The sequence below is a fragment of the Sulfitobacter sp. S223 genome, assembly GCF_025143825.1.
In the GTDB taxonomy this organism is placed as follows: domain Bacteria; phylum Pseudomonadota; class Alphaproteobacteria; order Rhodobacterales; family Rhodobacteraceae; genus Sulfitobacter.
In genome coordinates this window covers 2,801,271-2,916,613 of the sequence record NZ_CP083560.1, presented here as the reverse complement: position 1 = coordinate 2,916,613, position 115,343 = coordinate 2,801,271, and the positions used below count along the sequence as shown (strand labels likewise).

At 56.8% G+C, this 115,343-nt stretch carries 106 protein-coding genes, 1 tRNA gene, 1 other RNA gene, 1 pseudogene and 1 riboswitch (1 of these 110 only partly in view); of the genes and pseudogenes, 73 read left to right on the top strand and 36 right to left on the bottom strand.

The window, feature by feature from the left end:
- From K3757_RS13930 to K3757_RS13890, 9 genes are all read left to right on the top strand, one after another.
- Positions 1-3,992, top strand: partial view of a hypothetical protein gene (locus tag K3757_RS13930; RefSeq protein ID WP_259996355.1) — the 3' portion only. 364 nt of this gene lie to the left of the window's left edge; only the last 3,992 of its 4,356 coding nucleotides appear in the window; the start codon falls outside the window, past its left edge; the stop codon is at positions 3,990-3,992.
- A gap of 281 nt (positions 3,993-4,273) precedes the next feature.
- Entirely contained in the window at positions 4,274-5,383 is a 1,110-nt protein-coding gene (locus K3757_RS13925) for a DUF6538 domain-containing protein (protein ID WP_259996354.1), read from the top strand.
- A 134-nt stretch (positions 5,384-5,517) separates the two neighbouring features.
- Complete coding sequence (locus K3757_RS13920; RefSeq protein WP_259996353.1) at positions 5,518-5,910, top strand: hypothetical protein; 393 nt, start codon at positions 5,518-5,520, stop codon at positions 5,908-5,910.
- A 38-nt stretch (positions 5,911-5,948) separates the two neighbouring features.
- Positions 5,949-8,210 carry an efflux RND transporter periplasmic adaptor subunit gene (locus tag K3757_RS13915; protein WP_311201736.1) on the top strand — a complete coding sequence of 754 codons (2,262 nt, stop codon included), beginning with the start codon at positions 5,949-5,951 and terminating at the stop codon, positions 8,208-8,210.
- A complete protein-coding gene (locus tag K3757_RS13910) occupies positions 8,207-11,386 on the top strand; it encodes an efflux RND transporter permease subunit (RefSeq protein WP_259996352.1) in 3,180 nt (1,059 codons plus the stop codon). The genes K3757_RS13915 and K3757_RS13910 overlap by 4 nt, the downstream gene beginning before the upstream one ends.
- Before the next feature lie 25 nt (positions 11,387-11,411).
- Complete coding sequence (locus K3757_RS13905; protein WP_259996350.1) at positions 11,412-11,771, top strand: copper-binding protein; 360 nt, start codon at positions 11,412-11,414, stop codon at positions 11,769-11,771.
- A 71-nt stretch (positions 11,772-11,842) separates the two neighbouring features.
- The gene (locus K3757_RS13900) at positions 11,843-12,271 is read left to right on the top strand and encodes a cytochrome c (RefSeq protein WP_259996348.1); all 429 of its coding nucleotides are present in this window, start codon (positions 11,843-11,845) and stop codon (positions 12,269-12,271) included.
- 12 nt (positions 12,272-12,283) lie between these two features.
- Entirely contained in the window at positions 12,284-12,637 is a 354-nt protein-coding gene (locus K3757_RS13895) for a copper resistance CopC family protein (protein WP_259996346.1), read from the top strand.
- Between the two features lie 6 nt (positions 12,638-12,643).
- The gene (locus K3757_RS13890; protein WP_259996344.1) at positions 12,644-13,531 is read left to right on the top strand and encodes a copper resistance D family protein; all 888 of its coding nucleotides are present in this window, start codon (positions 12,644-12,646) and stop codon (positions 13,529-13,531) included.
- A gap of 312 nt (positions 13,532-13,843) precedes the next feature.
- Here K3757_RS13890 and K3757_RS13885 read toward each other — a convergent pair whose 3' ends face one another.
- The 6 genes from K3757_RS13885 to K3757_RS13860 form a co-directional block, all read right to left on the bottom strand.
- Entirely contained in the window at positions 13,844-14,062 is a 219-nt protein-coding gene (locus K3757_RS13885; protein WP_259996342.1) for a hypothetical protein, read from the bottom strand.
- Positions 14,063-14,543: 481 nt separating this feature from the next.
- On the bottom strand, positions 14,544-15,149 hold the full coding sequence (locus tag K3757_RS13880; protein ID WP_259996340.1) for a sulfite oxidase heme-binding subunit YedZ: 606 nt from the start codon (positions 15,147-15,149) through the stop codon (positions 14,544-14,546).
- A 97-nt stretch (positions 15,150-15,246) separates the two neighbouring features.
- Positions 15,247-16,092 carry an NAD(P)H-binding protein gene (locus tag K3757_RS13875; protein ID WP_259996338.1) on the bottom strand — a complete coding sequence of 282 codons (846 nt, stop codon included), beginning with the start codon at positions 16,090-16,092 and terminating at the stop codon, positions 15,247-15,249.
- Positions 16,093-16,147: 55 nt separating this feature from the next.
- A complete protein-coding gene (locus tag K3757_RS13870; RefSeq protein ID WP_259996337.1) occupies positions 16,148-16,639 on the bottom strand; it encodes a nuclear transport factor 2 family protein in 492 nt (163 codons plus the stop codon).
- A 54-nt stretch (positions 16,640-16,693) separates the two neighbouring features.
- Positions 16,694-17,164 (bottom strand): ester cyclase, encoded by a 471-nt coding sequence (locus K3757_RS13865; RefSeq protein WP_259996335.1) that lies wholly within the window; start codon positions 17,162-17,164, stop codon positions 16,694-16,696.
- A 40-nt stretch (positions 17,165-17,204) separates the two neighbouring features.
- Positions 17,205-17,498, bottom strand: coding sequence for a DUF2218 domain-containing protein (locus K3757_RS13860; RefSeq protein ID WP_259996334.1), 294 nt, complete (start codon positions 17,496-17,498; stop codon positions 17,205-17,207).
- Between the two features lie 94 nt (positions 17,499-17,592).
- Between K3757_RS13860 and K3757_RS13855 the strand changes: the two genes are divergently transcribed.
- From K3757_RS13855 to mnhG, 17 genes and pseudogenes are all read left to right on the top strand, one after another.
- Positions 17,593-18,486, top strand: coding sequence for a LysR family transcriptional regulator (locus K3757_RS13855; RefSeq protein ID WP_259996333.1), 894 nt, complete (start codon positions 17,593-17,595; stop codon positions 18,484-18,486).
- Positions 18,487-18,617: 131 nt separating this feature from the next.
- Positions 18,618-18,823 (top strand): annotated as a pseudogene (locus tag K3757_RS13850) (hypothetical protein); the annotation flags it as partial.
- 357 nt (positions 18,824-19,180) lie between these two features.
- Positions 19,181-19,393, top strand: coding sequence for a DUF2892 domain-containing protein (locus tag K3757_RS13845; RefSeq protein WP_259996332.1), 213 nt, complete (start codon positions 19,181-19,183; stop codon positions 19,391-19,393).
- Position 19,394: 1 nt separating this feature from the next.
- The gene (locus K3757_RS13840) at positions 19,395-19,832 is read left to right on the top strand and encodes a YeeE/YedE family protein (protein WP_259996331.1); all 438 of its coding nucleotides are present in this window, start codon (positions 19,395-19,397) and stop codon (positions 19,830-19,832) included.
- Entirely contained in the window at positions 19,833-20,270 is a 438-nt protein-coding gene (locus K3757_RS13835; RefSeq protein ID WP_259996330.1) for a DUF6691 family protein, read from the top strand. It abuts the gene before it with no gap.
- Between the two features lie 27 nt (positions 20,271-20,297).
- Positions 20,298-21,182: an MBL fold metallo-hydrolase gene (locus tag K3757_RS13830; protein WP_259996329.1), complete on the top strand. Its 885-nt coding sequence runs from the start codon at positions 20,298-20,300 to the stop codon at positions 21,180-21,182.
- A 20-nt stretch (positions 21,183-21,202) separates the two neighbouring features.
- On the top strand, positions 21,203-22,882 hold the full coding sequence (locus K3757_RS13825) for a bifunctional protein tyrosine phosphatase family protein/NAD(P)/FAD-dependent oxidoreductase (RefSeq protein WP_259996328.1): 1,680 nt from the start codon (positions 21,203-21,205) through the stop codon (positions 22,880-22,882).
- Between the two features lie 88 nt (positions 22,883-22,970).
- Complete coding sequence (locus K3757_RS13820) at positions 22,971-24,686, top strand: SulP family inorganic anion transporter (protein WP_259996327.1); 1,716 nt, start codon at positions 22,971-22,973, stop codon at positions 24,684-24,686.
- Positions 24,687-24,792: 106 nt separating this feature from the next.
- Positions 24,793-25,464, top strand: a complete 672-nt coding sequence (locus K3757_RS13815; protein WP_259996325.1) for a Crp/Fnr family transcriptional regulator — start codon at positions 24,793-24,795, stop codon at positions 25,462-25,464.
- A 104-nt stretch (positions 25,465-25,568) separates the two neighbouring features.
- Positions 25,569-27,023 (top strand): aldehyde dehydrogenase family protein, encoded by a 1,455-nt coding sequence (locus K3757_RS13810; protein WP_259996324.1) that lies wholly within the window; start codon positions 25,569-25,571, stop codon positions 27,021-27,023.
- Between the two features lie 33 nt (positions 27,024-27,056).
- A complete protein-coding gene (locus K3757_RS13805; RefSeq protein ID WP_259996323.1) occupies positions 27,057-27,803 on the top strand; it encodes an SDR family oxidoreductase in 747 nt (248 codons plus the stop codon).
- A 161-nt stretch (positions 27,804-27,964) separates the two neighbouring features.
- On the top strand, positions 27,965-30,832 hold the full coding sequence (locus K3757_RS13800) for a monovalent cation/H+ antiporter subunit A (protein WP_259996320.1): 2,868 nt from the start codon (positions 27,965-27,967) through the stop codon (positions 30,830-30,832).
- A 1-nt stretch (position 30,833) separates the two neighbouring features.
- The gene (locus tag K3757_RS13795; RefSeq protein ID WP_259996319.1) at positions 30,834-31,175 is read left to right on the top strand and encodes a Na+/H+ antiporter subunit C; all 342 of its coding nucleotides are present in this window, start codon (positions 30,834-30,836) and stop codon (positions 31,173-31,175) included.
- Positions 31,172-32,728, top strand: coding sequence for a monovalent cation/H+ antiporter subunit D (locus K3757_RS13790; protein ID WP_259996318.1), 1,557 nt, complete (start codon positions 31,172-31,174; stop codon positions 32,726-32,728). Before K3757_RS13795 ends, K3757_RS13790 begins: the two co-directional genes overlap by 4 nt.
- Before the next feature lies 1 nt (position 32,729).
- The gene (locus K3757_RS13785; RefSeq protein ID WP_259996317.1) at positions 32,730-33,230 is read left to right on the top strand and encodes a Na+/H+ antiporter subunit E; all 501 of its coding nucleotides are present in this window, start codon (positions 32,730-32,732) and stop codon (positions 33,228-33,230) included.
- The gene (locus K3757_RS13780; RefSeq protein ID WP_259996316.1) at positions 33,227-33,514 is read left to right on the top strand and encodes a K+/H+ antiporter subunit F; all 288 of its coding nucleotides are present in this window, start codon (positions 33,227-33,229) and stop codon (positions 33,512-33,514) included. Before K3757_RS13785 ends, K3757_RS13780 begins: the two co-directional genes overlap by 4 nt.
- A complete protein-coding gene (gene mnhG / locus K3757_RS13775; RefSeq protein ID WP_259996315.1) occupies positions 33,511-33,906 on the top strand; it encodes a monovalent cation/H(+) antiporter subunit G in 396 nt (131 codons plus the stop codon). Before K3757_RS13780 ends, mnhG begins: the two co-directional genes overlap by 4 nt.
- Before the next feature lie 9 nt (positions 33,907-33,915).
- Here mnhG and K3757_RS13770 read toward each other — a convergent pair whose 3' ends face one another.
- Complete coding sequence (locus tag K3757_RS13770) at positions 33,916-34,797, bottom strand: LysR family transcriptional regulator (protein ID WP_259996314.1); 882 nt, start codon at positions 34,795-34,797, stop codon at positions 33,916-33,918.
- Between the two features lie 93 nt (positions 34,798-34,890).
- Between K3757_RS13770 and K3757_RS13765 the strand changes: the two genes are divergently transcribed.
- The 6 genes from K3757_RS13765 (at position 34,891) to K3757_RS13740 (ending at position 41,364) form a co-directional block, all read left to right on the top strand.
- On the top strand, positions 34,891-35,850 hold the full coding sequence (locus K3757_RS13765) for an NAD-dependent epimerase/dehydratase family protein (RefSeq protein ID WP_259996313.1): 960 nt from the start codon (positions 34,891-34,893) through the stop codon (positions 35,848-35,850).
- Between the two features lie 66 nt (positions 35,851-35,916).
- On the top strand, positions 35,917-37,029 hold the full coding sequence (locus K3757_RS13760) for an S-(hydroxymethyl)glutathione dehydrogenase/class III alcohol dehydrogenase (RefSeq protein WP_260001282.1): 1,113 nt from the start codon (positions 35,917-35,919) through the stop codon (positions 37,027-37,029).
- Between the two features lie 267 nt (positions 37,030-37,296).
- Positions 37,297-38,073, top strand: coding sequence for an SDR family oxidoreductase (locus K3757_RS13755; RefSeq protein ID WP_259996312.1), 777 nt, complete (start codon positions 37,297-37,299; stop codon positions 38,071-38,073).
- 23 nt (positions 38,074-38,096) lie between these two features.
- On the top strand, positions 38,097-38,555 hold the full coding sequence (locus tag K3757_RS13750; protein ID WP_259996311.1) for a (2Fe-2S)-binding protein: 459 nt from the start codon (positions 38,097-38,099) through the stop codon (positions 38,553-38,555).
- A 2-nt stretch (positions 38,556-38,557) separates the two neighbouring features.
- On the top strand, positions 38,558-40,804 hold the full coding sequence (locus K3757_RS13745) for a xanthine dehydrogenase family protein molybdopterin-binding subunit (RefSeq protein WP_259996310.1): 2,247 nt from the start codon (positions 38,558-38,560) through the stop codon (positions 40,802-40,804).
- Positions 40,801-41,364, top strand: a complete 564-nt coding sequence (locus K3757_RS13740; protein ID WP_259996309.1) for a hypothetical protein — start codon at positions 40,801-40,803, stop codon at positions 41,362-41,364. Before K3757_RS13745 ends, K3757_RS13740 begins: the two co-directional genes overlap by 4 nt.
- Here K3757_RS13740 and K3757_RS13735 read toward each other — a convergent pair whose 3' ends face one another.
- Entirely contained in the window at positions 41,365-42,912 is a 1,548-nt protein-coding gene (locus K3757_RS13735; protein WP_259996308.1) for a trimethylamine methyltransferase family protein, read from the bottom strand. It lies immediately after the preceding gene.
- A gap of 143 nt (positions 42,913-43,055) precedes the next feature.
- Between K3757_RS13735 and K3757_RS13730 the strand changes: the two genes are divergently transcribed.
- The 8 genes from K3757_RS13730 to K3757_RS13695 all read left to right on the top strand — a co-directional run bounded on the left by K3757_RS13730 (position 43,056) and on the right by K3757_RS13695 (position 51,545).
- Positions 43,056-44,093, top strand: coding sequence for a pyridoxal-phosphate dependent enzyme (locus K3757_RS13730; protein ID WP_259996307.1), 1,038 nt, complete (start codon positions 43,056-43,058; stop codon positions 44,091-44,093).
- Positions 44,093-45,235: a Xaa-Pro peptidase family protein gene (locus K3757_RS13725; RefSeq protein WP_259996306.1), complete on the top strand. Its 1,143-nt coding sequence runs from the start codon at positions 44,093-44,095 to the stop codon at positions 45,233-45,235. The genes K3757_RS13730 and K3757_RS13725 overlap by 1 nt, the downstream gene beginning before the upstream one ends.
- A complete protein-coding gene (locus K3757_RS13720; protein WP_259996305.1) occupies positions 45,232-45,972 on the top strand; it encodes an aspartate/glutamate racemase family protein in 741 nt (246 codons plus the stop codon). The genes K3757_RS13725 and K3757_RS13720 overlap by 4 nt, the downstream gene beginning before the upstream one ends.
- Positions 45,973-46,046: 74 nt before the next feature.
- Positions 46,047-46,121 (top strand) — tRNA-Gly (locus tag K3757_RS13715).
- 98 nt (positions 46,122-46,219) lie between these two features.
- Positions 46,220-48,022 (top strand): ABC transporter transmembrane domain-containing protein, encoded by a 1,803-nt coding sequence (locus K3757_RS13710; protein ID WP_259996303.1) that lies wholly within the window; start codon positions 46,220-46,222, stop codon positions 48,020-48,022.
- Between the two features lie 72 nt (positions 48,023-48,094).
- On the top strand, positions 48,095-48,526 hold the full coding sequence (gene lysM / locus K3757_RS13705) for a peptidoglycan-binding protein LysM (RefSeq protein WP_259996301.1): 432 nt from the start codon (positions 48,095-48,097) through the stop codon (positions 48,524-48,526).
- Between the two features lie 218 nt (positions 48,527-48,744).
- Entirely contained in the window at positions 48,745-50,625 is a 1,881-nt protein-coding gene (locus K3757_RS13700; protein ID WP_259996299.1) for an acyl-CoA synthetase, read from the top strand.
- Positions 50,622-51,545 carry an alpha/beta hydrolase gene (locus tag K3757_RS13695; RefSeq protein ID WP_259996297.1) on the top strand — a complete coding sequence of 308 codons (924 nt, stop codon included), beginning with the start codon at positions 50,622-50,624 and terminating at the stop codon, positions 51,543-51,545. The genes K3757_RS13700 and K3757_RS13695 overlap by 4 nt, the downstream gene beginning before the upstream one ends.
- Before the next feature lie 11 nt (positions 51,546-51,556).
- Here K3757_RS13695 and K3757_RS13690 read toward each other — a convergent pair whose 3' ends face one another.
- From K3757_RS13690 to K3757_RS13655, 8 genes are all read right to left on the bottom strand, one after another.
- On the bottom strand, positions 51,557-52,393 hold the full coding sequence (locus K3757_RS13690; protein ID WP_259996295.1) for an alkaline phosphatase family protein: 837 nt from the start codon (positions 52,391-52,393) through the stop codon (positions 51,557-51,559).
- Between the two features lie 84 nt (positions 52,394-52,477).
- Positions 52,478-52,858: a VOC family protein gene (locus tag K3757_RS13685; protein WP_259996293.1), complete on the bottom strand. Its 381-nt coding sequence runs from the start codon at positions 52,856-52,858 to the stop codon at positions 52,478-52,480.
- Positions 52,859-52,926: 68 nt separating this feature from the next.
- Entirely contained in the window at positions 52,927-53,667 is a 741-nt protein-coding gene (locus K3757_RS13680; RefSeq protein ID WP_259996291.1) for an AraC family transcriptional regulator, read from the bottom strand.
- 6 nt (positions 53,668-53,673) lie between these two features.
- On the bottom strand, positions 53,674-55,311 hold the full coding sequence (locus K3757_RS13675; protein ID WP_259996290.1) for an ABC transporter ATP-binding protein: 1,638 nt from the start codon (positions 55,309-55,311) through the stop codon (positions 53,674-53,676).
- The gene (locus tag K3757_RS13670) at positions 55,308-56,123 is read right to left on the bottom strand and encodes an ABC transporter permease (protein WP_259996289.1); all 816 of its coding nucleotides are present in this window, start codon (positions 56,121-56,123) and stop codon (positions 55,308-55,310) included. The genes K3757_RS13675 and K3757_RS13670 overlap by 4 nt, the downstream gene beginning before the upstream one ends.
- The gene (locus tag K3757_RS13665; protein WP_259996287.1) at positions 56,120-57,076 is read right to left on the bottom strand and encodes an ABC transporter permease; all 957 of its coding nucleotides are present in this window, start codon (positions 57,074-57,076) and stop codon (positions 56,120-56,122) included. The genes K3757_RS13670 and K3757_RS13665 overlap by 4 nt, the downstream gene beginning before the upstream one ends.
- Entirely contained in the window at positions 57,076-58,674 is a 1,599-nt protein-coding gene (locus K3757_RS13660; RefSeq protein WP_259996285.1) for an ABC transporter substrate-binding protein, read from the bottom strand. Before K3757_RS13660 ends, K3757_RS13665 begins: the two co-directional genes overlap by 1 nt.
- 122 nt (positions 58,675-58,796) lie before the next feature.
- Entirely contained in the window at positions 58,797-60,794 is a 1,998-nt protein-coding gene (locus K3757_RS13655; protein ID WP_259996283.1) for a CocE/NonD family hydrolase, read from the bottom strand.
- 332 nt (positions 60,795-61,126) lie between these two features.
- Between K3757_RS13655 and K3757_RS13650 the strand changes: the two genes are divergently transcribed.
- The 4 genes from K3757_RS13650 (at position 61,127) to K3757_RS13635 (ending at position 69,152) form a co-directional block, all read left to right on the top strand.
- The gene (locus tag K3757_RS13650; protein ID WP_259996281.1) at positions 61,127-64,327 is read left to right on the top strand and encodes an Ig-like domain-containing protein; all 3,201 of its coding nucleotides are present in this window, start codon (positions 61,127-61,129) and stop codon (positions 64,325-64,327) included.
- Between the two features lie 141 nt (positions 64,328-64,468).
- Entirely contained in the window at positions 64,469-65,761 is a 1,293-nt protein-coding gene (locus K3757_RS13645; protein ID WP_259996280.1) for a TolC family protein, read from the top strand.
- On the top strand, positions 65,758-67,977 hold the full coding sequence (locus tag K3757_RS13640; RefSeq protein ID WP_259996279.1) for an ATP-binding cassette domain-containing protein: 2,220 nt from the start codon (positions 65,758-65,760) through the stop codon (positions 67,975-67,977). The genes K3757_RS13645 and K3757_RS13640 overlap by 4 nt, the downstream gene beginning before the upstream one ends.
- A complete protein-coding gene (locus K3757_RS13635) occupies positions 67,974-69,152 on the top strand; it encodes an HlyD family type I secretion periplasmic adaptor subunit (RefSeq protein WP_259996278.1) in 1,179 nt (392 codons plus the stop codon). Before K3757_RS13640 ends, K3757_RS13635 begins: the two co-directional genes overlap by 4 nt.
- 100 nt (positions 69,153-69,252) lie before the next feature.
- On the opposite strand, the gene dtd is transcribed toward K3757_RS13635, so the two are convergent.
- The 9 genes from dtd to K3757_RS13590 form a co-directional block, all read right to left on the bottom strand.
- Complete coding sequence (gene dtd / locus K3757_RS13630; protein ID WP_259996277.1) at positions 69,253-69,696, bottom strand: D-aminoacyl-tRNA deacylase; 444 nt, start codon at positions 69,694-69,696, stop codon at positions 69,253-69,255.
- Positions 69,693-70,370 (bottom strand): nitroreductase, encoded by a 678-nt coding sequence (locus tag K3757_RS13625; RefSeq protein ID WP_259996276.1) that lies wholly within the window; start codon positions 70,368-70,370, stop codon positions 69,693-69,695. Before K3757_RS13625 ends, dtd begins: the two co-directional genes overlap by 4 nt.
- A gap of 3 nt (positions 70,371-70,373) precedes the next feature.
- The gene (locus K3757_RS13620) at positions 70,374-71,483 is read right to left on the bottom strand and encodes a TFIIB-type zinc finger domain-containing protein (RefSeq protein ID WP_259996275.1); all 1,110 of its coding nucleotides are present in this window, start codon (positions 71,481-71,483) and stop codon (positions 70,374-70,376) included.
- A gap of 232 nt (positions 71,484-71,715) precedes the next feature.
- Positions 71,716-72,111 (bottom strand): Rid family hydrolase, encoded by a 396-nt coding sequence (locus K3757_RS13615; RefSeq protein ID WP_259996274.1) that lies wholly within the window; start codon positions 72,109-72,111, stop codon positions 71,716-71,718.
- Positions 72,112-72,120: 9 nt separating this feature from the next.
- On the bottom strand, positions 72,121-73,227 hold the full coding sequence (locus K3757_RS13610) for an SPFH domain-containing protein (RefSeq protein WP_259996273.1): 1,107 nt from the start codon (positions 73,225-73,227) through the stop codon (positions 72,121-72,123).
- A 108-nt stretch (positions 73,228-73,335) separates the two neighbouring features.
- Positions 73,336-74,298, bottom strand: coding sequence for a DUF2927 domain-containing protein (locus tag K3757_RS13605; RefSeq protein WP_259996271.1), 963 nt, complete (start codon positions 74,296-74,298; stop codon positions 73,336-73,338).
- Positions 74,299-74,300: 2 nt separating this feature from the next.
- Complete coding sequence (locus K3757_RS13600) at positions 74,301-75,497, bottom strand: toxic anion resistance protein (RefSeq protein WP_259996269.1); 1,197 nt, start codon at positions 75,495-75,497, stop codon at positions 74,301-74,303.
- A 36-nt stretch (positions 75,498-75,533) separates the two neighbouring features.
- A complete protein-coding gene (locus tag K3757_RS13595) occupies positions 75,534-76,421 on the bottom strand; it encodes a 5-bromo-4-chloroindolyl phosphate hydrolysis family protein (RefSeq protein ID WP_259996267.1) in 888 nt (295 codons plus the stop codon).
- Between the two features lie 2 nt (positions 76,422-76,423).
- Positions 76,424-76,624, bottom strand: a complete 201-nt coding sequence (locus tag K3757_RS13590; RefSeq protein WP_259996265.1) for a hypothetical protein — start codon at positions 76,622-76,624, stop codon at positions 76,424-76,426.
- A gap of 314 nt (positions 76,625-76,938) precedes the next feature.
- Here K3757_RS13590 and K3757_RS13585 point away from each other — a divergent pair, with 314 nt between their 5' ends.
- Positions 76,939-77,076 carry a hypothetical protein gene (locus K3757_RS13585; protein WP_259996263.1) on the top strand — a complete coding sequence of 46 codons (138 nt, stop codon included), beginning with the start codon at positions 76,939-76,941 and terminating at the stop codon, positions 77,074-77,076.
- Between the two features lie 26 nt (positions 77,077-77,102).
- On the opposite strand, the gene K3757_RS13580 is transcribed toward K3757_RS13585, so the two are convergent.
- A complete protein-coding gene (locus K3757_RS13580; RefSeq protein ID WP_259996261.1) occupies positions 77,103-78,161 on the bottom strand; it encodes a pseudouridine synthase in 1,059 nt (352 codons plus the stop codon).
- 63 nt (positions 78,162-78,224) lie between these two features.
- On the opposite strand from K3757_RS13580, the gene K3757_RS13575 reads away from it, so the two are divergent.
- Entirely contained in the window at positions 78,225-78,677 is a 453-nt protein-coding gene (locus K3757_RS13575) for a nucleoside deaminase (RefSeq protein ID WP_259996259.1), read from the top strand.
- Between the two features lie 36 nt (positions 78,678-78,713).
- Here K3757_RS13575 and K3757_RS13570 read toward each other — a convergent pair whose 3' ends face one another.
- On the bottom strand, positions 78,714-79,412 hold the full coding sequence (locus K3757_RS13570; protein WP_259996257.1) for a metal-dependent hydrolase: 699 nt from the start codon (positions 79,410-79,412) through the stop codon (positions 78,714-78,716).
- 162 nt (positions 79,413-79,574) lie between these two features.
- Between K3757_RS13570 and gatC the strand changes: the two genes are divergently transcribed.
- The 5 genes from gatC (at position 79,575) to rnpB (ending at position 83,257) form a co-directional block, all read left to right on the top strand.
- A complete protein-coding gene (gatC, locus tag K3757_RS13565) occupies positions 79,575-79,862 on the top strand; it encodes an Asp-tRNA(Asn)/Glu-tRNA(Gln) amidotransferase subunit GatC (RefSeq protein WP_259996256.1) in 288 nt (95 codons plus the stop codon).
- Positions 79,862-81,352 (top strand): Asp-tRNA(Asn)/Glu-tRNA(Gln) amidotransferase subunit GatA, encoded by a 1,491-nt coding sequence (gatA, locus tag K3757_RS13560; protein WP_259996255.1) that lies wholly within the window; start codon positions 79,862-79,864, stop codon positions 81,350-81,352. The genes gatC and gatA overlap by 1 nt, the downstream gene beginning before the upstream one ends.
- Before the next feature lie 35 nt (positions 81,353-81,387).
- Positions 81,388-82,131, top strand: a complete 744-nt coding sequence (locus K3757_RS13555; RefSeq protein ID WP_311201735.1) for a hypothetical protein — start codon at positions 81,388-81,390, stop codon at positions 82,129-82,131.
- A 16-nt stretch (positions 82,132-82,147) separates the two neighbouring features.
- Positions 82,148-82,807, top strand: coding sequence for an N-acetylmuramoyl-L-alanine amidase (locus K3757_RS13550; protein ID WP_260001280.1), 660 nt, complete (start codon positions 82,148-82,150; stop codon positions 82,805-82,807).
- Positions 82,808-82,842: 35 nt separating this feature from the next.
- Positions 82,843-83,257: RNase P RNA component class A (gene rnpB, locus K3757_RS13545), an RNA gene on the top strand.
- A gap of 63 nt (positions 83,258-83,320) precedes the next feature.
- On the opposite strand, the gene K3757_RS13540 is transcribed toward rnpB, so the two are convergent.
- Positions 83,321-84,568 (bottom strand): D-amino acid dehydrogenase, encoded by a 1,248-nt coding sequence (locus K3757_RS13540; protein ID WP_259996254.1) that lies wholly within the window; start codon positions 84,566-84,568, stop codon positions 83,321-83,323.
- 34 nt (positions 84,569-84,602) lie between these two features.
- Positions 84,603-84,690, bottom strand: a riboswitch (glycine riboswitch).
- Between the two features lie 181 nt (positions 84,691-84,871).
- Between K3757_RS13540 and rpmG the strand changes: the two genes are divergently transcribed.
- The gene (gene rpmG, locus K3757_RS13535; protein ID WP_007119221.1) at positions 84,872-85,039 is read left to right on the top strand and encodes a 50S ribosomal protein L33; all 168 of its coding nucleotides are present in this window, start codon (positions 84,872-84,874) and stop codon (positions 85,037-85,039) included.
- A 123-nt stretch (positions 85,040-85,162) separates the two neighbouring features.
- Here the strand turns inward: rpmG and K3757_RS13530 are convergent, their stop codons facing one another.
- The 3 genes from K3757_RS13530 to K3757_RS13520 form a co-directional block, all read right to left on the bottom strand.
- Positions 85,163-85,471, bottom strand: a complete 309-nt coding sequence (locus tag K3757_RS13530; protein ID WP_259996253.1) for a DUF1272 domain-containing protein — start codon at positions 85,469-85,471, stop codon at positions 85,163-85,165.
- Between the two features lie 65 nt (positions 85,472-85,536).
- Positions 85,537-86,313 carry a Bax inhibitor-1/YccA family protein gene (locus K3757_RS13525; protein WP_259996252.1) on the bottom strand — a complete coding sequence of 259 codons (777 nt, stop codon included), beginning with the start codon at positions 86,311-86,313 and terminating at the stop codon, positions 85,537-85,539.
- A 108-nt stretch (positions 86,314-86,421) separates the two neighbouring features.
- Positions 86,422-86,640, bottom strand: coding sequence for a DUF1127 domain-containing protein (locus K3757_RS13520; protein ID WP_259996250.1), 219 nt, complete (start codon positions 86,638-86,640; stop codon positions 86,422-86,424).
- 120 nt (positions 86,641-86,760) lie between these two features.
- Between K3757_RS13520 and K3757_RS13515 the strand changes: the two genes are divergently transcribed.
- The 5 genes from K3757_RS13515 to K3757_RS13495 all read left to right on the top strand — a co-directional run bounded on the left by K3757_RS13515 (position 86,761) and on the right by K3757_RS13495 (position 91,047).
- The gene (locus K3757_RS13515) at positions 86,761-87,612 is read left to right on the top strand and encodes a LysR family transcriptional regulator (RefSeq protein WP_259996249.1); all 852 of its coding nucleotides are present in this window, start codon (positions 86,761-86,763) and stop codon (positions 87,610-87,612) included.
- Between the two features lie 348 nt (positions 87,613-87,960).
- Positions 87,961-88,335 carry a helix-turn-helix domain-containing protein gene (locus tag K3757_RS13510; RefSeq protein ID WP_259996248.1) on the top strand — a complete coding sequence of 125 codons (375 nt, stop codon included), beginning with the start codon at positions 87,961-87,963 and terminating at the stop codon, positions 88,333-88,335.
- Positions 88,336-88,415: 80 nt separating this feature from the next.
- The gene (gene hisN / locus K3757_RS13505) at positions 88,416-89,225 is read left to right on the top strand and encodes a histidinol-phosphatase (protein ID WP_259996247.1); all 810 of its coding nucleotides are present in this window, start codon (positions 88,416-88,418) and stop codon (positions 89,223-89,225) included.
- Positions 89,222-90,562, top strand: coding sequence for an 8-oxoguanine deaminase (locus tag K3757_RS13500; RefSeq protein ID WP_259996246.1), 1,341 nt, complete (start codon positions 89,222-89,224; stop codon positions 90,560-90,562). Before hisN ends, K3757_RS13500 begins: the two co-directional genes overlap by 4 nt.
- Positions 90,563-90,564: 2 nt before the next feature.
- Positions 90,565-91,047, top strand: coding sequence for a CAP domain-containing protein (locus K3757_RS13495; RefSeq protein ID WP_259996245.1), 483 nt, complete (start codon positions 90,565-90,567; stop codon positions 91,045-91,047).
- Between the two features lie 47 nt (positions 91,048-91,094).
- Here K3757_RS13495 and guaD read toward each other — a convergent pair whose 3' ends face one another.
- Positions 91,095-92,390: a guanine deaminase gene (gene guaD / locus K3757_RS13490; protein WP_259996244.1), complete on the bottom strand. Its 1,296-nt coding sequence runs from the start codon at positions 92,388-92,390 to the stop codon at positions 91,095-91,097.
- A gap of 134 nt (positions 92,391-92,524) precedes the next feature.
- Between guaD and mgtE the strand changes: the two genes are divergently transcribed.
- The 5 genes from mgtE (at position 92,525) to K3757_RS13465 (ending at position 98,127) form a co-directional block, all read left to right on the top strand.
- Complete coding sequence (mgtE, locus tag K3757_RS13485; RefSeq protein ID WP_259996243.1) at positions 92,525-93,925, top strand: magnesium transporter; 1,401 nt, start codon at positions 92,525-92,527, stop codon at positions 93,923-93,925.
- Positions 93,922-94,479, top strand: a complete 558-nt coding sequence (locus K3757_RS13480; protein ID WP_259996242.1) for a 5-formyltetrahydrofolate cyclo-ligase — start codon at positions 93,922-93,924, stop codon at positions 94,477-94,479. Before mgtE ends, K3757_RS13480 begins: the two co-directional genes overlap by 4 nt.
- 94 nt (positions 94,480-94,573) lie before the next feature.
- On the top strand, positions 94,574-95,386 hold the full coding sequence (locus tag K3757_RS13475; RefSeq protein WP_259996240.1) for a TIGR00282 family metallophosphoesterase: 813 nt from the start codon (positions 94,574-94,576) through the stop codon (positions 95,384-95,386).
- Positions 95,383-96,333, top strand: a complete 951-nt coding sequence (locus K3757_RS13470) for a DMT family transporter (RefSeq protein ID WP_259996238.1) — start codon at positions 95,383-95,385, stop codon at positions 96,331-96,333. The genes K3757_RS13475 and K3757_RS13470 overlap by 4 nt, the downstream gene beginning before the upstream one ends.
- Positions 96,334-96,360: 27 nt before the next feature.
- Entirely contained in the window at positions 96,361-98,127 is a 1,767-nt protein-coding gene (locus K3757_RS13465) for an SLC13 family permease (RefSeq protein ID WP_409202587.1), read from the top strand.
- Between the two features lie 56 nt (positions 98,128-98,183).
- Here K3757_RS13465 and K3757_RS13460 read toward each other — a convergent pair whose 3' ends face one another.
- Complete coding sequence (locus K3757_RS13460; RefSeq protein ID WP_311201734.1) at positions 98,184-99,956, bottom strand: SLC13 family permease; 1,773 nt, start codon at positions 99,954-99,956, stop codon at positions 98,184-98,186.
- 288 nt (positions 99,957-100,244) lie between these two features.
- Between K3757_RS13460 and K3757_RS13455 the strand changes: the two genes are divergently transcribed.
- Positions 100,245-100,988 carry a YebC/PmpR family DNA-binding transcriptional regulator gene (locus K3757_RS13455; RefSeq protein WP_259996234.1) on the top strand — a complete coding sequence of 248 codons (744 nt, stop codon included), beginning with the start codon at positions 100,245-100,247 and terminating at the stop codon, positions 100,986-100,988.
- Positions 100,989-101,124: 136 nt separating this feature from the next.
- On the opposite strand, the gene K3757_RS13450 is transcribed toward K3757_RS13455, so the two are convergent.
- The gene (locus tag K3757_RS13450) at positions 101,125-101,373 is read right to left on the bottom strand and encodes a hypothetical protein (protein ID WP_259996232.1); all 249 of its coding nucleotides are present in this window, start codon (positions 101,371-101,373) and stop codon (positions 101,125-101,127) included.
- 288 nt (positions 101,374-101,661) lie between these two features.
- On the opposite strand from K3757_RS13450, the gene K3757_RS13445 reads away from it, so the two are divergent.
- The 9 genes from K3757_RS13445 (at position 101,662) to K3757_RS13405 (ending at position 110,861) form a co-directional block, all read left to right on the top strand.
- Positions 101,662-102,261, top strand: a complete 600-nt coding sequence (locus tag K3757_RS13445) for a LysE/ArgO family amino acid transporter (RefSeq protein WP_259996231.1) — start codon at positions 101,662-101,664, stop codon at positions 102,259-102,261.
- A gap of 39 nt (positions 102,262-102,300) precedes the next feature.
- Entirely contained in the window at positions 102,301-103,203 is a 903-nt protein-coding gene (locus K3757_RS13440; protein WP_259996229.1) for a DMT family transporter, read from the top strand.
- A 70-nt stretch (positions 103,204-103,273) separates the two neighbouring features.
- A complete protein-coding gene (gene betI, locus K3757_RS13435) occupies positions 103,274-103,849 on the top strand; it encodes a choline-responsive transcriptional repressor BetI (protein WP_260001278.1) in 576 nt (191 codons plus the stop codon).
- Positions 103,846-105,354: a choline-sulfatase gene (gene betC, locus K3757_RS13430; protein WP_259996228.1), complete on the top strand. Its 1,509-nt coding sequence runs from the start codon at positions 103,846-103,848 to the stop codon at positions 105,352-105,354. Before betI ends, betC begins: the two co-directional genes overlap by 4 nt.
- A 72-nt stretch (positions 105,355-105,426) precedes the next feature.
- On the top strand, positions 105,427-106,608 hold the full coding sequence (locus K3757_RS13425; protein WP_259996227.1) for a BCCT family transporter: 1,182 nt from the start codon (positions 105,427-105,429) through the stop codon (positions 106,606-106,608).
- A 71-nt stretch (positions 106,609-106,679) separates the two neighbouring features.
- Complete coding sequence (gene betB, locus K3757_RS13420; protein ID WP_259996226.1) at positions 106,680-108,131, top strand: betaine-aldehyde dehydrogenase; 1,452 nt, start codon at positions 106,680-106,682, stop codon at positions 108,129-108,131.
- A complete protein-coding gene (locus tag K3757_RS13415; protein WP_259996225.1) occupies positions 108,131-108,382 on the top strand; it encodes a DUF6552 family protein in 252 nt (83 codons plus the stop codon). Before betB ends, K3757_RS13415 begins: the two co-directional genes overlap by 1 nt.
- Positions 108,382-110,040, top strand: a complete 1,659-nt coding sequence (gene betA, locus K3757_RS13410; RefSeq protein WP_259996224.1) for a choline dehydrogenase — start codon at positions 108,382-108,384, stop codon at positions 110,038-110,040. Before K3757_RS13415 ends, betA begins: the two co-directional genes overlap by 1 nt.
- 104 nt (positions 110,041-110,144) lie before the next feature.
- On the top strand, positions 110,145-110,861 hold the full coding sequence (locus tag K3757_RS13405) for a thermonuclease family protein (RefSeq protein WP_259996223.1): 717 nt from the start codon (positions 110,145-110,147) through the stop codon (positions 110,859-110,861).
- Here K3757_RS13405 and K3757_RS13400 read toward each other — a convergent pair.
- Both K3757_RS13400 and K3757_RS13395 read right to left on the bottom strand, forming a co-directional pair.
- Positions 110,858-112,258: a short-chain fatty acyl-CoA regulator family protein gene (locus K3757_RS13400; protein WP_259996222.1), complete on the bottom strand. Its 1,401-nt coding sequence runs from the start codon at positions 112,256-112,258 to the stop codon at positions 110,858-110,860. The genes K3757_RS13405 and K3757_RS13400 overlap by 4 nt on opposite strands.
- A gap of 56 nt (positions 112,259-112,314) precedes the next feature.
- Entirely contained in the window at positions 112,315-113,559 is a 1,245-nt protein-coding gene (locus K3757_RS13395) for a multidrug effflux MFS transporter (protein ID WP_259996221.1), read from the bottom strand.
- Positions 113,560-113,744: 185 nt separating this feature from the next.
- Between K3757_RS13395 and K3757_RS13390 the strand changes: the two genes are divergently transcribed.
- On the top strand, positions 113,745-115,277 hold the full coding sequence (locus K3757_RS13390; protein ID WP_259996220.1) for an acyl-CoA carboxylase subunit beta: 1,533 nt from the start codon (positions 113,745-113,747) through the stop codon (positions 115,275-115,277).
- Positions 115,278-115,343: the final 66 nt, after the last annotated feature.

The window sequence follows — 115,343 nt, the reverse complement described above, 5'->3', positions numbered from 1 at the left end:
GTGAATTGGCTAGCCAAGAAGGAATCAAGGTCTTGGTGTTAGACTGGACAGATATTGGAGCTATACCACCTGTTTTTGCTTTTGCTTTGGTTTCTTCTCCGAATGCTCTCAAAACACATCTGGGCGAAGATGCTGAGTTGACGCAAGCACTAAACACGCTGAGGAAAACGCCTAATTTTGACGTGCATGTGTCCAATCTCCGGGCCGATCTCGAAGCGGCTGATACTGGCTACGTCGCGGCTTCGAGAGCCGTCAAGCAATGGCTCATGGAGTCTCAGTCAAAGAGCCGGACGGCATTGGCTCGGCTAAAGGGCCATCATGACTTGAAGAGCGCCGGCACAAAGCTTGTAGAGCGTTCTGGGGTAGCCGAGGGATTGGACAATTGGTGGTCCAGCACTAGCCCTACTCATGTTCTACTTGGTGACGAAGGCACTGGTAAAAGCTGGGCAGCACTATCGTGGTGGAACAAGCTTGCAGGCGAACAAGTTGAACCACTAGCAATTTACCTGTCCGCAAAAGATGTGGGTAGCAACGATCCGATCCAACACATTGCAAATTGCTTGGCTCGATACACTGGCCTTAGAACCACTGAATTTTGGCTCCGACGGCTCGTTTTATGGGCGAAGTCAGACAAGGCGCTACCTATCTTGTTAATTTTGGACGGACTTAATCAGAACTTTAATAAGCGGGACTGGGTTGGATTTCTCCAACCTCTATTAGCTGACGAGTTAGATGGTCGATTTCGCGTCTTGATGACGTGTTGGCCCGACTGGTGGTCGTCAATGGGTGAACTGCTACACTTAGAGCCAGCGCCGACGTCGCAGAGTGTCGTCAACTTCAGCGATTTGGAGTTGGATGCTTTACTCAATCAACACGGCTTGGAACGAGCAAACTTTGGTTCTGACCTCATCGAAATGATGAAGGTTCCGCGTCTCTTTCACCTCGCCATTAAACATCGAATTGAGCTTGAGGGCAGCGGGGACGTGACCGCTGAACGTCTTGCATATGAAGACTGGAAACACCGGCTGAAGCTCGGAACTGCCCGAGCTGATTGGTCTGATATTGAGTTTCGAGATTTCTTGGCTGGTTTAGGGTCTGAACTGGGCGCGAATTTAGGTGCAACCACGTTGACGACAAGGGAACTTACCGAGCGTCTTGGCTGTGAGAGTGGGGCCGAGCAGTTGGACTTGAAAGCCACGATCCAAGACTTGGTAGCTGGACGCTGGCTTCAATCGACCACAACCCCACATCGATATCGAGTAAATCAAGATATGGTTCCATTTGTTCTGGGGGTTGCTCTGTCATCTCAGATGAGAGCCGTTGAAGGGATTGAAACTGCAAATGCCAAACTGGCAGATTTCATTGATCCTTACCGTGGGCAAAGCTTAGGTGTTGCGGTTATTCGGGCAGCTGTCACCGCGGCCTTAATTGACCCGAGTGTTGGGCGGGACGCCCGTAAAGCACTGCTGCTCCGTTGGCTGCAAGAACAGAACTTTCGGGTGGTTGATTTTGAAGCTTGGTGGCGGTTGATCGGAACAGATACCGAATTGTTTTGTTCACTAGTTGAAGAGCAATGGCTGCATCAAAGTGGCAGTTTCTCAGAGGACGAAGTCTTCATAAAAGGTTTTGCCAACGCATACGAACATGAAAAAGTTGCTCCAACAATATGTAACGCAGTCACACGTTGGCTTGGCCTAGTTTGGCCTGACCCCGATGAAGGGCAATTCCTAGGAAAGGTTGATCCAGATTCAGATCGTTCCAAGGAAAATCGGGCCAAGGTTCTTGAGAACCTGAACAGCTGGGCGCAGCAAAGAGATAAGTCAGACTGGCCGCAAATCCAACTGTTTGCAGAAGGCAATGTGAGTTGGCTTAGTCACCGTGTCTTCGGAATTCTGTCTTTCCTTCCTCGGATGCCTTTACGGAAAGCATATGAAGCATGGGCGATAAGCCGATCCATACTGGGTAGGCATAGGCACTTCGACGAGCTAGCTTGGGTACTTCGTCTCAACGGCGAAGATGAAGTTGCCGCCCGAGAAATGGTCTTCAGTATTGTTGATAGGCTTGAGATCCGCTCAAAAAGAGAAACAAGTCGCGCGGCGCAATGGTTGTTAGAAGCCCTAGGAGATAAAAGCAGCCTAGATCGTGCTGCTTCGATAGAGGCAAGCACAGCCGGTGATCAGGGTAAAGTGCCAATTGCTGCAAACCACAGCGCCCTGAGATCATTTTTCGACCCAAATAGCTCTGATGAATTGGGACCACTCAAGATTCCAAATGGTGCTGACTTGTGGCCTTTTTCGATGTCTCGTGGAAAGAGCGACTTGACGTTCGAAGAAGTGAAAGCACCACTGTGCCGAAATGATCCACCAAGTCTAGTATCAGTTCTTTCACAGTCGGTTGCGAGCGCAAGCGAACGAACTGACGAGCAGCTGACGGGACTTTCAAATCACATAAAAGAATTTGTTCTGGTGCTGAACGATGCGGAAAGAGCGGCACTAGCCAAGGAGCTACGTGACCGAGCAAGTAACAATGACGAAGTAACCGCAAAAGGATGGCTGCGTACTGCTGGCCTTCTCGACTTATGGGGGCAGACAGCGCTAGAGCAATTCAAAACACTTGAGAGCACGAAGTTCGATGCGGCGACCCTTGAGGGGATGCTTGAAGCCCTCTCAACAGCAACCGACGAAGAGGCCGCAAGCATCGCGTCTTTGTTGCCTGATGCCGTGGATGAGGAAGCCCAAAATGTTGTGCTGTATTTTCTGCTTGAGACCAACGCTCCCGAGGCTGCAAAGAACTGGCCACCACTAGAAACATTGGTCTTGCATAACAATGAAGTTATTCGCCATCGCGCTATACGGGTTGCGGCTACTGGCAAATCGGAAGCCGCCCTTGGTGCTTTCAATGCCAGTGGCTGGATAGCAAACGAGGATCAGTCGCGAGATGAGAAGGCCTATGGCTCGTTAGCATTGAGCTGCGCGGCCGACCTTTTCGATGATCCGGGTCTTTTGGATAGAGCTGATCCAGAGATCTGGGGCTGGCGGCTACAACATGCAGCCGACAAGGAAACTAGTCTCGACAAGTTCCATGATTTTCTCCGCGAACGTGTAGTTGGAGAAGACAGAAGAAAAACTCGAAGCTTCCCTAGAAACGCTTGGGATCATAAAGATGCCATCAGGAGCTTACTGACGAAGAGAAGTGCGGATTTTTTTGAGTGGTTTACTCCTTGGCTAGATGACCACCTCAAGCTTCCATGGGGCTCGCTTCATGAGACCTTCCCACTTCTCGACTTGGCACGTGTTCTCATCGAAACTGGGCATCCTGATGGAAGGAGACTTTGGGAAAGGTTGTTAAAGGCAGAGAAGACTGGGATACATAAGTTCCCCGATCTCCACTTCTTCCCGCTTTTTTCGCCGGACTTTTCAGCTGACACTTCGTTTCTGGCGTCGGTATCCGACTCCTTGATTACAGATGAAAAAATTCGAGATTTTGTCTGGTTCGCCTTCAAGGCCAATCGTGGAGAGTGGCTTGCCAATCTAATTCGAGAGGATGTGGTTGCAGGAAGTGCCTATCGGCAGGCACGCGGTTGGAAGTTACTTGGCTACACAGATGCTGAAGAATTGTTTTGCGGCTTGTGGGGAGAGCTTGATGCACACCGGCCAAACCGAGGTTGGTTACGAGATGTCGCAAACCGTGCCGAGGACGAATTTAACCACAATGTGTGGGCCCGACACTGGTACGAATTACACATAAAATCAAAGGATGCGATCTCCTCATACGCTAACTATCAATTGATGTCTGGATGCGTCGATGGCCGCGCTCGTCTTTGGATGAAAAACAACCCATTGAACACCGCTCCGTTAGGAGAAGTTGTCCGCTCCCACTGGATTTTGAATAGCGGGTCTTTGAACAATGACATCAAGGACAGGAAGAAGAACGAAAAGGAGCAGCTATTCGGAATGGTGACAATGCGGCAGACGCAAGCACCGTGGTACTAATGGCTTCATGTGTTTTCTTGGTGCTGGGTGTCATATGGGAGCCAAAATTGCTGAGCTAGAACGGCTAGACTTGCTAGGCTTTGAGGCAGTCTGCGGTTGGCAAGCCGTTGAAACCGTTTTCTAATTGCAACGGACTTGGTCACTTTGGCGAAGTATGCGCGGAAACCTAGGAAAATTGAAAATCCTCGTGTCGGTGGTTCGATTCCGCCCCTGGGCACCATTTTATCAGCTAACACCTTGGTAACACTCCAGCTTTTATTTCGAGCTAGGAGCCGTAGACCATGTCGGAGACCACTTCACCCAAGTTCACCTTCGTTAAAGACGGAGTTTTCTACTTCAGTCGTCGCATCCCAAAAGAGCTGCTTCGCCATTACTCGTCACCTCGGATTGCTTTTTCTTTGCGTACAAGGTCAGCAGGGGTTGCTGAGGCCAGAGCCAGAAAAGCAGCTGATCAACTGGATGACTATTGGTGTGTGCTGAGGTCAAAAGATGTCGGGCTGCCAGGGAAGCACATGTTAATGTGGGGAGATTCGACGTTGGATGTACTTGGGAGCGCCCCACCCGTTGTTTCGTCTTCATTTGTGCTTTTGTCAGAGGCCGTAGAACTCTATCTCCACCATAAGGGCAAGGGCCGTCCAATAACCTTTCGTAGGGCAGCTGAGAGAGCATGTAGCTATGTGATAGATGCCTGTGGCGACAAGCATCTCGACATCTACACCAAAGCTGATGCGAACGCTTTCCGTGATGCCCTGATCTCTCGCGGTCTTGCTGGAAGTAGTTTGACTCGTGTCTTTGGAACGGTGAGGGCTGTGATGAACTTTGCTGCCAGTGAACAAGGACTATCTCTGATTAATCCCTTTGCTGGTGTTTACTACGACCGGACAGCTGGGGTCTCTGGTCGCAACTCAGTCCCTAAAGAAGCCCTCGCAGTGATCCAGCGCAAATGCCGTGAGGCTGACGACGATCTTCGATGGTTGGTCGCGATGGTCTCGGATACAGGTATGCGCTTAGCTGAGGCCGCAGGTTTGACTAAAGACGACATCGTCCGGGAGGAGGGTGGGTCTTTCGTTGCTCGTGTCCGTCCACATCCTTGGCGTCGCCTCAAAACTAAGGGTAGCGAACGTGATGTTCCGCTTGAAGGAGAGGCGCGATGGGCTGCAGAACGAATTTTGAAGCAATCGTCTAGCTCCTTGTTCGCCTTTTCGCGCTACAACAACACAGATGCAATCGCGTGCGGGAAGCCTACTCAGAAGGCGGACCAGCAGCGCATTGCCTATGCGACTGAGGCTTCAGGCTCCGGCGCGTTCCATCGCTTTATGCGCGCCCTCGACGCGGCAAATCTTCAAGTGCGGAGGCGAACGAGGCCAGCGCTTTACCGCGCGTTGGCGTAGCTTGAAAATGACGGGCGTGTCATCCGGTCTGTATGCGGGCGCGTCCGGCTGGTGAGATCGCAAAGCATCGCATTGAACCAGACTTCACGAATTTCTGACTTGAAAGTGACAATGATCGGTTGCAAGAGTTTCGGATGAGCAACGCCATATATCCTTCGCAAATCAAAACGGCCCTACGGCCACTGGGTTTTATGCTTTTGATTTGCGTTATGATGTTTCAGTTTGTTGCTCCTGCGGTTGCAGCACCTGTCGCGGCTCCCACGACCGACCACCACATGATGATGGATCACAGCGATATGGTGCATTCCAGCGCTGTTGCGATGGACCACGATATGGATTCCATGGATGCGCACCATCAAGATGCCGCACATTGCATGGCCTTTATGTGCTGCTTTCACGAGAGCGCAGCACCTTTCAAGCTGATTGCATCGGATGTTTTGCTGCCCAGTGACAAAGGCATAGAACAAGCGATCATCCTGCCATCGCACTTGCGCATTTCAAAAGACCGCCCTCCACAACACATCTGATCGATTGCCGGTGCGCGCCCCACATTGGGGCTGCGTGATTGTTATTGATTGGAAACGGCTGTGCCTTTGGCGCAGTCGAGGTCGAGGTGACCATGAGTGGACGATATTCAGCCCTGAGTGTGCTTGCACTCTGCGTGGGCATTGGTGGCGGTGTTTTTCTGGAACGGTTGTATCTCAACCCTTCCGATATGGCAGGAAATGACGGGCCTGAAATCCTCTATTGGGTGGCCCCGATGGATGCGAATTTCCGCCAACCGGGTCCGGGGAAATCACCTATGGGAATGGACCTGATCCCTGTGATGGCGGGCCAGGAGCCCACTGGTGATCCGTCCGAAGTCATGCTCTCTGCGGCGGAGATCAATGCCATTGGCGTGCGCACTGCCATTGCGCAAACCTCCCAAATATCGGGAAGGATCGAGACAGTTGGGTTCGTTGGCTATGACGAGCATCTGACAAGCCATATCCATACCCGCGTGGATGGCTGGATCGAAGCGCTCAATGTACGCGCTGTCGGCGATCCGGTGCGCAAAGGCGATGTCCTTTTCGAGATGTTTTCCCAAGTGATTGGCTCCTCTTCATTTGATTTGCTGCGGGCCATTGATGCGGGCGATCAACGGATTATAGACGCCGCACGGGGCAAGCTGCGCAGCCACGGTATGTCTGACGCTCAGATCACCCGCATCGAGGAAACTGGTGAGGTCGCCCGTAATATCGAGGTGATTGCTCCGCAGGACGGCGTTGTCACTGGCCTTGAGGCCGCTGATGGCATGTTTCTCCAACCCGGGGTGCGGGCCGTCTCGCTGACTGACCTCAGCGCTGTCTGGCTTATTGTTGATGTGTTCGAGCGTGATATTGCGCGGATGACCGATGACATGCACGCTGTCGCAACCTTTGAGCATCTGCATGGGCGCACCTTTGAGGGCGTCATCGACTACGTTTATCCTGCGTTGGATGCGCAGACCCGCACGCTGCCTGTGCGATTGCGGTTCGATAACAGTGAGGGGCTTTTGCGCCCAAATATGTTCGGCAATGTGAGCCTGATCCCGAAAGAGACACGTATGGCGCTGACTGTGCCGACCGAGGCGATCATTCGTACCGGCACTGCAGAGCGGGTTATCCTCAAGACAGGTGAAGGCACTTTCAAGCCGCGCCTGATCACCACCGGCCTGCGCGATACCTTTGGCGGTGGCGGGCGTACCGAAGTTGTGCAGGGTCTGGCTGCGGGTGAGGAGGTTGTGTCCTCTGCACAATTCCTGATCGACAGCGAGAGTGCGTTGAGCGCTGGTTTAATGCGTATGGCGCCGACTGATGAGGCACCAGCACGCGGAACGGGTGAGCTGGTGGCTCTCGATCCCGAAACGCGTATTGCGACGATCCGGCATGCCGCGCTTGAGGCGTTGGATTGGCCTGCGATGACCTCACGCTTTGCGCTGCGCAGCGATATCGCACTGGAAAAGTTGCAGGTTGGCCAGCAGGTCGCATTCCGCGCAGCTCGAGGTGCGGACGGGCTTCTGAGCCTGATCGAGTTGGGCTCTGACGACGGAATCGCGGCAACCGGCAAGGGAAAGGTTCTGGCAGTCACCACAGACGGTAAGCTCACGATGGAGCATGACCCGATCCCTGAACTCGGTTGGCCTGCCATGCAGATGGACATGGATGTCGCGGGTATCGACGTGGGCGATGTAGCATTGAACCGGCCCGTCGAGTTCGACCTGACCAAGGGGGATGATGGTCTGTTCACCATCGTTGCTCTGCGCGGTGATGCGATGCCGATGAAGGCAGAGACGCCTACGGCCGAACCTGTGACACCAAAACCCGACGCCATGATCCCGCCGATCATCGTGTCTGGCACGATTGATGCGATAGACCCTGCGACAGGCATGGCCACCGTCACTCATGGTCCGATGATGGAGATCGGTATGCCCGGTATGACCATGGGCTTTGCGCTGGATGAGGCTCTGAACCCCGAAAGGCTGGTCATGGGCGAAGAGATGACGCTGACCTTTGCGCGCCCCGACGGGATGACGATGCTGCTTGCTGCGGCCGAGCCGGTAGTACCTCCAATGGAGGTGTTAGGGACAATCAACGCCGTTGATCCTGAAACAGGTATGGCGAATATAACCCACGGCCCGATGATGGAAATCGGTATGCCCGGCATGACGATGGACTTCGCACTTGATCCCATAGTCGACCCTAAAACTTTGCCTGTGGGTGAGGAGGTTGTGCTTCATCTACACCGCAACCCTGACTTCTCCATGACACTCAAAGGGGTCGCAACAGCGGCGGAGGTCGGGCAATGATAGCCGCCATCATTCGAGGCTCGATTGCCAACCGGATCATCATCCTTGCGTTGGCGATGATGATGGCCGTGACAGGCATCTGGGCGATCCGCACCACGCCTGTGGACGCGATCCCCGATCTGTCGGATGTGCAGGTAATCGTGCGGACGCCCTATGCGGGCCAAGCGCCTCAGGTCGTTGAGGATCAGATAACCTATCCCATCGCCACCGCGATGCTTGCTGTCCCGGGGGCCAGTGATGTGCGCGGATTTTCCTTCTTCGGGGATAGCTATGTCTATGTGGTTTTTGAGGATGGCACCGATCTTTATTGGGCGCGCACGCGGGTGCTGGAATACCTCGGTCAAATCACGGCAAACTTGCCGGAAGGTGTCTCACCCCAGCTGGGGCCGGATGCCACCGGCGTGGGCTGGATTTACCAATATGCCCTGATCGACCGCACGGGTGGTCATGATCTGGCACAGCTGCGCACCATTCAGGATTGGTTTCTTAAATACGAATTACAGACCGTTGATGGCGTGTCCGAGGTCGCCACCATCGGGGGCATGGTCAAGCAGTATCAGGTCGTGGTCGATCCCAACAAGTTACGCGCCTATGACATTACGCTGGCGCAGATTCAGGCCGCTATTCAGGGGGCTAACCGTGAGACGGGCGGCAGTGTGATCGAGATGGGCGAGGCCGAGTTTATGGTCCGCTCGACTGGTTATGTGGACGAGATCGCCGATTTGGCGAAAGCGCCGCTGATGGTTAATGCGCGTGGAGCCGCGATTACGCTCGGCGATGTGGCTGACATCCGGTTGGGGCCGGAAATGCGGCGTGGCGTGGGTGAGCTTGATGGTGAGGGTGATGCCGTCGGAGGCGTTGTGATCCTGCGCTGGGGCGGCAACGCACTTTCCACGATCAAGGCGGTAGAGACGCGGATCGACGAGCTGCGCCAAAGCCTTCCCGAGGGGGTCGAGATCGTGACGACCTATAACCGCGCGGGTGTAATCGAGCGGGCCATCGACAACCTGCAAAAGAAACTGACCGAGGAATTCATCGTCGTCATTCTGGTCTGTGCCGCGTTTTTGCTGCACGTCCGCTCCTCGTTGGTGATCCTGCTGTCGCTACCGCTGGGCATCTTCACGGCGTTTATCATCATGAAGCTGCAAGGCGTGAACGCCAACATCATGTCGCTCGGTGGGATCGCCATTGCCATTGGGGCGATGGTGGATGCAGCGATTGTGATGATCGAGGCGATGCATCGAAGGCTAGAGAAGGAAGCCCTTACAAACAAGAACCGCTGGCGGATTGTCACGGAATGCTGTGAGGAGGTGGGCCCTGCGCTGTTCTTTTCCCTCGCGATTATCGCGGTGAGCTTCCTGCCTGTGTTTGTGTTGGAAAGTCAGGAGGGACGGTTGTTCAAACCGCTTGCTTTTACAAAGACATACGCTATGGCCGCCGCCGCGATCCTGTCGATCACGTTGGTCCCCGTGCTCATGGGATATTTCGTGCGCGGACGCATCGTGCCGGAGCATCGCAACCCCCTCAACCGCTTGGTGATCTTTATCTATCGTCCATTCCTTGACGCGGCTGTCGCATGGCCTTGGGCCACGACGATGCTCGCTGGCATTCTGGTCGCTTCCATGTGGTGGCCGCTGCAACGTATCGGAACTGAATTTATGCCAGAGCTGAACGAGGGTGATTTCCTTTATATGCCATCACTCTATCCTGGCGTGTCCATCGGCAAAGCGCGTGAGGTGTTGCAACAGACCGACCGCCTGATCGCTACGGTGCCCGAAGTGCTGACGGTGCATGGCAAGCTGGGGCGTGCTGATACAGCGACAGACCCCGCACCGCTCACAATGATCGAGACGACGATCCAGCTCAAGCCCGAGGTAGACTGGCGCGAAGGGATGACCATGGATGGCATCCGGGCAGAACTGGACCGTGTGGTGCAAATTCCCGGTGTGACGAACGTCTGGATTCAGCCGATCAAGAACCGCATCGATATGCTGGCTACGGGCATCAAAACGCCTGTGGGGGTTAAGATTTCGGGCGCTGATCTGCGCGTAATCGAACAGATCGGCATCGAAGTGGAGCGGATCGCAGGCGGGATCGAGGGCACAACCTCGGCCTACGCTGAGCGGCCCATAGGCGGGCGGTTCATCGAGATTAACCCGGACCGCGAGACCGCTGCGCGATATATGATGAGCGTGCGCGACATTCAGGATGTGGTCCAGACAGCCATCGGGGGCATGCAGGTGTCGGAATCCGTCGAAGGGCTGGAACGTTTCCCGATCAATCTGCGCTATCCGCAGGATTGGCGCGACAGCCCCGAGCGGCTGCGCAACCTGCCTGTGGTCACACCGTCGGGCGCGCATATCCCGCTGGGCACACTGGCCGAGATCAATGTGGTCGATGGCCCAGGCATGATCCGGTCCGAGAATGCGCGCCGCACGGGGTTTGTGTTCATCGACATCACGGGCCGTGATCTGGGCGGCTATGTAGAGGAGGCGCGTGCGGCTGTGGCGGAGCAGGTTGTTCTGCCTTCAGGCTATTCGATCACATGGTCGGGCCAGTATGAGTACATCGAGCGAATGCAGGAACGGCTCAAACTGGTGGCACCTGCGACGCTGCTGATCATTACGCTGATGCTGTTCATGGCGTTCAACCGTGTGATCGAGGTGGGTATCATCCTTGCCGCGCTGCCTGTTGCTCTGGCGGGGGGGGTCTGGTTCCTGTGGTATCTCAGCTTTGATATCTCCGTGGCTGTGCTGGTGGGGTTCATCGCCCTTGCGGGTGTGGCTGTTGAGACAGCGATTGTCATGCTGCTTTACCTCAACCTTGCATGGGACAAGCGCCGCAAACAGGTCGCTGCTGAAAGGCGTGAGATGACCCCGTTGGATGTAGAGGAGGTTGTTTTTGATGGCGCACTGTTACGCGTGCGGCCCAAGGTAATGACCGTGGCTACCATCTTCGCGGGCCTCATCCCCATTATGTACGGCACTGGAACCGGCTCGGAGATCATGCAACGGATCGCCGCCCCGATGGTGGGGGGCATGGCCACTGCAACCCTGCTTACACTTTTTGTCATTCCATCGATCTTTGTGATCTGGAAGCGGCTTTCCCTCAAACGGGTTAACCGCGCCATGCTGCACCCCGATGAGCGGGACGCAGCACCTATGCCCGCCGAATAATCAACCCAAACTTAAAGGACTAATCATGAAAACTCTCTCCCTTGTACTCTGTGTTCTGGCTCTCGACGCACCGCTTGCCATGGCACAGATGACCCACTCCGGCACGGACCATTCCACGATGGACCATTCCAACATGACGATGAGCGACGAGAAGATAGAAGGCGCTGTGCATACCAAAGCTGTCGTAAACAGCTTTGGCGATGGCACGGCCAACGTCAGCCATGAGCCTATCCCTGACATCGGTTGGCCCGCGATGACGATGGACCTGACCCTGCTGCCGGATGCTAGGATGATGGGTGAAGTAGCGGAAGGGGATGCTGTCACTCTTATGCTGATCAAGGGCGAAGACGGCATGTATGCCATCGCCGCGATCATGGCTGAATGAACCCGGAACCGGGCTGGAGGCAGAGCCTCTGGCCCAGATGCCACTGAGGCAGCACAAAGGGAGAAATGACGATGCGCAAAATGAGTTTTATCGTGGCGATCAGTCTGTTGATTGTTGGGGGTTGGTGGATGTTCCTGAAGCCTCAGGAATTCGCAGAGCAAGCGAACAAAGCGGAAGGTGCAGCGATGGTCGACGTTATCCTGCCCGCAAGTTTCACCACACAAGAACAGATGGGCGAGGCTGCCTTCAACGCAAAATGCGCAGCTTGTCACGGTAATAGTGGCGCTGGTCGGGACGGCCTTGGGCCGCCCTTGATCCACAAAATTTATGAGCCAGGCCACCACGGCGACATGTCGTTCCAGCTGGCTGCGATGAATGGTGTCAGGGCGCACCACTGGGCCTTCGGGAACATGCCAGCCGTTGAGGGGATCACACCCTCTGATATAACAAACATCACGACATACGTCCGCGCGATCCAGCGCGCCAATGGAATCAATTAAGGAGTATCAGGTATGAACCGCACAACAATCTGTGCAGCACTTTTCGCGATTACATTTGGCATTGGACAAGCAGCGGCACATTCGAAAAAGGAGATGACGCAGCCTGTGAATGGTGCCGTCCTTGAGGCTTCGCCCGAAGCGATTGAAATGAAATTCAGCATGCCGATCCGCATCACGCTGATTACCCTTACCGATCAGGACAGCGTGACCCATGAGGTGATCCGCACGGACAATATGCAACCCGTCTCAGAGTTCAGCGCAGCCGTTCCTGTTTTGCCAACAGGCCTCTATTCTGTTGCGTGGCGCGGGTTGGCGGATGACGGCCACCCGATGCAAGGGGAGTTCAGCTTTGAAGTGTCCGAGTAACCAGTCATGCTGAGCGCGATAGCCTCTGTCGATGTCCTGACATGGATTTCCATCTGCATTAAGGCGCTGGTCTATGCGACCTCCCTGACAGCAGCGGGTACCGTCTTATGCAGCATCTTCCTACATGCTCTTCCGGCGTCCGAGGTTGCTGCGCTTAAACGGTTCACCGTATGGCTGGCTCTTGCCGCGGCTGTCCTGTCGCTCATTCGGATACCACTGCGAGCAAGTTTTTTGACGGGTGGCACATGGCAAGGAGCAACAGATCCAATGATCCTCGGCATGGTTGCGCAGAGCCCCTTGGGAATAAGTGTTGCTGTCCGGATGATCGGTCTTGCATTGATCCTTACCGTGCTTGTTCCCGCCCGCCGGGGCCGGATCGCAGCGGGTCTTGGAGCTCTCCTTGTTGCTGTGTCATTTGCTCTGCGGGGGCATGCTTTGGAAGAACCGCGGCTCCTGCTGGGTGTGCTGATCACCTTGCACCTGCTTGGGCTGGCCTTCTGGATCGGTGCGTTTATGCCCTTATACCGTGTGACCGGAATGGACGCTAAGGATGACGCGGGCAGGCTCGCCCATGAATTCGGCCGCAAAGCGATCTATGTTGTCGGCAGTCTTACCGTCGCAGGCGGCATCACTCTTTCGCTCTTGACCGGCAACATGCTTGCTGCGGTCTCTACACCTTACGGCCAGTTTTTCCTGCTGAAGCTTGGCGGTTTTTTAGCTATCATTACTCTTGCTGCATGGAACAAAATGCAGCTCACCCCCGCTTTGCAACGTGGTGATCCCGCAGCCCGCTGCAAGCTGCGAAGGTCCATCAGGTGGGAGGCGACGTTTATCTTACTTGTTCTTTTGGTGACGGCTACGCTGACGACAATTAGCGCACCTATTGTTCTCTGAAATTGCGCTGTGTGCACCGTCGAGACTAATTGAATCTTTCAAGTCAAAGACGCAGGAGGCCCGGTTTATTGAGGGTGTTTTTCGTGGTTGGAGCTATGTTGTCCATGTTTCTGATGGCGACTTCTTCAATCGCGGTACCCACTAATCTTCAGCCAGGCAAAAGGATAACATCGTCCGGCGACTGGAGCATCGTGATGCAGTAGTCGTGGCAGAGAACGTGTTTATCATCGGAGATGCCTGCACTCTAATTACTGGAACCAAGAACGCTTGGTTGAGTATTGGCTTCACAGCGGACTTTGTGAATGCACCAGTTTACACAAACGTTTGAGGCAATTCGCGCCGGAGCCGTACTATCCAGCTGAGCAGCGGTGGATCAAAAATCGTGATGGCAGATGCAGTCATCGGCAGCGGGTTCATCCAGACTTCACTCCCGCCAAACGAAGCCCCCGTGAAGTCCTTGCGCATGCCTGCAGAGGCGCGCAAATAAATGCACAAGTTAGAATTGAGGCGAATACCTGAGGAAAAGCTCATGGCAATGGTCTCGGGGCGTCGATTGGAAGCTTCATTGGATCGTTCAATTCAATGTAGCCGAAAGTCCATGGACTAAGGGCGAGCGTGGGCTTAGGTCGGTGTCACGCTCGAATCCTATTGTAGCATCAAGGCAGATCTCACTTTATTCACTTGCTGCAGACATGCGTCGGATGTTTAGTTTCGGTGTTGCGGCAAGCGGATGAAAAGGCACCGCAAACCGGTTATAAAATAAAACATCCATTGCTGTTCGATAGCGAGCAGCGGTTTTGTCCCACGCAGCCGTCATCCAACCCATCTTGAGCAATGCGCTTGCAGCCTAGGTCTCCTTCGAGCCCACTCCGCCCGATGCTGCTTGCTCCGTGAATGGCTGCTTCAGAATCGAACCTGAGCCAAATGTAGTATAAAACCCAACACAACGCTTGTAATCTCGTGCTTGGCAAATCGCATTGAGCGAGCCGTTCATCCCTCTTGTTCTTTCCGGTCAAACCAGCCGGGCCCGCTGGCGGCGCAAATTGTGACCCAGCCGATAGGCCTCCAGCACAATCAGTGGCACAAAATGCACCATTGCAGCACCAACCCCGCCCCAATCATGCAGCGCTGCCCAATGCAGAAGCGTTAGCACCGCCGCACCGTACACGAAGCGCTGAAGCGTTTTCCATTGAGGTCCCAGTTTGCGAACCCAGCCGTCGGTCGATGTGACGGCCAAGGGCACGAAGATCAGGAAGGCAAGCCAGCCCGTCCAGATGTAGAGCTTGGAGATTTCGCCGACCGTGAAGGCGATCGCGCCTTCGTCCAGAAGGTACAAGGCTGTATGTGCCAAGGCATAGGCAAATGCCGCAACGCCAAGATACCGCCGCCGTTTCATCAACCAGCGCGGTCCACGCCAACCTGTGAACAGCATCACCAACGGCGTGATCATCATCGCGATGATCATGAACCGTGCCGCAAATTCACCGGTTGGGTGCAGCAATTGATGGACCACTTTTGGATCGCCGGAGGTCAGGCCGATCACCATTGGAATGGCGGGCAAACTCAAAATACCCCAAAAGGTATAGGGTGAGTTGAAGAACGACTTTATTGGGGACATTGAAGTTGCTTTCGTTACCATTTTGCAAAACAGTGCAGTCAGTTTGCAGCGCCTAAGAAAAGTATCGCGATATCGGGATCACCCAGAATGTGCTTTTTCAGCCCGTGAGTGATCCGAAATAGTCGGCCCAGCTTTGGTGAGCTCTGCCAGCAACCGCTTCAAAATCGCTGGGCACATCGTAAATACCACGACGAATACCCTCATATATGCCGCCGATGATTGGGCCCAGGAAATCCCCCAACTCGGCTGTGCGATCCGCGACGTACTCTTCTGGCGTCATTTCGCGATAGGTCAGCGACGTGCCGAATGCATCGTTCAAGTAATCGGTAAGCTCGGCTTGACTGATGGGAGTACCCCATAGGTTAAACGTCTGGCCGTTGAAGCTATCATTGGTCAAAAGGCCAGCGTAGGCATGGGCCAACTCAGAACGGGTTGTGTAGCCGCATTTGCCCGCACCGGCGCTGTTGGCGATCTCGGCTCTGGCTTTGTAGCTGTCGATATATTCCATGTCCGGCTCGACATAGATACCGTTCCGTCCGATGGCATAGGCAAGCCCGCTGTCGCGCACATCGGCCTCGGTCTGGCGGTTGCTTTGCACGACGGGGGAAAAGGCTGTGCCCTCTTCTGCCCCTTGAATGCTGGTATAAACGATCTTCCTCACACCTGCGGCCTTCGCGGCCTCAATGACATTTCGGTGCTGCTGAATACGGGCATCAGGGGCGTCCATGCCGGACACCAGCAGCAAGGTATCGACGCCCTTTAGTGATGCGCGCAATTGCTCTGGTTGTCCATAATCACTGGCACGGATTTCGATGCCAAGACCCTCTGCGTTCGCCGGGGTGCGGGCAAGGCCAATGATGGTCTCACTAGCTGTAGATTTGATCAGATTGCGGGCGATTGCTCCGCCAAGTTGGCCGGATACGGCAGTTACTGCGATCGTCATTGGCATGCTCCTTTACTGCACAGAACGGGCGCAGTGGGCGCCCGCTGTTTTTGTCTTAACCGTGGTAGGCTTGGCTGACCGCAAAGCTGTCTTCGAACCAGTTCCACAGCACTACTTGGCCATCGCGCACCTTGGCACGCAGTGCGAATGTAAATTCGCCGATTTCCTTACCGCTGTGGGTTGTGATGCCATTCATTCGACCAAACACGGCAACTGTATCGCCCGAGGCGAAGGCGTCGGTGTTTTCCCATTTGGTGGTCTGGAAGTTGGCTGAAAAGACGCCAAGGAATTCGAATATAGCTTCTTTGCCGACCGTCTCGCCAACCCAAGGCAGTGTCGTGTCGCCTTCGCTGTGCCAGACCATGTCATCAGCCATCAGGGTGCCCATCTTGTCCATGTCGCCACTGCCCATTGCGCCCATAAAGGCCATGACAGTGTCAAAGCTGGCTTGTGTTTTCTCGTCCATGTCTTGTGCTCCAACTTGTGTGCCAAGGATCAGCGCAAGCGACGCGCCGAGGGATGTTTTGAGTAAAGTTCTACGGTGCATGATGTCCTCCTACGGGGGGTAGGCCCAGATTTCTCTGGGCCGTTACATATTGATTTATTTGCCCGAAAGCTGTTGCAGCGCGCCTGCCCAGTCTTCGACGTGGTAGGTGCGGGCAATGACGCCGTCTTCCAACTCGTGGATGTCGATGGTCATGATGTCAAAGCTGCGGCCTTGGCCATCAACGCCAAAGAAGGGTGCCACTGGCGTGCCGGTTGCACGGCTGCGCACAACGAAGGTGTCGCCGTCTTGGTGAATGTCCTGAATGGCCCAGTTCAGGTCTGGCATCAGCTGTGCAAAGCCGCCCACCTGACCGAGAAACGCCTCGCGGGTTTTGTTGTTGCCTGAATAATCGCCCACGCTGGTCCACTCCTCAGAAGTTGCAGCTTCGAATGCGGCGACGTGTTCTGCGGAACCCGGGTTGCTGAGCAGATCGTAGAACGTTGTCACTGTGGCTTTGTCGTCGGCGAATGCACCTGTGGCGAGAGTTGCGAGGGCGGCGGAGGCGAAGAGCGATTTAAGATTCATGATGTTTTCCAGTTTTGATAAGGGGCGTGTGAGTAAAGGGTTAGGCAGAAATGACGGGCTGCCAGTCGATCTTTGGATTTTCGCGGAAGGCGAACCGTTCAAGATGGCTGCCGATCACACGGCATGTTTTAGTAAGGTCGCTTTGAGTTTCGGCGCTGACTGTGAGGTCAAGAACACCGTGGTCGGCAGTCAAATCACACTGGCCAAACGGGAACTTGATCAGACCAGCCTCAGGATCATACTGCACGTCAAACTTGTGCGCGAAATGCTTGCAGAGTTGCTGCAAGTAACCGCTGGCCCGTTCGGTTGTGAATTTTGCGTTGCTTCTAAACATTGCTGTCTCCTGCGTGTTGAACACAGAAATAGACAGAACGCGCCTTTGTGATTATCCCACAAGTTAAGAAATCATTATTACAGGAATTGGAAAGATGATCGAAGATTACCGCAGCCTCGCCGTCTTTGTCGCAATTGCCGATACGGGAAGCCTGAGTGCGGCGGGACGTCGGTTGAAACTTTCTACCTCGGTCATAAGCCACCACCTGTCGCGATTGGAAGAACGTCAGGGCGTCACGCTGTTCTTTCGCTCAACGCGGTCCATGTCTTTGACGCCCGAAGGCCAAATCGCCCTTGATCCAGCCCGCCGCATGGTCGCCGCAGGAGAAGAGGCTTTGGACGCGATTCATGCCGGTAACGAGGAACCCGTCGGCGCGCTGCATGTTGCGATGCCCGCTTTCGGTGAGCACAGCAAACTGCATCAGGCGCTTTGGGGATTTGCACAGATGCACCCGATGGTCGCCATATCGCTTCATTGCAGTGACATGCCGACTGATCTGGTAAAGGATGGGTTTGATCTGGCGATCCGGTTGGGCACTTTACGCAGCAGCAGCCTTAAAAGCCGCCGTATTGCAAATTTTGAGCGCTTGCTTGTCGCTTCGCCGGACTATCTGTCCACGCGCGAGCCCATTGCAGTGCCGCAAGATCTGGAGGCACATGACTTTATCTCAGTCACGCAGATTCCATCGATGATGACGATGGAACGCAAAGACCAATCAGTGAACATCACCCCGGCCAACATACGCATTGAGGTGAACACCGTAAATGCCGCCAGGGCTGCGGTGCTGGCCGGACTTGGTATCTGGCACTTGCCGCGCAGCGTGATCGAACAGGAGGTAACCCAAGGTCGTTTGGTGCGCGTTCTGCCAGACTGGAACCTTCCTACATTGGGTATTTACGCTGTTTGGCCGGACATCGGACCGCAAAAAGCGCTGACACGACGTTTGATTGATCACCTTATAGCGCATCGTTCAGATTTGATGTTGTGAACTTCACATCAAACTCCGCTTACTCGTTGCCGGGCTTGAACAACCCATCGGGCCTATATGACATGCTGCGGCTTAAAAAGCGGGGGCGGTGGTAGCTGCTGACATGCATGATAGCTTGTAGAGAGATCGTTCATCTGCTGAAACGTGAGCGGATCAAGCGGCGAACCTATATCACCCGTGACGCAGCAAGGCGGGACGCCTTCGAATACCTCGGATATTCAAAAAACCGACACGCAAGCACACAAACAAAGGCATGCTGTCGCCCGTTTCCTTTGAAGCAGAACAGAAGAAATCAAGAATGCAGGCGTCTAGGACACTAGGGCGATCTCCGATCTGAACTTTGCACAACTGTAGAGTTGAAGCCCATTTTCGGGTCTTTCACCGCGATCTAACGCTGTCTGTGGTTCCGTAGTGAAGCTTGAAATGCAGGGAAGATGCCTGGCGTTGGACCGCTGCGACCAACTTAATAAGGCGCAAGTTTCAGCCCTATTAAGATCCGGTATGGAAACGGTGAAGCGTCAGATGACCGACAATACCGCAGGCGCGTTTGCGGTTTTTGAGGCCAATGCGTGCCATCTCCGCGGGTCTGATTTCAAGAAAAATGAAAAAATTTCACCCCTAAGTGACAATATCACAAAACTCCGCGCGGCGAGGGTCTATTCATAAATGTGGATATGATTCTGGAGGAACCATTATGACTGTCAATGTTGGAACGCTCGATCGATACCTTCGTGCCGCTTTGGGCGTGGTGCTGCTGATACTTGCGTTTGCAAGCGGCCTGCCGCTGTTTGAGGGTGGCTTTGTGAAATACGCGGCTGTTGTGATCGGCCTTGTGATGATCGTCACTGCGGCAATTCGTATATGCCCGCTTTATTCGATCTTCGGCATTAAAACTTGCGGGATGTAAGATGATGGAAACTGTATTTACCCCTTGGATGTCATTGGGCGGCGGCGTGCTGATTGGCGTCGCGGCCACTTTGCTCATGTTATTTTTGGGTCGCATCATGGGTGCCACTGGCATTCTTGCCGGTGTCGTCTCCCCTTCATCGGCTCAGGATTTCTCTTGGCGCGCAGCCGTTCTGGCAGGCATGGTTAGTGGACCGGCGTTGATCTTTTTCCTGACGGGGCAGATGCCTGCGGTGCAGGTGCCTGTCTCTACAGGAATGCTTCTGGTTGGCGGTTTGATCGTTGGCGTGGGCGTCACACTTGGGTCCGGCTGTACATCAGGCCACGGTGTCTGCGGCATGGCGCGGCTTTCGCCACGTTCGTTCATGGCCACCATAACATTCATGATCTTTACTTTCGCGACGGTCTACATCGTGCGCCACGTTCTGGGAGCAGCATAAATGCGTATCATAACAGCATATCTTATTGGCCTCGTCTTTGGTGTCGGCATCGCGATTTCCGGCATGGCAAACCCTGCAAAGGTGCTCAACTTCTTTGATATTGCAGGAAGCTGGGATCCCTCTTTGGTGTTTGTAATGGGTGGCGCAGTTATCACCACATTCATCGGCTATAAGCTGGTGTTTGGACGCGGCACGCCTATCATCGAGGATAGCTTCCAGCTGCCCACCAACAACAAGATCGACCTCAAGCTTTTGGGTGGCTCTGCCATCTTTGGCATCGGCTGGGGCATCGCGGGCTTTTGTCCGGGTGGCGCTTTGCCGGCGCTTGGCACCGGCCGCTGGGAAGTCTTTGCCTTCACGCTGGCGCTGTTGGGCGGGATTTTCCTTGCCAAGTTTCTGCAATCCTTAGCAGCGCGCAAAGCGCAATCTGCTGCCTAGCCCCTTGAACGGAAAAGGAGAAAAATCATGACTGAGTATCCTATCAATATGGACGTGAAACCCGAAGTCACCGGTTATTTTGACGAAGCCACCAACACCATCAGTTACATTGTAAAGGACCCGACATCGGATTCCTGTGCGATCGTCGATAGCGTGATGGATATCGACTATTCTGCCGGCAGGATCACCTATGCCCATGCCGACAACCTGATCGAAACGATCAAATCGCGCGGTCTGAAGCTTGAATGGATCATCGAAACACATGTCCATGCCGATCACCTCTCTGCCGCGCCTTACATACAGGAACAGCTGGGTGGCAAAATTGGCGTCGGTGCCAAGATCATGGTCGTGCAGGAAACCTTCGGGAAAATCTTCAACGAAGGCACAGAGTTCCAGCGTGACGGCAGCCAGTTCGATGCGCTGTTCGAGGATGGCGATACTTATAAGATCGGTAACATGGAAGCCTTTGCGATCTATACACCTGGGCACACACCAGCTTGCATGGTGCATGTGATGGGCAATGCTGCCTTCACAGGTGATACGCTGTTTATGCCGGATGGTGGGTCTGCCCGCGCCGATTTCCCCGGAGGGGACGCAGGCGTTCTCTATGACAGCATCCAGAAGGTCTTGGCCCTGCCGGATGATATGCGTCTGTTTATGTGCCATGACTATGGCCCCAACGGCCGTGACATCCAGTGGGAAACAACTGTTGGCGAAGAGAAAGCGCACAACATCCATGTGGGTGGTGGAAAATCGAAAGAAGAGTTCGTCAAGTTCCGTACAGAGCGGGATGCGCAACTTGCTGTGCCCAAGCTCATCATTCCATCGCTGCAAATTAACATGCGTGCTGGTGAAATCCCGCGCGATAAAGACGGCAATCCAATGCTCAAAGTTCCGGTTAACGGGCTTTAAAGCAGATTGGGGAATAAGACATGGAACTTAAACGCATTTCCTCGGAGCTGACAGTCAGCCCCCAGATATCAGCGTCCGACGTGGAAACCCTTAAAGCAAAGGGTTTCCGCGCAATTATCTGCAACCGGCCGGACGGCGAAGGGGCTGATCAACCGAGCTTTGAAGAAATCCGCAGTGCCGCAGAAAAGGTCGGCATGGAAGCGCGCTATATCCCGATCACGGCAGGCATGGTGCGTGACGAGGACGCAGAACTGTTTGGCGCGGCTCTTGATGAAATGCCCGGACCGGTTTTTGCTTATTGTCGCAGCGGCACAAGGTCCGCCACAATGTGGTCACTTGCCAAAGCGAAATCCCTGCCAATGGCCGAGATTTTGGGTGCGACCAAGGCGGCTGGATATGACATGAACGGTGTCGCGCGGCGCATTGCCAACGGGGGGAAAACTCCCACCGATACAGGCGATGCCAAATACGACGTGGTGATCGTCGGTGGCGGGGCAGGCGGGATATCTGTCGCCGCCAGCCTCAAGTCGCGCGCGCCTGATGTTTCTATAGCGATCATTGATCCTGCCGATGTGCATTACTACCAGCCCGGTTGGACCATGGTAGGTGGCGGCATTTTCGACGCGCAAGACACGGCCAAAACCATGGCATCTTTGATCCCGAAGGGCGTTAAATGGATCAAAGCCGCCGTTGCTGCGTTCGAACCTGCGAACAACGCTGTTATTCTGGATGGCTGCCGTGTGGTGAAATATGATCGTCTGGTTGTTTGCCCGGGGATCAAGTTGGCTTGGGATAAGATCGAAGGTCTTGAAGAGACACTGGGGCGCAATGGCGTGACGTCCAACTACCGGTATGATCTGGCACCTTACACGTGGCAGTTGGTACAGGAACTGCGCAATGGGCGCGCATTGTTTACCCAGCCTCCGATGCCGATCAAATGCGCCGGTGCGCCGCAAAAGGCGATGTATCTGTCCGGTGATGCATGGTTCCGGCGTGGTGTACTCAAAGACATCGACATCCAGTTCATGAACGCCGGTGGCGTGTTGTTCGGGGTTAAAGACTATGTTCCGGCGCTGGAGAACTATGTCGATAAATACGGTGTGACACTGAATTTCTTTCACAACCTTGTTGCGGTTGATGGCCCTGCGAAAACAGCAACATTCGAAGTGTCCAAGCCCGATACAGCGCCAACGCGGATCGAGGTTGAATTCGACATGATGCACGTCTGCCCGCCCCAGGTTGCACCTGATTTTATCAGCGTGTCACCGCTTGCGGATGCGGCGGGGTGGGTTGATGTGGATCAGGCAACTTTGCGTCACAAAACCTATGACAACATCTGGTCTCTTGGTGATGTGATGAATGCGCCGAACGCGAAAACAGCTGCTGCTGCGCGCAAGCAAGCGCCGACAGTTGCCGATAACATTGTCGCAGACATGGCGGGCAAGTCCGCTGTTTCGCAATATGACGGCTACGGGTCCTGCCCATTAACCGTAGAGCGCGGCAAAATTGTTCTGGCCGAGTTTGGCTATGGTGGCGTTCTGTTGCCCAGCTTCCCATCCTTTCTTGTGGACGGGACCAAGCCATCTCGTGCCGCGTGGTTCCTGAAGGAAAAATTGCTGCCGCCGATTTATTGGCAGGCCATGCTGAAAGGGAAGGAATGGATGGCAAAGCCGGAAAAGATCAAAGCGGCGGCAGAATAATATGAAACAGCGCGGCCTGTTCATAGGCCGCGTCATACACAGGCGGGCCCTGCATTCAGCGGCGTCTGCATGACTTTCGAGAGAAATAATGATTGAGCAGTTGCGCCGTTACGTTCCGGTCTTTGACTGGGGCCGGACATACACCCGAACCACCTTCTCCAATGACATGATTGCAGCGCTGATCGTGACGATCATGCTGATCCCGCAGTCGCTTGCTTATGCGCTGCTGGCGGGCTTGCCGCCAGAGGCGGGGATCTATGCCTCAATCGTGCCAATTGTGCTTTATGCAATCTTCGGCACCAGTCGGGCGTTGGCGGTCGGTCCGGTCGCTGTGGTGTCCTTGCTGACGGCCTCAGCCATCGGGCAGGTGGCAGAGCAAGGCACAGCAGGCTACGCGGTCGCCGCCCTGACGCTGGCCTTTTTATCGGGTGGTTTCTTGGTGCTACTGGGGGTGTTGCGCCTTGGGTTTTTGGCTAATTTTTTAAGCCATCCGGTGATCGCTGGTTTTATAACAGCATCGGGCATTCTGATCGCGACCAGCCAGCTCAAGCACATCTTGGGTATCAGTGCATCTGGTCACACATTGCCAGAGATGATTGCCTCGATTCTTGAACATTTGGGTGAGATCAACTTGATCACGGTCATCATCGGGGTGCTGGCAACAGCGTTCCTGTTCTGGGTGCGCAAGGGGCTTAAGCCGCTGCTGAGACGCTTGGGCGCCTCTGCGCTGGTTGCGGATATCGCAACAAAGGCGGGCCCGGTCGGGGCTGTCGTGGTGACCACTGTATCGGTCTGGCTGTTCGGGCTGGATAACGCCGGCGTGAAAATTGTGGGTGAGGTGCCGCAGGGCCTACCGCCCCTTACTTTGCCCAGCTTTTCCCCGGATATTCTGGGTGCCTTGCTGGTGCCAGCTATCCTTATTTCCGTGATCGGCTTTGTCGAATCCGTTTCGGTTGCCCAAACGCTGGCTGCCAAAAAGCGGCAGCGCATTGATCCCGATCAGGAGCTGATCGGTCTGGGGGCGGCCAATCTCGGCGCGGCTTTCACAGGCGGGTATCCGGTGACGGGTGGATTTTCACGTTCAGTTGTGAACTACGATGCAGGGGCAGATACCCCCGCAGCAGGCGCCTATACTGCCGTCGGTCTGTCTATTGCGGCTGTGGGTCTGACCCCGCTTGTATATTTTCTGCCAAACGCCACTCTGGCGGCCACAATCATCGTTGCCGTTCTAAGCCTTGTTGATTTCTCGATCCTTAAGAAGACGTGGGATTATTCGAAAAAAGACTTTGCCGCAGTGGCTGTGACAATCCTGCTTACTCTTGGGATGGGGGTAGAGGTTGGCGTGGCCACAGGCGTGCTGGTGTCGGTCCTGTTGCACCTGTTCAAAACATCGCGCCCGCACGTGGCCGAGGTGGGCCTTGTGCCGGGGACCCAGCATTTCCGCAACATTCTGCGCCACAGGGTTGAGACAAACGAGACATTGTTGATCCTGCGGGTGGATGAGAGCCTCTATTTCGCCAATGCCCGGTTTCTTGAGGACTATATCCAGAAGCGCGTCACCAGCGGCACGTTGATCAAAAACGTGGTCCTGATGTTTCCCGCGATCAATGATGTGGACTATTCGGCGCTGGAGAGCCTTGAGGCGATCAACCGCCGTTTGCGCGATATGGGGATCGGGTTGCATCTTTCGGAGGTCAAAGGCCCCGTGATGGATCGGCTGGATCGTTCGCATTTCATCGACGAACTGAACGGTCGTGTTTTCCTGTCGCAATATGACGCTTGGCGCGCGTTCAATCCTGTCTGATACGGATAGCGTTCTGCGCTGTTGGATGATCCGGTCGGGGTGTCTATAGTCTGTGTTCCGGGGCGACCTTAGTCGCGCTAGGGGTTGTGAGGACAGGGACGCCAAGATGACTGAGACACTTGAATGGGTTGAACGCTTTCCGGGGCTTTCGCGGCTGGCGCCTGATATCAAGGACATGCTGATATCTCAAAGTGCCGTGGTTGAGGTTCCGACGGGGACAACAATTTTTGGTCCCGGCCATTCGCCCGAGAACATGCTTTTCTTGCTGGATGGCACTGTGCGGGTCCAGCAGGTGTCCGATACCGGCCACGAGATTGTCCTGTACCGCATTCATGCCGGTGAAAGCTGTGTGTTAACTACAGCCTGCTTGCTGGCGTTCGAGGATTACTCTGCCGAGGGCATCGCAGAAACAAATGTCCGTGCCGCTGCTATCCCGCGCACGCTGTTTGACGAGCTTGTGGGGCAGTCCAAACCGTTTCGTGATTTTGTCTTTGCCGCGTTCTCCAAGCGGATCACCGATCTTTTCCTGATGATTGACGAGGTTGCGTTTCAGCGACTGGACGTGCGGCTTGCGGATAAGTTGATCAAGCTGTCGGATGGTCAAGATGTGATAAAGACTACCCACCAGATGCTGTCGGTTGAACTCGGCACGGCGCGTGAAGTCGTCTCACGGCAGTTGCAGGAATTCCAGCGGCGTGGTTGGATTGAACAGTCTCGTGGCAGTGTGAAATTGCTGGACCGTGACCAATTGCAGCGGCTTGCACAGCACAACCACTGATCTTTCTTTTGCAGCGGCGCGTGCGGGATAAACATGCGCACCGCTTGCCAACGGGCGCCTGTGTTGCGAAGCTGGTCTGGCACATGTGAGAAAGGACTGTTCCCATGCCTATCCGCGCGCTTGATGTTGATCCTGCCCATTGCTTGATTGCGGGCAAATGGACGCCTTGTGCCAGTGGTGCCCTCCTTCCGCTTATCAACCCGTCTGACGGCAGTACCCTGTGCGAAATTGCACGCGGGAATGCGGATGATATCGACCGCGCGGTTGCCGCAGCGCGGGCGGCTTATGACGGGCCTTGGGGGCGCGCCACCGCTGTCGAACGGGGCCGTATCCTTTACAAAATCGGTGTTCTTGTTCTGGAAAACATAGATGCGATGGCGCAGATGGAGGCGCTGGACGTCGGCAAGCCGCTTAGTCAGGCGCGGGCAGATGTGGTGGCGTTGGCGCGATACATGGAGTTCTACGCAGGAGCGGTGGACAAACTGCACGGTCAGACCATTCCTTATCTTGATGGCTACACTGTTTACACCTTGCGTGAACCGCACGGCGTGACGGGGCATATCATTCCGTGGAATTATCCGATGCAGATAATCGGGCGTTCGGTCGGTGCCGCGCTTGCTGCGGGCAACACTGCGGTACTGAAACCCGCAGAAGAGGCCTGCCTGACCGCGCTTGCCTTTGGAGAACTTGCGCGCCGCGCGGGGCTGCCTGACGGAGCATTGAATGTGGTGCCCGGGCTCGGGGCCGAGGCAGGAGCCGCACTGACCACTCATAGCGGTGTCAATCATATCTCCTTCACGGGATCGGTTGGTACCGGACGTCTGATCCAGCAGTCTGCCGCGCAGAACGTCGTGCCCTTGACGCTGGAATTGGGTGGAAAATCACCACAGATTGTTTTCGATGACGCTGACATCGAAGCGGCCCTGCCGTTTTTGGTGAATGCGGGTATCCAGAACGCTGGTCAGACCTGCTCTGCGTCATCGCGGATACTGGTGCATCGCGACGTCTACGGTGAGGTCGTCAGCAAGATGGCCGAAAAGTACGCCGCCTTGCGGGCAGGTCCGGCCATGGCAGATATGGCCTTGGGCCCGCTGGTGTCTGCACGGCAAAAGGAGATCGTTGAGGGTTTTCTCGCCAAGGGTGCGGATCTGAGCATGATCGCGCAAGGCGAAATCACTGATGATGCGCCGGCTGGAGGTGCCTATATTGCACCGACCCTTTTCGAAGCGGTGCCGCAGGATCACGTGCTGGCACGTGAAGAAATCTTTGGCCCGGTACAAGTCATCATACCGTTTGAAGACGAAGCAGAGGCGCTGGAAATTGCCAATGGGACTGACTACGGACTGGTGGCATCTGTCTGGTCACGCGATGGGGCGCGCCAGATGCGGCTCGCGCGCAAACTACGTTCGGGTCAGGTGTTTTTGAATAATTACGGCGCGGGCGGCGGGGTTGAGCTGCCCTTTGGGGGATCGGGTCTGTCAGGGCATGGCCGGGAAAAGGGTTTCGAGGCGCTTTATGGATTTACCACGCTGAAGACAGTTGCCGCCTACCATGGCTAGAAGTTTTTGACACAAATAGGGGAGGGACGAACCATGCGCTTGCAGGGTAAAACAGTGATTGTGACAGGCGGTGCGTCAGGCTTTGGTGCCGGGATCGTCCGGAAATTTGTGTCCGAGGGCGCGCAGGTCATGATTGCCGATCTCAATACCGCGCTGGCCGAAGACCTGCGGCAGGAAATGGGCGCTCATGCCATCGTGTCAACCGCAAATGTCGCCGATAACGCCAGCGTCGAGGCGATGACAAAGCAAGCGATGACGGCGTGGGGCCACATCGATATTCTGGTGAACAATGCCGGCGTCACCCATTTGCCCAGCCCGATGGAACAGGTTAGCGAAGAAGATTTTGATCGCGTTTTCGCGGTGAATTGCAAATCTGTCTACCTGACGGCGCATCATATCGTGCCACTCATGAAAGAGCGCGGGCAGGGCAACATCCTGAACCTTGCCTCCACAGCGGGCGTTTCGCCGCGTCCCAATCTGAGCTGGTATAATGCCTCCAAGGGGTGGATGAACAATGCAACCAAAGGCATGGCGGTGGAGCTTGCGCCAAGCGGGGTCCGTGTCAACGCGCTGAACCCGGTGGCGGGTGAGACGCCACTTCTCAAGTCGTTTCTTGGCGAAGACACCCCTGAGATGCGCGCGAAATTCCTGTCCACCATTCCGCTCGGGCGTTTTTCCACGCCCGAGGATATGGGCAACGCCGCATGTTTCTTATGCTCGGATGAGGCGAGCATGATCACCGGAGTGTGTATGGAAGTGGATGGCGGGCGTTGTATCTGATAGAAAACCTAAAGAAATTACCCTGTGGTTCTTGGTATCGGTTCGCACCTCCCCTAAGTAGCCGCTAGACTACCCCGAATTCATCGTATCGATTCCGTGATGCGGTGAGACGACAAGCCCAGGAGGGGAACATCTCCGGGCCCCAACAGTATGGAGCGCGCGTGTCCCTTCTTTTGATTGTTGCCTTGCCGTTTCTGGGTGCTTTGTTGCCCGGGTTGATGAACCAAGCAGGTCGTGCGGCCTGTGCTGGGGTGACGTTTACCGTCTCCCTTGCCGCCTTTATCGGTCTGCTGACGAATTTGCCGGCTGTTATGGCAGGTGATGTCGTGATGTTCACGATGGACTGGATTCCGAGCTTGGGTCTGAACTTTACCCTCATGCTGGACGCGCTGGGCTTTTTCTTTGCCACACTGATCCTCGGGATTGGTCTGCTGATCATAACATATGCCCGCTTCTACCTCGCGCGTGAGGACAATATGGGTGAATTTTTCACCTATTTGCTTCTGTTTCAGGGGGCGATGGTTGGCATCGTCTTGTCTGATAACATCCTGCTCTTGCTCGTGTTCTGGGAGCTGACTTCGCTCTCTTCCTTCTTGCTGATCGGCTATTGGAAGCATTTGCCAGACGGGCGGCAGGGCGCGCGCATGGCGCTGACCGTGACCGGTATGGGCGGGCTTGCCATGATCGGTGGCATGCTGATCCTTGGCCAGATCGCAGGCAGCTATGATCTAAGCGTGATCCTGCAAAACCGTGATTTGATCCAGCAAAGCCCGCTTTACCTTCCCGCGCTGATCCTGATCCTGCTGGGCTGTTTCACTAAATCCGCGCAGTTCCCGTTCCACTTCTGGCTGCCACATGCGATGGCTGCGCCCACGCCAGTGTCAGCCTACCTGCACTCCGCCACGATGGTGAAAGCCGGAATTTTCCTGATGGCGCGTATGTGGCCGGTGCTGTCGGGCACACCCGAATGGTTCTGGATCGTTACATCGGCAGGTCTGATCACAATGGTGCTGGGCGCTGTGATCGCGCTGTTCAAACATGATCTCAAAGCGCTGCTGGCATTTTCGACAGTCAGCCATCTTGGCCTGATTACCATGCTGCTGGGTACGGGCACTGCCTTTGGTGCGATGGCAGCGGTATTTCACATTCTTAACCACGCGACATTCAAGGCGGCGCTGTTCATGTCCGCGGGCATCGTGGACCATGAGACACACACGCGCGACATCCGCCGTCTGGGTGGTCTGCGTCACTTGATGCCGATAACGTTCGGCATCGTCACGCTTGCGGCTCTTTCTATGGCGGGTATTCCCCTGCTTAACGGTTTTTTGAGCAAAGAGATGATGCTTGAGGAAGCCTATCACACGGTGCTGGGCGGCAATCACTGGGTCGTGCCCGCGCTGGCTGTTGTCGGGTCCTTGTTCTCTGCTGCGTATTGCTTCCGTCTGATCGGGCATACCTTCCTTGGTGTTGAGCGGGATGATTATCCGGCCAAACCGCATGACCCGCCTGCGGGCCTGTGGCTGCCTCCTGCGTTGTTGGTGGTGCTTGTTGTCGCGATTGGTGTGGCACCGTTTTTGGCTGAACCGGCAGTCAAGGGCGTGACCTCTGCCGTCTTGGGCACGGCTGCCGAAGTGCCAGAGGCACATTTCAAGATCTGGCACGGGCTGGTGCCGGCGCTTTATATGTCGATCGCTGCGGTGGTTGGTGGTTTGATCGTGTTGGCGCTATTTAATCCGCTGCTCAGGGCGTGGGATGCTGCGCCGCGACCAGAAGCGAAAACAATTTTTGACGGCGTGATCGCGGGCATCGTTCGCTTCGCCAAAGCCCTGATCCTGCCGCTGCACAACGGCGCATTCTCGCGCTACGGTGCCATCATGGCCGTGACTGTTGTTGTCGCTGGTTATTATGCGTGGGCGACGGGCACGATCAGCGCTCCCACAAGAACGCTTCAAGCCCCGGGCGCGATTGAGATAGCGGGTTGGATTATGATGGTGGCTGCTGTGGCCGGTATGGTGTTGATGCATCGTAACCGCCTGCTGTCGCTTATTCTGATCGGGATCGTCGGGCTGATGGTATCTGTCGGGTTTGTCTTCTTCTCGGCGCCTGATCTTGCGATGACCCAAATCACTGTAGAAGTTGTGACGACCATCCTGATGCTGCTGGCGCTGAATTTTCTGCCCAACGAGACGCCTATCGAAAGCACGGTCTTGCGCCGCACACGTGATGCTGCAATTGCGCTTGGCGCAGGTGCTGCGGCAATGGCGCTAAGCTATCACTATCTACTGCGTGATGCCGTCACGTCGCCGATTTCGGAGTTCCACCTTGCAAACAGCTACAAGGGTGGCGGCGGGACGAATGTGGTCAACGTGATACTCGTAGACTTCCGTGGCTTTGATACCTTTGGCGAAATTATCGTGTTGGGGATCGCTGCGGTGCTGATCTATGCGCTGACCGAAGCGTTGCTTGGTGGTCCCGTGCGGGCACGATTGCTGAACCGTACACCGGATAAACCGCTTGCCGGAGACATGCACCCGATGATGATGGTGGTGCTGACACGGGTTCTGATGCCGGTTGTAATGATGGTCGCCTTCTACGTGTTCCTGCGCGGCCATAATGAGCCGGGCGGCGGTTTTATCGCGGGGTTGATCGCGTCAATCGGTCTGGTGATGCAATACATGGCCAGCGGTTATAGCTGGGCGACCGCGCGTCAGCGGTATCCGCATCATGGCGTCATTGGCGCAGGCGTTTTGATTGCCGGTCTCACTGGCATCGGATCGTGGTTTGTCGGGAAACCGTTCCTGACCTCGGATTTCACCTATGTCCGCATCCCGCCGTTTGAAAAGTTTGAACTGGCCACAGCCGCACTGTTTGACTTGGGCGTGTTCCTTGCGGTGGTCGGGGCGGTGATGCTCTCGCTTGACGGGTTTAGCCGGATGGCGCGCCGCGCTCATGTAAAGGACAGCGATTACGCCATGGACATCAACCCTGCGCGAAACGAAAACGACGCGCTAAAAGGGCAGGGGGTATAACATGGAATTTCTTGTAGCATCTGCCATCGGCATTCTGACAGCTGGCGGCCTTTATATGGTTTTGCGCTTGCGAACCTTTCCCGTGATCCTTGGTGTGTCATTGCTGACTTACGCGGTGAATGTGTTTCTGTTTGCATCAGGTCGTTTGACCATTGGTGCGCCACCAATCCTTTCTGACGCGACCACCTACACCGATCCGCTTCCTCAGGCGCTTGTGCTGACTGCGATTGTGATTTCTTTCGGGATGACCGCCGTTGTGGTGATGATTTCGCTGGGGGCCTATCTGGGAACCGACGATGACCATGTCGATGACGCGCCTGGCCGCGGGGAGGACGAAGTATGACCCATTGGTTGATCATGCCGGTTGTTCTGCCGGCACTTCTTGCTCCGTTCATCATCCTTGCTGCTCGGTATCATATGGGCATACAGCGGGTGTTCTCTGTCGCTGGTGTGCTTGCGCTGATTGCCATCACGCTTGGCCTTGCCATTGAGGCATCTGACGGCACCGTGATGCTGTACCGCCTCAGCGATTGGGCCGCGCCCTTCGGCATCGTGTTGGTTGGCGATCGCCTTAGCACGATGATGGTGCTTCTGATGGCGGTGCTGGCGCTTTTTGTGCTGCTCTATGCCATCGGTTCCAAATGGGATGAGCGGGGGCGCCATTTCCACGTGCTGTTCCAGTTCCAGCTTATGGGGATCGCAGGCGCGTTTCTGACCGGTGATTTGTTCAACCTCTTCGTATTTTTCGAAGTGCTGCTGATTGCGTCCTATGGTTTGATGATCCACTCAGGCGGTAATGTGCGTCTGCGTGCAGGGGTGCAATATGTATTGTTCAACCTGCTTGGATCGACCCTGTTCCTGTTCGCGCTTGGCGCGCTTTATGCTGAAACCGGAACGCTTAACATGGCTGATCTGGCAGAGCGGGTGCAGTTGATCGGGGCCGATGGCACTGTTGGCATCCGCGTGGCGGCTGTCCTACTGATCCTTGTCTTCGCAATCAAAGCGGCAATCGTGCCTTTGCATTTCTGGTTGCCCAGTTCTTATGCAGAAGCCCCTCCTCCGGTTGCCGCGCTTTTTGCGATCATGACCAAAGTGGGCGCCTACGCGATCATCCGCGTCTACACGCTGATCTTTCCGGTCAATCTGGAAGTAACTGCGGGCTTGCATGATACATGGTTGTTGCCTGCTGCGTTGGTGTCGCTAGCCGTGGGTGCTGTCGGCGTGCTGGCCGCGAAAAAGCTGGACCGTCTGGTGGCCTTTGCTGTGATCAGCTCAATGGGCATGGTCATGGTCGCAGTGGCGCTGTTCACACAAGTGAGCATCGCATCGGCGCTTTATTACATGGTGCATTCCACATTTGCGGCGGCTGCGCTTTTCCTGATTGTCGATCTGGTGCGTCAAAGCCGTGGACATCTGGAACTGATCACCGATGCCCCTGTCGCTGGGGCGGCACTGATCGCGGGGATGTTTATGGTGGCCGCAATTGCCATGGCCGGCCTGCCGCCATTGTCGGGCTTTGTAGGTAAACTGATGGTGCTGAATGCGTCCTTTGGCTCCGATGCCGCTGTGTGGATATGGTCGGTGGTGTTGGTATCCAGCCTGATCACAATCGTCGGGTTTGCGCGTGCGGGCTCTGTTCTGTTCTGGAAAGCACAATCTGACGGCGCGCCAGTGCCCGAGCTTGGCCGCGCATTACCATCTGCTCTGTCGTTTGTTGCAGTGGGCGGGCTTCTTGCGCTGCTGATTGCGCATACCGTGTTTGCCGGTCGTATGTACGATTATACCAACAGAACCGCAGCGCAGCTGGTCAATCCTGAGGCCTACATCCGCACAGTGCTCGACGCGCCGGGCAAGCTGAGTGATGCTAAAGCAGACACAAAAGAAGGGGATCACTGAGATGTTGAGACTGTTTCACTGGCTCTTTCCGCACCCGCTGTTGACGCTACTGCTCGCGATTGTCTGGATACTGCTGCAGAATAGTTTTACCGCTGGTATGGCGGTCTTCGGGCTGATCCTTGGCATTGTCATACCGCGCATCACGGCGGCCTTCTGGCCCGAGCGGCCGGGCGGCATTCGCACGGGCAAGATGATCTCTTATGGCGTCATGGTCCTGTGGGATATCATGGTTGCCAATGTTCAGGTCGCTTGGATCGTGTTGACTGTTCCCAATTCGAAGCTGAAACCGGCATGGATCACCATTCCTCTTGATTTGCGCCAGCCCGAAGCAATCACATTGCTGGCAGGTACCATCACATTGACACCCGGAACAGTGTCTGCCGATTTATCGCAAAGCGGGCGGTATTTGCTGGTACATGTATTGCACACGGACGACCCTGATGCAGAGCGTGACGGGATCAAAACCCGCTATGAGGCGCGCCTGAAGGAGATTTTCATATGACCTTTGCAACTGATCTGATGAACTACGCGCTAATCGGCGCATTCGTGGTGGTTGGCCTGTGTCAGCTGATGGCGATGGTTCGTGTCGTCATAGGGCCGGATGTCGGTGACCGGATTTTGGCGCTTGATACCATGGTGGTGAATGCGATCGGCCTGATTGTGTTGATGGGTTTGGCGCAGGGAACGCGCATCTATTTCGAAGCGTCCCTGATCATCGCCATGCTCGGATTTGTCTCAACCGTGGCCTATGCGCGCTTTGTCCTGCGGGGAGACATCATCGAATGACCTACGAAATTATCGCAACCTATGCCGTCACTTTCTGCCTCGTAGTTGGCGCGATTTTCACGCTGGTCGGCGCGATTGGCCTGTTGAAGTTCAATGACAGCATGACCCGCCTGCATGCCCCCACCAAAGTCGGCACCGTCGGCGTTGGCGCGCTGTTGCTCGCCTCGATCATCTACAATGGCGTATTTGGCGAAGGTGCCATTCAGGAGCTGCTTATCATGGCATTCCTGTTCGTAACTGCGCCGATTTCGGCCAATTTCATTGCCAAGGTTAACATGCACCGTAGCTCCTGCGACATGCCGCCCGAACTGCCTTTGGACGAACAATGGGCAACGTTTGATCTTCCGGCCAGTGACAATGACATTCTGGATGAGCAAAGCACAAGAAGCTGAACGGGTCGCTTATAGCGCTGCGAATTGCGCGGCCAGATGGTCAAAGCATAGCCGCACCCGCGGGCTCATCCGCAACTCTTGATGCGCTGTGATCCAGACGGGGATAGCGCCTATGTCAAGCTCGGGAAAAACAGGGATCAAATCAGGATCAGCATCGCCCATGCTGCGCTGCCCGAAGCCGATGCCAAATCCCGCCGTTACCATGCGCCAGCACACCACCTGATCGTCGGAGCGAAACGCAAAGGAGCTGCGGTCAACGGTATGGCCCATCTTCCGCATTCCATCCAGAATTAGCGTGCTTCGGTCATATCCGATAAGCGTGTGTCGGGTCAGGTCCTCAGGGGCGTGCGGTAGGCCGTGCCGTTCGACATAACTGCGTGCGACATAAATCCCTACGGGCAATTCGGTCACCTTTTTGGCGATCAGATCGCTCTGTGTTGGACGGTACATGCGCACCGCCAGATCAGCCTCACGCCGTAGCAGGTTGTCCGTCAAGTCAGAAGCGACCAGTTCGAGGCTGAGCGCGGGGTGCGCGGCGTGTAGTTGGGCCAGCATGGGGGGCAGCAAGAACGTGGCTGCTATCTGGCTTGCGGTGATCCGCACGGTCCCCCCTATTTCGCGGGTTTGCGCGCCAGTGAAAGAAACCTGCGCTGCGGCTTCGGCCATTGCTTCTGCGTGGGTTTGAACGGCGGCTCCTTCCGGTGTCAGCGTTAATCCTGCGGGGGTGCGAAAAAACAGCCGTGTTCCAAGCAATGCCTCCAGCTGGGCAAGATGACGGCTCAGGGTGGGTTGGCTGCTCTCTGACGCTTTCGCCGCTGCGGCAAGTGAACCCGCTTCGCTGATTGCGCAGAAAGACTGCAATAGATGCCATGGCAAATTAGGGGTATTCATATTTGGATGCGATGATCTGAATTTTTGTAATTATGCGCTCAAAAATGGATTGATATTATCTTCCTGTCAACATCAGGAAAATCGGAGAACATTATGACTGGAATTGTTTTGATCCTAGGGGCCAATGGCCGTTTCGGGGCAGCAGCTGCCCGTGCTTTTGCAAATGCAGGATGGGAAGTGCGGGCGGCTACGCGAAAGGGTGATGCTTCAAGTGACCTGCGCATGACGTCTGTTGCATGTGATGTGATGGATCGTGCCGCTGTGATCCGTACAGCCAGGGGGGCGGATGTGATCGTGCATGCCGTCAATCCGCCCTACCACCAGTGGGCGAAACTCATGCCCGTGCAAACGGCCAACGTGATAGCGGCAGGACTGTCCAGCGGTGCCACAGTCATGGTCCCCGGCAACGTCTATACGTTCGGGGAAAACGCCCGACCTATCTTAGGCGAAACAGATGCTCTCGCGCCCACCACCCGCAAGGGCCGGTTGCGCGTAGAGTTGGAGCGCGCATTTGAAGATGCGGCAAAGCAAGGTTTGCGCACCATCATTTTGCGCGGGGGCGATTTTATCGAGGCGGCGAAAACCGGAAACTGGTTCGATAGCTTCATTACCAACAAGGTCCAGCAAGGCAAATTCACCTATCCCGGACGCATGGATGTCGTGCATGCATGGGCCTATTTGCCCGATATGGCCCGCGCAATGGCTTTACTGGCTGATAAGCGTGACACGCTTGCGCCTTTCACAAAGATTGGTTTCGAAGGTTACAGCCTGACCGGAGCAGAACTGCAATCGGCGGTAGCCGAGGCGGTGGGTAAGCCGCTGAAAAAGGGCAGTGTCCCATGGCCGGTATTGCGGGTCATCGGTCTGTTTAACCCGTTGATCCGCGAGGTCATCGAGATGCGATATCTTTGGAATACGCCGCACCGTATTGATGGCCAACCTCTGCGTGATTTGCTGCCGGAATTTGCGCCGACACCGCTGCCTGACGCCATGGACGAAATCTTTGCCGGACAGCATAAAACAGCCAAGTTTGAGGGGGCAGTGCACCCCTGATCTACTTGACATCAGGAGGCCGCACAGGTCCATTCAGAAGAAACCAATTCAGGAGAAAACGCCATGATGAAAACCCGTGCTGCCGTCGCCGTCGAAGCTGGAAAACCGCTTGAGATCATGGAGGTGAACCTTGAGGGGCCAAAACGCGGCGAGGTTCTGATTGAAATCAAAGCCACAGGCCTGTGTCACACAGACGAATTTACCCGCTCAGGCGACGACCCCGAAGGCATCTTTCCCTGTATCCTTGGCCATGAGGGCGCGGGTGTTGTTATGGAAGTTGGCGAAGGCGTGACCACGCTGGAAGTCGGTGATCATGTGATCCCGCTTTACACGCCTGAATGCCGCGAGTGCGAATATTGTCTGAGCGGGAAGACCAACCTGTGTCAGGCGATCCGCATCACCCAAGGGCGCGGGCAACTGCCTGACGGAACCACGCGTTTTTCCATGCTGGATGGCACGCCAATCCACCACTACATGGGCTGCTCTACCTTCGCCAATCATACAGTCGTGCCAGAAATCGCGCTGGCAAAAGTGCGCAAGGACGCGCCGTTTGACAAAATTTGCTATATTGGCTGCGGCGTCACAACGGGTATCGGCGCAGTGATCAACACGGCCAAAGTTGAAATTGGCGCGCGCTGTGTGGTGTTTGGTCTTGGAGGCATCGGGCTTAATGTCATCCAGGGCCTGCGTTTGGCGGGGGCGGACCAGATCGTCGGCGTTGATCTGAACGACGACAAAGAAGAAACCGGCCGCTATTTCGGTATGACCGATTTCGTGAACCCAACAAAGATCGACGGTGACATGGTCGAACATCTGGTTGAACTCACAGGCGGCGGCGCGGACTATACTTTTGACGCGACCGGCAACACCAAGGTGATGCGCCAAGCACTTGAAGCTGCACACAAGGGGTGGGGCGAAAGCATCATTATTGGCGTGGCCCCCGCAGGTGCAGAAATTTCCACCCGTCCGTTCCAGCTGGTCACAGGACGCGTCTGGCGCGGCACCGCCTTTGGCGGCGCCAAAGGGCGCACAGACGTGCCTAAAATTGTAGACTGGTACATGAATGGCAAGATCGAGATCGACCCGATGATCACGCACAAGTTGACGCTGGACCAAATCAACGAAGGCTTTGATCTGATGCACGAGGGCAAATCAATCCGTGCGGTTGTCGAATTCTAAGCAATTGGTCGGCCGGATGGATACGAGCATCTGGCCGACACCATTATAACGGCGCGTCCGGCGATCCTGTCTCATGGGGAAGGGATTGCACGACCGGGTCATGCTGCGCCGACTTGTCAGCCCGCAATGCAGTGATAGCTCCGCAACGTCATGCGCATCGAAGCACTGGCGGCGATTGAGCTAAGCGGATAGCGTACCGAAGACGTGCAGCGCGACTGGGTGGCCCTCTTGCTGCCCGCCGCAGTAACAGTTTTTCGGAGACCCATTGTGTCCAATATTGCCCTCATTACCGGTGCATCCTCCGGGATCGGCGCGGAATTTGCCCGCTATCACGCTAGCAAAGGGGGCGATGTCATACTGACGGCGCGTTCAAGGGATAAACTTGACGCCCTCGCCGCCGAATTGCAGGCGGCGCACGGCGTAACGGCACATGTGTTTGCGCTGGATCTGGGCGCACCCGAAGGCGCACAGGCGTTGATTGACGCGGTGACATCGGCGGGTCTGCAAATCAACGTCCTGATCAACAACGCAGGCTTCGGCGGGCAGGGGCGGCACATTGATCGCCCCATAGCGGATGAACTTGGGATGATTGACCTTAACGTCAAAGCGCTTGTTTCTCTGAGCCACCACTTTGGCCGCGACATGGCAAAGCGCGGCGCAGGTCGGATTTTGAACGTTGGATCGACAGCCGGTTTCATGCCCGGACCGCTTCAGGCGGTATATTTTGCCACCAAGGCCTTCGTAAAGAGCTTCTCTCAGGCGCTCGATCATGAACTGCGCGATCAAGGCGTGACGGTCACTGTTCTCGCGCCGGGATATGTCGGCACAGGGTTTGCCGACCGGGCCGATTTACATGGTACAAACCTTGTGAAGAGTGGGGGAAAGACACCAGCATCCGTGGCAAAACATGGATATGACGCTATGTCCCGGGGGGAACTTGTAACGGTGAACGAAGCGCCGCTAAGCTTTTTGGTCAACTGGATTATCCCGCTGCTGCCAAGCCGATCCGTGCTCAAGGTTATCGAGCGGATGCAGCGCAAATAACAAAACACCCGGAGGAACAAGAGATGAAACTGAATGTGAACGGAACCTCTCACGAGGTGGATGTAGAAGAGGATATGCCTCTTTTGTGGGTGCTGCGCGACGAACTTGGCATCACGGGTGTAAAATACGGTTGCGGGATTGCCCAATGTGGCGCGTGCACTGTGCATGTGGACGGTGTCGCCGTGCGGTCCTGCCAATTGGCGGCGGGCGATGTGGACGGGGATATCACCACCATCGAAGGGCTTGGCACGCCAGAAACGCTGCACGCGGTGCAAGAGGCGTGGGTTGAGCATCAGGTGGCGCAATGCGGCTACTGCCAGTCCGGCCAGATGATGCAGGCAGCCAGCTTTCTGGATCTCAACGCGGAACCAAGCGATGCGCAAATCGATCAGGCCATGAGCGGCAACTTGTGCCGTTGCGGGACCTATCCACGCATCCGTGCTGCGGTGAAATCCGCCGCGACAAAGCTGCAGGGAGCTTGAAAATGGGACGTGTTAGAACAATCGCCCGCCGGTCGTTTCTGATCGGCTCCGCCGCCATTCTGGGTGGCGTCGCTTTTGGTACCTATCTGGTCAAACGTGATCCCGAGAACCCTTTGACAGCGGACGCTGCCGCCGGGGATGCTGTGTTTAACCCGTGGGTCAAGATCAGCTCGGATGGGATCACGCTGGTCACACCGCATACGGATCTGGGGCAGGGGGCGACGTCAATGCAAGCGATGCTGATAGCCGAAGAGCTTGACGTAGACCTTGACCAGATCACCACAACGCCGGGCGTGCCGGCTGCGGCATATTACAACACTGCGCTGGCTTCAGAAGCGGTGCCGTTCCGCTCCAACGATACCGGCTTCGCCGCAGAGACGATGCGCAGCACGATGGGCGCTGTGATGAAGGTCATTGGCGCGCAAGTTACAGGTGGATCGACCGCTGTTCCAGACAGCTTTGACAAATTGCGTCAGGCAGGTGCGGTCGCACGCGAAACGCTCAAAGCTGCGGCGGCAGCCGAGACAGGTCTGGACGTAAGCGAGCTGCGGACAGAGCGTGCGGCGGTTGTCCTGCCTGACGGCACGCGGCTGGAATACACATCACTGGCCGCGCGTGCCGCTCAGATGGATCCGGTAAGCGATGTCGCACTGCGTGAACCTGATCAGTGGCGTTTGATCGGTAAGGACGTGCAGCGGATGGACGTGCTGGCGAAGTCCACCGGCACCCAGACCTATGGGATTGATCTCAAGGTTGACGGGATGGTGCATGCTTCGGTGCGAATGAACCCGCGCAAAGGTGCGCCAATGCTTGGGTTTGACGCCTCTGCCGCCGAAACTATGCGCGGCGTCTCGCAGGTTATCGGATTGCCGTACGGCGTGGCGGTGATCGCTGACAACACATGGCGTGCTTTCCGCGCCCTCGAAGAGATCGAAGTTGATTGGGATACGGCGCCATATCCGGCTGAGCAGGACGCGCATTGGGCAGCAGTAGCCGCATCTTTCACGCCTGACCGTCTGGATAAGGAATGGCGCCATGACGGGGACGTGGATAGCGCGCTGGCCAATACAAGCGAGGCTATCGTAGAGGCCGAATACCGCGCGCCCTATGTCGCGCACCAACCACTTGAACCGCTAAGCGCAATCGTCAAAGTCGGCGCAGATCGCGTGGATATCTGGGTCTCTCACCAATTGCCGCGATTTGTGCAGCAGCGGGTGGCGAAAAAGCTGGATATGGACCCAGAGCAAATTTACCTGCACAACCAATATGCTGGCGGTAGCTTTGGTCACAGGCTGGAATTCGACAACATTGACGTGACGGTGGATGTGGCACGAGAACTGCCAGACACTCCGGTTAAGTTGACGTTCCGCCGCGAAGAAGACTTTGTGCAGGACTATAATCGCCAGATCGGTATGGCGCGCGGACGTGGCGCGCATGCGGGTGGCAAGGTAACCGCACTTGACCTTGAAATTGCGACGGTATCCGCCGCCCGCTCCCAGTCAAATCGCCTTGGCGCACCAGTGCCCGGCCCTGATACGCAAATCGCAGCAGGGGCGTGGAACATGCGCTACAGCGTGCCTGATCTGCGCGTGCGTGCTTACGCAGTTCCTGAACTCGCCCCAACGTCGTCTTGGCGTTCGGTCGGGGCCTCCACGGCCGGTTTTTTCGCAGAAAGCTTTCTGGATGAGCTGATCCATGCCGCGGGCGCGGACCCGATGGAGGAACGCCTGCGGCTGGTCAATGACGATGATGCGCGCCGCGTGCTTGAAGCAGTCGCTGAGATGTCCAATTGGGGCAGTCCATTGGCCCCGCGGAAGGGGCGCGGCGTCGCGCTTGTGACATCGTTTGGAGTGCCGGTTGCTGAAGTGGTCGAGGTGACGGATACCGATGACGGCATCCGCATCGACAACGTCTGGCTTGCTGCCGAAGTTGGCCAAGTTGTCGATCCGGTGACGTTCGAAAACGTTGTTGCGGGGGGGGTGATTTGGGGGCTTGGCCATGCCATGAACTCTGAAATTACCTATTCTGATGGCAAAGCTGAGCAGGACAACTTTCACATGGCCGAAGGGATGCGGATGCATCAGTGTCCGGTGATCGAAGTGCGCGCGTTGGAAAACAATCCGTCTATTCGCGGCATCGGCGAGCCGCCGGTCCCGCCAGCGGCACCTGCGTTGGCCAATGCGATCTTTGCTGCCACGGGTACACGCCTGCGGGAGATGCCTTTCTTTAACACGGTCAACTTCATATGAACCGCTTTGCACTCATATTCGCCTGTTTCACGGTTCCGGCCGCTGCACAGGCGCAGGACGCTGGAACGGCGGCTTGGGATCGTATCTATGCTGTAGCCTCGCATCCACGCTGTACAAACTGCCACGTGGGCGCCAGCGGGCGGCCTGCATGGGATGATCTGGGGTATGGCGGTGCGAGGTTGCACGGCATGAACATCGTCGCTGGCGAAAGCCGCATCGGCGCAGAAAGCATTCCCTGTCGTGCCTGTCACATCGGGGCCGCTGGAGATAATGCCGTACCGCACGCAGCCCCTCAAATTGACGACGCCTGGCGGTTGCCTCCGGTGGAGCTGGCATGGCGCGGGAAATCCAGCGCTGAGGTCTGTGCGCAATTGCGTGATCCAGATGCCAATGACGGATTTGACATGGCCGATCTTGTAGACCACGTGCGGACCAGCGCCTTTGTCAGCTACGGCTTTACCCCCGGCGCAGGCCGAACCTCTGCCCCCGGATCAGTCGCTGATCTGGCGCGCGATATCGAGGTTTGGGCCGCTGCGGGTAGCCCTTGTGCGCGTGACTGATCAGTAACTCTGGTTAAGCTCGTCTGCCGCCGGTATTTCACGCTCGCGCTTGGCAATGTAGTCCCGCAGGGCTTCGTCGGCAGAGACCTCTAGCGCAGGCTCTTGATATTCTTTCAACAGCTTTCTTGCGTGCTGCAAGGCGCGGGCTGGCGTTTCAACCGCACCTTCCGCCACCCATTGCTCTATTGCATTATTATCGAACATCTCGGGCATGAAAAAAGCGCTTTGAAAGTTCTCTTGGGTATGGGCATGACCCAGATAGTGACCGCCGGGGCCCACATCAGGAACCGCTGATAGAGCGTCCTCGAAATCATCGAAATTGACTCCGCATGACATGCGATGCGCCATGGCGCATTGCTCTGCATCCACGATGAACTTCGCAACCGAACAATGCATTCCGGCCTCGTTCCAGCCTGCTGCATGCCAGATGTAGTTTGCTCCTGCATGCATGAGCGAAGACAGGGTGGTTGCGCTTTCATAGCCCGCTTGCGCGTCGAATGTTTTGGCCCCGCCCAAACTGGCGGAGCTGCGCCAAGGTACGCCGTAATGCCGCGCCATCTGACCGATCATGAAATTCATCAGCGATATCTCGGGCGTGCCGGCCATCGGCGCGCCTGACTTCATCGAGACGGTGCTGAGGTAATGGCCATAGATCGCCGGTGCGCCGCGACGGATGACTTGCGTGTAGGCAAGCGCGCTCAGCGCTTCGGCGTTCAGTTGCGCAACGGATGCGGCGACAGATGCGGGCGTGTTTGCACCGCCCAACACGAAGGGAGAGCAGAGGACAGGCTGGTTTGCGCGGCTGAACGCGCGCATCGCGCCCAGCATCGTCTCGTCCCAGACCAAAGGAGAATTGCCGTTGCAGTTGCCAGTCACGACCGCATGATCATCAAGGAACTGCGCCCCGAACAGAAGGCGACACATCTCGATCACGTCTTCGGCATTTCTGGGGCTGGTGGTCATGCCCATGAAGGTTTTGTCAGAGTACTTCATCGATGAATAGGTGATGCGCAGATGGCGCTGGCTGATCGCATGATCATAAGGTTCGACGATATGATGTGCGGAACTGTGCAGCGCGGGCAGCATATGGGATAGTTTGTGAAACATCGCCAGATCGTCCAGCGTCGGGTTGCGCCGAACATCGTCAAGGTCACGCAGGTAAGGCGCGCCTGTCATCGGGACGAAAAGAGCGCGGTCGCCGCCAAAGGGGATGTTCTTTTGGGGGTCACGCGCATGATAGGTGAAACGCTCGGGGATGGTTGATATCAGGTCCCGCACAAGCGCACGGTCAAGATAGACACGTTCCCCTACTACTTTTGCGCCGATGCGTTTCCAGTCGGCCAAGGCAATTTCATCCCGAAAGATCACGCCGACATTTTCCAGAATGTCCATTGAGGCTGCATCGATCTTTTCGATCTGGCTACCGCTGAGGATTTCGCAGGTCGGGATACGATTGTGTATGCCGGGCAACATGCTGCTATCAGTGGTGCTGCGCAGGGCGCGTCTTGCGGCGCGGCCGCCGCTGCGGGTTCTGGTTTGGGTTTGCATGGACTATCCTTGGCGCGCAGTTGTTTGACGAAATGCTAGCACGCCATATCTGCGGGCAACTTGTTCGCAGACGCCGCTAACGGCTTTCGATGTGACGTGAATTGTGTTGACGGAAGGCCGGACATCGGCGTCAGCTATTTGGTATGGAAATATTACTCATAAACCGCCCCGCGCCGCTTGCCGGTCTTGATGATATCCCGTTGCCGTCACAGGATGCGCCGCGTGCGCAGGCGCTGGTTGCGCGCTGTCCGGTCGCGGCCGAGACGCCCTTGCACAGCGCGACCTCCATCGCGATACATGCGGGTGTGCAGGATGTCTGGATCAAGGATGAGCGCGGGCGCATGGGGCTTGGCAGCTTCAAGGCGCTAGGCGCGGCCTATGTCATCGCCAGCGATGCGCAGGAAGGCAGCGTGGCCGCGCGGACCTATGTCACCGCCAGTGCAGGCAACCACGGTATGTCTGTGGCGGCAGGTGCCAGTGCCTTTGGCGCGTCGTCCGTTGTCTATATCGCGCAGACCGTACCTGAAAGCTTTGCCGAGCGGCTGGAAGAGCAAGGCGCGCGGGTGGTCCGCGGAGGCGAGACTTACGAAGACAGTCTTGAGGCGGCAAATAAAGCGGCAGAAGAAAACGGCTGGGATCTGCTTTCTGACGGATCATGGCATGGCTACACCACGCGGCCACACCGGCTGATGGAGGGCTATACCGTATTAATGGCAGAAGCGATCAGCCAGCTGCCCGAAATGCCCACGCATATCTTTTTGCAGGCAGGCGTTGGTGGACTGGCTTGTGCCTGTGCCACCCTTGCGCGGCAAGCTTGGGGCGACGCGCCAAAGATTATCGTCGTAGAACCTGACGCCGCTCCGGCGCTGCATGGCTCGATTTTGGCGGGCAAAGCGGTTGAGAGCAGCGGGCCGGTATCAGACATGGGGCGTCTCGATTGTAAGATGCCATCCCTTATCGCGCTCAAAGGGCTGGCTGAAGACGCTGACGCCTTTTCGCTAATCTCGGAATCCGAGGGGCAAGCGGGGGCTGGCCTTGCCATGGTTGCGGGCTTCGCTGCTTCTACGTCCGGTGCGGCAGGAATTGCAGGCCTGATTGCATTGGATGAGGACCAGCGCATGGCGCTGGGTATAACGGCGCAATCACGCGTTCTATGTGTCCTGAGCGAAGGCGCTGCGTGATGTCTCGCGGTTTTGAGCAGCGCGAATTCGAGACAAGGTTGAACGCTGCTCAAACCTTGATGCAAGAAGCCGGTCTTGGTGCCTTGCTGCTCACTACCGAACCTGATGTGCGGTATTTCACGGGCTATCTGACGCGGTTCTGGGAAAGCCCGTCTCGGCCATGGTTTCTGATCGTTCCTGCCAGTGGCAAGCCGGTGGCGGTGATCCCTTCGATTGGCGCTGCGCTGATGTCCCAGACATGGATCGAGGATATCCGCACATGGCGTGCACCCGATCCGCTGGACGACGGGGTGAGCCTGCTGACCAATACGCTCAATGCCCTCACGCGGGGCGCGGTCGGCACGCCGATGGGATATGAAAGCCACCTGCGCATGCCTTTGGGTGACTGGAAACGGGTGCAGGCGGGCCTGCACGGTGACGCCTGTGAGGACGCGGGAATCATGGCGCGCTTGCGCGGCGTCAAATCCTCTGCCGAGATCGCAAAGATCGAAAACGCTTGCGGTATCGCTGCCCGCGCTTTTGCGCGCGTGCCGGAAATTGCGGCGGAAGGGGTGCCTTTGTCACAGGTGTTCAGAGACTTCCAACGGCTTTGCCTTGAAGAAGGTGCCGATTGGGTGCCCTACCTCGCCGGTGCCTCTGAGCAGGGGGGATACGGGGATGTGATCTCTCCCGCATCCGATAGGCCGTTGTCGGCGGGCGACGTGCTGATGCTGGACACGGGCCTGGTCCATGACGGCTATTTTTGTGACTACGACCGGAATTTTGCCGTCGGCCCGCCTACGGAACATATCGCTGCGGCACATGCCCGGCTTATCTATGCGATTGATGAGGCTGCTGATGTTGCACGTGCGGGCACCACGGCAGCACAGCTGTTTCACGCGATGGACCGGATCGTGACCGGCGGGCAGGGCGGTTCGGACGCAGGCAGACTGGGCCACGGTCTGGGCATGCAATTGACAGAGGGGCTGTCAATAACTCCGCAGGACCATACCGTGCTGGAGCCGGGCATGGTCATCACCTTGGAACCCGGGATTGAAACGGGGCCGGGCAAGATGCTGGTCCATGAAGAGAATATCGTTATCACAGATGGCGCACCGCGGTTTTTGTCACCGCGCGCACCAGCGACGATGGTGCAGCTATGACGCGCTACAGCTACACCCGTGCGCCGGATGATGCGGCACCTCTCGGGATGATCGTCCTGCAAACGGATGAAACGCTAGAAGGTGATTTGCGCCGCATGATCCCCGATACGACCCATCTGTATGTGAGCCGTGTGCCATCCGGGGCAGACGTAACGCCCGACAGCCTGCGTGCCATGTCCGGACACCTGACCCAAGCGGCCAGTCTGCTACCCCAAGCGCTGGGCTACGCCGCCATCGGCTATGGCTGTACCTCTGCCACTGCGCAGATCGGCGCGGGACAAGTTGCAAAGCTGATCAGGGCGGGCGCGCAGACCGCGCATGTTACGGACCCGCTGAGCGCATTGATTTCGGCTTGCGGCGTGCTGGGAATTAACCGGCTTGGATTGCTTTCGCCCTATACGGCTGACGTCTCTGACAGGCTGCGCGCCGCTCTGGCGCAGGCTGGCATCGAAACGCCGGTCTTCGGAAGCTTTGAAGAAGCGAATGAGGCCAATGTGGTGCGTATAGACGGTGCGTCTATCATCGAGGCTGCAAGCGATCTGGCCACGCAGGGTGGGATACAGGGGATTTTTCTGTCTTGTACAAACCTGCGCACGCTGGATTTGATTGAGCAGGTCGAACTCCGCAGCGGTCTGCCATGTCTGTCGAGCAATCAGGTGCTGGGATGGCACTTGGGCCAACAAATAGATGCAACAGCGGCAATTCCGGGAAAACTGGGCCTTACCCGCGCGGATTAGTCACCCGCAGGAAGCAAGTTCAGCATTTCAACATCTTGACGCTTCATCCTTGATGTCATAACCAATCACCAGTTGCGGGCGTTGTGTAATGGTTAAGACCTCAGTTTTCCAAACTGAAGATGAGGGTTCGATTCCCTCCGCCCGCTCCATTCCCCCCGTTTTCCCTGATACCTGCGACAGAGCAGCGCTTGACCCCGACGTGTCCGCGCGCCAATAAGCCTTGCACAAATAGAATAAAGGAAAGCGCATGGCGGATAGCCCCACGCCCCCACCTTCCGCTACCGAAGAACGTGAGCGGTCCCGCCGCATTGGCGCTTTGGGGGCATTGCTGCCGTTCATGCGGCCTTACCGCTTGTTGCTGGTTGGTGCGTTGTTGGCACTTGTCTCCACGGCGATGATCTCGCTTACCCTGCCGTTGGCTGTGCGGCGTGTCGTGGATAGCTTCAATTCCGGTGAGGCAGCCCTGCTTGATCAGTATTTCCTTGCTGCATTGGCAATCGCGGGATTGCTCGCTGTGGGGTCGGCGCTGCGCTACGCGCTTGTGACACGGTTGGGCGAACGCGTGGTGGCCGACATCCGCAAAGCGACTTTCGACCGCGTGATTTCCATGAGTCCGGTCTTTTACGAGCGAATCATGACCGGCGAAGTGCTGAGCCGTATCACGACAGACACCACGCTGATCCTCAGCGTCATCGGATCGTCGATTTCCATTGCCCTGCGCAATTTCCTTACATTCATTGGCGGGCTGGTCCTGATGCTGCTGACCTCGGCCAAGTTGGCGGGGTTGGTGCTGTTGATCGTGCCTGCTGTGGTTATTCCGATACTGGTGTTGGGCCGCCGCCTGCGGGTTATCAGCCGCGAAAATCAAGACTGGATTGCGGCCTCGTCCGGCAATGCCTCTGAAAGCCTGAGTGCTGTGCAAACGGTGCAGGCATTCACCCATGAGGCAGCCAGCCGCGCGCAATTCGCACAAATGACCGAAAGCTCCTTTGACGCCGCGCGTCGGCGCATCCGGACCCGTGCATTTTTGACGACAATCGTGATCTTTCTGGTGTTCTCTGGCGTTGTCGGAGTTCTTTGGATCGGGGCGCGTGATGTGCGCGCCGAAGTGATGACCGTGGGTGCGTTGGTGCAATTTGTCATCTACGCGGTGATGGTGGCCGGTGCCGTGGCGGCTCTGTCCGAGATTTGGTCAGAGCTTCAGCGCGCTGCCGGTGCGACCGAGCGTCTGGTGGACCTGCTGGAAACGCAAGATCCGGTGAACGATCCGGCAACTGCGCAAGTTTTGCCTGTCCCCGTGCAAGGGCATATTCGCTTTGAAAATGTCAGCTTTCGCTACCCTGCTCGCCCTGAGACGGCTGCGCTGGACGGTGTCACGCTTGAGATCAAGCCGGGTGAGACAGTGGCATTCGTTGGTCCATCCGGTGCCGGTAAGACCACGATCATTCAGATGATCCTGCGCTTTTACGACCCGCAATCAGGCCGCATTACCTTTGATGGCATTGATCTGCGCGACCTCAATCGCGATGCCTTCCGTCGTGAGATCGCGCTCGTGCCGCAAGATCCCGTGATATTTGCCGCCTCTGCGCGTGAGAATATCCGCTTTGGCCGCCCTGACGCGACCGATGCCGAAATTGAAACCGCCGCCCGCGCTGCGGCGGCGCACGACTTTATCGCGGCATTGCCCGAAGGCTATGACAGTTATCTGGGTGAACGCGGTGTGATGCTGTCGGGTGGTCAGAAACAGCGGATCGCCATCGCGCGTGCTATTCTGCGTGCGGCACCCGTTCTTTTGCTGGATGAAGCGACCAGCGCCTTGGACGCTGAAAGTGAACGCGCGGTTCAGGCGGCTGTTGAAGACCTGAGCGCTGATCGGACCACATTGATCGTGGCCCATCGTCTGGCGACCGTGAAGAAAGCCGACCGCATTGTCGTACTTGAAAATGGGCATATCGTGGACACAGGCACGCATGATGCCTTGGTGGCCAAGGGTGGACTGTACGCACGACTAGCACGTTTGCAATTCACGGACGGCATAGCGGCAGAGTAATTCCCCCTTGCGTATGTGTACCGCAAGGTGAAACAGTCTTGTGGTAAATGTATCCATTAAGGGAGTATTCAAATGGGTTTGTGGAGCTTTGTAAAAGATGCTGGCAAAAAGGTTTTTGGCGGCGAAGATGATGCGGAAGTATCCGGTGCGGCCCTTCAGGACGAGCTGAAAGAGCTTGGTCTGGACGCAGAGGGTCTGGACATCAAAGTCGAAGGCGACAAAGTCAAAGTGACTGGTAAAGCGGCCAGCCAAGAGATGCGCGAAAAAGTAATTCTGGCCGTAGGCAACGTCGAAGGCGTGTCGGCAGTCGAGGATGACGTGCAGGGCGGCGAAGGCGAGCCTACGTTCCACACGGTCGAAAAAGGCGATACCCTTTGGGCTATCTCTGAAAAGACGCTTGGTAACGGCGCGCATTACGAAAAGATCTTTGAGGCGAACAAGCCAATGCTGACGCATCCGGACAAAATCTACCCCGGTCAGGTTCTTCGTATCCCTACGCTTTAAGAAGTTTGCCACACCCTGACTGCGTGTTCAGGGTGTGGCCCTTCCGCATTGCGCGGACCATGCCCATATTTCCAGAATAGAGCTGACGTTTGGGCAAGCATGCCTGTAACGCTGCGTCGGTCGGTACGCTTTGCTTGAATTATTTTGGCAAGGGCGTCATCGTGCCGTAGCTATAAAACGCAAGCCGCACAAAGTGGCAGCGCAGGGGAGGAAGAAAAATGGGATATACTGGAATCATTGATCGTGATGCCATTGAGGCAGAGAGCGCGTGGGAAGACCGCGACGTCCACAAGACGCTCTATAGCCTGTTGGCAGACACAACATCCAAATTTCCAAATCGTAACGCCGTCAGCTATCAGCTGTTTTCGGGTCCGAAAGACCCCGCAGAGACGCTGACGTGGCAGGAATTTCACGACAAAACTGTTCAGGCGGCCAACTTGTTCCGCTCCTTGGGCGTAGGGCCGGACGATGTGGTGGCCTATGTTCTACCCAACACAAGCGAGACGGCAGTCACGTTCCTTGCGGGCGCCGTTGCCGGGATCGTCAACCCGATCAACCCGCTGCTGGACGCCGAACAGATCGGTGCGATCCTGCGGGAAACCAACGCAAAGGTTGTGGTGACGCTGCGGCCTTTCCCGAAAACCGATGTAGCCGACAAAACCGCCGAGGCTGTGGCCTTGGCGCCGAATGTGAAAACTGTTCTGGAAGTTGACCTGCACCGCTATCTGACTGGCCTGAAAAAGGTCATCGTGCCGCTGATCCGTCCAAAGCGCAGCGTGCAAAATCAGGCGACTTACAAGAACTTGAACGAAGAGATGGCAAAGCAGCCGAAAACGCTGCAATTCGAGGACCCGGCAGAAGACCGCGTGGCCTGCTATTTCCACACGGGCGGCACCACGGGCATGCCAAAGGTCGCCCAGCACAAATACTCCGGTATGATCTACAATGGCTGGATCGGTCAAACGCTCCTGCTGGACGAAACGGATAATATCCTTTGTCCGCTGCCCTTGTTCCATGTTTTTGCATGCCATGTGATCGTCATGGGCGCGGTGACAGCTGGCGCGCATGTTGTCTTTCCAACGCCTCAGGGCTATCGCGGTGACGGGGTTTTCGACAATATCTGGAAACTGGTCGAACGTTGGAAGATCAGCTTTATTATTGGTGTGCCAACTGCAATTTCAGCGATGATGCAGCGTCCTGTAGATGCAGACATCAGCACGGTAAAAAGCACATTCAGTGGCTCCGCTGCTTTGCCGATGGAGCTGTTCCGCCGGTTCGAGAAAGCCACCGGTGTTCAAATCCTCGAAGGTTACGGTCTGACAGAAGCCACGGTTATGGTCTCGGGCAACCCGTCAGACGGCATCAAGAAAGTCGGATCAGTCGGCGTCGAATTCCCTTACTCCCGTGTGCGCATTATCAAGGGGACACCAGACGGGCCGGTTGATGCAGACGTGGACGAAGTGGGCGAGATTTGCGTCTCCAACCCCGGTGTGTTCGCCGGAAATACTTACACCGAGGCCGACAAAAACAAAGATCTCTTCTATGACGAAAAGTACCTGCGGACCGGCGATCTGGGCCGCAAGGACGAGGATGGCTATATCTGGATCACTGGCCGCGCGAAGGACCTGATCATCCGTGGGGGCCACAACATCGACCCCGCCGAGATCGAAGAGGCGCTGCTTGGCCATGACGCTGTTGCCTTTGCAGGTGCGATCGGACAACCCGACGCGCATGCGGGTGAAGTCCCCAGCGCCTTTGTCGAGCTTGTCGCTGGCGCGTCCGTCACCACAGAAGAGTTGATGGAATTCTGTAAGGCGAAGGTACACGAGCGGGCTGCACAACCCAAGTATATGGAAATCATGGATGAGCTGCCGAAAACGGCTGTTGGCAAGATTTTCAAGCCTGACTTGCGTCGCAAGGCCATCACCCGCGTCTTTGACGCTGCTCTGGAAAAAGCAGGTGTGCCTGCGCGTGTTGATCACGTGGTGGATGACAAGAAGCGTGGCCTTGTTGCCGTCATCTCGATGAATGGCGCGGATGCTGCGGCAGTGGGCGGGGTCTTGGGTGACTTCGTCACGCAATGGGACGCTGCTGCTTGAGCAAGCCTGACTATAGCGCGCTCCTTGATGACGAGGTGCGCGCATATATTGCACGGGGGGCGGAATTTTATCCCCCCGATGCGGTTGATCTGACTATCACCCAGCAACGCGCCGTCTATGACGACATGTGCGCAGCATTTCATGCCCCCCATCCAGACGGCGTGCGCACGTGGGATGAACCCTATGCAGGCGTTCCATGCCGTCGCTATGAGGCCGGCAACCCCGAGGCGACACTGGTCTATTATCACGGCGGCGGTTTTGTCGTCGGTGGGTTGCATAGCCATGATGATGTCTGTGCCGAGCTATGCGCGCGGGCAGGAGTGCGGGTAATCTCGGTCGATTATGGTTTGGCCCCTGAAGTTGTGTTCCCCGGCTGCTATACTGATGCTTTCGCAGCGTTTGAGGCGATCTCTCAGGCGTTCTCTGGTCCTGTCCTGATCGCAGGGGATAGTGCGGGAGGCAATCTTGGCGCTGCTGTGACCCATCATGCGCGTGCGCGGGTGGCGGGGCAGGTGCTGATTTATCCCGGCTTGGGCGGAGACCCGACAAAGGGCAGCTATATCGAACACGCCGATGCGCCTGAACTAACCACGCGCGATATGCTGTTCTATCAGACGGTCCGCACCGGCGGTGCCGTGCCGCCGAAAGATGATCCGCGCTATGCACCGCTGCATGACACAAATTTTTCAGACCTCCCGCCGACGGTGATCGTCACTGCCGAATGTGACCCTCTGTCCAGCGATGGTGAAAGCTACCGTGATGCGATCCTTACGGCTGGTGGCCGCGCGGTGTGGTTCAACGAGGCAGGGTTGGTGCATGGCTGCTTGCGCGCGCGGCATGTCAGCGCGCGCGGGGCTGCGTTCTTTGATCGCGTCGCCGGGGCTGTCAATGCGTTGGCCGAAGGCAACTGGCCTTACTGACGCGCGCTGTGTTAGGTCAGAAAGCTTTTTGATTTCATGGTGTCGGGGATAGGTGCGCCAAGACGGCCGAGGATCGTCGGGGCAAGCTGGAGCTGGTCAATGACGGTCTCTTCATCCGGTCCGTCGGCGTCTCCGAAATAATAGATCGCAGCCTCTTGCTGCAACGGATCTCGCCCGCCGTGATGACCGCGCGCGTCTTGTCCGTGATCGGCGGTGACCATCACCTCATACCCTGCCGCGCGCCATTTCGGGATGAAAGGCGCAAGCATCTCATCCATGACAAAGCAGGCATGATCCATTTCCTGACAATCATGGAAAAACCGATGGCCCATGCTATCGAGCGTGCAGGTGTGCAGCATTCCGTAGTTCAAACCAAACCTCAGGCACAGGTTCGTCAGAGAGGCAAAAAGATCCACATCTGAAGGTGTCATTTGGTTGGCCGAACCATAGCCGGTCATGGTGTGAAAGCGACCGTGGTTGATCGTGTTGCTTTCGGGTTCGTCATATTCGATATCGCGGACATAGTCGAAAGGATGGCGGTTAAAAAACTCGGACCAGAAACTATGTGCGACAGCGCCAGTCACACCGCCTGCCTTGCGTGTCTGGGAGAAAACATCTGGCTCTTTCAATCGAAAGACGTTGCCGTTTCCGGTGCACCCGTGGACCGCTGGCGCAACACCGGTATGAATTGATGCATAGCATGAGGCAGAGATCGACGGCAGGACCGACCGGATTTTCCACACCCTTGCGTCGCCGCTGTCCACCCATCCCTCTAGATTGCCAAAAAGACGCCGCCAGTTGCGGTAGGGGACCCCGTCAAGAATGATAAGTAGTAGCTTTTTGTCCATGGGTTCCTCCTGCGGATACCCGTGCATCTAATCGCAGCAAAGCTGCGCGTGCAACGGCTAAGCGGCCAGTGCACGCGTGGTCAATCACTGCATGGAATTGAAGCCGATCAGATTGCCTTCGGTGTCCATGCACAGGGTGATCCACCCGAAATCCCCGATCGAGAATTTTGGACGCACAATCAGGCCCCCAGCCTTGGTCACCCGTCCTTCATTCACTGCGCAATCGGCAACGGAGAAGTAGATGGTTGTGCCGCCGACGCCCGGTTTTGCATGTGGGGATTTGGTGATCGCGCCACCCGCGCCATAGTTTGCCATGTCAGTGGGAAAGCTCTTCATCTCGGTCTCGCCCGTGGGATCGCCCATGTCTTCCAGCGTAAGGTCGAGAACCGTCTCATAGAAAGCTACGGCGCGGGGCAGGTCGTTTGCGTAGATGTCAAACCATCCAACTGCGTTCATCTGTGTCATCTTTTCACTCCTTGTCTCGATGTGATGAGACAAAAGTACCGCAGGCTTACAGCCCCGTATTGTAGATTTCAGACATCGAACTTTCGGGCGTGTTTTCCTGGCGTATAGCCGGTTGCACGGCGAAAGGAGTGGATGAAATGGGACTGATCGGCATAGTCCCACGTATCGTTGCCATTGAGGGATTGTTGCAGGCGCAAAACCTTGAGAAAATCATGCGGTGTAAAGCCTGTGGTAGATTTAAGGACGCGCTGAAGTTGCCGCGCAGATAGATCGCAGACCGAGGCCATATCCGCGACAGAAGAGATATCGTCAAGGTTCTGGAATATCCTGTCAGTGACCGGATTGGGCGCGATAACCCCCTCGCCAGCCAGTTGCTCAACCAGTTTTGTAAGGGTGTCTTGCTGCGCTTCGAATTCCGCCCCCAGAAGGCTTTGATTTATTGCGTGCAGGGGCAGGGAGCCGGAATAGGCTTGGTCGATAATCCCTTCGGTCAAAGGGGCACGGTTGGTTTGCCAAACACCGGGCAGAAACCGGATATTGACGAAGTGAAACTCCCGACCAAGGTTGAACTCCTGCGCTGTCGCGCGCAGCTTTGAAGCGCCCGTGATGGATGGATCGCGTTGGTCAAAAACCACATAGGCGCAGGCATCGGGCAATGCATGAAAGCGATAGTCCTGATCTATTGCCCCGTCGGTGCGCAATTCGATATAGCGGTGTACAAGGCCGCGCAGATGTTCGGGCGGCAGGCTTTCGGTGAACTGCACCGATTGCACTGCCTTATCCCTGCCATTGCCTTTGGGATCATACATCGTTTGCTAGTTCCCCGCGCTCTCCATCTTGCGGTTGGCGATCGTTTCTTCCAGCCAGCCAATCTTCATCTCTGGCACAGAGCTGAGCAATAGATCGGTGTAGTCGTCAAAGGGTGGCGACAGGACCTGAGATTTCGGGCCGTAGCGGACGACTTTGCCTTGGAACATCACCGCGATGCTATCGGCAATGGCTTTGACCGTCGCCAGATCATGCGTGATGAACAGATAGGCAACATCCTCGATTTTTTGCAGGCGGAGCAGCAGTTTGAGAATGCCGTCTGCCACTAGTGGATCAAGCGCGCTGGTGACTTCGTCACAAATGATAAGCTTGGGCTTGGCAGCCAATGCGCGTGCAATACAGACGCGCTGCTTTTGGCCACCTGACAGCTCTGCGGGATAGCGGTCCTGAAAACCTTCACCTAATTCGATTTCGTCCAGCAGTTGCTGGATACGTTCCTGCTTGGCTTTGCCCTTTAAACCAAAATAGAATTCAAGCGGTCGGCCAATGATGGTGCCGACCGTCTGGCGCGGGTTCATTGCTGTGTCAGCCATCTGGTAGATCATTTGCAATTCGCGCAGGTCATCGCGGGGGCGGGTCGCCAGATCGGGTGACAAAATCCGCCCGTCAAAGGTGATCTTACCGGCTGACGGCGGCAGCAGTCCGGTAATCACCCGTGCCAGCGTGGATTTGCCCGAGCCGCTTTCACCCACCACAGCCAAAGTCTGACCGGGATGGATATCTACGTTGATATTCTTGAGAACGTCAAAGTTGGTACCCTTGTAGCGGGCAGTGACGCCTTCGACTTTCAGGATCGGGGTGTCGGTCGGCTCTTTCTCGATATGTTTGATGGATCTGACTGAAACAAGCGCCTTGGTGTAGTCTTCGCGCGGGTTATTGATGATCTGGTCGGTCGTCCCGTATTCGACCATCGCGCCTTGTTGCAGCACCATGATGTGGTCGGACACCTGAGCCACAACAGCAAGGTCATGCGTGATATAAAGCGCCGCGACACCTGTATCGCGGATCGCATTTTTGATCGCTACGAGCACATCAATCTGTGTGGTGACATCAAGCGCGGTTGTCGGTTCGTCAAACACCACCAGATCGGGCTGTGGGCATAGCGCAAGCGCTGTCATGCAACGCTGCAATTGCCCACCCGACACTTGGTGCGGATAGCGCGAGCCGATGTTTTCAGGATCGGGCAGGCCCAGCTTCTCAAACAGCGCAACGGCCCGTTCTTCTGCTTCTTTGCGGGAAAACTTGCCTTGGCCGATCGCGGCCTCTGTCACCTGCTCCATGATCCGTTTTGCCGGATTGAACGATGCTGCGGCCGATTGAGAGACATACGTCACCTCGGCGCCACGCAGGCGTCGCTTGTCGCCCATCTTTGACTTTAGCACGTCCCGTCCGTTGACCCAGACTTCACCGCCCGTCAGCTCGACACCGCCACGGCCGTACGCCATAGCAGCCAGACCGATGGTTGATTTGCCGGCACCGGATTCACCGATCAGGCCAAGCACTTTGCCTGCCTCCAGATCGAAATCGACGCCATGCACGATCTCGATCTCGCGGGATTTTTCACCGGGGGGATAGATCGTTGCCCCGATTTTAAGATCGCGAACTTTCAGAAGTGGCTCGGTCATCCGCGGCCCCCTTTCAGCGATGTGGTCCGGCTGAGAATCCAGTCCGCCACGAGGTTGATCGAGATACACAGCGCGGCGATGGCATAGGCAGGATACAAGGCGGCCTGAATGCCGTAGTTGATGCCTTCTTTATTCTCTTTCACGATCCCGCCCCAATCGGCCAGCGGCGGCTGTACGCCAAGGCCAAGGAAAGACAGCGTGGAGATGAACAGCACCGCAAAGATGAACCGCAGGCCCATTTCAGCAACAAGCGGCGAGAGCGCGTTCGGCAGGGTTTCGCGGAAGATGATCCAGGCGGTTCCTTCACCGCGCAAACGTGCGGCTTCGACAAAGTCCATGACTGTGATGTCGACTGCCACAGCACGGGCAAGGCGATAGACGCGGGTGCTGTCCAGCAAACCCATCAAAATGATTAGCACTGTGATGGTTGTCGGCATAACCGACAGGACCACCAGCGCAAAGATAAGCGACGGGATCGACATGATCAGATCAACAAAGCGGCTGATGCACTGGTCAATCCAACCACCCGAAACGGCTGCGAAGAACCCAAGCACGGAGCCCAGCGTGAAACTGAGGATCGTCGCGGCGGTAGCGATAAAGATCGTTGTCTGTCCGCCATAAATCAGGCGCGTGAGCAGGTCACGTCCGATGCTATCTGTGCCAAGCAAAAACTCCGAGGAAGACGGCTCCCAAACATCACCCACAACTTCGGCCATGCCATAGGGGGCGATGAAGGGCGCAAAAATGGCGCTCAGGAAAAACATTACTGTAAAGAAAAGGCCGATCATTGCGGCGATTGGCATACGGATCATTTGGGATGCCTCAGTCTAGGGTTCGCAAGGATCGATACTATGTCAGCCACAAGGTTCAGGCCGATGTAGACGGCGGCAAAGATCAGACCACAGGCCTGCACAACCGGCACATCACGTTTGGCAACATGGTCCACCAGATACTGGCCCATGCCGGGGTAAGCAAAGACCACCTCAACGACGACGACGCCCACAACAAGGTAAGCAAGGTTCAGCATGACGACATTGACGATGGGGGCGATGGCATTTGGAAAGGCATGCTTGCGAATGATCTTGAGCATCCCCATGCCTTTAAGCTCGGCTGTCTCGATATAGGCGGACTGCATCACGTTCAGAATGGCAGCGCGGGTCATGCGCATCATGTGGGCCAGCACGACAAGCGTCAGCACCATGACAGGAATGGCGATCGCGTTAAGTTTTTGCAGGATCGACATGCCGTCGTTGATGATTGCGACAGAAGGGAACCAGCCCCACTGGATGGCAACGAAATAGATCAGAACATAGCCGATCATGAATTCAGGGATGGAAATTGTTGTGAGTGTCACAGCCGAAATGACCTTGTCCGGCCAGCGGTCTTTGTAGCGCACAGCAAGCAGACCAAGGAAGATCGCTAGCGGCACCGAGATCAGCGCGGCCCAGAATGCAAGGAAAAGGGTATTTTTCAGGCGTCCGCCAAGGCTCTCTGCGATATCACGACCATTGGTAAGTGCGGTGCCCAGATCGCCCTGAAGCATGCCCCCGAGCCATGAGAAATAGCGCGCGACCGGCGGATCGTTTAGCCCCAGTTCGGCACGCAAATTCGCAAGTGCTTGCGGTGTTGCGGATTGACCAAGGATTTGTTGCGCCACGTCCCCCGGAAGGATCATCGTTCCGGCAAAGATCAGGATGGACGCAGCGAACAACAGCAGGAGGCCCAGCGTCAAACGCTGGGCCACCAATTTTACGACGGGGTGCATCAGGCGTCCTTCACCCAGCACTTGATAGCAGCTTGGTTGCCCATCATCTCGCCGTATGGATCATCGATCCAGCCCCCCAGATTGTTGGAAACACCATTCACGAAGTCGTTGAACATCGGCAGGATCAGGCCGCCTTCTTCGCGCAGCATCTGGCCCATCTTGGAGTAGATCTCCTTGCGCTTGACTGGGTCAAGCTCTGCTTTTGCTTCTTGCAGCATTGCGTCGAATTCAGGACGCTTCCAACGTGTGTCGTTCCAGTCAGCAGTGGAGAGATACGCGGTGGAATACATCTGGTCCTGTACAGGACGACCGCCCCAGTAGGAGGCACAGAAAGGCTGTACGTTCCATACTTCGGACCAGTAACCGTCGTTTGGCTCGCGCTTGATTTCCAGCGGGATGCCCGCGGCTTGTGCGGACTGCTGGAACAAGGCTGCTGCGTCTACGGCACCAGGGAAGGCACCATCGGCAACGCGCAGGATGATCGGGCTGCCGTCGTGGCCTGATTTCGCATAATGCTCTTTGGCTTTCTCGATGGAATGCTCGCGCTGCGGGATGCTTTCGTCGAACAGCGGGTAAGATGCGTTGATCGGGAAGTCATTACCAACAGAACCATAGCCGCGCAGAATTTTGTCGACCATTTCCTCGCGGTTGATGGCATATTTCAAGGCCAGACGCAGATCAAGGTTGTCGAACGGCGCTGTGTCAATATGCGCGATGAAAACATAGTGACCGGGACCCGAGGAGCTGCGCACAGCAAGGTTCGGCGCACGGTCAAGCAATGCCGCAACTTTTGGATCAACGCGGTTGATGGCGTGAACCTGGCCAGATTGCAGGGCAGCGGTACGCGCTGTGGCATCGTTCAGGACAAGGATTTCCACTTCGTCCGCGAAGCCGCGGTTTTCGGCGTCCCAGTAGTCTTCGCGACGCTTGTACAGGTGACGCACGCCCGGCTCGTTTACTTCCAGCGTGTATGGGCCGGTGCCGATCGCCGCTGCCGGATCGTCCATGCCGCCATTCGGCTGGATGATCAGGTGATAGTCGGACATCAGATAGGGCAGGTCCGCGTTTGGAGCATCAAGTGTCAGAACAACGCTGTCGCCGTCCACTTTCATGTCGGCGATACCTTTGACGATACCAAGGGCGCCGGACTGGCTTTCCTCGTTAGAGTGACGCTGAAGCGTCTTGAGAACGTCATCAGGCGTCATTTCAGCGCCATTCGAGAACTTCACGCCCTTGCGGATGTTGAAGGTCCAAACGGTCGCATCAGCGGACGCTTCAAAGCTTTCGGCAAGGCGTGGCGCCAGTTGACCTGTCGGGTCGACTTCGACCAGCACTTCGCCCCAGCAGTACAGGTTGTTGACGGGTACTTCGGACGCTGCAAGTGCCGGATCTTGGGTGTTTGTGGATTCGCCACCGGACGAGCCAATTGTGATCTTGCCGCCGCGCTTGGGCGTTTCTTGAGCTTGGGCGGGGCTTGTCAGCATGGCGTTGGCAGCAGCTGCGGTCACGCCAAGTGCAGCGGCGCGGGACACAAATTCGCGGCGCGTCATCAGACCCTTCGTCACCTGTGTGCTAAGCTGTTTAAGTGTATCATTCATATTGGTCGTCTCCCAGTTGGAATCGTGCGTCTGTTGCGCGCGCTTTTATTGATTGATGGGACAAAGTTGCGCATTTGCTGGCATCTCGCAAGGGTTAATCCCCGAACTCCACGTCAACCAGTTTACAGAAAATCACGCGCAATGGTTTCGCTTTCTTCGCGCGAATAGACCAGCTTTCCATTCTCCCAAGCTTCCATTTTCGCGCTGAGGTAGAAGGTGGTTGCGTCAGACCGCATTGTGCAATGCGCGCGTGTGCGCAATTTGATGCCGTCACGCTCCAACTCGTCCTCCCAATCACATTCGCCACGGGCGGAAAGCGGATCATCGGGGTGGATGTCCCAGCGTTCGCGCGCGATTGAACCTGTGATCAGCCCGTGATCAGCATCGCGCAGCTTGCCGAAATCATCCTCAATCACCAAAGAATGCACGCCCGTCACCATATCGACTTCCTGACGGCGGATGTGATTTTCGGGCCTAATTTCGTTAGTTCTCCATGGCTCTGCGGCCTCGGGTTGCAGAAATGCAACCTCGTCACTGCCTTGGGTCGGGCGTTGGGGCAGCGCGATGCTGCCTTGGGTGATGGTAATATTCGCGGCCTCTGGTGCGGGCCACAGAAGCGGCCAATAGGCGGTTGAGATCGACACGCGGATGCGGTGCCCAGCCGGCACACGGTAGGCTATGTGATCCAGATCAAGGGCGATCTCCTCGGCCTTGCCCGGCGTCATGGCCTTCGGGTTCCGCGATGATCTGCGGTGCGTGAGGTTCAGGACGCCGTAGGTGATCCGTGTCGCGGCACCATCAGGGTGGATATGATTGAGCCGCACCGCGATCTGGCCCTGCGGCTTGTCACAGGCCAGCCTCAGCGTCAGTCGTGCGGCGCCGACCAGGTCCATATCCGCAGTCAGGGGGGCAGAGGTGAATGTGCCAGACAGCGCATCGTCGGCACGCTGGTCACCGGGCATCTCGGGGCCAAGCCATATGGCGCAGTACTCGCCCGACGCCGCCCCGCAATGTGCAGGCGAAGCAATGTCCGAGGCCATCTTCTGGGGGGCGTCTGATAGGGTGCCGTCTGTCCCGAGGTGTAGCGTCTGGACTGGCAGGTGGGTCGTCGCACCGGTATCTTCGGCAATCCAGCGACCGGGGCGTTCCGTGTACCACGCAGCCGGGCGCACGCCGTCCATGAGGTAGGCGCGGTAATCAGGGTCATCGGGTACACCGGTATCAACGCCCTTGAGCCAATGATCCCACCACCGCAGGGCTTCTTGCAAGAAACCGATCCGCGGTTCGGGGGCGGCGAAGTGCGGGTACTTGTGGACCCAGGGGCCGACGATGCCCTTGGCCCCGTCTAACGCTTCGACCAGTTGCGGCACCGCGTTCTTATACGCGTCGCCCCAGCCGCCAACCGCCAGCACTTTTGCTTTTATTGCGCTAAAGTCTTCGCAGACTGAGCCATGCTGCCAGTATTCATCGCGACGTTGATGGCGCAGCCAGACAGAGGGAAGGAAGGGCTCGTTCTCCAACCGGTCCAACCACATCTCGCGCCAGTTCTCGCGCAAGGCAGGATCAGGCGCGCGACTGGAGAAACTCCACATTGTGCCGCCCCAGCCCAGATTTTCATTCAGCAGGCAGCCCCCTTTGTAATGGATGTCATCGGCAAAGCGGTCCACGGTCGAGCATAGGGTGATGATTGCCTTCAACGGTTCTGGCGCAAGGGCTGCAACCTGCAGCGAATTGAATCCTCCCCAACTGATGCCCATCATGCCGACATTTCCGTTGCACCAAGGCTGTGCGGCGGCCCATTTGATCACCTCGACCGCATCGGAGAGTTCTTGGGGGCTGTACTCATCCTCCATCAAGCCTTCGCTGTCACCGTTACCGCGCATGTCGACCCGTGCGCAGGCATATCCGCGCCCTGCGAAATACGGATGCGTTAGGGCGTCCCGCGCGCAGGTTCCATCGCGCTTGCGGTAAGGCAGGAATTCAAGGATCAGCGGGACCGGATCAGCGTCCGCGTCCTCGGGTTTCCAAAGGCGCGCAGACAGCCTTGTGCCGTCCGAAAGGACAATCGCGTGATCGGGATCTTCGGTGAGCGGGCGTAAAGCATTGTTTTTATGTGTCATCCCTGCAACGTCCGATTAGCGCGCAAATAAGTCAACGGTATAAGGTATGACATACGCTAATGTGTTGAAAGGACTCGCTTACCTGTATGTACTTGCATGGTTCTAAATCACTTTACGAGAGCGTGCGTTTCCAGCAACAGGATTGCTGGATAACGGTTTAGGGGGAAAATTTGGCAATATATTACTGGATTTCGTTAATTTCAGAGAATAGTGTGACCCAATAACGGTGAAATCACGGCACGCTCGAACGGGCCGGGTAGCAGCAACTTAAAACAACAAAAATCTAGCGACCTGCACAAAGCAGGCGCTTTTGAGGTAGAGTGGGTATAACGATGAAGGCGATTGATTTCGTCGTTCGCGGTAGTGCGGGCGGTTTGCAGCGTGGGACAGTTTCGGCGGATGCAAAAAATCAGGTAATTGTGGCCGGAGCTGGCCAGGAAATTTCCATAAATGCACGTCAATCTGATTTCGCGAGCCAGGTGCGCTCCGGTGATCGGCTTGTGATTACGCTGACGGACGGTCGCACAATCACAATCGACAATTTCTTCAACGAAAGCGGCGCGGCGAACCGGCTGTTTGTATCTTCCGATGGCTACCTCAACGAAGTCAGCTTTGTTGATGGCGGGCAGGGCAACCTTTACGCACAGTATGGCCCGACATCCGAATGGGGCAAATGGAGCCCGTCGGACGAACTCATCTTCCTTGGTAACAATGAAGTTGCTGGTGTTCCTCTGGCAGATGGCAATGAAGAAGTGTCCATGCTGGGCGGGGCGCTGTTGGGCGGCAGCAGCCTTTTGGGCGGCGGAGCAGCGGTTGCAGCGGGCCTTGGCGGCGCGGCATTGCTGGGCGGCGGCAGCGGCGGTGGCGGTGAATCCGGACCGCAAACCCCTTATGTGAACGACAGCGAAGCCAATGTTGCCATCGGTGGCGACGGCGAAGATAAAACACTGGCAATCACAGGCGGCGGTGAGCCGGGCGACGAAGTGACTGTCATCGTGGGCGATAAGCAGGTTGAAACAGTCATCGACGAAAACGGTGAGTTTGAGGCTGTCTTCGAAGGCGAAAACTTTCCAGAAGATGGTGTCTACGACTCTGAAGTTGTTGTCACGGACGGCGACGGCGAGACAACCGATCTGGACGGTCCTTCATTTGAAATCGATACAATCGCACCAGAGATTACCTTCACGGAAGGCACTGAATCCACAGGCGATTTCTTTAACGAGATCTCCTTTGCCGAGGGCGTAACACTGTCGGGCACGGGCGAAGCCGGTTCGACACTGACAGTCACAATCGCTGAAGTTTCCCGCACGGTCGTAATCTCGGAAGCGGGGACTTGGTCCTTGTCATGGGAAAGCGGTGTTCTGGAAGCGGGCGAATACACCACAGCGATCACAGCCGTGACCAGCGACAGTTTCGGGAATACCCGCAGCTACACAGAGACGCTTGTTGTTGATACCGTGCACAGCGTGACCATCGACGGCAGCGTTTCTACAACAGTGGACGGTGTTGCGGTTGTTGGTGACAACGTTATCAACGGTGAAGAGCATCAATCCGGCGCTGTATTCACTGGCTCCGCAGCTTCGGGTTCGACCGTAGAGGTTACTATCGGCAGCGTGACGATCCCCGTCACTGCCGGCAGCAACAATACCTGGAGCGCGACATTCTCCTCAGCGCAGTTGGCAGAGGGTGATTACACCGGCACAGTTACGGTCGTATCCACGGACACACACGGTAACGTTCGCAACGCGACCGGTTCCTTCGAAGTCGACACATTTGTAAGCGATCTGGCGATCACCTCCTCCACTGGTGGTGCGGATGGCGTGATCTTTGAAGGTGAAGTCGGCAGCGCGCTGACGGTGACCGGTACAACCGAAGTCGGGTCTACCTCTGTGATCGTTGATCTGGGCGGTGTATCGGTCCCTGCAATTGTCAACGCTGACGGCAGCTGGTCTGCTACCTTCGCTGCGGGCAGCATTGCTTCGGGTGATTATACTGCGACAATGACAGCCACTGCGACAGACGCTGCGGGCAACATTGACACCGCGACGACATCGGTTCGCGTTGATACAGTAGCAGGCACGCTGACCATCGACGGCCCTGTCGAAGGCAATGATATTGTAAACAGCGACGAAGCTAGCGATGGTGTGATCCTTACCGGTACGGCTGATGCAGGCACAATCGTGACTGTGACACTGGAAGGTGTAAGCCATGATGTCGCCGCAGCGGCTGACGGCACATGGGAGGCATACTTCTCGGCAAGCGAAGTCGCGCCGGGTGATTACAACGCGACGATCACTGCGACCATCACCGACCCATATGGCAACACCCGCACCGAAACGGACAGTGTCCGTGTCGATACCCGCGTGGATAACCTGAGTGTCGCGACCGACGATATTGCCACAGACAACATCATCAGCTCCCTTGAGCATGACGGAATGGTTACTGTGACAGGGACCACCGAAGTCGGTTCGACATCGGTCATGGTCACGATGGGCACACTGACACAGGCCGCCACCATCGACGCATCAGGCAACTGGTCTGCTGTATTCGACGCAAGCGGACTTGCGGAAGGCACCTACGAAGTACCGGTAAGCATCAAGGCGACAGACGGCAACGGCAACGTCCAAGACTTTGACGGTGGTACTGTACGGGTTGATACCGAAGTGAAGCCATTTGCCATGACCAGCAACCCAACTGGTGATGATACGGTGCTGAACGCAGCCGAAGCAGCGGCAGGCATTGACCTAGGCGGTACTGTGGAGGCACTTTCAACTGTTGTGGTGACCTTCGACGGTAAAACCTACGACAACGTCAGTGTGGATGCGGCGGGTAACTGGTCTTTGACCATCCCTGCCGGCGATATCCGCAGCGGTGACTACACAGCCGATATTTCGGTGGTGGCAACTGATCACGTCGGCAACAGAGCTGTTATTAATGATACACTTGTCATCGACACGGCCGCACCGGACGGTCCGATCATCCAGTCCTTCACCGAAGGTTCCGATGGTTTCCGCGGCATCTCTATCGAGGCGGAAATGGAAGCCGGAGTGACGACCGGCGTTGTGCAGGTCGAAGCGGATGGTAGCATCTCTGACGTGCCAAGCGCATTTGGGACAAACAACCGCGGCGAGACGACAATCGACTTCAATTCGGACGTTCCGAACGGTTCGCAATTGATCGTCAACGCTACTGACGAGGCGGGCAACACATCGGGTACATATTTGGTGCTGGACGATGAAGCTGCGACAAACTCCGTTGATCTGACAAACATGGCGCTTGGTGACTACCAGATCGAGAACCTCGATCTTGATTTCGCCGAAGCGGCAAGCGTTGTCATCGACGAAGCAAGCCTGCTGGCTCTTTCCACAGCTTCCAACACGCTCACCATCCATGGTTCTTCCGAGGATCAGGTGATTGTTCAGGGCGGCATGGCGCAGGGCACACAAACAGTCGATGGCCAGACATACAATGTTTACTCTGTCGGCGCCGAAGGCACGTTGCTGGTCGAACAGGAAGTTCCTGTCACTATCTAAGCGACCACTGAAAAGATAACGGGATGCGGCGGGGCGAAACCACCGCCGCACCCGGAAAAACAAAAGCAATAAGAATAATAAATATAAATATCGGCACGTTAAGGGCAGGATATGGGGCAGTGTGGACGAAGAACCGCAGCGATGTGCGCAAGTGCGCTCGCGCTGGCGGGATGTTTATCGGATGTAGGTGGCAATGCGGGCACCGGCGATGTTGTGGCCATGCAAAGCACCAGCGCTACCACGACCCCGCCCAAGCTTACCCATTCAGAGAAAATAAGCGCGCAGAGCGATATCATTCAGGGCTTGATTGCCCGCCGTTCTGTGCTGCCTGAAGGCAGCCCGTATAGTCAGGTTGCGACTGCGGTGCTGGCAGCGAACTCCCGCAGCGCCGAAAGCGAATTGCGCGCGGCGCAGTTGCGTGCACGCGCGGCCTCTAAGAACTGGCTTCCACAAATCGGGCCGAACATCAGCCTCACATCGCTCGGCTCTGTCGTGGCAAATCTGGTGGTTGAGCAGGTCCTGTTTGATAACGGCCGGAAGAAAGGCGAACGCGAATTTGCCGTGGCCGACGTCGAAGTTGCCGCTGTGGCGCTTGCCTCTGACACGAACAACCGCGTCCGCACGGGCCTTGATCTGTACATCAGCGCTGTCGAAGCGCGCGAAAAACTGGCGCTGGCCAGCAAAAGTGAAAAAGACATCAGCCATTTCGAGTGGGTGATGCAGCAGCGGGTTCAGGGCGGTGTGTCTGACAGCTCTGATCTGCATGTCTTGCGTCAGAAACTGCTTGAAATCCGCGCCAGCAAATCCGCTGCTGCGGAAACTGCATCCACCGCAATCGCCGAACTGAACGCGATGGCCATCGGCGATCTGGGTAACGTAAAAGGCACAGCGCGTATTCCTGTCAGTGCCGGTCTGGCACAACCCCTAAGCGTGACGCAGGCTGAAGCTGAAAAAATCCGCGCAATCGCCGCTGCGAAAGTGGACCGCGCAGGCCAGTTGCCGGGGTTAAGCGCCAGCGGCAACGTCGGCGAAGACAGCACTTTCGGGTTGCGCATCGGCTCCGAAAATCTGCTCGGGCTCGGGACGGGTGATCGTCTAAAAGCGATTGAAGCCACAAGTGAGGCCGCAGGCCGCCGTGTGGCGCAGGCCAATGAGGATGCCAACCGTAAGCTGCGTAAATTCGAAGGCGAGATTGCCTCGAAAGAGCGGCAGGCGGCAGAAGCCGCAAGGCTGACAGCGCAAGCTAAACAGAACCTTGACCTGTTTCAGGCTCAGTATGATGGGGGCCAGCGTCAGGTAATGGATGTTGTCGGGGTGTATGAAACCTTTGCCCGTCAGCAAGAGAACGAAGTTTCCCTTAAATATGAAGCCATCCGATTGAGGGTGGCCATGGCCGAACTTTTGGGCGTGTTAGCCGATGGATCAGCAATATGAGTAAACCGTTTACCCTTACGATCGTGAACGGCAATTCAGGCCGTCTGAAGCCAGCCGACGTTAAAGAACCCCCAAAGGCTGATAACACATCTACCTTTGAGGACCGCTTGCGCGTGCGCGGCGGCCTTATCGCAACATACGCCAGCGTATTGGGGGTGGAAGCCTCACGCGCGGATCTGACCGAAGGTCTTACCCGCAGGCTAAAGTCCGGTGCGACCGAACAGGACGAGGCACAGGTGATTGCTACGTTGCTGCGCAGCAATGGTTTTGCTGTAGAAATACAGCGGAGCAAATCTCTTGATGATCAAAGCTTTCCTGCGCTGGTTTACATGACCTCCGGCCAGTTGTTGCTGGTGATGGGCCGCGACCGCGCTGATCTGGTCGTGTATGACACCACATGCCCTGACAACCGCGCGCTTGTGCCTGCCGTTGATTTCGTACCCTTCTTCTCGGGGCTGACGCTGCGTGCGCAAATGCCGATCAAGAAGGTAGAAGAGGTTCACAAGACCGCCGAGAAGCCCAAACATTGGTTCTGGGGGGAATTCGGTCGTTTCAAACGGCAGCTGGGCGAGGTTGCCCTTGGCTCTTTCGTGGCGAACCTCCTGGCCGTCGCAGTCGCGCTTTTTTCGCTGCAGGTCTATGACCGTGTGATCCCGCACCAATCCGAGGCAACCCTGTGGGTGCTGGCCGCCGGTGCCATGCTGGCACTGCTGATGGAAGCGTTCATAAAAATTGCACGCGCGCAGCTAATGGATGGTGCTGGTCGCCAGATTGAGCTGTCAGTGCAAAGCATTTTGATGCGCCGCATCTTGGGTATGCGCAGCGATAAGCGCCCTCAGGCACCCTCTGATTTGTTTTCTTCAATGCGCGAGTTCGGCTCTGTTCGAGAGTTCTTTACCGCGTCCACAATCGGTACAATCGCTGACATCCCGTTTATCTTTGTCTTTCTCGCCCTTGTTGCGTCAATTGCAGGGAACGTTGTCTGGGTTCTGGTTCTGGGTGGCATCCTGATGGTTGTACCGGGCTTCTTCATGCAAAAGCGCATGATCCGTCTGACGCAAGAAACCCAAGGGGCCACAGCAAAGTCCTCACGTCTGTTGCATGAAGCGATTTTCGAACTTGATACCGTCAAGACGCAGCGCGGCGAAGACCGTGTGCAGCGTTTGTGGGGGGAGCTGACCACGCTGTCGGCTGTAAAGTCATCAGAGCAGCGCAAGCTGGCTTCTGTTCTGACCTTCTGGTCGCAGGGGGTTCAGCAGGGCACCTATCTGGCGGCCGTGATTACCGGCACCTATCTGGTGTTTGCGGGTGAATTTACGGTGGGTTCGATCATCGCGACCGGTATTCTCACCTCACGTACATTGGCACCGTTGACACAGCTGGCAGGCACGATGGCGCGTTGGGGCAATGTGCGTTCCGCCCTTGACGGTTTGGAACATATCGCAGGCTCAGAGCAGGACACAGCCGAAGGCCGCACGTATATGCGCCGTGACCATCTGGCAGGTAACTTCGAGCTGAAAGGGGTCACTTTCCGTTACATGGAAGAAGGCGCGCCAACGCTTGATCTGCCCGGCATGAACATTCTGCCCGGCCAACGGATCGCGGTTCTTGGGGCCAACGGTTCTGGCAAATCATCGCTTTTGAAAGTCCTGAGCGGTCTATATGCTCCGACCACTGGCCGTATTTTGATCGATGGCACCGAAATGAGCCAGATCGAGCCGCGCGATCTGCGCCGCCTGATCGGATATCTGGGGCAGGACGTGCGCCTGTTCTCAGGCACGCTGCGCGATAATATGAACCTTACCATGCTGGAGCGTGATGACGAACGCCTGATGGAGGCGCTCGATTTTGCGGGCTTGGGCGATTACGTGCGCACGCATCCTAAAGGTCTGGACCTTGAAATCATGGACGCAGGCGCAGGCCTGTCCATTGGTCAACGCCAGTCAATCGGATGGGCACGGCTATGGCTACAAGATCCGAAAATCTGTCTGTTGGATGAGCCGACAGCCGCGCTTGACCAGAAACTGGAGCAGGCGCTGGTGACGCGGCTGGAAACCTGGATGGCGGGCCGGACCGCAATTATCGCCACCCACCGCGCGCCTATTCTGACTTTGACAACCCGCACAATCATTCTGGCCAATGGCCGCATGAGCATTGACGGACCACGTGATGAAGTCATGGCACATCTGTCATCCATCAAAGGAGGCGCTGCATGACCTTGACCATGGACAACCACATCGAGCGTCAAATGCGCGGCCCTTCAATGGTGGTATGGCTCAGCGCAGCAACTGTGATTGTGTTTCTCACGTGGGCCTTCTTCGCCTGGGTGGATGAGATCGTGCGTGCAGAAGGATCGATGATCAGCAGCTCACGTCCGCAAATCATCCAGAACCTTGAAGGCGGCATACTGGCTGACCTTGCCGTTGGCGAGGGTGACATTGTCGAGGCCGGTGATGTGTTGGCGCGTCTGCACAACACACAATTCCAGTCCTCTGTTGATGACCTGAAAGACCAGATCAGCGCGTTCGAAATCCGCCGGATGCGGCTCGAGGCAGAGATCGACGGGGCCTATACATTTGATGTGCCGGAGGAATGGGCACGCCGGACGCCGGAAATGCTATTATCCGAAGCGGCATTGTTGCAGGCGCGGCAGTCCGACTATGTCTCATCTGTTGATGGTGCGAAACAGGTGCTGGTCGAAGCGCAGCGCGAGCGTGACCTGATGGACGGTCTGCTCAAAAACAAGATCGTTTCGCTTATTGAAGCGACCCGTACCCGCAAGGCTTTTGCCGATGCAAAGATCAAATACGACGAAGTCGTTACCCGCACAGAGCTGGAGCGTGCTCAGGAATATTCCGATGTGCTCAGAGAGTTGTCCACGCTGCGGCAGAACCTGAAATCCAGTACCGATCAACTGGATCGTACACTACTGCGCAGCCCGATGCGCGGAATCGTGAACAACCTGAGCGTGACCACGATCGGTGGCGTTGTGCGCCCCGGCGAGGAAATTTTGCAAATCATCCCGCTGGACGAAGAACTTTTCGTAGAAGCCAGAGTAAAGCCTGAAGATATCGCAGGCGTGCGTCCGGGGCAGGAGGCCACGGTCAAACTGTCGGCCTATGACTATACGATCTATGGTACGCTGAAAGGGACGGTAAAGTTGATCTCGGCTGATACATTCAAAGACGAGCGCGCGCGCGATCCTGACGGCAACCCGCACTATAAGGTGACACTGGCCGTTGATACGGAACACCTGACACCGCGTCAGGCAGAGTTGGAAATCCGCCCCGGTATGCAGGCCAGCGTGGAACTGCACACAGGTTCTAAGACCGTCTTACAGTACCTGCTGAAACCCTTGTACAAATCCAAAGAAGCATTCCGCGAGCCGTGACCTGACGGAGCGCTGACGCGCATGACATGTTTTAATGCGCATTTGATGCGGGCCTTTGCGGTCCGCATTTTGCGTTTGGACTTGGCACAGCGAAGGGTGCCTAATCGTCGGTGTCGAGCCAGATTGTGACCGGCCCGTCGTTGGTCAGCGCCACGGACATATCCGCGCCGAAGCGACCTGTCTCAACCGTAATATCCAGTTCACGCAGAGCGGTTGCGAAATGTTCATACAAAGCGCGGGCAAGTTCGGGTTTGGCAGCATAGGAAAAACCGGGGCGCGTGCCGCGGCGTGTGTCAGCGGCAAGGGTAAATTGGCTGACTACAAGAGCATTGCCACCGGTCTGAGCCAGACTGAGGTTCATTTTCCCAGCCTCGTCCTTGAAGAGACGCAGCTTGGAAATCTTGAGGGCCAGTTTGTCGGCTGTCGCAGTGTCATCATCCGGCATAGCGCAGACAAGGATCAGAAGCCCGGAATCGATCTGGCCTACGACCTCTTCATCCACTGTCACAGCGGCCTGTGTGACGCGTTGCAGCAGAGCTCTCATGTGTCGTGCCACCGGATGATGTCTCCGGTTGGCGCCCGTGTGGTGCGGAAGCTGTTTGCAGGCGCATCCTTGTCAGCATACCCCATCGAGATGGCGCAGAGGATCAGGCGGTCCCCACCTATGTCGAGATGTTCTTTGAGCAACGGGGCGTATGCTGCGATTGCGGCCTGAGGTATTGTTGCGATGCCAAGAGCGGTTGCGGCCAAAGTGAACGCAGCGACAAAGCCGCCGGTGTCCATAGCGCCATAGGGGCCAAGTTCAGCAGGTGAGTGTAGGATGGCCACGTGCGGCGCGTCAAAAAGGGAATAATTGCGCATCATCTGCGCTGCGCGCCCTGCGCGATCTGATTTTTCGACGCCCACCGCATCATACAACTGAAAGCCGCATGTACGCCGCCGTTCTCCATATGCGCCGGTGTATTTTTTAGGCCACTCCAGATCGGGTGTAGGGGGCGTTCCGGCAAGTGCTGCCTGCGACAGCGCAGTGCGCAACCGCTCTGTACCTTCCCCACGGGTGATCTCGACCTGCCATGGTTGGGCATTGCACCATGACGGAACGTGGCGCGCGGTTTCGACGATACGCTCCAGATCGGCGTCTGGCACCGGATCAGGTAGGAAAGCGCGGCAGGAATACCTGTCTGACATTATTTCCGAGAGTGTATCGATGGCGTTCATGGATTATCCGTTCTGGGCATAAAGGTAGCCGATGATGCCGGCCAGTATGAGACCGACAATCACGGCAAATGTAATCTTGATCGCGGAATAGGGCCGTTCGCCCTGCACGCGGCCTGTCCGGCCGTTGACCACAAAGCGGTAGGTCTTTCCGCGATACTTATAAGCAGCCAGCCAAACGGGCAGCAGGATGTGCTTGAAGGTCATATTGCTCAGGTCAACATCCATCGAGTGGATGCGCTGCCGGTCGCCACCGATATCAAATTTGATGTCGCGGCGGATCATCGCGTCCATCTTTGAACGGGCCTCGTCAAAGCCTTCGTCCAATGGCACGGTATAGCCTTCGGCGCGGAAACCCGCGAGATATTCTGGCGCGTAAGGTTCAAGCGCCGCCAGATCCCACGGCTCCAGCGCGTCTGTAAAGCGTTTGGGCAGCGAGCGGGAGCCGAGAACCAGAACATCGTCAAAGAACCGCGCTACGCGACCCGAGACACCGCGCCAGCGTACTTTGGCCACACGCACCTGCTGGCGTTTGCCATCACGCATAACGGTTCGGGTCTCATAATAGACAGTGCCCCGCTCTCCGGTGTAGCGGGTGTCTGATTGCGCATCATAGGTCCAATAGGGAACATAGATGCCATCCATCCGACGACCTTTGCGCGCATAAGCCTTCAGGCCATTCGGCGCAAACCACAGACTGCCGAGCCAGTCTTTCATCGCATCGCGGGCGGTTTCTTCGGCCAGCGCAAAGGGCAAAACAGCGCGGGGTTTGATATGGCGGTGCAAACCGGTGTCCACGACGACGGGCGTGGCACAGAAAGGGCATTCGGTTGCTTGTGTGTTGGCGTCAAATTCCACCTGCGCCGCGCAATTGGGGCATTGGCTGACACGGGTTTCTTCCATCTCGGCGCCATCAAGCGTCTGGGCAAGGCCGCGTTCCAGATCAAGTTCGGCGATGGCGCGCGCGCTGGTCCAGACGGTTCCGATCTGCTCTACGTTGCCGCAATGGTCACATTTCAGGTCGCCGCTGGCTGGATCATAGCGCAAGTCCGATCCGCATGTATCACACGGAAAGCGGTGCTCTTGCAGGACGGTTTCTGGCTGGAAGTCGGGCAAGGGCGGGCCTTTGGCGCTGGAATGTTTCCCCCTAACATTGGCCTTGCCGCGCGGAGCGTCAAGAGGGGGCTCAAGATTGCGGTGTAGCAGATTTGCTGTCGTGATGCGAAGGCTGATAATAGGTTGATGGGGAATAAGCTTCGAATTTTGCAACGGAAATTCGGATCAAAATCTATTTGGTTTTTGCCACTACGCCATTAACGGGCATTCCGCATGGAATGGGGCGTGTGTTTCAAACGGACTGCGGTACGTGGGCGACCACCCGAAGCTCGATCACAGCACCGGCGCGTCGCAAGCCCGCCACCTCAACAGCCGTCCACGCGGGCAAAGGAACGCCCAGCATATCGCGAAGGATGGGATCGATGGTATCAAAGTGTGATGTGATGGCGATGTGATAGCTGGTCACTTCGACAATTGCCTGCGCGGGTGTGTCGGCAGCCGCCAGAATTTCCAGCACCTTCGCCAGCGCATTGCGGGTCTGGGTCGCGGCATCCGCTGGCATGTTCCCATTGGCGTCTGTGCCTGTCGCACCTGTCAGGAACAGGAAATCGCCCGCACGGACGGCGGGCGAAAATCCACTTTCAGATACGGCTTTTGCGAGGGCTGGTGGGAATATGACGTCTCGCACAGCGGTTGTTCAGGCTGTGGGGGGCGGCGGCGGCATGACGGTAAAGAGTTGCGCCAACTCCATCACGTCTTCTGCGATTTTCCAGCCGTCTTGTCCCGCGGTCCAGACATAGGTTTCACGCGTAAAAGTTCCCTCAGTCACCATGCGTCCAAGCGATGCCTTGGAGAAAGGACCAGTCGTTTTGCCACCTTCAGCGATGTGCCACACATGCTCAACCGCTTGAGGCGGCTGCACGGGTGCGCTGCGGGCAACAGGTTGCGCGCCCCATGGGCCGCCTGCCGCTGCTTGTGCGCCGATTTGCATACCAAGGCCGGCACCGACACCTGCTTGAATGGCGGCAGCACCAGCGCCCTCCTGGCCCAGCCCTTCTGCGGCCTGAAACTGGATGTATTGATCAAGATTGCCGATCACGCCCATGGAAGAACGTTTATCCAGGACGTCTTCGACAGCGGGGGGAAGGGAAACATTCTCGACGTAAAGTTCTGGCAAGGCGAGGCCATATTCGGCAAGCTGTCCGGCGATTTCCTTACCAACCAGTTTGCCCAGCTCACGGCCATTTGCTGCCATGTCCAGCACAGGGATGTTTGCGCGTGCAATTGTGCGGGAAAACTCCTGAACGATGATGTTGCGAATCTGATAAGAAATTTCGTCCATCGTGAATTCGCCGTCCGTTCCGACGATCTCGCGCAGGAATACGGCGGGATCGGCCACGCGCACGCTGTACGTTCCAAAGGCGCGCAGACGAACGGGGCCGAATTCAGGATCACGCACAATCACAGGGTTTTTCGTTCCCCATTTCAGATCGTTGAAGCGGGTCGTATTGACGAAGTAAATCTCTGACTTGAACGGAGACTTAAAGCCGTGATCCCAGTGCTGGAGACTGGTCAGGATCGGCATGTTGTTGGTTTCAAGCATATAAAGACCGGGGGTAAAGACATCCGCCAGCTGGCCTTCGTGAATGAAAACAGCCGCTTGCCCTTCGCGCACGGTAAGCTTGGCACCGTATTTGATCTCGTGGCCTTCGCGCTCAAAACGCCAGACCATGGTATCGCGGGTATCATCGGTCCAGTGAATGACGTCGATGAACTGGCCGGAGAGAAAATCAAAAATGCCCATGGAGTGTCCTTCGGGGTTGTTTGTAAGTAGCCTAAGCGCCCGTCAGCCGCATATCAAGAAACAGCTTGTTCGGGGGGCGCTGCGGGGGAATTCGGCCAGAGTACCGGATCATACCGGTCCGGCTGAGGTGAGTTCTGCAGCAATGGTCTGCACGGTCGGGCGGGCCTCATCGGCGCTCATGCCGGGGCGCAGACGCGGGTCATACAGCATCCGAAGCAGCAATTCGTCGTGTCGCGTCAGCAGAGAGAATTCATCGTCGTCGTTAAAGATCGACGGGCGCGCAGTAGGGCTGTCATTGGCCAGCCCCATGCCTTGGGCCAGTTCTTCGTGGATGCATGACAGGCGCAGCAGGCTAGGGTTCTCTGCGCGGATCACAGCCAGCGCTGCGGTGTACGTATTGTCGCCTGGCCCGCCTGCGTAGGCTGCTACGACGCAATAGGTGTCACGGCGCAAACTGATCAGCGGTGTCAGGCTTGACGCTGAAATGCCGGAAACCCTTGCGGCAGCTTCTGCCAAAGCTTCGGCGCGGTCATCTTCACCGGCAATGATCACAATAAAATTCGGATTGCCGCTCATGCTGACCGGATGACCTGTCACACGGCCAAGCCGTGCGGCATAGCTGCTCACCTGCTGGGTATCGCTTTTGCGCTGGGAGGGGGGAACGCCCTCGCCAAAGATCAGCTCCATCCGCACAGGTGCTTCCCAGCGGCGCAACGGGCTTGGCCCGCCACGACCGGAGAAATTGCCGTCATATTCATTAAAGAAGGCGATCTGCTCAAAATTGCGGGCAAGCATCGTATTGGTAAAGGGCGTATCACTGCCGCCGCCGTCACGGCGCAGTAGCCCCTGACCCAGCTGTGCGTTTTGCACCTGATAGAGATAACTACGCAGTTCCGCACTTTCCTGAGATGTCGGGCGTGCAACCTTTGGCGGGACCGTAGGGGCAGGAATATCGGGGCGCGCAACAGGTTTCAGCACCGGACTGACCGGTACTGCCACCTGGCTACAAGCGCTGAGTACCAAAGCAAAAAGCCCTAGCCCGGCAGCAATTCTTGTGCGCGCCCCGGTCATGGTCAGCTTGACACGCTGCCAGCAGCAGTGTCGCCCAGACCGGTCTTCTTGGACTTGGCGGCTGCAAGTGTATCGCGCAGTTTGGCTTCCATCGCCTTAAGTTCGACTTCGGCGGCGGCACGTTTGGCCTTACCGGCATCAGCGATCTGCAGGCTTTCTTCGATGGTGCCGATCAGATCGGCGTTCGCGGCTTTGACGGCCTCGATATCGAACACGCCGCGTTCCATTTCTTCGCGGATGACCTTGTTGCTCTCGCGCAGGTTCTTGGCGTTGGAAGTCAGCAGTTCATTGGTAAGGTCGTTGGCTTCGCGCACGGCTGTCGCCGCCTCAAAGGAACGTTGGATCGTGACGGCTTGTGCCAGCTGGGTTTCCCACAGGGGCACAGTGTTCACGAGGGTCGAGTTGATCTTGGTTACAAGCGACTTGTCATTTTCCTGAACCAGACGGATGGAAGGCAGCGACTGCATGGTTACCTGACGGGTAAGCTTGAGGTCGTGAACACGGCGCTCAAGGTCATCGCGTGCAGCGCGCATGTCGCGCAACTGCTGTGCGACCATGACCTGATCTTCCTCGGCTGCCGCTTCAACCTCGGCCTCTTTGGCGGGGATAACAGTGGCGTCCAGTTCGGCCAGCTTGGCTTCACCGGCTGCGATATACAGCGCCAGTTCGTCGTAGAACTGCAGCGTTTTCTCATACAGCATGTCGAGCGATTTGATGTCTTTCAGCAGCGTATGCTCATGTGACAGCAGGTTGTCTGTGATCTTGTCGATCTGGCCCTGAACCTTTTCAAATTTCGCAGTGAACTTCGCGAAGGGAGCGGCGCGGCCGATCAGCTTTTCCCACCAGCTACGCTCGCGGCGCACATCCAGTTCAGAAACAGCAAAGCCGCGGATGGTTGTGACGATGCCGCGCAGGCTGTCGCCTGCGGGGCCGACGTCCTTGTTGCGCACGTCTTGCAGCATCGCCTGAGAGATTTCTTGCAGTTCGGCCTGAGCGGCAGATCCGAAGCTGATGATGGACTGTGTGTCGTCCATGTCCAGCTCGTCCATGCGGGCACGGATTTCGGCACCAACGGGCGCGTCTGCCTGCTCAAGCGTGACGACAGCGTTTGCATCGGCCGGTTCGGGCAGAACAACGGCGGTCACTTCTTCGACCAGGGCAAGATCCTGAGCGGCTTTTTCTCGGACGGTATTAGACATGTTTGGTTCCTTGTGGACAGGTGATTAAGGCGCGGGTCACTTCAGACGCACGCCTTCACGCGACAGCCGCTCACGCAGCACATCAATTTCAATGGTTAGGTCACTGCGATCTTCAAGCAGTGATTTACGGTTGCGGGCGGCAAAGTTTTTCTCAAGATCGTCCAGCAACGCCAGATAGTCGGTACGGGCCTGTGTATCGCGGGTGCGTGAATAGATGTCAGCGAATTTGGCCGTCGCGTCCCGCGCACCCTGTAGATATACACCAAGATACTTGCGCGCTGCCGTCAAATCACGCGGGTCTTCCTCAACGGTGCGGATTAGGTCGCGCGCCGTATCCGTGAAATCCTCAAGGCGGGCGATCGCCTGTCGGTCACCAGCGCGGTTAATCGTCTCCCTCATGGTGAGAAGGTGCTTTTCAGCCTCGTCGACAACGCGCGCCACGCGGTCCTGTTGGAACGTGTCGATGCCGTCCATACCCTTGTTGCGCAGGGGGTCAAAGCCGAAGGCTGCCAGATGCAAACCGACAGCGACGATGCCATAAATTACCGGTGACACCAAATCAAACGCGTTCAGGTGAGCCGTCACCGCAAGCGCCGTGCCAATGCCGCTGAAGGCAGCGGCAAGTGTTTTTCGGGGCAGTGCAGGGCGGCGCGCAACCTTGCGGGAAAGATAGGCTGCTTCGGCACGCAATCCGCCGCGCAACAGCCACGCAGCCAGCGTCAGTGAAACAGCGCCCAACATGGCCGCCAGAAAACCGAATGGATTGGTACTGCCAAAACTGGTCGCGACAAGGACGACCGCTGGCACGAAAAGAACGTTGGCCCGTCCGCCAGCAGGATCGACCTCGATCTTGCGTCTGGGTTTTTCAGTGTTTTGCACACCACTGCCGTCAGGACTGAATTTGCCGCCATATCGTTGTGCCATGCTCAGATACCCCCGATCCAGCCGGAGCTGACGCCGAAGAGCAAGACGATCAGTGCCACATAAGCGACTTTGCGAAAGGGTTTTGGTCCCATGAATTCCTCGACATGCAGCGGCAATTGGTCGTCTCTAAAGATAGCATAAGCAGGCTTGGGCGCGGTTTCCAGTGCCGCGGGGCTATCCGCTTGTTCACAGCCCTTTAACATTGGGCTGATTTACGCGTTCCTTTCCCAAGCCGCCAGCGCCAAGGCGGCGAATAGGGTGCAGTCAGGCACATTGCTGCGATCAAAAGGACTACGGATTCGCGAATCGACGCGATACTGGGCAGAAAAAACCCGATTCGTGTGAGTGGGCGAACAGTTATTGGGCATTTAGATGTCCCTTTAGCGGCGGTGTTAACACAATTGACCAAGAATCGCAGGTAAAGTGTAGGGGAAAATCAGGCGCGAAAATCCATGCGGCGGAACAGTTGAAACGGTTAAAAAGCCTTTGAACTGAAGATGAGAACGAGGTTCTAACCATGCAACAACGACGTTTGACAGATAACCGCAAACCCGTCGCTTCGCCAAAACCAGCCAAGCTGTGGCGCAAGCGTTTCGCCCGTCTTTGCGCTGCGGCAGGCGTCGTCTTTGCTGCCAATGCCATCATGCGTTCCTGAACGGCTGGCAAAACGCGGGTCAGTGTTCAGCCCCGTTTAGGGCCTTTGGGACCGCCCGGTGTGCGCGGTTTGGGTGAGGATGATGTGAATTTACGCGGTGCGGGGCCGGTAGCGGCTTTTCGTGCAGCGTCCCTTACAGCTTTCGTCGGCCGGTAAGATTTCGCAGGCTTGGCCGGTTTGCCGCGCTTGCCGCGTGGCTCTTCGGTCTCTTCGAGTGGTTTGGGCAGGCCTGGCTGGCCAGGTCCGCCAAAGGCGCCCTTATGCGGTACCCGCCGTTTGAACCCACGCTTGACCTGAGTTGGTGCGGCTGGCGGCTCTCCGAGCAGGGATTCCGCATCGGGTCCAAGCTGATCGCGCAGTACTTTGCGGCGTACCTCTTCGACGGCACCCGGCTTGATGTCGCCCAGCTGGAAGGGACCATAGCTGACACGTATCAGCCGGTTTACGCTAAGCCCGATTTCATCCATCGCGCGCCTGATTTCGCGGTTTTTCCCCTCGCGTAGGCCAACGGTAAGCCATGCATTCGCGCCCTTCTGGCGGTCCAGAACAACTTCCATCGGCTGAAACGGCTCGCCGTCGGCGATGATGCCCTTGCGCAATGGCTCCAGCACTTCTTCGGTCGGTCGCCCGTTCACACGGACACGGTAGCGGCGCAGCCAGCCGGTGGAGGGCAGTTCAAGCAGGCGCTTCACGCCGCCATCATTTGTCAGCAGCAGCAGCCCTTCGGAGTTAAGATCGAGGCGGCCGATGCTCATCACGCGCGGCATGTCTTCGGGCAGCGCGTCATAGATTGTCTCGCGTCCCTTTTCGTCGTTGTCCGTGGTCACCAGCCCTGTTGGTTTGTGATACAGCCAAACGCGCGCGGGCTCGGCAGGGCCGACGGGCTTGCCGTCAACGGTGACCCGATCTTCTGGTGTGACGTTCAGCGCAGGAGAGCTGATCACAGCGCCATTCACGCTCACGCGGCCTGCTTCGATCATACGTTCTGCTTCGCGGCGGCTGGCAATACCAGCGCGGGAGAGGACTTTTGCAATGCGGTCACCGTCAGGGGACGCTGCGGCGGAGGAGGCTGGTGTATCATTCATGCGTTGAGCCATAGCGCAACAGCCCCCCTTGCGAAAGAGAGCGTTTTGCCGCCATCAAGGGGAATGGCATTTACATCTTTTATGGATATCGCTCTGGAAGAGGCCCGCGCAGCAGCCGCGCGCGGCGAAGTTCCTGTGGGCGCAGTCGTTATCTCAGCTAAAGGCGATGTGATCGCGCGGGCGGGCAACCGGACGCGTGAAGACAATGATCCCACTGCTCATGCAGAAATGCTGGCCATACGTGAAGCCTGTGCGCATTTGGGGGCTGAACGGCTTGGGGGGTGCGCGCTTTATGTGACTCTGGAACCTTGTCCGATGTGTGCGGGGGCTATCTCGGCGGCGCGCATAGGTCGGCTATACTATGGTGCGGGGGATCCAAAGTCGGGTGGCGTGGCGCAGGGCGCGCGGGTGTTCGAGCACCCGCAATGTCACCATGCGCCAGAAGTTTTCGAAGGCATTGCCGAGACCGAGAGCGCGGCGTTGCTGCGCGATTTCTTTGGCGCCAGAAGGGGCTAGCTAAGGCGATAGCACCAACCGGCCTGTCTTTTGACGCTAAAGCGAAATCGGGTGCAGGACCTGTGGCTCAATCACCGATGTGCCGGGCAACACGCCGTTCACCAATGCTTCGGCATTCTGTTCCAGCGCAGGGAATGTGCGATAATGGCAGGGAATGACGACGTTGAAAGCGAAATAGGTGCGCGCTGCGTAGGCCGCCATGTGCATATCCATCGTGAAGAAGCCGCCGGCGGAAATAATCCCGATGTCCGGTTTGAAGTAATCCCCGATCCACGCCATGTCCGACATCAGGCCGGTGTCACCGGAAATATAGATCGTGCGCCCTTCGCCCCGCAGGATGAAGCCGGATTCGTTACCCATGTACTGGGGCTTTCCGTCGACCTCTGCGGCTGATGAATGTGATGCTGGCACCAAGGTGGCTGTTACGACCTCACCGATTCCCGTGGTGCCGCCCATGTTAAAGGCCGCACCCTCGGCCGCGCCAAGGCCATGCAGGTGTTGGGCCAGTTCATACATACCAGACACAGGCGCGCCGGTATCCTTTGAAATTTTTACAACATCGGCGATGTGATCAAAGTGGCCGTGAGTGACCAATATATGCGTGGCACCGCTGATAGCTGACAAATGTTGGTCTTCGGATAACATCGGATTGCCGGTCAGCCAGGGATCAACCAGAATAATCTGGTCTTCGATTTCGATGCGAAAGGAGCCGTGCCCAAGCCAGATGATGTTCATTGCGTCTCTCCGTGATTATAATTCGCGCTTAACCTAACGGATTGCACAGCGAAGGCGAGGGGGCCTTGTGAATTTGCACGATGGTCGGGCTCAAGGCTTGCCAGTCACTTGCTTGCGCGGCGCGGGGGCGGTAGAGGACGGACAAGCAGATGAGGAAATCCTATGTCGATTGATGAAAGCACCGCCGCGCGCGTCGCAAAACTGGCCCGTATCAAAGTCGAACCCGAAGCGCTGCCAGCGCTGGCACAAGAGTTCAACACGATCCTGGGCTTCATCGAGCAATTGGGCGAAGTAGACATTGAGGGTGTTGAGCCAATGACCTCTGTCACTCCGCAAAACCTGCACCGCCGCGCTGATGTTGTGACTGACGGCGATATGCAGGCTTCGATATTGAAAAACGCGCCCGACGCGCGCGAGGGCTTTTTTGCTGTGCCGAAGGTGGTGGAATAATGTCTGATCTGAACAAACTCGGGCTGGCAGACGCCCGCGATGCGCTGCGCAAGGGTGACACAACATCCAAAGAGCTGACCGAAGCCTGCCTGAAGGCGATCGAGGGCGCAGGCGCGCTGAACGCCTTTGTACATCACACGCCAGAGTTGGCCTTGGAACGTGCAGCAGCGGCTGACACGCGCTTGAAAGGCAGCGATGAGGCCCCCGCGATGTGCGGTCTGCCAATCGGGATCAAAGATTTGTTTTGTACGAAAGGTGTGCCGTCACAGGCCGCTTCGCGCATCCTTGAAGGGTTCAAGCCCGAATACGAATCTACTGTCAGCCAGAACTTGCAGGACGCAGGCGCGGTCATGTTGGGTAAGCTCAACATGGACGAATTCGCCATGGGCTCTTCCAACGAGACTTCTGTTTACGGCAATGCGATCAACCCGTGGCGCCGTGGCAACGAAGAAACGGCGCTTACGCCCGGCGGCTCATCCGGTGGGTCCGCTGCTGCGGTTGCGGCTGATCTATGTCTGGCGGCCACCGGCACAGACACCGGCGGATCCATTCGCCAGCCTGCGGCCTTTACCGGTACGGTCGGGATCAAACCAACGTACGGGCGTTGCTCGCGCTGGGGCGTTGTCGCCTTTGCCTCCTCGCTGGATCAGGCTGGGCCGATGACCAAATCCGTGCGCGATGCGGCGATCATGCTTGAAGCGATGTGCAGCTATGACCCTAAGGATAGCACCAGCGCCAATCTGGCGGTCCCGAACTTCGAGGCGGCATTGACGGGTGACATGCGCGGTAAGAAAATCGGTATTCCCAAGGAATATCGCATGGAAGGCATGCCAGAAGAAATCGGGAAGCTTTGGGATGACGGCACGGCAATGCTCAAAGACGCCGGCGCCGAAATTGTCGATATTTCATTGCCGCATACCAAATACGCGCTGCCCGCTTATTACGTGATCGCACCTGCCGAGGCTTCTTCGAACCTCGCACGGTATGACGGCGTGCGCTATGGCCACCGCGCCAAACTGGATGCAGGCGACGGTATCACCGAAATGTATGAGAAAACCCGCGCTGAGGGCTTCGGCCCAGAGGTTCAGCGCCGCGTGATGGTCGGGACATATGTTCTGTCCGCCGGTTTTTATGACGCCTATTACAACCGCGCCCGTCGTGTGCGCACGCTTATCAAGAAAGACTTTGATGACGTATTCGCCAGCGGTATCGACTGCATCCTGACACCGGCCACCCCTTCGGCGGCCTTCGGTCTGGGTGAGATGATTGATGCGGACCCGATCCAGATGTACCTCAACGATGTGTTCACCGTGACAGTGAACCTTGCCGGTCTTCCCGGGATCTCGGTGCCGACGGGAACCAACGCTCAGGGGTTGCCGCTGGGTCTGCAACTGATCGGCCGTCCATGGGAAGAAGCCGATCTGCTGTCTTCCGCCTATGCGCTTGAGCGCGCGGCAGGGTTTGTAGCCAAGCCCGACAAATGGTGGTAGATGCGCTCAACGCGGAATGAAAGCAGGCTTTTGAGATGATGGGTGTTCGTTTTTTGCTGGGTGCATGTACTTTGGCTGCTTTGGCCGCTTGCCAGCCGGCAGCGCCTGAAGACAGCCGCTTTGGCGTGGGCTTTGACCAGACGTTTGATGCGCAGCGCGCAAATCGTGATCTGGCCCTTCAAGGCGGCGTGCCTTCAGCCCCTAGCGTAAGCGCGCAGCCATTGCCCGCGGCCGGATCAGCCGAAGAGACGGCTGCACAAACTGCTGCGATTCTTGCGCGGACCGGTCAGCCGTTGGATGCAGAACGTCTGGACGCGGCTGCGAACAACTCTGGCGTGCCACCGCTGGAGGCGAGCCCGTCCAATCCTGCGCCAGCCGTAATTGATAGTGCCACAGGCATCAGTCAGGAAAACAACTTTGACGCGGTTTCAGGCCAGCGCAGCATCGAAAGCGACGCCGCACGCATCGCTTCCAATCGTGCGCAGTATCAGGTGATCCAGCCAACAGCCCTGCCTGAGCGGACAAACACCGGCCCGAATATTGTGGCGTATGCACTGCAGACCAGCCATCCGGTTGGCACAAAGATGTACAAGCGTTCGGGTTTCAACGCGGCCAGAAAATACACCCGTAGTTGCGGACAGTTCGTCCATCAGGATCAGGCGCAGATTGCCTTTCTTGAACTCGGTGGTCCTGAAAAAGACCGCAAGGGCATGGACCCTGATGGGGATGGCTACGCCTGCACTTGGAACCCGGCCGTATTCCGGTCCGGTGGTCAATAACTCCTGCTCTGCCGAAATGCAGGTCCAAAGCTCTCCAAATTGCGGTGACCGTCGGGATGGCCTGACGCCCGGCCTGATCGTCATTCACTATACCGCTATGGAAAGCGCGCAGGCAGCCATAGATCGCCTGTGCGACCCGAGCGCTGAAGTATCAGCGCATTACCTGATTGCAGCTGACGGCGCCGTCACACAGATGGTGGAGGAAACAGCGCGTGCGTGGCATGCAGGTGCGGGCGAATGGCGTGGGCAAAATGACATCAATTCGCGGTCCATCGGGATCGAGCTTGATAACCGCGGCACGCACCCATTTTCAGCCCCGCTGATGGACTCCTTGGAAGGCTTGCTGCGCGGGATTATGGCGCGGTGGAACATTGCACCTGAAGGGGTGATTGGCCATTCCGACATGGCACCGGGGCGAAAATTCGATCCCGGCCCTCACTTTGACTGGCCGCGTCTGGCGCGGCAGGGACTTGCTGCACAGCCCGCAAATATGCAAGCCCCGCCCGTGCCTGACTGGCAAAGCTTTCGCGCTATGGCGAAAGCGGCAGGGTTTACCGGAGATGCTTCGGACGAGGTGTTGCTAGAGGCTGTCAGGCTGCGGTTCCGGCCCTTTGCCACAGGGCCATTGTGCGCCGCAGACTATGCCCCACTGGCGCAAAACGCACTGCGCACTTGACCAAGCTATCCTGCGCAGGATAGGCGCATGTTTGCGCGGAAGGCTGGATGGCCGCTTCGTTGGGCAACCAACGGGGAGGAAAGTCCGGACTCCGGAAAGAAACGGTGCCGGGTAACGCCCGGGCGGGGTAACCCGACGGAAAGCGCCACAGAAAATAAACCGCCTGTCAGTCAAGGTTCGCCTTGGCGCGTTGGCAGGTAAGGGTGAAACGGTGGGGTAAGAGCCCACCGCGCGGCTGGCAACAGCGGCGGCATGGCAAGCCCCACCGGGAGCAACGCCAAATAGGGACCGCGTGCTTCTGTGTCTTCGGGCATGGCGGCGGAGCTTCTTTCGCTCCAGCAGGTCCGGGTTGGCGGCTGTAGCTGTGTCGGTAACGGCATGGTCAGAGGAATGGTCATCCATGAGGGGCAACCCTCGGGACAGAATCCGGCTTATAGGCCTTTCGCGCATTTTCATAACTTAACCTGCGGATACAGCGTGTCGTGCTGCACCCGCAGGGGTGGTTTGGGCAGTTTAGGCGATGGCCAGTTCCGAGACGATCTCGGCGGTGGCGGCAGACAGGGTCCATCCCAAATGCCCATGGCCTGTGTTGTAGAAGACCGCAGGGTTGCGCCCCTGTCCAACACGGGGCAGCACATTCGGCATCATAGGCCGCAGGCCCGCCCAGGATTGGAAGCTTTCGGTACTCATTTCGGGGAAATGCGTGTGGCACCAATCCAGCATCGGTGCCACGCGGTTCCAGACGATGTCTTTGTTATACCCGTTGAATTCAGCCGTACCCGCAACGCGGAACCGCGACTTACCCAAGCGGCTGGTGACGATCTTGGCGTTGTCATCAAGCAAGCTGACGGTGGGGGCAGCGGTTTGCGCGGCCTCATCTTCCAGATTGATCGTCAAAGAATAACCTTTGACCGGATAGATATTCAGCCGATCGCCCAGATGCGCGGCAAAGCTCCGCGACTTCACCCCTGAACAGATCACGACCTTGTCGTAGATCTCGGTCAGGACACCGCCTTTTTTCTCGTGCTTTCCCTGAGCGGGCTGGCTGGAGATGGCGATCTTGCCCTGTGCGGCGTCGACCTTGGTCACGAAGGTGGACATGCGCAGCGTCACGCCGCGTTTGGCACATCCTTTGGCCAGTGCACTGGTGAATTTGTGAATGTCGCCGGTGAAATCGCTCTCGGTAAAAAAGCCGCCGTAAATATCGCCCTTAAGCGCAGGCTCAATCTGTTCGATTTCTGCGGGAGTTACGGCGTGCCGCTCCAACCCGCCTTCGGCCAATAGGGTGGTGACCTTGGCTGCGGTGTCGAATTCGCCCTTGCTGCCATAGAAATGCAGGATGCCGCGTTCCTCGCGGTCAAAGTCGATGCCTTCGTCTTCGGAGATGGTGCGTAGATGCGCGCGCGCTTCTAGCGCCCATTTAACAGTCTGGATGGTGTTCTCGCGGTATTTGGGAATCGCCCCGACGAATTCGGCCAGCCATGAATACTTGTGCCACGACGGCTTCGGGTTCAGCAGCAAAGGTGCACCGGACTTAAACATCCACTTCATACCTTTGAGAACTGTCGGGACAGAATTCCATACCTCGGCGTTAGAGGCCGACAGCTGGCCGCCGTTGGCATAGCTGGTCTCCATCGCTGGGTAGGGGTTTGCCTCGAAGAGGGTGACCTGAGCGCCCTTGCGGGCAAGCATGTAGGCCGTGGTCACACCGGTAATTCCGGCGCCAATCACGGCGATTTTCGGGGAGGACTGTGTTGTCATAGCGCACCTTTTGTGCCGCCGCACGGGCGGGCAAAGTGCCCCCTCTGTCATTGGCCTGAGAGTTTCCGGGGCGGTTGCTTCTTCGGCGCTACGGTTTCCCGCAGCTCTCCCGTCAGGGGTGACGTAGCACTATTAGAACGGTTGCGGCAACATTCATGATGCGAAGAGTGGTAAATTTTGCTGCCCATGCACGGAACATGTGCAATACGGGGTTGACTCGGCCCGTGGCGAAGGTAGAAGCCGAGGCTCAGAGATTACGCGCGCGCGCCGCATTGGGCGTGCCGCTGCACAGGAGAAGATAAAATGGCTAAGCCAACCACGATCAAGATCCGTCTGAACTCGTCCGCGGGCACAGGCCACTTCTACGTTACAAAAAAGAACGCACGCACCATGACCGAAAAAATGGTCATCAAGAAATATGACCCCGTTGCGCGCAAGCACGTTGAATACAAAGAAGGCAAGATCAAGTAAGATCGCCTGACTTTGACGCTTATAAAGCCGCGCAGTTTTGCGCGGCTTTTTGCGTTTTAGGGCTGAAGGAATGCGGAGCGGCTTAACTGGCCTCAGGGGGTGCTCAGCAGGCCGCAGAAGCTTTCAGCGATCTTGTGGCGGGATGTCGCGCCGCTTTGCCACGAATGCAGTGATGTCGGCAGTGGTCCACTTCAGTTTACGCCGTTTGGTACTCGCCGGATTGTGGCGCAGGCCGGTGCCATCGCGGTGGGCCTTTCGGGGCCGGATGGGGCGAGGGACAAAGCCGCCTCCGCAATTCGGACAGACGTTGTGCAGAACCTGTTCAACGCAGCCCACACAGAAGGTGCATTCATAGCTGCAAATCCGGGCCTCAGCGCTGTCTGGTGGCAGGTCGCGGTCACACATTTCGCAATTGGGTCTCAGCTCAAGCATCATACTCTCCAAACAAAAAGGCCGCCCCCGAAGGAGCGGCCTGAATAGTGTCGTTGTGGACCTGCTTATTCACGGTTGCCCATGAGTTGAAGCAGGAACATGAACATGTTGATGAAGTTCAGGTAGAGGTTCAGCGCGCCCATGATCGCGGCCTTACCCAGCCATTCGCTGTCACCGTGCTGTGCGTGTGCAACATATTCGGTCTTGATGCGCTGCGTGTCATAGGCTGTGAGGCCCGCAAAGATCAGCACACCGATTGCAGAGATAGCAAAGGTCAATGCAGGGTTCGGGAAGAAGATGCTGACGATCGACGCAACGATCAGGCCGATTACACCCATGATCAGGAAACTACCCCAAGCGGAGATGTCTTTTTTCGTGGTGTAGCCCCAGAGTGACAGACCCGCAAAAGCGATAGCTGTTACAAGGAAAACCTGAATGATCGAGAAGCCGGTGTAGACAAGGAAGATCGAGCTGATCGACACACCCATCACCAGTGCAAATGCGTAGAATACCAGCTGCGCGGTCGCTGCTGACATCCGGTTGATCCCTGCGCTAAAGCCAAAGATGAACGCAAGCGGGGCGAACATGACAACCCATTTCAACGGGGATGCATAAAGCGCCTGACCAAGACCTGTCAGATACTGACCTTCGCGCAGTGCCATCGTGGCGCCGGCTGGATCGGATGTAACCGCCAAGCCCGAAATCGCCCAAGCGGCGGCGAATGTGATCAACATGCCTACGGACATTGTGCCGTAGACTTTGCTCATGTGTGCGCGCAGGCCCTCATCAATCGCGGCTGTGCGGCTTCCGGCACGCGTCCGGATTGTATTCACGTCTGCCATGTAAAACTCCCTAAAAGCTGTCCCGCACAAGATTACCGCGGGGTTACCCGTAATATCGTGTGCTGGCCGCCGCTTTTCAAGGTTTTTTGCTCAGGTTTTGCAACTTGGTTAGCATCTCCAGGAGGATGGGGCGTCCCAGATAGGTTTTGCGGCCTCCGCGCGGGCCTGAGAACGACTTAGCCCTATGTCCTGCAATTGGTTTTCGCAAAGCGCACCCAATGCTCTTCGGCTCCGCCAGAGCGCCAGAAGATTAAGCAGGGAAAGCCGCGTGCGCGGGCGCGTGACGGATGAAGGACGAAAGAAGGCAGAAGGAATGGAAATACGCATGGGATGCTCCAGTATCTGTGATGTGTTTGGTGTGTTTCATTTCGGTGCTTGATATATGGAGCAGGGCGATGCATCATTAAAACGAATGTTTTTGATGTAGCTCATTTGAATTGGTGATGTATGCGCAATCTTGATCTGGCAACCTTGCGGTCTCTCGTCGCTGTCGCGGATGCGGGCGGTGTCACGCGCGCGGCTGGCTTTTTGCATCTGACGCAATCGGCGGTATCAATGCAGCTCAAGCGGCTAGAGGAGTTGTTGGACGTAGAGTTGCTGGACCGCAGCGGCCGCACCATCGCGTTCACCGCCAGCGGGGACCAGCTATTGGGGTATGCGCGCCGGATGGTTGCTATGAACGACGAGGCGGTGCTGCGACTTACGGCGCAGGAATTTGCAGGCACGCTGAGATTGGGTGTGCCGCATGACATCGTTTATCCGGCAATTCCACAGGTGCTTAAACAATTTAACAGCGTCTATCCCGCGATCAGGATCGTTCTGGAATCTTGCCACACCCACACGCTCAAAGAAATGTTCGCAAAGGGAGAATGTGATGTCATTCTTACCACCGAGACATCCTTGGGTAACGGCGGCATCACGTTGGCAGAGCGTCCCATGCACTGGATCGGAGCCCAAAGCGGTGCAGCATGGCGGCAAAGACCACTTAATATTGCGTTTGGTCGGCTGTGTACGTTTCGCAAACAGGTGGTGGCTGCCCTGGATGCTGCGGATATTCCTTGGCAAATGCTGGTGGAGACTGACAATGACAGCGCGATCCACGCCACAGTAAGTGCCGATCTCGCCGTCCATACCGCCATTGAGGGTACTGAAGCGCAGCAGTTAACCCGAATCGACCATGGCGGCACTTTGCCCGAATTACCCCGGCAAATGATCAACCTTTACAGATCCGAAGGGGCTTTGACCGAGCCTTTAGAGCGGTTGATTAGCCTTTTGAAAGCCCGTCTTGCAAATAAGTGAACAGTAAAAAGGCCACTATGTGCGCAAATGCAGGCCCGGAACTTATTGTTTTTTGTTGCAAGTTGATCTGCTGGATGCTTTTTTCGACATTATTGAAAGTGAAGTTTTTAATTTTCGCGTCTTGTAGCTGATTTAGAACCGAGGCGCGCTTGTGAAGATCAAGAAATCGGACTGGCATTGTCCAAGTGTGAAAATCCTGTGCGCCAAAGCACAGGTTTTTTGCGCATAAACGACGATAGGGTGTGCTATACTATTTAAGAATTATAGGCGTTTATATTGTTTCGCTCTGCCAGCCGAAGAATTGACAGACGCATGTTTTGGCACAGAGTAAGAAAGCAGGCTATTCAAATGGCTCATATTGTAGATACCTATGTAGGTAAGAAAATCCGACAACGCCGCTGGTTGATTGGTATGACGCAACAACAGCTGGCAGAACTTGTCGGCATCAAGTTTCAACAAATCCAGAAATACGAAACAGGCGCAAATCGTGTCAGTGCTTCGCGACTTTGGGATATTGCGGGCGCATTGGGCGTTCCGGTATCTGCCTTCTTTGAAGGCGTTCCAGATGCCGAAGAGCCCGCTCCGACCCAGCAATGTGCTATCCCGCATGATTTGTTGGAAGATAAAGAAGCGGTAGAGCTGGTGCGATCCTACTATGCCATTCCCGAAAGCCAACGCCGCCGCCTTTTCGAATTGGCGCGCGTGCTGAGTGATGTGGCCTGAATTCCTCAACTTCAAGTGGATTGATGTTTTCCGGTTGGCAGCGTCTTGCGCGGCTGTCCTGCGGGTGAGACTTATCACCCATGAAAAATGATCCCGAACTGAGCCAAGAGCTTTGCCGTGTGGCGCATCTGATGGCGGATGCCGCGCGTGCGGTTATCCTGCCATATTTTCGCAGCAGCGATCTGGGGGCCGATAATAAATTGGCCGACGGGTTTGATCCTGTCACGATTGCCGACCGTGCTGCAGAGGCAGCAATGCGCGATATTCTTGCGCAGCACCGACCTCACGATGCCATAATGGGCGAGGAACTAGGCAGCACCGCTGGTACCAGCGGGCTGACTTGGGTGCTGGACCCCATTGACGGTACGCGGAGCTTTATCTCCGGTACCCCTACGTGGGGCGTACTGATCGCTGTTGGCGATGATGAAGGTCCGTTTATTGGCATCGTAGATCAGCCTTATATTGCTGAACGATTTATCGGGACGCCCGAAGGCGCGACATTGATCCATGGTGAAAACCACCGCAGTCTGCATACCCGCGCGCCGCGGCCCTTGTCAGAAGCCATTGTCTTTACGACGTTCCCTGAAGTTGGCAGCGCGCAGGAAGAAGCGGCGTTTCGCGCAGTGTCCCATTGCGCGCAGCTGACCCGTTACGGAATGGATTGTTATGCCTATGCGTTGGTGGCTACGGGTCAGGTCGATTTGGTAATCGAAGCGGGGCTAAACGCTTATGACATTCAGGGACCACTTGCGGTCATTGAAGCCGCCGGGGGCATTGTGACCGATTGGCATGGACGACCGGCCCATAATGGAGGTCGCGTGATTGCTGCGGCCAATGCCGAAATTCACAGCGAAGCTTTGGCGATTTTGCAAAAGTCTCTCGATACATGACTGCGACCCTGCTGCGTGGGGCTGCGGCGATCCTTACGATGGATGATACCCGCCGTGAGCTGGCAGGAGAGGATATCCTGATCTCTGGCGGTGTCATTGCGGCCATCGGTCCTGCACTGCCAGCGCCTGATGGTGCCGAGGTTGTTGATGTCTCTGGCTGTTTGGTGACACCGGGTTTGGTGAATACCCATCACCACCTTTACCAAAGCCTCACACGTGCTGTGCCGGGGGGGCAGGATGCGCTGCTGTTCGGTTGGTTGCGCACACTCTATCCTATCTGGCAGCGTTTTACGCCTGATCATATGCATGTCTCAGCTCAGGTCGGGCTGGCCGAGCTTGCGTTGTCTGGCTGCACCCTTAGCTCCGATCACTTGTATCTCTATCCCAACGGATCGCGGCTGGAGGATACCATCCACGCTGCCGCAGAAATCGGCCTGCGGTTTCACCCGACACGCGGCGCGATGAGCATTGGAGAAAGCAGTGGGGGCTTGCCGCCAGATGCGTTGGTTGAAGGCGAAGAGGCCATTCTGGCAGACTGCGTCCGCGTTATTGATGCCTTTCATGACCCCGCCGAAGGTGCCATGTGCCGGGTTGGTATTGCACCTTGTTCCCCGTTTTCGGTCAGCACCGATTTGATGCGAAATGCTGCGCTTTTGGCGCGGGACAAAGGGGTGATGCTACACACCCATCTGGCCGAAAACGATGAAGACATCGCGTATTCGTTGGAGAAATTCGGATGCAGGCCGGGGCAATATGCGGAAAGTCTGGGGTGGGTCGGGCCAGACGTTTGGCACGCCCACTGCGTTAAACTCGACCCCACCGAAATAGCGCTGTTCGCCGCGACAGGCACGGGTATTGCCCATTGCCCTTGCTCCAATTGCCGCTTGGGCAGCGGGATCGCGCCCTTACGCGCCATGCGCGATGCAGGGGTTCCGGTAGGCATTGGCGTAGACGGGTCAGCCAGTAACGATGCAGGCAATCTGGTTGCCGAAGCGCGACAGGCGATGTTGTTACAGCGCGTTCTGCTGGGGGCTGACGCCATGAGCGCGCGCGAAGCGCTGGAAATTGCGACCCGGGGCGGTGCGGACGTGCTGGGCCGACCTGATTGCGGTCGGCTGGCATTGGGCAAACGTGCTGACATCGCGATTTGGGACATGTCGGGCGTGCAATCGGCGGGATCATGGGACCTGTCTGCGCTGCTTCTTGCCGGTCCGACCACTGTTCGCGATCTATTCGTTGAAGGCCGTGGCATAGTCCGAAATGGACAGATAAAAACCATAAATATGCCCGAACTCCTGACCAGACAAAAGGAGATGGCAATCCGACTACAGGAGTAAACATGAAAAACCATATGTTTGGTGCTTTCCTTGTCGTACTGTTGGCGGCATGCGCAACAACCAGCCCTGCACCTCAGGCACAGGAAGCCAAGCTTGAAAATGCGAGCGTTTCCACCAGTACCCGATCCGCAAGCGCGCAAATCAATGCAATACGCGCGCGGGTTAACCTGCACAAAGTCCGGCGCAGCAAAAAACTGGATGCAGCCGCTTTGGCGCACGCCAAGGATATGGCGAAACACAAGTTCATGAGCCACACCAGCAGCGATGGATCTGATTTGCGAAAGCGTGTTGCACGCGTTGGCTACAAATGGTGCAGCCTGGCCGAGAATGTAAGCCGCGGATACCGGACAGAGGCACGGGCGATCGAAAACTGGCGTCAGTCGCCGGGGCATTATCGCAACCTGACCAACAAAAAGGTCAGGGAATTCGGACTGGCCAACGTCAATGGTTTTCGCGTTATGGTTCTAGCAGCAAGCCGCTGCTGAAGTGAAAAAACGGGCAAGTGGACAAAGCGTCGCCCGCTTGTGGCACATTACCCGTGCGCTTGCGCTCCGGCGATCCACGTTGCGCGCACTGCCCGGTCGTCGCCCAGCATAATCGTCGCAAAAACATCCTCCCAAACCGAGCCGGAGCGATTGGCGCGCTGCTCGATCGGGGCGGTTGAACGCAAGTCAAGAACCACCAGATCAGCGTAATGTCCTGCCGTCAGGGAACCGATTTCATGGGCCAGATGAAGAGCATTGGCAGAGCCTGCTGTGGCCAGCCACATCAACTGCGCCGCATGTAGGGCATGGCCGTGATGCTGTGCGGCCTCGTAGGCGGCAGCCATGGTGCGCAACATTGAAAAGGACGATCCGCCGCCGGTATCGGTGGCCAGCCCTAGCGGGATACCCTTCGCTGCCAATGCTGGCAGATTCAGCGCGCCAGATCCGATAAAGGCGTTTGACGTGGGGCAGTGGATGACGCGCCCCTGAACCTCTGCCAGCCTGTCAATTTCCCTTGCAGTCAGATGTATCGAATGGCCGTAAAGCCCGCGCTCACCCAAAAGGCCGTGCGCCTCATAGGTATCAAGATAGTCGCGTGCGTTGGGAAAAAGGCTGTGCACCCATTCAATTTCATCCGTTTGCTCGCTCAGATGGGTCTGCATCAAGCATTCTGGATGTTCCGCCCAAAGCGCACCAAGTGCAGAAAGCTGTTCTGGAGTAGAGGTGGGGGAAAACCGCGGCGTAATAGCGTATTGCGCGCGGCCTTTGCCCTGCCAACGCGCGATCAGGGCTTTGCTGTCGTCATAGGCCGATTGCACCGTATCGCGCAGATTGTCGGGCGCGTTTCTATCCATGCAGGTCTTGCCGGTGACCACAGCTTGTCCACGTGCCGCCGCTGCGCGGAACAGTGCTTCGGCGCTATGCGGGTGGATGGTGGCGAAAGACGCAACTGTTGTCGTGCCGTTTGCGGTGGTCAGATCAAGATAGCGTGTGGCGATGTCTTCGGCATAGGCCAGATCGGCAAATCGCGCCTCTTCGGGGAATGTATAGGTATTGAGCCAGTCAATCAGGCGTTTGCCCCAACTCGCGATCATCGCTGTCTGCGGGTAATGCACATGCGCGTCAATAAATCCCGGACAGATCAAATCGTTACCATAAGAAATGATCCGCGCCTGCGGGTGCGCAGATTTTAGGGCGTCGGCATCGCCAACGGCGGCGATCTTCGTGCCGTTCAGCAGCACCGCGCCTGCGGAATTGATCTGTACACAATCCTCCCACGGTGCGTGAAATGGATCACCTTTGAAGGTGAGTGTTTGGCCGGTAAGGAGGAGCATTTCTGTCATGTCCCGCGTTGTACCTGTTTAATTCGCTCAGGCAATGGCCCGGCGCAGATGCGCAAGTGCAATACGCCTCACGCGCGCCATTGTGGTCCTTGCTGCGCCTGACTATGTTGCCGCAAACAACAGGGGTATTTCGCATGTCGGAACAAGAAGTGCACACAGACAATCTCCCTGAAGAGAATGAACCTGAAGCCTATGTATTGGGTAAGCGCGATGTCTCGGCCATTCTGTATGCTGTAGAAATCGACGACCGCGAAAAGCTGATTGAGCTGATGGAGCCGCTGCACGCGGCGGACATCGCCGACCTTCTAGAGCAGATCAGCTCATTCGAGCGGGCGCGGCTGATCCGGCTTTATGATCTGGAATTCGACGGGGATATCCTTTCGGAACTGGATGAGGCGATTCGCGACGAAGTGATTGCGCTGCTGACCCCGCAGGTCCTGCAAGAAGCCATGCGGGAACTGGACAGCGATGATGTTGTAGACATCATCGAGGATCTGGAAGACGCCCAGCAAGCAACGATTATGGACGCGCTTGACGATGTAGACCGCGCGGCCGTTGAGCAGGCGCTGGCATATCCTGAGTATTCAGCCGGCCGTCTGATGCAGCGCGAAGTGGTGATGGCCCCGGAGCACTGGACAGTAGGGGCCGCAATCGATCACCTGCGGGCCACACCCGAAGACGAATTGCCAGATCAGTTCTACCACGTGATCATCGTGGATCCGCGTCTGCACCCTGTGGGCAATGTAACATTGGGCAAACTGATGCGCTCCAAGCGCGAGACGCCGCTGACTGCTCTGATGGAGGAAACTTTCCAGATCATCCCGGCGCTGCGTGCCGAAGGCGATGTGGCCTATGCGTTCAACCAGTACCACCTGATTTCTGCGCCGGTCGTCGATGAAGATGGACGGCTGATTGGGGTCATCACCATTGATGATGCGATGGCGGTGTTGGATGAAGAACACGAAGAAGACATTCTGCGCCTTGCGGGTGTAGGGGAGGGGTCGCTCTCTGACCGGGTCATCGAGACAACGAAACAGCGTCTACCGTGGCTGGCCGTGAATCTTGTTACAGCAATTGCTGCCTCTGTTGTGATTTCACAGTTCGAAGTGGCGCTGGCGCAGATTGTTGCGCTGGCTGTACTCATGCCGATCGTGGCGTCGATGGGCGGGAATGCGGGAACGCAAAGCCTGACCGTCGCGGTGCGCGCTTTGGCAACAAAAGACCTTACAGGTTCGAACGTGTGGCGTGTGATCCGGCGTGAATGTCTGGTGGGGTTGATCAACGGATCGATATTCGCGGTTGTCATGGGGATTGTTGGCGTGGTCTGGTTTGGCTCTCCGGCGCTGGGCTATGTGATTGCGACTGCGATGGTCATCAACATGGTGGTTGCGGGCCTTGCAGGCACAGGCATCCCCATTTTGTTGGAGAGGGTAGGCGTTGACCCCGCATTGGCCTCCGGGGCGTTTGTGACAACCGTGACAGATATTGTAGGCTTTTTCGCATTCCTAGGATTGGCAGCGGCGGTTCTGCTGTGACGCTGGCGGCTGTTAAAGATGCGGCGCGCAAGGCCGCGTTTGCCCGCCGTAAACCGCTTTTTGATCAGGCAAACGCCGCACAGGCCGGGTATTTGAGCGAGGTTCTTGCAGGCTATCGCGGCGTTCCTGTGTCGGGGTTCATGCCCATCCGCACCGAAATTGACCCTCTTGCCGCCATGGCCGAAGCAGCGGCGCATGGTCCCGTCGGGGTGCCGGTTATTCAGGCAGCAGCCCAACCACTTAAATTTGCACGTTGGACGCCCGACACGAAAATGGTTGCCGGACAGTTCGGCGCATCGGTACCTGAGGCGCTTGAATATTTTGAGCCCGAGATTGTGATCGTGCCGTTGCTGGCTTTTGACCGGCACGGTGGTCGCTTGGGCTATGGCGGCGGATTTTATGACCGGACGCTGGAGCTGCTGCGCGCCCGCCGCTCAACGCTTGCCATCGGGTTTGCCTTTGCAGGACAAGAGATTGACCAGATCCCGCTGGAGGATACAGACCAGCCGCTGGATATGATCGTCACCGAAAATGGTGTGACCGAGATCAGCTAAAACGCGGGAATTCAGGCACAATCGCAATGACGGTGCGTATTGCCCCACGCCTTGGCCCTTGCAGAGAGGAGCACAGAGCCGTAACGCTGCGTTTATGAAAATACTCTTTCTTGGTGATGTGATGGGCCGCGCCGGGCGCCGCGCCATCACGGATAATCTGGCCCGTTTGCGCAGCGACTGGAAGCTTGATTTCATTGTGGTCAACGGCGAGAACGCGACCTCGGGCATGGGGCTTTCGGGCGCGCATGCCAAAGACCTGCTTGCGGCGGGGGCAGACTGCCTCACGCTGGGCGACCATGCCTTTGATCAAAAGGACATGCTGGCATTTATCGAGCAGGAGCCGCGTATCATCCGGCCGCTGAACTTTTCCAAAAACGCGCCGGGCAAGGGCGCGCGGCTGTTCAAGACCCGCACGGGCAAGCAGGTGTTGGTCACGCAGGCCCTAGGGCAGGTGTTTATGAAGCGCCCGTTTGATGATCCTTTTTCTGCGCTGGATGCCGTTTTCAAAACCCATCCACTGGGCGGTATGGCCAATGCAATCATCGTGGACATCCATTGCGAAGCGACGTCCGAAAAGATGGCAATGGGTCATTGGTGCGACGGGCGTGCGTCGCTTGTTGTGGGGACGCACACCCATGTGCCGACTTCTGACGCCATGATCCTGCCCGGTGGCACGGCCTATCTGTCGGATGCGGGGATGTGCGGCGATTACAACTCTGTCATCGGGATGGAGAAAACCGAGCCACTGCGCCGCTTTATAACGGGTATGCCAAAAGAACGGTTCTCTCCGGCGAATGGCGAGGCGACACTGTCAGGCGTCTACATCGAAACCGACGACAAGACGGGCCGCGCGATGCGGGTGGTTCCGGTGCGGCAAGGCGGGAAATTACAACAGAGCGCCCCGTGACCGAACAGGCGGACCATCTTGGGCTAAGCCGCCGCGAAGTGCTGTTGTTCAGCCTATTTCTGGTGCTGATGGGGGCGGGCTGGGGCGCAACCCAACCAATGACGAAGATCGCGGTCAGCACGGGTTACGGGTATTTCGGGCTGGTCTTCTGGCAGCAAGTGCTTGGTGCGGCGTTGATGCTGGTCATCTGCTTGCTGCGCCGTACAAAGCTGCCTCTCCACGCAGGGGCGCTTCGGGCCTATTTGGTCATCGCTCTGATCGGGACTGTGTTGCCCAACACACTATCTTATCAAACGGCGGTGTTTCTACCGGCTGGCGTCATGTCTTTGTTGCTAAGCGTGATCCCGATGTTTGCCTTTGTGATCGCCCTTCTTTTGCGCACGGAGCGGTTTGCCCTGAGGCGGCTCGCGGGTTTGGCGTTTGGTCTCGTTGGCGTTTTGATCATCCTCATCCCTTCCGTCGATCTGGGGGAGCCTGTGCCGGTGGGCTGGGCCGCAGTCTATCTACTGGTTGCCCTGTTCTACGCGTTCGAGGGCAACTATGTCGCGCGCTGGGGCGTGGCCGGGCTTGATCCGTTTCAGCTGATGCTGGGGGCCGCGCTTGTCGGGCTTGCTGTTATCACACCGTTGATGCTGGTCTCTGGGCAGACCATCACGCCGCAATGGCCGATGCCTGCGGCGCAAAGCGCATTGGTGGCCTCTTCGGTCATTCATGTAATAGTTTATGCAAGCTATGTTTGGCTTGTCGGACGCGCAGGCGCTGTCTTTGCGGTTCAGGTGAGCTATATGGTGACAGGGTTCGGGCTCTTCTGGGCTTGGCTCATCCTGAACGAAGCGTTTTCCCTTCTCATATTTGTTTCTCTGGCTGCTATGTTCACGGGTATGTATCTGGTGCAACCACGACCCAAGGCCGTGCTTGCCGCGCATGACGCGATCGACGATAAGTGATAGAAACCCTGAAGTAGTCCAATGTATATGTTTGAACTCTCTCAATTCTCCCAGGCTATCATCGCAATCGCCGTAGTCGTGATGATGTTCGTCCTTTTCTTGCGTGAAAAGTTGCCAACCGAAGTCGTCGCCTTGGCTGGGGCGGCGACGCTGCTTGCACTTGGGCTTTTGCCATACGATGACGCACAGGCTGTGCTGTCTAACTCTGCCCCATGGACGATTGCAGCAATGTTTATTGTTATGGGGGCGCTGGTACGCACAGGATCGCTCGAGGTATTGACGCGATTGGCAGAGCGCTATGCTCGAACGCATCCTAAGACCGCCGTTGTGGGGGTAATCCTGTCGGTGATGGGGGCCTCTGCGATCATGAACAACACACCTGTTGTTGTTGTGATGATTCCCGTTGTGATGCAGCTGAGCAAAACCCTGGGCACCAAAGCCTCAAAACTGCTGATCCCCCTAAGCTACGCTGCAATCATGGGTGGTTCGCTTACGCTGATCGGAACATCGACCAACCTGCTGGTTGACGGTGTGGCGCGGGCCCAAGGGATGGAGCCGTTCGGCATTTTTGAAATCCTGCCCATCGGTCTTGTGGTTTGCGCGTGGGGGCTGATCTACATGGGGACGATCGGGCGCCGCCTTTTGCCCGAGCGGGACAGCCTTGCGAATATGCTCAGTGACCGTTCCAAGATGAAGTTCTTCTCTGAGGCGGTGATCCCGCCGGACAGCAACCTGATCGGTCGCGAAGTGCTGGATGTGAAACTTTTCAAGCGTGACGGTGTCCGGTTGATCGACGTGGTGCGCGGCGATGCTTCGCTTCGCCGAAGCCTTAAGGACGTGTTGCTGCAAACCGGTGACCGCGTGGTTTTGCGCACCCAGATGTCGGAATTGCTCAGCCTTCAGGCCACGCCGGAATTGAAACGTGTGGATCAGGTTTCTGCCGTTGAGACGACAACGGTTGAGGTGCTGATCACGCCGGGCTGCAAGATGATCGGCCGCTCGCTGGGGGCGCTGCGCCTGCGTCGCCGTTACGGCGTCTATCCTCTGGCGGTCCACCGGAGAAACCAGAACATCGGTCGGCAGTTGGATGATCTTGTTGTGCGTGTCGGCGATACGCTGCTTCTTGAAGGGGCAGGTGAGGACATTCAAAGACTTGCCGCTGATATGGATATGGTCGATGTCAGCACCCCGTCCCAACGTGCCTATCGACGTGGCCATGCGCCCATTGCGGTGGGTGCGCTGGCGGCTATCGTTATTCTGGCCGCAATGAATGTGGCACCGATCCTGATGCTGGCCGTGATCGCTGTCGCAGTTGTTCTGGTCACCGGCTGTATTGACGCAGACGAGGCATTTTCGTTTATCGACGGCCGCTTGCTGGCGCTTATTTTTTCGATGCTTTGTGTCGGGGCTGCCTTGCAGCATACGGGGGCTGTGCAGTTGATCGTTGATGCCGTGTCACCCGCGCTGGGGACGATGCCTCCTGGTGTCGTGATCTTCTGCGTGTTCCTGATGACCACCATTCTGACGGAAATCGTGTCGAACAACGCGGTCGCGGTCATCATGACGCCGATTGCCATCTCGCTTGGTGATGCGCTGGGCATGGATGCCCGCGCGCTTGTTGTTGCGGTGATGATTGCGGCATCATGCGCCTTCGCCACGCCCATCGGTTATCAGACCAACACATTGGTCTACGGCCCTGGGGGCTACAAGTTCATTGACTTTATGCGGGTGGGTATTCCGCTGAACCTTTCGATGTCCCTCATCGCAAGCGCAGTAATTCCCTTTATCTGGTGATCGAAACCATCGCCGCCGCCAACCTACAAACCAGATTGGTGGCGGCGGCGGCAGGGCTAGAGCGGCCAGAACACCAGAATGGCGGGGATTGAAACGGCAACCACGATGATTTCCAGTGGCAGGCCGATACGCCAATAATCACCAAAGCTATAGCCACCGGGGCCAAGGATCAGCGTATTATTCTTATGCCCGATCGGGGTCAGGAACGCGGACGATGCTGCAATCGCCACGGCCATCAGGAACGGGTCGGGATTAACGTCAAGGGTCTGTGCCATCTGGATGCCGACCGGTGCCGCGACAATCGTCGTCGCCGTGTTGTTCAAGACATCCGACAACGTCATCGTCACCACCATCAACACCGTCAGCACGGCCCAGGCAGGCATGCCTGCGGTCAAATTGACAAGCGATCCCGCGATCAGTTCCGTGCCACCGGATTTCTCCAGTGCGGCCCCTAGCGGAATCATGGACCCGAGCAGGACAACAACCGGCCATTCGATGTGGGTGTAAAGCTCTGATAGCGGCACAATCTTGGCCAGCACATAAGCGACAACAACGATGCCAAGTGCGATGGGCAGATAGATCAGACCAAGTGAGGCCGCTGTGACCGCGCCGGCAAACAAACCTATAGCCAGCCAGACTTTGCTGTTCTCGGTGACAGCAAGGCCCCGGTTAGCCAGCGGCAGAACCCCCAACCATTCGGTGACATCACTTGCCGTGTCGCGCGGTATCAGCAGCAACAGAATATCGCCGGTTTCAAGCTGCGTATCACGCAGATGCGAGGTGATTTTGCGGCCGCGGCGGGAAATGCCAAGCAGGACAGTGCGTTGGCGCCATGCCAGGCCAACCGCCTTTGTGGTGCGCCCCGCAAGGCGGCTTTCTGCGGTCACGACAACCTCGATGATTTCGACCCCTTCGCCATCGGCGCGCAAACGCTCTTCGCGCGCGCTGTCGGCCACAGCCAGATCAAGCGTTGAGCGGAATTCATCAAGCGCATCAGGGGTGGCTTCCAGTACCACTGCATCGCCGGCCTGTAGGACGGAATTCTGTGCCCGTCCGTAGCGCCGTTTACCATCGCGCATCAGGCCGATAATCATGACGTCAGACTTGACTGCGGTTTCTTCCAGCTCTGATAGCCGCTTGCCGATGTGCTTGCTGCCCTCGGGCACGACCAGTTCGGCGATATAGGCGGCAATATCTTCGGCGCTAATGCCGGTATCCTCGCGCGCGGGAATGAGGCGCCAGCCGACCAGCGCCACAAACGCCAGACCCGCAATGGCGGCGATCCCGCCGACGGGGGCGAAATCGAACATCTTGAACGGTGCGCCAAGGCTTTCTTCGCGGATTGCAGCGATGATGATGTTGGGCGGTGTTCCAATCAAGGTGACCATGCCGCCAAGGATCGTGGCAAAGCTGAGCGGCATCAGCGACAGACCCGGCGCGCGGCCAGCCTTGCGCGCGGTCTGGATATCAACGGGCATCAACAGGGCAAGCGCGGCCACGTTGTTCATGAACGCTGACAGAATGCCGCCCACAGCCCCCATCAAGGTGATATGCGCCCCAAGCGAGCGCGAAGCATCCACAAGCGTGCGCGTGATCAAAAGAACGGCGCCCGAGCGGACCAGTCCAGCTGAGACAACCAGCACCAGCGCCACCACAAGTGTCGCTGGGTGACCGAAGCCGTCAAAGGCGTCTTTGCTATCGACCACCCCCAGTACCACACCGGCCATCAGCGCCGAGAAGGCGACGATATCATACCGGAAACGTCCCCAGAGGAGGAGGCCAAAGACTGCTCCGAAGAGCGCGAAGAGGATGATTTGATCTTGTGTCATGGCGGCACAATGTTGGAGGCCGCGCATAAGGACAAGGGGCAAAAGACATCACTGGGCTGCCGTCGGCGGCGCGGGGCAGTGTGACAGGCAGGGGGGCATAACCGTGCCATATCTACAAGTTGATCAGCGTTGGGCGGGGTCCGGAGCCATCGTCGCTCGCAATTGATCGCTTGAATAGCGCCTTGCAGAAGGAAATGGCCGCAGAATCCCGCAGATGTGAGCCTTGCCCCGCCTAGGGGTGCTGCCGTATAAGCGCGCCAAACAGCATACCTTAGACGGAGACGATCCATGGCAGGCCATTCCAAATGGGCAAACATCCAGCACCGCAAAGGGCGTCAGGACAAGTTGCGCTCGAAAATGTTCTCGAAATTCTCCAAGGAGATCACGGTGGCCGCCAAGATGGGCGACCCCGACCCGGACAAAAACCCGCGCCTGCGCCTTGCGGTGAAAGAGGCCAAGCAAGCGTCGATGCCGAAAGACAACATTGATCGTGCGATCAAGAAAGCGGTGGGCGGCGACGCGGAAGACTACGAAGAAATCCGCTATGAGGGCTACGGCCCGAATGGTGTTGCCGTGATCGTCGAGACGATGACTGATAACCGCAACCGCACTGCTTCTACCGTGCGCTCTACGTTCACAAAGAACGGTGGCAATCTTGGTGAGACCGGCAGTGTGGGCTTCATGTTCGACCGTAAGGGCGAAGTCACCTATCCGCTGGAAGTCGGCGATGCTGATACGGTGATGATGGCTGCGATCGAAGCTGGGGCGGAAGATGTCGACTCATCCGAGGACGGGCATGTGATCTATTGCGCAGACACCGACCTGAACGAAGTGTCGACCGCACTTGAGGCAGAGCTGGGCGAATCCATTTCGACCAAACTGATCTGGCGGCCAACCACGACCACCGACATGGACCTTGAGGGCATGCAAAAGCTGATGAAGCTGATTGACGCCCTAGAAGACGATGATGACGTGCAGCGCGTGACAGCGAATTTCGAAGCCTCTGATGAGGTCATGGAAGCGCTTGAATAAGCAATCCATCTGACCTGTTAATGGAAACAGCCGTCCCGCTAGGTGGGGCGGCTTTTTTTGCGTTCCAGAAGCCATCAAACAATAAAAAAAACCGCCCCGGAGGGCGGTTTGAGCTTCTTCGCCTGTGGAAATCGGCTCAGGTCGTCTGGCCCATCATGCGCAACAGGTTGCCCAATCCGCTGGCTCCCGCGGGGCGGCGGCGCGTTTTGTCACGCTGCGAAGTCACTGTTGCCAGCACCCGCTTTACCGCATTCAGGCGCGTCAGTGCACCCTGGCCGCCGGCGCTAGCCTGCATGCTCAAAATTTTTGTCTGTGTCTCAAGCGCATGCGCGATGAGATCCAACTCGTCCTGGCTGACTTCCAGCTTCTTTGTCTTGTCGGTCATCTGCTTCGTCCTTCATGTGTCTGGGGCAGATAGTCATTTGAAAGTATATACGCTAGAGGGCGTCGATCAGTTTCACGTGAGTAGGCGAAATATTTCACTAATTCGCGTTTTCAAGGCAAGACGTTGAAAAGCCGCAGGAAACATTAGTGCTTTTCTGCCTCGTAATTTGGTCTTTTTCTCCATCACAGGCAAAACGCATTTCTGTTACCTGCTTGTGAGTGGTTCGATTCAGCACTAACCGATAGGTGATCGGCGGCTTCTGGGCCGCATATTTAAGGTAGCGGCTACATGGTTTCGTCATTCATTCCGGGTTTTTTGCTAAGCCTTTCGTTGATCGTGGCAATAGGTGCGCAAAACGCATTTGTGTTGCGTCAGGGGCTTCGGCACGAGCATGTCTTTTGGGTTTGCCTGACGTGTGGGGTATCCGACGCACTGCTGATTGCTGCTGGCGTTGCCGGTTTTGGCGCATTGGCCGAAGCGGCCCCCTGGTTTGAAACCTTGATGCGTTATGGTGGGGCAGCTTTCCTGATCGTTTACGGTTGGCGCAACGCGGTCAGTGCATGGCGCGGGGGCGAGACGCTGCAGGCTGACAGTCATGCGCCTGCATCCTTGCGCAAAACGGTTCTGACGCTACTCGCGCTGACATGGCTCAACCCGCATGTGTATCTTGATACGCTTGTGCTTCTTGGTTCGATTTCGGCACAGTATGATGACCGGCTTTCTTTCGGGGCAGGGGCCGTGTTGGCAAGTTTCGTGTTCTTTTTCGCGCTGGGCTATGGCGCACGGCTGTTGCAGCCGGTCTTTGCGAAACCGATAAGCTGGCGCGTGCTGGACGGTATAATTGCCCTGACGATGTGGGCTATCGCAGCATCGCTTCTTTTACACTAAGCCCTTGCGCTGCTTCGCGCATTACGATCATCTCGCCGTATGATACTACGTGATCCCCACCGCCCGCTTGCCGGTATTTTCTGGATGCTCGTGACCGGCGGCTGCTTCATCATGGTGACTGCTTTGGTCAAAACGATGGGGCCACGTCTGCCACCTGGCGAAGCGGCATTCCTGCGGTACGCGATGGGCCTTGTTTTTCTGCTGCCATCACTGGGTGCCTTACGGGCCGCGCATCTGACACGTCGACAGTGGACGCTGTTTTCCGTACGAGGGTTCTTTCACGCTGGCGGCGTGATCCTGTGGTTTTACGCCATGGTGCGTATCCCCATCGCCGAAGTGACCGCGATGAACTATCTTGCGCCAATCTACGTGACGGTCGGCGCCGCGATCTTTCTGGGCGAACGTCTGGCCGCGCCGCGGATCGCTGCTGTAGTCCTTGGGCTTGTCGGGGCTGCGATCATCTTGCGGCCAGGCTTCAGAGAAGTCAGCTCTGGCCATCTGGCCATGCTGTTTGCCGCGTTTGTCTTTGCGGGTAGCTATCTTGTGGCCAAGGTTCTTGTGGCCGAGGTGAAGCCCGGCATCGTTGTCGCGATGCTGTCTGTTTTTGTCACAGTCGGTCTTGCGCCCTTTGCCGTCGCGGATTGGGTGACGCCAACAGGGCAAGAGTTGCTGTTTCTCGCAGCGGTAGCCAGTTTCGCCACCGCAGGGCATTATACTATGACTCTGGCCTTTGCTGCGGCCCCGATGACTGTGACGCAACCTGTCACCTTCCTTCAGCTAATCTGGGCGACCTTGCTGGGCACGGTCTGGTTCGCAGAGCCGGTAGATATCTGGGTGGTGATCGGGGGTGTGGTGATCCTTGGATCGGTCACTTTCATCACATGGCGTGAAGCGATGCTCAGACGACCTGTGACGCCTGATGCACCAGCGACGAAGGGTTGAATTTTTATTGATTGACGGATCAATATAAAATCTTCACGTTCTGCTGCATGTTTAAATGCTGCCGATTCTCATGCCGAAGCTAGGGATGGAACCCCTGCGCCGCGCCTCTTTGGTGCAAGCAACGATCGCCGAAATCGGGCGAGCGCACTCACTGGATGTGACAGTAGGCCAGATCGCCAAGACTGCGGGCATGTCCACGGCGCTTGCGCACCACTACTTCGGGGGTAAGAACCAGATATTTCTGGCCGCGATGCGTCATATTCTCGCAGAATACGGCGCGCAGGTCCGCCATCATCTGGCCGCTGCAACAACGCCGCGCGCGCGCGCCGAGGCAATCATCATCGCGAGCTTCGATGAAACCTGTTTTGCGCCCGCAACCGTCAGCGCATGGATGACCCTGTATGCGGCGGCGCGCACGCAGCCCGAAACACGCCGTCTGCTTACGATTTATCAATCGCGCCTGCGGTCGAACCTGACCCACTTCTTGCGCCCGATCAGCACGAAGCCTCAGGCAGATGCCGAAGTCATCGCGGCGCTAATCGACGGGCTGTACCTGCGTGCGGCCCTGTCTGATCAAAGCTCCGGCAGCGAGGTTTGTCAGGCTGCGCTGGATACCCTCTCACATTTATTGAAAGAGCCAAAATGAGCCAACCGAATATCCTGATCCTGATGGTTGACCAGCTCAACGGTACGCTGTTTCCCGATGGCCCCGTCGATTGGCTCCATGCGCCGAACCTCAAAAAGCTCGCGGCGCGGTCGACCCGTTTCAAGAATGCCTATACCGCTTCACCGCTTTGCGCTCCCGGTCGGGCGGCGTTTATGTCTGGCCAGTTGCCAAGCGCCACAGGCGTCTATGACAATGCGGCGGAGTTCACGTCTAGCATCCCGACATACGCGCACCATCTGCGCCGTGCGGGCTATTACACCTGCCTGTCTGGTAAGATGCACTTTGTTGGTCCGGACCAGTTGCACGGCTTTGAAGAGCGTTTGACCACAGACATCTACCCTGCCGATTTCGGCTGGACACCCGACTATCGCAAACCGGGAGAGCGGATCGACTGGTGGTATCACAACATGGGCAGCGTCACGGGCGCGGGCGTGGCTGAGATATCCAACCAGATGGAATATGACGATGCCGTCGCCTATGAAGCTACACGCAAGATTTATGAGCTGTCGCGAGGGCTGGATAAGCGCCCGTGGTGCCTGACCGCCAGCTTCACCCATCCCCATGACCCCTACGTGGCGCGCAAGAAATACTGGGACCTCTATGAGGACTGCGAGCATCTGCTGCCAGAAATCCCTGCAATGGATTACGACGCGCATGATGCCCATTCAAAGCGTATCTTTGATGCCAACAACTGGCGTGAATTCGACATCACCGAAGAAGATATCAAACGGTCGCGGCGCGCCTATTTCGCAAACATCAGTTATCTGGACGACAAGATCGGTGAGATTTTGCAAACGCTTGAAGACACGCGACAAGAGGCGATCATCCTCTTTGTGTCCGACCACGGTGATATGTTGGGCGAGCGTGGCTTGTGGTTCAAGATGAGCTTTTTCGAAGGCTCTTCGCGCGTGCCGATGATGATCGCGGCCCCGCAAATGGAAGCTGGCCTTCAGGAAACCCCTGTCAGCAACATCGATGTCTGTCCGACCCTGTGCGAACTGGCGGGTGTGGACATGTCCGAGATCGCGGAATGGACAACAGGTACCAGCCTTGTCCCGATGGGTCAGGGTGTTGAGCGGACCGATCCCGTGGCAATGGAATATGCCGCCGAGGCGTCCTATGCGCCCATGGTGTCGCTGCGCTATGGCAAATGGAAGTATAACCGCTGCACGCTGGACCCCGACCAACTGTTCGATCTTGAGGCCGATCCGCATGAGCTGCACAATCTGGCAGATGTACCCGCCCATGCAGGTACGCTGGCTCAATTGCGCGCAAAATCAGAGGCCCGCTGGGATCTGGATGCCTACGATGCAGATGTGCGTAAATCGCAGGCCCGCCGCTGGGTCGTCTATGAAGCACTGCGTTTGGGCGGCTATTATCCTTGGGATTACCAGCCTTTGCGCGATGCCTCCGAGGCGTATATGCGCAACCACATGGATCTTAATGTGCTGGAAGAGAACAAACGCTTCCCGCGCGGAGAATAAAGATACCAGCAGCCCCGTAGGGTGCAGGTCTGCTGGGTCCAAAAGCACCCGAAACAAGCAATAGGGACGAAAATGTTAACCTCAATCATCTCCTTCGGAGTGATCCTTGCCTTCGCGCTGGTGATCTTCTGCACCATCAAATGGTGGAATTTGACGCTGACAGGGACACAGCCCGTGTCGCTATTTGTGTTTATCGCGATCTTGTTTACATCCGGCCTTGATGTCGGGCTAATCATGTTTCCTCTCGCGTTCGATTTCCCGCTTTATGCGGATACCGCGACAGAGCCTGCTTACGGTTTTACCAACCCTCTGGCGCTTGAATTCGGCTTCTGGGGCTTTTTGATCTGGGCCTTCTATTTCCTGACCACATTCTACTTCTGTGCGATCGAACCGCGGATCAAATTCTTTGAGATTCCGGCTGTTAAACTGCTGAACAACATCGTGATCATCACGACATGTGCCTTCACCGGCGCCTTGTTCCTGATCTACATGCCTTATTATATTGCCGAAGTTGGCGATGGTGAGACGATCCTGCCAGTGTTCTATGTGATCTGTTTCCTTGTGATCCTTGTGGCGGCCTTCAGCTCGACCGATATCAAATTCGTCAAAGTCCTCTCGGTCAGCTCGACCGTGCTGTTCTTTATTCTGATCGCTTACATGTTCTTCAACGCAGGCATGACAGCGGGTGATCTGGCATCTTCGGCGGGCAATATCGGTGGCTATTTCACCAACCTGCACAAGTTTATCATCCCGCTGACAGACTACCATGAATTCTACCTGTTCTGGTGGTTCGCCTGGTCCATTATGATCGGCCAGTTCGTGAGCCGTTTTGTCGGTGGTCTCAAAACGTGGCAGCTGCTTGCGTCATTGATGATCTTCCCGTCCATCCCGCTGGGCCTGTGGTTTTCGGTCCTGTATTTCTATCACCTCAACGGGATCGGTACGGCAGGTTTGCCGAACTGGGCAATGACCATTGTCGGCATCGTGTTTGTGATCAATTCGTTCGACTCACTGATCCGTTTGTACACTGACAACCTGAACCTCACGACAGAGCGTTTCGGCACGGTGTCCTATGTCCTGGCAAATGCGGTTGGCCTGTTTGTGCTGACACTGCTGTTCCAAAGCCAGTGGTTGCAGATCCAGTGGGTCGGCACGGTTGTGATCGTGATCTACCTCGCGGCACTTGCCTATATGTTCTTCGTAAAGCGTCACCACATGTCCGACCTTGATGGTCAAGCGGCGCCGCTTAACTAATCCCAGCTTCTGAAACCAAAGGCCCCGCGCGGATACGCTGTGCGGGGCCGTATCTGACAAGAAAGAAACCTATGAAAACCCAACCTACCGCCAGCCATTTCATCGACGGTGAATATGTCGAGGACACCGCAGGGGCACCTATCGAGGTGATCTATCCTGCCACGGGTGCCGTCATCGCAACCGTCCACGCAGCCACGCCCGCCATCGTCGAGCGGGCCATTGCCGCCGCGAAGAAAGCACAGCACAGCTGGGCCGCTATGACCGGAACAGAGCGGGGCCGCATCCTGCGCCGCGCCGCTGACATCATGCGCGAGCGCAACCATGATCTGTCGGTGCTGGAAACTTATGACACCGGCAAGCCTTATCAGGAAACATCTGTTGCGGATGCGACCTCTGGCGCGGATGCGCTTGAATATTTCGGCGGTATGGCGGCGACCCTGACGGGCGAACACATCCAGTTGGGCGAGGACTGGGTCTATACCCGCCGCGAGGCGCTTGGCGTCTGCGTTGGCATCGGCGCTTGGAACTATCCCACCCAAATCGCCTGCTGGAAAGGCGCTCCGGCGCTGGCCTGCGGCAACTCTGTCATTTTCAAACCCTCAGAGACAACACCGCTTTGCGCGCTGAAAGTGGCCGAAATTCTGCACGAAGCGGGCCTGCCCGCAGGTCTTTATAACGTGGTTCAGGGATTGGGCGATGTGGGCGCAGCCCTAGTGACCGACCCGCGCGTGGACAAAGTGTCTTTGACAGGGTCTGTCCCGACCGGCCGCAAAGTCTATGCCGCAGCGGCAGCCGACATGAAGCATGTGACGATGGAACTGGGCGGGAAATCCCCCATGATCGTGTTTGAGGACGCCGATATTGAGAACGCCGTTTCCGGTGCGATCCTTGGCAATTTCTACAGCTCCGGTCAGGTTTGTTCCAACGGCACGCGCGTGTTTGTCCACAAGGATATCAAGGAAGCATTCCTGAAGCGCCTTTCCGAGCGCCTTGCAAATGCGGTGATCGGCGATCCGATGGACCCCGCGACCAGCTTTGGCCCGATGGTGTCCAAGCAGCAAATGGACATCGCGCTGGGCTACATCGCCAAAGGCGAAGCCGAAGGGGCGCGTCTGGTTTATGGCGGCAAGGCGATTGAGGGCGAAGGCTTTTACATGCAGCCAACCGTTTTTGCAGACGTGACCGACGACATGACCATCGCCCGCGAAGAGATTTTTGGACCCGTTATGGCGGTTCTGGATTTCGAGGACGAAGCCGATGTTCTGGCACGTGCCAATGATACGGAATTCGGCTTGGCTGCGGGTGTTTTTACGCGCGATCTCAGCCGCGCCCACCGTGTTGCAGCAGGGTTCGAAGCGGGCACATGCTACATCAACACCTATAATGATGCGCCCGTCGAAGCGCCCTTTGGGGGTGTGAAAGCCTCCGGTGTTGGCCGCGAGAACTCAAAAGCCGCGATTGAACATTACAGTCAGGTGAAGTCCGTCTATGTGCGCATGGGCGATATGGAAGCGCCTTTCTGATGGTGGACATGCCTCAAAAGCCGCAGCCAAAACTGTCACGTGTTGATGTGTTGAAATGGGTCGCCACTGTTGTTCAGCTTGTCGGCTACGGCCTGACGGGCATGGGGCTGCAGCCGTGGAACGTATTCGCCTTTTTCGCAGGCATCGCACTGTGGTTTGCGGTGGGCGTGATGTGGAAAGACCGTGCGATTATGGTGGTCCACGTTGGTGCCTTTATCTCTCTGCTTGCCGGTTACGTGAGTGCAAATTGATGGAAGCTGATTATATCATTGTTGGTGCAGGCAGCGCCGGTTGTGCAATGGCCTACCGCTTGGGCGAGGCCGGGGAATCCGTGTTGGTGATCGAACACGGCGGTACCGATGCGGGGCCTTTTATCCAGATGCCTGCTGCGCTGAGCTATCCGATGAACATGAAGCGCTATGACTGGGGCTATATGTCCGAACCGGAGCCGCATCTGGACGGGCGTAGTTTGGTCGTGCCGCGCGGTAAGGTGATCGGGGGGTCGTCGTCAATTAACGGAATGGTTTACGTGCGCGGCCACGCGATGGATTTCGACCATTGGCGTGACAGCGGCGCAGATGGGTGGAGCTATGCAGACGTGCTTCCGTATTTCCGGCGCATGGAGACATGGCACGACGGCGGGCATGGCGGCGACAGCTACTGGCGGGGCAAGGATGGCCCGCTGCACGTTAGCCGTGGACCACGCGAAAACCCGCTGTTCAAAGCTTTCGTCGAGGCGGGTAAGCAGGCAGGCTATGAAGCCACTGACGACTATAATGGTGAAAAGCAGGAAGGCTTTGGCCCGATGGAACAAACGGTGCATAATGGGCGCCGTTGGTCTGCCGCGAACGCCTATTTGCGCCCTGCGCTGAAACGCGAGAATGTATCGCTGACGCGGGCATTGGCGCAACGGATCGTTATTGAAGACGGCCGCGCGGTCGGAGTTGAGGTTGTGCGCGGCGGCAAAACCGAAACCTTGCGCGCGCGGCGCGAGGTGATCCTTGCAGCGTCCTCTATCAATTCGCCAAAGCTGTTGATGCTGTCTGGCATCGGCCCTGCGGCGCATCTGAAAGAACACGGCATTGATGTCATCGCCGACAGACCCGGTGTCGGTGGTAATCTGCAAGACCATCTTGAGGTCTACATGCAGATGGCCGCAAGCCAGCCGATCACGCTGTATAAGCATTGGAACATCTTCTCCAAAGCCGTCATCGGCGCGCAATGGTTGTTCTTTAAGAAGGGTATGGGCGCGTCTAACCAGTTCGAAAGTGCGGCTTTCATTCGCAGTAAGGCAGGTATTCGTTATCCGGATATCCAGTACCATTTCTTGCCTATCGCCGTGCGGTATGACGGGCAGGCGGCGGCTGAGGGCCATGGTTTTCAGGCGCATGTGGGGCCGATGCGCTCAGTGTCTCGGGGGCGGGTGTCGCTACGGTCCGCGGACCCTGCGGACAACCCAAAGATTCTGTTCAACTACATGTCTCACGAACAGGACTGGGAAGAATGGCGCCGGTGTATCCGTTTGACGCGTGAGATCTTTGCGCAAGACGCTTTCAAACCTTTTGTGAAACATGAAATCCAGCCCGGAGCAGATATTCAATCGGACGCTGAGATCGACGCCTTCGTACGAGAGCACGCAGAGAGCGCCTATCATCCTTGCGGAACCTGCAAAATGGGCCGCGTTGATGATCCGGATTCTGTGGTGGATGCCAAGGGGCGTGTGATCGGTGTCGAAGGACTGCGCGTTGCTGACAGCTCAATCTTTCCGCGTATTACGAACGGCAATCTGAACGCGCCGTCGATCATGGTGGGGGAGAAGATTGCCGATTATGTCTTGGGCAAAGAGCCCTTGGCGGCGTCAAATGACACGCCTTGGATCCACCCGGAGTGGCATACCCAACAGAGATAGGTTTCTAAAAGCGGGCGCCCCTCCGGCGCCCGTTAACTTTTTGTTAACCTTTTGTGCGGAATGCCGTATCTTCTTGGTATGAAGTTCCTGCACCTGCAGCTTTGATGGCTGTTTCATTTTCATATTTCAGGCGTCGCTGGCGTTTTGCGTTTTTGGTCCTTGTCGGTGTTGTCGCGTTGGGTTTCTCCGGCAGTATTCTGCAAGCAAACCGGAGCGGATCAAACCTGAGCGGACAATTGCGGGTGATTGATGGTGACACGTTCGAAGTCGCGGGCACAAAGGTGCGGCTGCATGCGGTCGACGCGCCAGAAATGGACCAGATCTGTCAAACACAGCAAGGCAAAGACTGGGCCTGCGGTGGATGGGTCACAAAGGTAGTTTCAGACCGCTATTCCGGCGTGGTTGCTTATTGTGAAGCTTTGGACATTGACCGTTACGGCCGGACCGTGGCGCGCTGTTCGGCTTTGGGCGAAGATATCGGGGCGTGGCTGGTGCGCGAAGGTATGGCCTTTGCCTATGTGAAATACGGCTCTGACTACGTGCAGTTAGAGAGTGAAGCAGCCGCTTTTGATCGTGGCTTGCATGCCGTGAAAATGCAGACACCCGAACAGCACCGAAAGGCAGATAAGCCAGAGCGCAAGCCGCTTGCGCGTGCTGACTGTAATATCAAAGGCAATATGACGGCCAAAGGGGATCGTATTTATCACCTTCCCAGCCAGAAATACTATGAAAAGACCCGGATCAGTCAAAGCAAGGGCGAGCGGTGGTTCTGTACAGAGACAGAGGCGCGCGCGGCTGGATGGCGTAAATCGCGGATTTAATCCACGCGGTATGGCAGGATGTCACGCCGGTCAGGATCAACCACCAGATTGCGTTCAAGCGGCGGCACCGCGCGCTGGTGGCAGGTCTTGCGCGCACAGATGCGGCACGAAATGCCTATCGGCTCAAATGCACTGTCGCGTCTCAAGTCCAGACCATCTGCGTAGACCAGCTGTGGTGCGTGCCGCACCTCGCATCCCAGTGCAATGGCAAAGCGCCGCGTCGGGGCGCCGAATCTGCCCGCCGATTTGGAAATGTCGCGCGCAATAGAGATATATCGCACTCCGTCCGGTGTTTCCGCGAGCTGGCGCAGGAATTGACCGGGGGTCTCAAACGCGCGGTGGACATTCCACAGCGGACACGCGCCGCCAAAACGTGCAAATTGCAGCCTTGTCGCTGAGTGGCGTTTGGTGATCGTGCCAGCCTGATCAACACGGACAAAGAAGAATGGCAGACCCTTGGCCCCGGGCCGTTGCAAGGTGGATAGGCGATGGGCGATTTGTTCGATGGAGGCTCCGAAATGCTGTGCCAGAACTTCGAGATCATGTCGGCAGGTCTGTGCGCGGGCCTGAAACGCGCGATAAGGCAGCAAGGCGGCACCGGCGAAATAGTTGGCCAATCCGATTTTGGCGATGTCCCGTGCGGCAGGCGAATGGAACCGCGCCAGATCCAGCGTGGCCTCTAGCAACGCATCCTGTCGCGTCAACGCTACCTGAAGCAAGAGCTGAAAGGTCTGCGTTTCAGGCTGGGCGCGGGCCGAGATATGCAGGACAGAATCCTCCGGTTCCAGCAAACGCAGCGCGTCCATATCTGTGAAGGCGACGGTCAAACCGGCCGCTGCCAGCGCCTCAAGCGCCACAGTGCGTATTTGTGTCGGTGTTGTTGCCCGCTCTGCAAAACGCTCTGCTGCGCGATCTACGGCATCAATGTAGTTGTCACAATAATGGAAGAAATCGCGGACTTCCTCCCAAGGGCTCGGGGTGGCGCGGGAATCCTCGCGTCCCAAGGCTTCATCAAGTGAGGCAAGCCGCTCATGCGCCTGACGGTAGCTTTGATGGAGCGCGATAAAGGCTCTTGCAAGCCCGGGCGCATTAGAGGCGGTCAAACGGACATCGGCAACCGGAGGGGTGACGCCTGCAAACAACGGGTCGGCCAACACCTCTTGCATGTCGCTAGCCAAACGGTCGCTGTCCCCTGCGCTTAGCTCGGTCACGTCCATGCCGAACTCTGACGCCAGCGCCAGAACTACGGAGGTGGAAACCGGACGGTTATTGTTTTCCATCTGGTTCAGATAGGGAAGGGACACACCCAACCGCGCCGCAAAATCCTTTTGCGTCAAGCCGATGCGCAAGCGTTGCTCGCGCAGCTTGGCACCTGCATAAAGTTTCTGAATGGCCATGGGGCGTGCCCTTTGCAAATTAGCTGTGGGCTGACCCTAACTTTGCAAAGTCTCTGTCACAAGGGGGTGTCAGAGGGGAGGCCCAGCATCCGTTCGCGGCGCATTACAACCAGAATTGAGAGAAGGCCAAGCACGGCTGTAATCAACATCATCCACAAAAGTGGGAAGGCACCTGATTCCGGTGTGAGCAAAACGCCAACCCATGCACTAAGCCCCGCGCCGCCGCCGATCATGATTGCACCGCCGAGGCCAGATGCGGTGCCTGCCAGATGTGGCCGGACCGATAGCATGCCTGCGGTGGCGTTTGGGATGGTCAGGCCGTTGCCCAATCCCACCAATGTCATCAAGCCGAAGAAGCTGAAGGGCGTGCCGTAGCCTGCCTCAAATATCAAAAGGGAGATGGTGCCGCCAATCGCGTTGGCGCAACATCCCCATAGCACCATTTGGTTCACGCCATAGGTTCTCGCGAAGCGCCCTGTTAGGAAGTTGCCCAGAAAATACCCGACCGCCGGTGCGCCAAAGAAAAAGCCCAACGTGGCGGGCGACATACCAAAGACGACCTGTCCCACGAAAGGTGCGCCGCCAAGATAGGCAAAGAACGCACCCGAGCTAAAGCCGGAGGCCAGCGCATAACCCCAGAACCGCGTGCTGCGCAGCAGTTCAGGGTACTCTGCGAATTGTGCTGTGAGGGATTTGGTGGACCGGACCGCTGTCTCGCCCATATCGCTCCATGCTAGCCACATCGTGGCCGCACCCAATAGGAAAAGGGCCCAAAAGACCGATTCCCAGCCGAACCACTGATCCAGCAGGCCCCCTACTGCAGGGCTGATCATAGGAACGACCGCCATGCCCATGGTCACATACCCGATCATTGAGGCGGCTTGGTCCTGAGTGTACATGTCACGCACCGCAGCCCGGCTGAGCACCATCGAAGTGGCGATAGCGGCCTGCATCATCCGGAAGGTCAGGAAAAATTCGATCGTCGGCGCAAAGATACAGCCGACAGTGGCGATCAGGAATAAACCCAAACCCCAAAGGATAACAGGCCGACGGCCAAGTTTGTCAGATAGCGGGCCGACGAAAATCTGCAAGAACCCTGAAAAGCCCAGATAGACCGCGACCGAAAGCTGCATCACAGCATAGTCCGTTTCAAAATGCGCGGCCATAGAGGGCAGGCTGGGCAAAAACATGTTCATCACGCAGGCCGACATTCCGGCAAGCAGGATCAATGTAATAATGTGGGGCGGTGTTCTCCTGTCGCCAAGCTTAACGGGATGGAGATCTTCTCTAATCTGTTGCATTGTTAAGTAACTATGCCCGCATTTTGAACTTGTCGATAGGGCGCAAAATTTACGACGCGTAATTAGCAGTTTTGCAATTTGCTGTGAGGGTGCTGAAAATTATTTGCAAAGTTGCTAAATGACGCTTTGTCTCTTCTTCCCACTCGGATACAAACGCAAAGATAATCCGATGGGAGGAGCCGTCCATGAAAGATATCCTGCAACAGCTTGACGATCGCCGCGATACAGCGCGCCTTGGAGGTGGTCAGCACCGTATCGACGCCCAGCATGGGCGCGGCAAGCTGACCGCGCGTGAGCGCGTGCATCTTCTGCTGGACGAAGGCTCTTTCGAAGAGTTCGACATGTTCGTAACCCACCGTTGCACCGACTTCGGTATGGAAGAGCAAAAGCCCGCGGGTGATGGTGTGGTCACTGGTTGGGGCACAATCAACGGGCGCCTCGTCTATGTCTTTGCACAGGACTTTACCGTTCTGGGTGGTTCTGTTTCAGAGACGCATGCAAAGAAGATCTGCAAGATCATGGATATGGCCGTGCAAAACGGCGCGCCCATCATCGGTATCAACGATTCTGGCGGTGCGCGTATTCAGGAAGGGGTGGACAGCCTCGCGGGGTACGGTGAGGTCTTCCAACGCAACATCGAAGCGTCTGGCGTGGTGCCGCAGATTTCCGTGATCATGGGGCCTTGCGCTGGTGGTGCGGTTTATTCCCCTGCGATGACCGACTTTATCTTCATGGTCAAAGACAGCTCTTACATGTTTGTAACGGGCCCTGATGTCGTGAAAACAGTGACAAACGAACAGGTCACCGCAGAAGAACTGGGTGGCGCGTCAACGCACACCCGTAAATCTTCGGTCGCTGATGCTGCGTTTGAAAATGATGTTGAGGCGCTGGCCGAGGTTCGCCGTCTGGTCGACTTCCTGCCGTCCAACAACCGTGAAAAGCCACCGGTGCGCCCGTTCTTTGATGATCCAGAGCGGATTGAGCCATCGCTGGATACACTGGTACCTGAAAATGCGAACACGCCTTACGACATGAAAGAGCTTATCCTGAAGCTTGCCGATGAAGGCGATTTCTACGAAATTCAGGAAGAGTTTGCCAAGAATATCATCACCGGCTTTATCCGCATTGAAGGCCGTACCGTGGGTGTGGTTGCCAACCAGCCGATGGTGCTGGCGGGCGTTCTGGATATTGATAGCGCCCGCAAGGCGGCCCGTTTTGTCCGCTTCTGTGATGCGTTCGAAATTCCGATTCTGTCGCTGGTGGACGTTCCCGGCTTCTTGCCCGGCACTTCACAGGAATACGGCGGCGTGATCAAACACGGCGCGAAGCTGTTGTTCGCTTATGGCGAAGCGACTGTGCCGATGATCACCGTCATTACCCGCAAAGCCTATGGCGGCGCTTACGTCGTTATGTCGTCCAAGCATATGCGCTCGGACTTCAACTACGCATGGCCCACGTCAGAGATTGCTGTGATGGGCGCCAAAGGCGCGACCGAGATCATCCACCGTGCTGATCTGAAAGATCCGGAAAAGATTGCGAAGCACGCGGCGGACTATGAGGAGCGTTTTGCCAACCCATTCGTTGCTGCTGAACGCGGCTTCATTGATGAAGTTATCCAGCCGCACACCACGCGCAAACGCATTGCCCGCGCCTTTGCCAGCCTGCGCAACAAAAAGTCCAACATGCCGTGGAAAAAACACGACAACATCCCGCTGTAGGATTCGGGCATGTGTCGTGTAACTTCATTGGTCAGTGTATCGCAGGCGGGAACCACCGCCCGCGTA

Excerpts from the sequence above, each read along its gene's own strand:
- K3757_RS13925 (WP_259996354.1), top strand. The coding sequence starts at position 4,274 with ATGTCGGAGACCACTTCACCCAAGTTCACCTTCGTTAAAGACGGAGTT.
- K3757_RS13920 (WP_259996353.1), top strand. The coding sequence starts at position 5,518 with ATGAGCAACGCCATATATCCTTCGCAAATCAAAACGGCCCTACGGCCA.
- K3757_RS13910 (WP_259996352.1), top strand. The coding sequence starts at position 8,207 with ATGATAGCCGCCATCATTCGAGGCTCGATTGCCAACCGGATCATCATC.
- K3757_RS13905 (WP_259996350.1), top strand. The coding sequence starts at position 11,412 with ATGAAAACTCTCTCCCTTGTACTCTGTGTTCTGGCTCTCGACGCACCG.
- K3757_RS13900 (WP_259996348.1), top strand. The coding sequence starts at position 11,843 with ATGCGCAAAATGAGTTTTATCGTGGCGATCAGTCTGTTGATTGTTGGG.
- K3757_RS13895 (WP_259996346.1), top strand. The coding sequence starts at position 12,284 with ATGAACCGCACAACAATCTGTGCAGCACTTTTCGCGATTACATTTGGC.
- K3757_RS13890 (WP_259996344.1), top strand. The coding sequence starts at position 12,644 with ATGCTGAGCGCGATAGCCTCTGTCGATGTCCTGACATGGATTTCCATC.
- K3757_RS13885 (WP_259996342.1), bottom strand. The coding sequence starts at position 14,062 with ATGAGCTTTTCCTCAGGTATTCGCCTCAATTCTAACTTGTGCATTTAT.
- K3757_RS13880 (WP_259996340.1), bottom strand. The coding sequence starts at position 15,149 with ATGTCCCCAATAAAGTCGTTCTTCAACTCACCCTATACCTTTTGGGGT.
- K3757_RS13875 (WP_259996338.1), bottom strand. The coding sequence starts at position 16,092 with ATGACGATCGCAGTAACTGCCGTATCCGGCCAACTTGGCGGAGCAATC.
- K3757_RS13870 (WP_259996337.1), bottom strand. The coding sequence starts at position 16,639 with ATGCACCGTAGAACTTTACTCAAAACATCCCTCGGCGCGTCGCTTGCG.
- K3757_RS13865 (WP_259996335.1), bottom strand. The coding sequence starts at position 17,164 with ATGAATCTTAAATCGCTCTTCGCCTCCGCCGCCCTCGCAACTCTCGCC.
- K3757_RS13860 (WP_259996334.1), bottom strand. The coding sequence starts at position 17,498 with ATGTTTAGAAGCAACGCAAAATTCACAACCGAACGGGCCAGCGGTTAC.
- K3757_RS13855 (WP_259996333.1), top strand. The coding sequence starts at position 17,593 with ATGATCGAAGATTACCGCAGCCTCGCCGTCTTTGTCGCAATTGCCGAT.
- K3757_RS13845 (WP_259996332.1), top strand. The coding sequence starts at position 19,181 with ATGACTGTCAATGTTGGAACGCTCGATCGATACCTTCGTGCCGCTTTG.
- K3757_RS13840 (WP_259996331.1), top strand. The coding sequence starts at position 19,395 with ATGATGGAAACTGTATTTACCCCTTGGATGTCATTGGGCGGCGGCGTG.
- K3757_RS13835 (WP_259996330.1), top strand. The coding sequence starts at position 19,833 with ATGCGTATCATAACAGCATATCTTATTGGCCTCGTCTTTGGTGTCGGC.
- K3757_RS13830 (WP_259996329.1), top strand. The coding sequence starts at position 20,298 with ATGACTGAGTATCCTATCAATATGGACGTGAAACCCGAAGTCACCGGT.
- K3757_RS13825 (WP_259996328.1), top strand. The coding sequence starts at position 21,203 with ATGGAACTTAAACGCATTTCCTCGGAGCTGACAGTCAGCCCCCAGATA.
- K3757_RS13820 (WP_259996327.1), top strand. The coding sequence starts at position 22,971 with ATGATTGAGCAGTTGCGCCGTTACGTTCCGGTCTTTGACTGGGGCCGG.
- K3757_RS13815 (WP_259996325.1), top strand. The coding sequence starts at position 24,793 with ATGACTGAGACACTTGAATGGGTTGAACGCTTTCCGGGGCTTTCGCGG.
- K3757_RS13810 (WP_259996324.1), top strand. The coding sequence starts at position 25,569 with ATGCCTATCCGCGCGCTTGATGTTGATCCTGCCCATTGCTTGATTGCG.
- K3757_RS13805 (WP_259996323.1), top strand. The coding sequence starts at position 27,057 with ATGCGCTTGCAGGGTAAAACAGTGATTGTGACAGGCGGTGCGTCAGGC.
- K3757_RS13795 (WP_259996319.1), top strand. The coding sequence starts at position 30,834 with ATGGAATTTCTTGTAGCATCTGCCATCGGCATTCTGACAGCTGGCGGC.
- K3757_RS13790 (WP_259996318.1), top strand. The coding sequence starts at position 31,172 with ATGACCCATTGGTTGATCATGCCGGTTGTTCTGCCGGCACTTCTTGCT.
- K3757_RS13785 (WP_259996317.1), top strand. The coding sequence starts at position 32,730 with ATGTTGAGACTGTTTCACTGGCTCTTTCCGCACCCGCTGTTGACGCTA.
- K3757_RS13780 (WP_259996316.1), top strand. The coding sequence starts at position 33,227 with ATGACCTTTGCAACTGATCTGATGAACTACGCGCTAATCGGCGCATTC.
- mnhG (WP_259996315.1), top strand. The coding sequence starts at position 33,511 with ATGACCTACGAAATTATCGCAACCTATGCCGTCACTTTCTGCCTCGTA.
- K3757_RS13770 (WP_259996314.1), bottom strand. The coding sequence starts at position 34,797 with ATGAATACCCCTAATTTGCCATGGCATCTATTGCAGTCTTTCTGCGCA.
- K3757_RS13765 (WP_259996313.1), top strand. The coding sequence starts at position 34,891 with ATGACTGGAATTGTTTTGATCCTAGGGGCCAATGGCCGTTTCGGGGCA.
- K3757_RS13760 (WP_260001282.1), top strand. The coding sequence starts at position 35,917 with ATGAAAACCCGTGCTGCCGTCGCCGTCGAAGCTGGAAAACCGCTTGAG.
- K3757_RS13750 (WP_259996311.1), top strand. The coding sequence starts at position 38,097 with ATGAAACTGAATGTGAACGGAACCTCTCACGAGGTGGATGTAGAAGAG.
- K3757_RS13745 (WP_259996310.1), top strand. The coding sequence starts at position 38,558 with ATGGGACGTGTTAGAACAATCGCCCGCCGGTCGTTTCTGATCGGCTCC.
- K3757_RS13740 (WP_259996309.1), top strand. The coding sequence starts at position 40,801 with ATGAACCGCTTTGCACTCATATTCGCCTGTTTCACGGTTCCGGCCGCT.
- K3757_RS13735 (WP_259996308.1), bottom strand. The coding sequence starts at position 42,912 with ATGCAAACCCAAACCAGAACCCGCAGCGGCGGCCGCGCCGCAAGACGC.
- K3757_RS13730 (WP_259996307.1), top strand. The coding sequence starts at position 43,056 with ATGGAAATATTACTCATAAACCGCCCCGCGCCGCTTGCCGGTCTTGAT.
- K3757_RS13725 (WP_259996306.1), top strand. The coding sequence starts at position 44,093 with ATGTCTCGCGGTTTTGAGCAGCGCGAATTCGAGACAAGGTTGAACGCT.
- K3757_RS13720 (WP_259996305.1), top strand. The coding sequence starts at position 45,232 with ATGACGCGCTACAGCTACACCCGTGCGCCGGATGATGCGGCACCTCTC.
- K3757_RS13710 (WP_259996303.1), top strand. The coding sequence starts at position 46,220 with ATGGCGGATAGCCCCACGCCCCCACCTTCCGCTACCGAAGAACGTGAG.
- lysM (WP_259996301.1), top strand. The coding sequence starts at position 48,095 with ATGGGTTTGTGGAGCTTTGTAAAAGATGCTGGCAAAAAGGTTTTTGGC.
- K3757_RS13700 (WP_259996299.1), top strand. The coding sequence starts at position 48,745 with ATGGGATATACTGGAATCATTGATCGTGATGCCATTGAGGCAGAGAGC.
- K3757_RS13690 (WP_259996295.1), bottom strand. The coding sequence starts at position 52,393 with ATGGACAAAAAGCTACTACTTATCATTCTTGACGGGGTCCCCTACCGC.
- K3757_RS13685 (WP_259996293.1), bottom strand. The coding sequence starts at position 52,858 with ATGACACAGATGAACGCAGTTGGATGGTTTGACATCTACGCAAACGAC.
- K3757_RS13680 (WP_259996291.1), bottom strand. The coding sequence starts at position 53,667 with ATGTATGATCCCAAAGGCAATGGCAGGGATAAGGCAGTGCAATCGGTG.
- K3757_RS13675 (WP_259996290.1), bottom strand. The coding sequence starts at position 55,311 with ATGACCGAGCCACTTCTGAAAGTTCGCGATCTTAAAATCGGGGCAACG.
- K3757_RS13670 (WP_259996289.1), bottom strand. The coding sequence starts at position 56,123 with ATGATCCGTATGCCAATCGCCGCAATGATCGGCCTTTTCTTTACAGTA.
- K3757_RS13665 (WP_259996287.1), bottom strand. The coding sequence starts at position 57,076 with ATGCACCCCGTCGTAAAATTGGTGGCCCAGCGTTTGACGCTGGGCCTC.
- K3757_RS13660 (WP_259996285.1), bottom strand. The coding sequence starts at position 58,674 with ATGAATGATACACTTAAACAGCTTAGCACACAGGTGACGAAGGGTCTG.
- K3757_RS13655 (WP_259996283.1), bottom strand. The coding sequence starts at position 60,794 with ATGACACATAAAAACAATGCTTTACGCCCGCTCACCGAAGATCCCGAT.
- K3757_RS13650 (WP_259996281.1), top strand. The coding sequence starts at position 61,127 with ATGAAGGCGATTGATTTCGTCGTTCGCGGTAGTGCGGGCGGTTTGCAG.
- K3757_RS13645 (WP_259996280.1), top strand. The coding sequence starts at position 64,469 with ATGTGCGCAAGTGCGCTCGCGCTGGCGGGATGTTTATCGGATGTAGGT.
- K3757_RS13640 (WP_259996279.1), top strand. The coding sequence starts at position 65,758 with ATGAGTAAACCGTTTACCCTTACGATCGTGAACGGCAATTCAGGCCGT.
- K3757_RS13635 (WP_259996278.1), top strand. The coding sequence starts at position 67,974 with ATGACCTTGACCATGGACAACCACATCGAGCGTCAAATGCGCGGCCCT.
- dtd (WP_259996277.1), bottom strand. The coding sequence starts at position 69,696 with ATGAGAGCTCTGCTGCAACGCGTCACACAGGCCGCTGTGACAGTGGAT.
- K3757_RS13625 (WP_259996276.1), bottom strand. The coding sequence starts at position 70,370 with ATGAACGCCATCGATACACTCTCGGAAATAATGTCAGACAGGTATTCC.
- K3757_RS13610 (WP_259996273.1), bottom strand. The coding sequence starts at position 73,227 with ATGGGCATTTTTGATTTTCTCTCCGGCCAGTTCATCGACGTCATTCAC.
- K3757_RS13605 (WP_259996271.1), bottom strand. The coding sequence starts at position 74,298 with ATGACCGGGGCGCGCACAAGAATTGCTGCCGGGCTAGGGCTTTTTGCT.
- K3757_RS13600 (WP_259996269.1), bottom strand. The coding sequence starts at position 75,497 with ATGTCTAATACCGTCCGAGAAAAAGCCGCTCAGGATCTTGCCCTGGTC.
- K3757_RS13595 (WP_259996267.1), bottom strand. The coding sequence starts at position 76,421 with ATGGCACAACGATATGGCGGCAAATTCAGTCCTGACGGCAGTGGTGTG.
- K3757_RS13590 (WP_259996265.1), bottom strand. The coding sequence starts at position 76,624 with ATGTTAAAGGGCTGTGAACAAGCGGATAGCCCCGCGGCACTGGAAACC.
- K3757_RS13585 (WP_259996263.1), top strand. The coding sequence starts at position 76,939 with ATGCAACAACGACGTTTGACAGATAACCGCAAACCCGTCGCTTCGCCA.
- K3757_RS13580 (WP_259996261.1), bottom strand. The coding sequence starts at position 78,161 with ATGAATGATACACCAGCCTCCTCCGCCGCAGCGTCCCCTGACGGTGAC.
- K3757_RS13575 (WP_259996259.1), top strand. The coding sequence starts at position 78,225 with ATGGCATTTACATCTTTTATGGATATCGCTCTGGAAGAGGCCCGCGCA.
- K3757_RS13570 (WP_259996257.1), bottom strand. The coding sequence starts at position 79,412 with ATGAACATCATCTGGCTTGGGCACGGCTCCTTTCGCATCGAAATCGAA.
- gatC (WP_259996256.1), top strand. The coding sequence starts at position 79,575 with ATGTCGATTGATGAAAGCACCGCCGCGCGCGTCGCAAAACTGGCCCGT.
- gatA (WP_259996255.1), top strand. The coding sequence starts at position 79,862 with ATGTCTGATCTGAACAAACTCGGGCTGGCAGACGCCCGCGATGCGCTG.
- K3757_RS13555 (WP_311201735.1), top strand. The coding sequence starts at position 81,388 with ATGATGGGTGTTCGTTTTTTGCTGGGTGCATGTACTTTGGCTGCTTTG.
- K3757_RS13550 (WP_260001280.1), top strand. The coding sequence starts at position 82,148 with ATGCAGGTCCAAAGCTCTCCAAATTGCGGTGACCGTCGGGATGGCCTG.
- K3757_RS13540 (WP_259996254.1), bottom strand. The coding sequence starts at position 84,568 with ATGACAACACAGTCCTCCCCGAAAATCGCCGTGATTGGCGCCGGAATT.
- rpmG (WP_007119221.1), top strand. The coding sequence starts at position 84,872 with ATGGCTAAGCCAACCACGATCAAGATCCGTCTGAACTCGTCCGCGGGC.
- K3757_RS13530 (WP_259996253.1), bottom strand. The coding sequence starts at position 85,471 with ATGCTTGAGCTGAGACCCAATTGCGAAATGTGTGACCGCGACCTGCCA.
- K3757_RS13525 (WP_259996252.1), bottom strand. The coding sequence starts at position 86,313 with ATGGCAGACGTGAATACAATCCGGACGCGTGCCGGAAGCCGCACAGCC.
- K3757_RS13520 (WP_259996250.1), bottom strand. The coding sequence starts at position 86,640 with ATGCGTATTTCCATTCCTTCTGCCTTCTTTCGTCCTTCATCCGTCACG.
- K3757_RS13515 (WP_259996249.1), top strand. The coding sequence starts at position 86,761 with ATGCGCAATCTTGATCTGGCAACCTTGCGGTCTCTCGTCGCTGTCGCG.
- K3757_RS13510 (WP_259996248.1), top strand. The coding sequence starts at position 87,961 with ATGGCTCATATTGTAGATACCTATGTAGGTAAGAAAATCCGACAACGC.
- hisN (WP_259996247.1), top strand. The coding sequence starts at position 88,416 with ATGAAAAATGATCCCGAACTGAGCCAAGAGCTTTGCCGTGTGGCGCAT.
- K3757_RS13500 (WP_259996246.1), top strand. The coding sequence starts at position 89,222 with ATGACTGCGACCCTGCTGCGTGGGGCTGCGGCGATCCTTACGATGGAT.
- K3757_RS13495 (WP_259996245.1), top strand. The coding sequence starts at position 90,565 with ATGAAAAACCATATGTTTGGTGCTTTCCTTGTCGTACTGTTGGCGGCA.
- guaD (WP_259996244.1), bottom strand. The coding sequence starts at position 92,390 with ATGACAGAAATGCTCCTCCTTACCGGCCAAACACTCACCTTCAAAGGT.
- mgtE (WP_259996243.1), top strand. The coding sequence starts at position 92,525 with ATGTCGGAACAAGAAGTGCACACAGACAATCTCCCTGAAGAGAATGAA.
- K3757_RS13475 (WP_259996240.1), top strand. The coding sequence starts at position 94,574 with ATGAAAATACTCTTTCTTGGTGATGTGATGGGCCGCGCCGGGCGCCGC.
- K3757_RS13465 (WP_409202587.1), top strand. The coding sequence starts at position 96,361 with ATGTTTGAACTCTCTCAATTCTCCCAGGCTATCATCGCAATCGCCGTA.
- K3757_RS13460 (WP_311201734.1), bottom strand. The coding sequence starts at position 99,956 with ATGACACAAGATCAAATCATCCTCTTCGCGCTCTTCGGAGCAGTCTTT.
- K3757_RS13455 (WP_259996234.1), top strand. The coding sequence starts at position 100,245 with ATGGCAGGCCATTCCAAATGGGCAAACATCCAGCACCGCAAAGGGCGT.
- K3757_RS13450 (WP_259996232.1), bottom strand. The coding sequence starts at position 101,373 with ATGACCGACAAGACAAAGAAGCTGGAAGTCAGCCAGGACGAGTTGGAT.
- K3757_RS13445 (WP_259996231.1), top strand. The coding sequence starts at position 101,662 with ATGGTTTCGTCATTCATTCCGGGTTTTTTGCTAAGCCTTTCGTTGATC.
- K3757_RS13440 (WP_259996229.1), top strand. The coding sequence starts at position 102,301 with ATGATACTACGTGATCCCCACCGCCCGCTTGCCGGTATTTTCTGGATG.
- betI (WP_260001278.1), top strand. The coding sequence starts at position 103,274 with ATGCCGAAGCTAGGGATGGAACCCCTGCGCCGCGCCTCTTTGGTGCAA.
- betC (WP_259996228.1), top strand. The coding sequence starts at position 103,846 with ATGAGCCAACCGAATATCCTGATCCTGATGGTTGACCAGCTCAACGGT.
- K3757_RS13425 (WP_259996227.1), top strand. The coding sequence starts at position 105,427 with ATGTTAACCTCAATCATCTCCTTCGGAGTGATCCTTGCCTTCGCGCTG.
- betB (WP_259996226.1), top strand. The coding sequence starts at position 106,680 with ATGAAAACCCAACCTACCGCCAGCCATTTCATCGACGGTGAATATGTC.
- K3757_RS13415 (WP_259996225.1), top strand. The coding sequence starts at position 108,131 with ATGGTGGACATGCCTCAAAAGCCGCAGCCAAAACTGTCACGTGTTGAT.
- betA (WP_259996224.1), top strand. The coding sequence starts at position 108,382 with ATGGAAGCTGATTATATCATTGTTGGTGCAGGCAGCGCCGGTTGTGCA.
- K3757_RS13405 (WP_259996223.1), top strand. The coding sequence starts at position 110,145 with ATGGCTGTTTCATTTTCATATTTCAGGCGTCGCTGGCGTTTTGCGTTT.
- K3757_RS13400 (WP_259996222.1), bottom strand. The coding sequence starts at position 112,258 with ATGGCCATTCAGAAACTTTATGCAGGTGCCAAGCTGCGCGAGCAACGC.
- K3757_RS13395 (WP_259996221.1), bottom strand. The coding sequence starts at position 113,559 with ATGCAACAGATTAGAGAAGATCTCCATCCCGTTAAGCTTGGCGACAGG.
- K3757_RS13390 (WP_259996220.1), top strand. The coding sequence starts at position 113,745 with ATGAAAGATATCCTGCAACAGCTTGACGATCGCCGCGATACAGCGCGC.